This is a genomic window from Nostoc sp. NMS9 (genome assembly GCF_017114995.1).
GTDB lineage: Bacteria > Cyanobacteriota > Cyanobacteriia > Cyanobacteriales > Nostocaceae > Nostoc.
This window is the reverse complement of record NZ_JABXKL010000039.1, coordinates 173,014-254,192: the sequence shown is the minus strand read 5'-3', so window position 1 is coordinate 254,192 and position 81,179 is coordinate 173,014. Positions and strand designations below refer to the sequence as shown.

The window sequence follows — 81,179 nt, the reverse complement described above, 5'->3', positions numbered from 1 at the left end:
CATTTGTTATTTCGGGGTACTCATTTGTTATTTCGGGGTACTCATTTGTTATTTCGGAGTACGCATTTGTTATTTCGGGGTACTCATTTGTTATTTCGGAGTACGCATTTACTATTATTGAAGGCTTATCTTCTTAAACTGCGCGGGTCAAGTGCATCTCTCAGCCCATCACCGAGTAAGTTGAATGCTAGCACTGTGAGGATAATCAGCACAGCCGGCGGCCAGATTAACCAAGGTTGCAACACCAAAATTGAAGCATTGCTAGCCAGAGAAAGCATATTTCCCCAAGAGGGGTCTGGTTGTTGAATACCCAAGCCGATGAGACTTAGTATTGCCTCTGCGCCAATAAAGCTGGGAATTGCAAGGGTAGCAGAGATAACTACATAACTAGCCGTTTGTGGCAAAACGTGACGGATAATTATATAAATTGGGTTCCCGCCCATTGCACGCGCTGCTTGGACAAATTCTCGCTCTTTAATTGATAGTACCTGTCCCCGAATGACCCGTGCTAAACCAGCCCAGCTAATCACCGAAGTAATCACCACAATCAGCAAAAAGCGCTGGGTACTACTTAAACCCGCTGGTAAGACCGCACCCAATGTTACCAAAAGATAAATACTGGGGAAAGTCATTAGCACTTCTGCCAAGCGCATAATGATGCTATCAGTTACACCGCCGAAATAGCCGGAAATTCCCCCGATAAGTAAACCGAGGGGATAGGTAATGATAATGCCAAAAATCCCGATAAACATACTGATGCGACCACCATGCAGCAGGCGACTAAATTGGTCGCGACCTTGGTCATCAGTGCCGAAAATATTGACTTTTGCCCCACTTGTTGTGCCAAATAAATGCCAATTTAAGGGGATACCACCAAAGATTGTGACTTCATCCCACGTAGGTGGTAGTGGCAAACTCATCTGCAACAATCGGTATTCTGCCCCGGAGACAAATAGACGCAAGGGTGAAGGCTTTTTCGAGTCTACAATGAGTTCGCGATCGCCTGTATCTAAATTGGTATCTCCCTGAGTCGTCGGATAAACATAAGGCCCGGTAAACTGCCCTGATTGAGAAACCCAGTGTATCTTAGTTGGTGGCAGCAGTGAACCATTGGGCTGTGAAGCATAGGGGTCATAAGGAGCTACAAAATCAGCTGCAATTACTCCTATATAGAAAATTAACAGCAAAATTGCCCCAAAGCGTGCCAAAGGATTTTTTTTAAGTCGTCGCCACCAATCCATAGTAGTTAGGAGTTATAAGTTAGGAGTTATGAGTTATTAAGCTTTTATCTTAATTCATAACTCATGATTAATAATTTTCAACTCCCCGCCTCTAACTCCCACCCTCTAACTCCTAACTCCTAACTCCCAACTCCTAACTTCTCTAAATACCGCTGCTGTTCTTCCTGTTGTTTTTCATGTTCCACAACAAACACGTTTGAGTAAAGATTAGCGAGAATTTGTTTTCCCTGTTGTGTCAATGATAGGTAATGCAGTCCTTCTTGGATATAGGGATAGACGCCATTCCAGTAAAACTTAGCGTAATTGTTACGCAAATCGGCAGGGGTTTGATAGCCTAAAACTTTATTTACACCAGTTTCTTCAAATTCGTAAAATAAAGAGGTAATTTTCTTTAGGTAACGCGGGTCGCTTAGTTGACCAATCAAATCAGCAGCACGCACTAATCCTGCAAAGCACTTTGTATCTTGATGATCCTCTGCCGCAGGTACGGGAAATCGAGTCAATTCAATATTGCTCTTAATTGCCTCAGCATCTATTAACTTGTGACCTCCAAAACGCTCATCAATAAACAGCTTGGCTCTATCAACATGATAAGGCGTCAGACTGGCATCAGAAGCGCCAGCAGCCACAGAAATCATTCTGCCATTTTTACCTGTGGCATATAAGTTTGCTGTTTCTCGGTCTTGTCGGCAAACTCCCTTAACGTAGCCAATATCATGGCTGACTAAAGAAATAATACAATGCAACCAGTCTTCACTCGAAACACCGCCTTCCCTGATGTGTTTGCCACGTAAAATTTCTTGTCCTACCAGAGTGACTAAGACAGTGTGTTCAACATTGTGATAAAGGGCATCGCTATTGGCAATGTTTTCCAAAGCCATGTTACCTGCCCAGGCGATAATGTCCTGATAATCATTTTTAAAGCAGCCATAAGTGCGGCGGTAGCCGTCTCGAATTTCATTTACAAAGGCATCAATTAAAATTTCAGTGGCATTGAACATATCTGCTTTCTCTGGTAAATACCAATTTTTTATTGATTTGATTGATTTCAAAATTCCATCATCAAGGCCACCCTTGCTGGAATTTAAGGCAATGGAGTTTGCTCTTTTGTAACTCACGTGTAGCTGTAGACGCTAGCTTTATCTATGTCTGGATACATGGCTTCCTGGCAACCAAAGGCTTTAGAGAAATGATTTATTACGTGTAAAAAATCATTTCCTGGTGTACCAAGGTACATAAATACTTTCGATTCTAATTAGATAAATCTAGATGAGCTATATCAGTTTTTCATATCTAAGCATTGGTTGACAGTGATCTAAATACAGATGGTGTGTGACATAGAGTAGCTCTATGAGATGAGAGAATTTTTTGTATCATAATCTACATAAAATTTATTATCATTTTTTGGTAGTAATTTCTCTTAGTTACAAAGTTGTATTATATACTATTGCAGATAAAATACATTTACTATGAAATGCGTCATAGTTGATATCGGAGTAAATAAACTTCAAGTTTTCTTAAGAAAATACCAAGATTTGGTATACATACACAGCAAGTAGAGGTGAAACTGTGAGCGATGAAAGTCTTTCAGAAGTTGAGGTGGAAGAAGCTATAACCTCTGAAGATAGGAGTTTTTTAAGCAAATCAGATCAAAAACAAACTAGGGCATGGTTGAAGCCATTATTCTTGGGTACTGGTTTAGGAATTGCGATCGCCTTGGTTGGGATGATTGTATTAAATCGTTTTCCATCCCGTCAACAAAGTGCGGTAGCGGATAAAAAAGTTAACCCAGCGATGACAGTTACTATCGCTACAGTAGAAACCGCCCGTGTTGTCCGTACCCTCAAAACTACTGGGACTGTAGCGGCGAGTGATTTAATTCCGGTGCTACCGCAAACAAACGGTTTACAAATTAAAAGCATCCCCGTAAATGTCAAAGAAGGAGCTTTTGTCAAACAAGGTCAAGTGTTGGCGGTGTTAGATGGTTCCATACTGCAAAGCCAAATTAGCCAAGCAAAAGCAGATGTGGAATCGAAACAAGCAGATGTGGCATCGAAACAAGCAGATGTCGCATCCAAGCAGGCAGATTTGGCATCAAATAAAGCAATAGTCCAGCAAAAACAAGCCGATTTAGCTCAAGCTAAGGCCAGGCTAGAAGAAGCAGCCAAGAATTATCAGCGCTATCAACAACTCGCTGACTCTGGAACGATTAGCAAACAAGAACTTGATACTCGTTCCTATAATGTGAAAACTGCCATAGAAGTTGTGAACCTGTCCCAAGAAAATATACGTAGTGCCCAGGCTAATATCGGCAGTGCCCAAGCCAATATTAATAATGCCCAAGCGATCGTCAACAAAGCCAAAGCCGATGTCAAGAGTAGTGCTGCTAAAGTACAACAACTGCAAACTCAGTTGGGACAAACTGTGGTACGTGCGCCGGTTTCGGGAGTAATCGCCGAGAAACTGGCTAGAGTTGGTGATGTCACTGGTGTACCGCCGCAAACTCAGGTGGGAACGGTGATTGGTGGCACACAAAAGCTATTTTCGATTATCCGAGATGAAAAGCTAGAACTTCAGGCGAAGGTGCCCGAAACTCAGCTAACTCAGGTGAAAATTGGCGCATCGGTGCAAATTACTTCTGATGTCGATCTGCGGGTGCGATCGCAAGGACGAGTCAGAGACATACAACCACAGCTGAACGATCAAAGACGGGAAGCGACAGTGAAAATTGACTTGCCGCCAACAACTTTACTTAAACCAGGAATGTTTGCTAGTGCTGCAATTACTACTAACTCAGGGATGAGAATGGTAGTACCACAAAAAGCAGTGCAGTCCCAAGCAGACGCAAGTGTAATTGTATTCATCTTATCGGGTGAAAATACAGTCCGCAGCCAGAAAGTCGAGTTAGGAGATCCTGGTAATAACGACACAGTGGAAATCAAGAGTGGGTTACAGTTAAGCGATCGCGTTGTCGTTGATGGTGCTGGCTATCTCAAAGATGGCGATAAGGTTCGAGTTGCAAGTTGAAGGGAATGGGAATGGGGAATGGGAAAAAATAACTAATGACAAATGACTAATGACCAATGACAAATGACAAATCCAAAATCTAAAATTTCCCAATGTCTTTTAATATCTCAGCCTGGTCGATTAAAAAACCTGTTCCCACGATAGTTTTATTTTTAATTTTAACGGTTGTGGGTTGGTTCTCCTTCATATCCTTGGGGATTGATACTAACCCAAATATTGATGTGCCAACAGTTTTGATTAAAGTCACCCAACCAGGTGCAGGACCAGCAGAACTAGAATCCCAAGTGACGAAAAAAATTGAAGATGCCGTCGCAGGGTTGGGCAATATCGATTACATGATTTCCACTGTCAGCGATGGGAATTCTAAGACGACAATCAATTTCGTTTTGGGTACAGATAGCGATCGCGCCACCAATGATGTTAGAAATGCGATCGCTCAAATTCGTCAAGATTTACCCCAAGATATCAACGACCCCATTGTGGAACGCCTGGAATTTTCCGGCGGCCCGGTGATTACCTACGCAGTTAAATCAGATCGGCGTTCTGTAGAAGAATTAAGCAATCTCGTAGACCAAACCATTAGCCGCGCCTTGTTAGGAGTTCGTGGTGTAGCACAAATTCAGCGCGTGGGTGGTGTTGACCGAGAAATTCGCATTAATCTTAATCCAGACCGCTTACAAGCTTTAGCAATTACCGCCACTCAGGTAAACGACCAAATCCGTGCTTTGAACATTAACTTACCTGGCGGACGTGCCGAAGTTGGTGGTAGCGAACAAAGTATCCGTACTTTAGGAAGTGCCGTCAGTGTGGATATTTTGAAAACCTATGAAATCGTTTTACCACAAGGTGGTTCTGTACCGTTATCTAGCCTGGGAACTGTAGAAGATAAATTTGGTGACGTGCGCCAAGCCGCCCGTTTGAATAATCAACCCGTAGTAGCTTTTCAAGTTTTACGTAGTACTGGCAGCGTTCTGGTGACTGTGGAAGAAGGAGTGAAAGCAGCAGTCAAACAACTGGAAAAAAACCTTCCTCCAGATGTCAAGCTGGATTTAATTTTTACTAGAGCTGATATTGTCCGCCAATCTTACCAAAGCACCATTGATGAGTTGATTCAAGCCTCTATGCTGGCGGTCATCGTTATTTTAGTGTTTTTGCGTGACTGGCGAGCAACATTAATTACCGCTGTTGCCTTACCCCTATCAATAATTCCCACCTTCGCAGTGCAGCAAGCCCTTGGTTACACCCTCAATAACATGACTTTGTTGGCATTAGCGCTGGCGGTGGGCAACTTAGTTGATGATGCCGTTGTAGAAATTGAAAACATGGAACGGCATATCGCTATGGGCAAGTCAGCTTGGGAAGCTGCTTTTGACTCTTCCGACGAAGTAGGGTTAGCGGTAATCGCAAGTTCAGCGACTATTATTGCAGTGTTTATGCCAGTTGCCTTTATGGGTGGGATTCCAGGACAATTTTTTCAACCATTTGGCGTTACCGTTGCCGTTTCCACAATTTTCTCAACTCTTGTAGCGCGGATGGTTACGCCGATGATGGGGGCGTATCTTTTAAAGGAGGCAGAGGGGCAGGGGGGCAGAGGGGCAGAGGGGCAGAGGAACAGGGGAGTAGTAAAATTCTTTAATTTTAAATTTATACTTCCAGGTGGCGGGAACGGAAGTAGAAAACTTGGAGATGAAAAGCGTCAAGGCTTTCAACCTTATAGATCGCTTTTACAGTGGGCGTTACACCATAGATTGACAACAATGGCGATCGCTTTAGCTTTTTTTATTGCCAGTCTGATGCTGGTTCCCTTGATTCCCAAAGGTTTCGTTGATGATGGCGACTTTGGAATTTCCAACGTATCTATAGAATTACCTCCTGGTTCCACTTTGTCAGACGTTAACAAAGTAGTCACACAAGCGACTGATATCATCCGACAAAACCCAGTAGTTGAACGTGTACTAGCAACAGAAGAGATCAATTCTGCAACCCTTGCGATTAATCTTAAACCCAGAGAGGAACGAAATATTTCCCAAAAACAGTTTGAGGAACAAGTGCGTCCTAACTTTGAACAAATACCAGGCGCTAGAATTAGTTTTCAAAGTCAGTCACCGGGTGACAGTCGTAAAGCTTTATCAATTGTCCTCAGAAGTGAAAATCCCGAAGCATTGAATCAAGCTGCTGATGCCTTAGAAAAGCAGATGCGATCCATAGCTGGATTGGTAGAAGTGGCTTCCACTGCAAGTTTGGTAAAACCAGAGATTTTGATAATTCCTAACCCGCAACGGGCAGCAGATTTAGGGGTGACAGTGCAAGCGATCGCTCGTACTGCTTCCCTTGCCACCATCGGCGATAATGAGGCCAACTTGGCAAAATTTAATTTAAGCGATCGCCAAATCCCCATTCGTGTGCAAATCGATCCGCAAGCGCGTGTTGATATCAACACAATCACAAATCTGCAAGTCCCCAGTCAAAATGGTAGATTGATTCCTCTCATAGCAGTGGCAGATATCCGCTTTGGTAGCGGCCCTGCTACCATCAACCGTTACGATCGCGCCCGTCAAGTAGCTGTAGAAGCCAACTTACAAGGGATTTCTTTGGGACAGGCAGTCCAGACAATCAATGAACTACCTGCGATGCAAAACTTACCGCCAGGAGTAGTACAGCAACCATCAGGTAGTGCCAAAATTATGCAAGATATTTTCGGTCGCTTTGGCAGTGCATTAGGGCTGGCATTAATGTGTATCTATGCAATTCTGGTGCTGCTGTATAACAACTTTCTCCATCCATTGTCGATTATGGCAGCCTTGCCCTTTTGTTTAGGCGGCGCATTGGTAGCATTGATGGTTGCCCAAAAACCCTTGGGGCTTTATGCCTTGATTGGTATCATCCTGCTGTTGGGGATTGTCACCAAAAACTCGATTCTGTTAGTTGACTATACAATCATCAACATGCAAGAAGGCAAAACCCAGCGTCAGGCACTCATTGAATCAGGTGTGTCACGTCTGCGCCCGATTTTAATGACTTCTCTGGCAACGATCGCCGGGACTCTACCTTTAGCATTAGGAATTGGCGCTGGTTCTGAAGTTCGCCAACCAATGGGAATAGCCATTATGGGCGGTTTCACAACATCCACCCTGCTGACACTGCTAGTAGTGCCAGTGATATTTAGCTACATTGACAACTTCCAAACTTGGATTATGCATACACTCCGCTATGGCTTTGGCAAAAAACCATCGCGCCAATAATTGTAGAGACGGCGATTTATCGCGTCTCCTTAACCGAACCGTATTGCTTTTGCCCCTGTGCCTATTGTGCGATCGCATTTACCAGTGGGAATCATAACAAACAGATTCACCTGAGTAAATAACTAATGCCTTACCAAAACATTACCGCTTCCCTTTCCCCAGCAGATATCCAAGAAATTAAAGCAGCCTTTGCGACTATTGAAGCAAAGTTACCTTTTCTCGTGACTCTGAGTGCAGAAGAACGACGCAACTTATTTAAGATGGGCGATAAAAGACTAGCTTTTGTCAACACTAGCTTGATTGCTGCCCAATCTAACCGAGACATTTTACCAGCCAGTTTTGATTTAGATGAATTTGTGCGGGATTATCAACTAGCCGCTAACCTCACCGAAGTTTTGATTGGACTGCGACAACTGACAGAACAAGTAGATGATACCCTAATGGCTGTCAGTAGCGAAGCAATGGGTAGCAGCTTGACAGTTTATGATTACGTGAAGACTGCTGCTAAGAAAACTCCAGGTTTAAAAACTATTGCTGAACAATTAGGCGATCGGTTTAAAGCTATAAAAAGTAAATCGGCTAAAGCTGCTGTCGATTCTTAAAGGATTTTTTAAAAGCCTTTAGTGATGTAGCAAATAGTTTGAGATCCCCCTAAGTCCCCCTTAAGAAGGGGGACTTTGATTCTAGTTCCCCCCTTTTTTAAGGGGGGTTAGGGGGGATCTCGAATGACTATGCACCAAAACCTACGCAGTATTGGGTAGGGGGTATAAACACTAAAAAATATGACAAACCAACTCAATAGCAGCAATCACCATTTACCTTACAATCCAAAGCTTGTAGAAAGAGCGAAAGAACTTCGTAAAAATATGACCCCAGCAGAAAAAAAGCTGTGGTATGAATATTTGAGAAATTTTCAATTTCGGGTTTTAAGACAACGACCGATTAATCATTTCATAGTTGATTTCTACTGTCCTACTTTAAAAACAGTGATTGAAGTTGATGGGGATAGCCATTTTACAGATGAAGGTCAAGATTATGATCTGGAGAGAACAAACATTTTGGAAGGCTATGGTTTAAAGATTATTAGGTTTACAAATAGTCAAGTTTTAAATCAGTTTGATAGTGTGTGTGAGCAGATACAGTGTCTGATCCCCCCTAGCACCCCTTAAAAAGCTACGGTGTACACACAAGTCTTCTAGAGTTGTGCCACAGACTTTTGATCCCCCCAACCCCTCTTAAAAAGGGAGGCTGCCAAACCTTACGTCAAAGACATCGCTGACATCCTCAAGGATAAAACTGTTGACTCAAATGTTCGTTCCAGTGCAGCATCGGCATTAGAAAATCTGGGGGAGGCTGCAAAACCCTACATTAAAGAAATCTTCGACTTCCTCAAGGATAAAACCGTTGACTCTGGTTTTCGTTACAGTGCAGCAGTGGACTTGGGAAATATGGGAGAGGCAGCCAAACCCTACATCAAAGACATCCTCAACTTCCTCAAAGATAAAACTGTTGAGGACTTTGTTCGTTCCGGTGCAGCAGTGGCATTAGGAAATCTGGGGGAGGCTGCCAAACCCTACGTTAAAGACATTGCTAACATCCTCAAGGATAAAACCGTTTCCCCCTGGATTCGTTCCGGTGCAGCAGAGGCATTAGGAGATTTGGGGGAGGCTGCTAAACCCTACGTTAAAGACATCACTGACATCCTCAAGGATAAATCCGTTGACTCAACTGTTCGTTACGGTGTAACAGAGGGATTGGGAAATTTGGGGGAGGCAGCCAAACCCTACGTCAAAGACATCCTCGACTTCCTCAAGGATAAAACTCTTGACTTTTATCCTCGTTCCAGTACAGCTTATGCATTGGGGAAGATAGAACAATTGAACCTAAATAATATTGTTGTAATTCTGGATATCGTCTATTACGCAGGTCAATCAGAATTTGAAGAGTGGCGATTTTTAACCTATTTCCTAAGTGGCGGCACAGATGAAGTAGAAACGCTACTGACATGGCTGGCCAGATCTGAGAAAAAAGCGATTCCTGAGCAACTCACCCACGATGAAGGTAAGAAAACGCTGGAGGTTTTTCTCAAAGCCTGGGAACCTAGTAAAGACCTGGAGAGATTAAGAGAAGATTTAGCAGAACAAATTTCAATAGTTGCCGAGAACAAAAAAGTTCATTGCAATGGCAAGATATTGGTTTGCTATAATCCCACTACAAGAACCTCGAAACTTTGTACCCGAATAAAGCTTATGCGGTGCAGTCACAGATAAGTAACCTTGAGGGTTGGCAGTGGTTTTCCAAAGCCAGAAACACCATCATCATTCACATTGTCTTTTGGCTAGCCCTCATCTTTGCCTACCCCAAATTTCCCCAAGTCCAAGCCATCTTCTTCTGGAACCCTTGGGTACGCCGTATTCTTGGCGTGGGCTATGTCGGCTTTCTCCTCACCTGGTTTCCCCCCTTCCGCCGCAAATTATTTGAACCCTTCAAACCTTCTTTATTAGCCGACGCCGGCTTAGATAATTTTTATGACCAATCATACTTCCCAGAATCAAAAGTCAAAGTTCCCGCATCAGGAAAAATCCTGCCAATTACCCCAGCATTACCCAGTATTCAAGGACAAATTATCTTAGAAGGAGATTCCGGCTTAGGCAAGTCGATGTTTCTCCGTCATCTGTTGAAAAACGAAGAGCGCATAGTCGTTTACCTACCCGCTCAGAAATGTCATAAAGGCGTAATTGAAGCCATCCAAGACAAGCTACACGACCAAGCCCAAGATGCCGGCTTCCTGAAAAACCTCATTTACAGTGGCGCGATAGATATCTGCATCGACGGACTCAACGAAGTTACCGCCGACACACGCGCCAAAATCTGCCAGTTTGTCGAAAGCTATTTCCGGGGCAACATTATCATGACTACCCAGCCCCTAGAGTGGACACCCCCCTCAACAGCCAAAACCTACTACTTGCAGCCCCTTGACCAACAACAAATTCAAGAGTTTTTGATCTCCCGTCAGCCACGACTCCCCAAAGATGCCAAAATTCAAGGTGCTGATTACACCAAAGCTTGCACTAATTATTTAACAGAAGTCCTCAACAACCAGCAAGCCAAAGAAGAATTAGATGCTATCCGCCGCATTCTTTCCAATCCAATGGATTTAACTGTGGTAGCGCTGATGTTATCACAAGGTAAACAGCCAAACTTATTTCGCCTGCAAGAACAGCAATACAACCTGATGGCGGCAGAATACCTGCAAGAATGGAAACAAGAATTTCCGCTCAAAAGATTTTCCGCCGCCGTCTACCGAATGCGACTCGAAGACAAACAAGCCTTACCTGGGGATGAATTTCACCAAGTTGCAATGTCTTTAGAAGACGAGAAATACAAAATGGTAGTCAGCTGTCAGTGGCAAGATGAAAAAGGCGAAGCGAAGAAAGAATGGTATTTCCGCCACGATAAAATCATGGATTTCTTCTTGGTGCAAAACTTTCTCGGCGAAACTGATGCCGCCGAAGGACTATTAGTTGATACAATGGGCGATCCGCGATTTCGTGGTGTTTATTTCTTGCTAGCAACCTTACTTGAGATAGATGCAGCCAAAAAACTGCGGGAAGAATTGATTCAATACGCCGCCGACACCAAAGTTGGAATATTGAATAGTTAGGAGTTAATCTGAGAAATGCCTAACCCGCTGTACGATCAAGATTTGCAATTATGGATTGAGCAAACCATTCAACAGTTACAGAATCATGAATTTGAGGCGTTGGATATTGAGCATTTGATTGAGGAATTAGTTGATTTGGGTAAAGCAGAAAAAAATGCGCTCAAAAGCAATCTGACAATTTTGTTGGCAAATTTATTCAAGTTACGCGTTCAGTATGATGTCCCCGATAGCATGAAAGTCAGCTGGTATAGCTCAATATTGGAACATCGTCAGCGAGTTCTGAATAATTTGACAGATACTCCTTCTCTAAAAAGTTTTCTAACAGAGGCAGTGGAAAAAGCCTACCCAGATGCTCGAAAGCTAGGGATTAAGGAAGGTAAGCTAGCTAAGTTTGGGATTCGGATACCGGAAAAAAGTGAGTATCCCACGGTTGGTTTGTCCTTTTTCGCTTGAGCAGATTTTAGATGAAGATTTTTACGGGCTGTAGAGGATTGCTCTGTCATATTGCTTTACATCTAAATGGATAGACAGCTTGACCGAAAGGTTCTACAATCTGACTGATTGCGGTAAATTTACCTATTGCCCAATCCATATAAGCATAGTAAAGATTTTCTAGTGATTCCGTTTGATTGCGGAAGCACTAAATTAATATAGGAAAGTCTTTGAGTAAAGGGCAGCAGACAAATGGATGTAAAGCTGATTCTAGCTGGATTAACAGTTATATTTACGCTTTCGTGCTTATTTTTTGGCACGAAGAATGGATTCTATGATTCAGATAACTATCATGGCAATGGCTCTGCACATTGAGATAAATCTGTAGACGCTCGATCGACTTCCCGGAGGGTGAGTTGGCTAAGAGCGCTCAAAACTTGTAAAGGGAAAAGAAACTAGAGGCAAACTCCTTGAGCTACTAGTTTGATAGGTTCTCGTTAGCCCACCTTTCCGAACCAGTGCGGGTTCGGTGCAGGCGTCCTCCCCAATCAAAAATCCGTATTCTCAGGGTGTAGGGGCGCACGATAAAACTTACCCCTAAGTCACAAAAGCAAAATTTGTGTAACTTTTGGCTTTTGGGATATGTCCATGATGATGAGGTTTGAGGGGAGGAGAGCATGAGGGATAATCTATCGGCATCCTCTCGCGTAGATGCAGAAGCGGGTAGTGAATTAGAATGTTTGCCCTATAGTGTTCAGCATGACAATGAGGGCGTGTGTTTATTGGTGAAAATGGGGCCACACCGCATCCTCTTGGACTGTGGTTTGGAAGATATTTCATCGCTGGCTAAAGGGCTTACTAAATCGGTACGTGGAACTAGTTCGCCCCTACCAGCAGATTTAGTTTTGATTAGTCATGCCCACCCAGATCACGCTAAAGGCTTACTGGCGCTGCATAAAGCTTTTCCAAAGTTACCGATTTATGGTAGTGAGGTAACTAGCAAGTTACTACCACTGAATTGGGTAGACGAAGACCCTGAGAAAATTTCCCAATTTTGTCATGCCTTACCATTGCGATCGCCAGTGGAATTCCAAGATGGTTTGGTGGCAGAATTATTTCCCGCAGGGCATTTACCAGGAGCAGTGGCAATTCTCCTGACCTACACCACCCAGCAGCGTACTTACAAGCTACTGTATACAGGGGACTTTTTCTTATCGAACTCCCGACTAGTAGAAGGTTTGCGTTTAGAGGAACTGCGGGGTTTAGACTTGGATGTGCTAATTATTGAAGGTACTTATGGCACATCCCGTCATCCTCATCGCCGCAACCAAGAAAATCAATTAGCCGAGCGAATTAATCGAGCGATCATTGACCATTGTTCTGTAATCCTTCCCACCCCGGCTTTAGGATTGGGTCAAGAATTATTAATGCTCTTGCGATCGCATCACCACTTCACCGGCCGAGATTTAGATATTTGGGTAGATGGTGCTGTCGCCACTGGATGTGATGCATATCTTGAACTGCTACCCCATCTTCCCCCATCGGTACAGAACTTCGCCCGCCATCAACCGTTGTTTTGGGATGAACGGGTGCGTCCCCGCGTGCGTCGGTTACAACCAGAACATCGTTCCACAGTGGGCAAGTCACCTTGTATTGTCCTCACCGACTCGACATCTGATTTAGGTGAACACTGCCAATTAGACACCGGGCCTTGGCTGATTCTCCTACCAGAAAAAATTGATATAAAAGTTAACAAAGAATATTTAGCGCCCACCACTATTGAAACCTATCTCTTAGCTCAACATAGTGATGGCCCTGGTACTACGCAGCTAATTCATAATTTGCGGCCCCAGCACGTCATTTTTGTCCACGGTTCCCCTGCCTACTTGGCAGACCTGACTAGCTTAGAAGAGTTGCAAAACCGCTACCATGTACATTCCCCGGCGGCTGATACCTTAGTAGAACTGCCCATCGGCGACACGTTTTTACAACCAGCAGCACCTGAAACTAACTACGAAGGCGAACTGACAGAGTTAGGAACAGTAATCACAATCACCCTACCCAATGTGATTACTGCCGATACGCGTTGGCGGCAATTTGCCGATACTGGTTTAATCGAAGCTCGTTGGCAAGGGGAAGAATTAGTATTAAGGGGATTGTCTCAACGAGAACTGCTCAACCAAAACAGCGATCGCTATACATGGGCCGATGTAGACTGTTGTGGTACTTGCCGACATCAAAGAGGGCAGCGGTGTTGGAACCCAGCTTCCCCGTTATATAACTTTAAGGTAACTCTCGAAGGTTACTGTCCTGCCTTTGAAGGCTTATCTAATCCTGAGTCCTGAATGCTTAATGCTGAGTTAGGATTTGTTACTCAGCACTCAGCACTCAGCACTGATTATTTATTCTGGATTCGAGTCAGTGTAACGGTTGTGGATGCGCTCTGCTTCGGGACAATCTTCAGTCATCAGAGGTTCTACATTACCGCGCGGTACTGAAGCCAATTTTTGCGTTACAGCACCAATGCTCTCGAGGCGAACCATTTCTTCCCAAGAACAAACTTCGTCCTCTTCTTCTGTTTCATAGCGTAGGGTCACTAAATCTCCCTCTATGTCTATGATGCGGGCGCGTTCAATCCAGCGTTGCTGGTCCCGCAAGAAAACACATACCTCGCGCCCATCGCAACACAGTTGATAAATCTTGCGGTGTAGCATGTACTGTTTCTGCCTTTTTAAACAACGTAGTTAAACCTGTCAAAATCTGGGTTCTACCCCATTACATTACACCTTTAAGAGGTTAATTTCACTGTTCAGAACAAGTAAGCTTCATAACCGAATCCCAAGATTTGCTTATAGTTGTCAAAATATCAGGATAATGTTGGGTCATAAATCAGATGCTCTAGCAATGAACTCAATCTCTCTCCGGCTTATTCTAGGGAATATCTGCTTCTATGGAAGTCAGACAATTCGGTACCTGTCCTAACCAGGTTTATATTTGTTGGTGAGTCATTCTTACCATTATGTAATAAAGAATACTCCAAAACAATCGTTGATTGCGGTTGTTTAACTTGCCTACTTTTAATCATTGGCATTACTGGGAAGTCCGGGGACTTAGCTTTACTTTTACCCACTTGTATCTGATCTTAACTCATTCTCTTGCTGACCTTGATGCTTTTCAACAACAACACCTAAATAGTTTTGAGTTTTTCAGGTTTTTGCTGAAAAAAGGCAACAGCGTCAGGGAAGAGGTAGAGCGAAAAGACCATGAGAAAATTCTACTCCAGAAGTCTCAGGAGGATTTATGTGGTAAGGGAAATTCTATAAGCACGTTCGAGGAGGATGCTTCTCGTTTAATTTTTCCGGCACGAACTGCATCGTATAGGGCTGCAAGGTCTGGCAAGTCCTCTGACTGATAGCATTTAGTGGCTAGCACCTGCTGGAGTAAACCCTCAGATTCAACACTAAGATATCCAGTTTGGAAAGCAGATGCAATAATTGTGCGAATCATCTTGATTAGGGCAGAGTGAGCAAATTATTATGTCTAGTGTGGAACATTTTCCTCTGTTACTAATTGATATGAAACATTAATACTGTGTGATTAGTATTACGCTCAATCAGTGATTTACATCACAAGATGATTTTTCGATACTCAGTCTATTAATGTACAGAGATAAAAGGGTATAGAAATTTTCAGCATCAATGTTGATACCATTTCTTTGTGAGGCTGCGCCAAACCTTTTTAACTTCTTTCTTTGTGTCCAACTCTTACGAGACGCTGCGCGAATGCGGTTCGTTTTTCTTTATTATATTTAGATATGGTTTAGCGCATCTTCATACAGAATTGGTATGAGAAGCTGAATATCTTAACAAAATTAAAATACAACAATCAATTTTTTCGACAAGCATCTACAAAATACAATCAAACATCAGCAATCAAGCAAAAAACTGGCGGAAATCTTCATCTTTTCGACTTAATTGTACCCAGTCTAAGTTTAAAGACTGGAATTTTTGCACCAAGCGATCGCAAGCCGGACGTTCGGTAGCGTAATGTCCAGCATCGATTAAAATGAGATTGCGATCGCGGCTTTCTTGAAACTGATGAAATTTACAGTCAGAAGTCAGATAAGCTTGAGCACCTGTTTTGGCAACAGCTGAAATGTAACTAGCACCCGAACCACCCAAAACCGCAACTCGTGAAATCGTTTGCTGTAAATCAGCACTTGGGGAAAAAATCAAATTAGGGGGAGAAAGTCGGGTTTGAATGGTGGCGAGTAATTCCTGTAATGTCAGAAATGGCTCTAGCAAACCAACACGACCATATCCTAATCCGGCTTGTGTAGGTACTATGGGAGTAACTTCTTTGAGTCCTAAAATCTGAGCCAAAACGTCAGCAGTTCCATCTTGCACTTGGTCAAAATTCGTGTGGGCAGTGTAAATACCAATATTATGGGTAAAGGCTAACCGTACCATTTCAGCGATCGCTTCACCAGTGCGTAAAGATTTGAGAGGATTAAAAATTAAGGGGTGATGGGCGAATATCAGATTAGCATTTTCTGCGATCGCTTCCTGCATTACCGCCAAAGTTGGTGTCAAACACACCAATACCCTTGTTTTTTCCTGCAAAACTCCTGGTTCAATCTGCCAGCCACAATTATCCCAGCTTTCACACCAAGTGGGATTAGCCCATGCTTCAAACCAAGTAATTAAATCAGCAATTTTCATAATTCTTTTATTCAGCAATTTTTAATTTTTAATTGCTAATCAGTGTCTTTGTGGTTGAATATCTAATTTTAATGCTAATTGCTGGCGCATCTCCTGGAAAGGTCTATTCCATATAGGGTTAGCATTCCAATTCCATGCCGCTACTGGAATAAGTTGTTCCTCAGCAAGACAAGTTAGCAGACGGTATTCATCTTCTGGTTCACGAGAAAAAGTGAAGGGGTTGCGGTAGCCAGTCTCACACAGTTTATAAGATATGACCTGACCATGATTAATACGTTGTAAAAGTTCTTTACCTTTAGCGAGCAAATAATCAAAAAAAACTAGACTAAAAGGTTCTACATGTGCACGGTTTTGTGGTTCTTTTTGCACCCATCTTGCCCAATCAAATCCATACATAAAATCATGAACATAACGGAAGCGCATTTCCGTTTTATTTCCAAACATTTCTGTCAGGGAAATCATCTTTTTACTAAAAATTTTTAAGAAAGTAATAGCTCCCTCATCTGCGGTTAAAGCCTGTCTAAGCATACTACGTACAAGAAAATCAAAATCCCAGAAGATGTTTTCTGGAAAGTTTTCTAACTGAGTACGGACGATGCTTTCAAGAGTTTGTTGAATGGTTGTGATAATTTTAATATCAGTGTTTTGTTCAGCGATCAGATTTCCCAATTCTGCAAAGCTGGTCATTAATGTCTTTTGGGGATTGAGTGAAAATAAGTTAACAGACTGCTGGGCAAGGATTTCATCAATAAATTGAAAAGTATGAGTTGATGTTAGTTTTTGCTTCATAGTAATAGAAATAGCCCAGACAGCTTACACTAAATATTAGTGTATCTCGGCATAAGTAGATTATTTTATAATCACAAAAAAACTTAACTTTTGGATTTACAAATATACACGAATTGTTTAGTACGTATCTGGTTAGTTTTGCATCAATAATTATGATAAGAAAGTTATCAAGGTGATATTTATTTAATGCATATCACCGTGACTTTAGGAGATTATATCCAAAAGGTAGACAGTATAACCAGAGTATTTAAACTCTACCAAACCAGACTTTCAATAAAACTTGAGAATCGGCTATCCAGAAATGTGAACAACCAATTCTCTAGAATGATTGCGCTGGCGGTGTTCCCAAATATAAATTCCCTGCCAAGTTCCCAGTACCAAGTGGCCGCGATTAATGGGGATATGTTCACAAGTGTGGGTGAGTGCAGTACGGATATGTGCTGGCATATCATCGGGCCCTTCTGCATCATGGATGTATTTACCTGATTCTGGTACGAGTTTTGCCATAAAATTAGCTAGATCCACAAGAACATCAGGATCGGCATTTTCTTGGATGACTAAACTGGCTGAAGTATGGCGCAAAAATAAAGTACAAAGACCAGTTTCAACACCCGATTCTGCGACTGCGGCTGCAATTTTTGCAGTGATGTTGTAAAAAGATTTTCCAGTGGTGGAAATTTTTAGTAACTTTTGGTAGTGAGTCATTTAAAACAGTAATTATTGATGACAGTAAAAGCTAATTAGTAGTTTAATTGGCTTGATTTGGTTGCTCGCTAGATTGAGTATATTTTATCCTCAAGAGGCTTAACACCTAATTTACAGCCTCTTTGAGGAAATCTGGGATGATAAATGTGTTACGCAGATTGTGATCCAATGTAGTGTAATCTAGATTTGGCTCTGGCAGTTCTAAACTATTTTTAGAATATCTTGTATTGTCTTGGTTGATATTCATAATTTTTGTATTTCAGGAATGAAATAACCTGTTACTTGATGTAACAAGGCAACCACATAAATTCCAGCAGTAACACCAGTAGCATATTTAAAGACTAGGGAAATATGCTACTGGTTATTATTATAAGTCTATCTGAATTCAGCTAACATCTGTAAATTGTATTCTTGAGGCTTAAACGTCATATAATCTTCTGGAAACTTTAGCTTTTCTTTCTTTTATTCATTTTGTTTCTTTTTTTTATATTGGGGGTGAAAATAACTTACGTGGCAGCAAAGCCTAGATTAGTAAATTATTAATGGATGTTGCTTTGAATAATTTTATTTCGTCTGTAAATAATTGAGAACAGCTTTAGCGATCGCTTCATTACCATCCTTAGCAATTGGTTGAGATTGCTTTGGTAGTTGAGGTAACTCATGGAGAAAATTCCAAGTTCCTTGAAAAAACTCAGATGGGGTAATGATTTGATGCTGATTATAATTAGTTATACCTTTTACTATAAAAGTTGCTTCGGCAAAGTCTTGACGCGGTATAGTGACAATTGGTAATCCTAGTATTGTGGCTTCAGAAAAAGTACTATAACCAGGTTTAGAGACGACTCGCCCACAAATAGGCATAAAATCTACAGGGCGGTATTTGTGGTCATTAATTTTCACTAAATTAGGTATATCAGGAGCAGATTGATCGAATACGATAAATTGCCAATCTGGAAATCGCTGTAGGTTAGTATAAGGAATTTGCTGTAAACCCAAGCCACCAAAGGTTAACAAAATAGTTTTTTCGACTGGTGCAGTTATTCTCCAAAGAGAACGTAAATCATCAGCAGAATGACGGGGGGAACCGCCTGTTAAGCCGACATCTGTGATATTGTTAAAAGCTGGCATTGGTTCGTGGAAAGGAAGACGAAACAGGCGATCGCACTTTGAATACCAATCACTAATCCAATCTGCAACTAGGGTAAATTCCCCTCCCCAATCTCGGTAGATAAAGTCCCAGCCAAAGTTACTCATCATCCAGCAGGGAATATTTGCAGCTTTGGCAAACCCAGGCGCGAGGAAGGGAATATCTGCCAAAATAAGATTAACGCGATTTTGGCGGATAAAATTCACTTCTGAGGCAATCAGCGAATTTTGATGCTTCTTAATATCCAGCAACTTTTCTAAAGTCGCTCCTTTATCCATTGTCAAACTATCCGTTTGCACTACACCCAAATCAAATGCACGAGGACGATAGATAAAATCGCCTTCTATATAGCACTCTAGCAACCAGCGTGGGGCAGTACTCACCACAATTAGCAGAACTTCTGGACATAACTTTTGAATTGTTGCAGCTACAGAAGCCGTGCGGGTAGCATGACCAAAGCCGTGGTTAGTTATGGCTAAGTATAAGATTGGGCGTTCCATTTTTAAGTTAGAAGTTAGAAGTTAGGAGTTATGAGTTAGGAGTTAAAATCATAATTTATACACGCTAACTTACAACTCATAACTTTTAATTAATTTTGCAAAAATTTTGAATTGTCTCAACCAATAGGTCGATTTCCGATTCTAAAGTAAAGTAATGAACGCTAGCACGTATACAGCTAGGATCGGCAATTGTCCGGGTTAATATTCTTTGTGAGTCCAAAAATTGCACCAACTTCAAATGAGCTTGAGGTTGATTATTTTCAAGTTGAAAAGAGACTATACCACTTTCGGGTGGGGAAGTTCGCAAACAGTTAATATCTGGTAACGCCGTCAATTGTCGCCAGAGGTACTCACTGTTATGACAAATTTGCTCATAACGTTCCTGTGACGTTCCCCATTCCTGATGAATTGCGATCGCTTCCTTTAACCCAAGATACAACGGATAAGCTAATGTAGACACTTCGTATCGTCGCCCATCTGGAAGCCAATCCACAGGCTGAGATTGACTATCTACAACAATGCCATTCAAACCAATAAATGTAGGTTTTAGGCTTTCTCGTGCTTCTGGTCGAACATACAAACCACCCGCACCCGCTGGGCCACATAACCATTTATGACCCGTGAAAGCATAAAAATCTACTCCCAATTCAGTTAAGTTTAAAGGCAATAAACCAGCAGATTGAGCAGCATCTATTAATAGTTCAGAATGATTATTCCTACATACTTCGGCAATTTTGTCCAGAGGTAAAACTTGACCAGTATTCCAGAAAACATGACTCAAGATCACAAGACGGGTATTGGGGCGTAAGTGCTGGGCAATGATGGTTACAGGGTCGCCCTCATTTAAAGTTGCTTTTAGGGGACAAGTGGTAACTTCCACAGCAAATCTCCGCGAAATTTCTCGTGCTGTAGCAATTACACCTGGATGTTCGCAGTCTGAGAGCAGTAGATGGTCGCCAGCAAGCCATTCGATGCCCCACATGGCGATATTACAGCCAACAGTGACATTTTGGGTGAGAGTAATTGTTTCAGATGGTGCATTTAACTCTAAAGCGATCGCTTCTCTTGCAGCTTGAGTTTGAGGCGCTATCCAGCCATAGGCCTCATTCCCAAAGGGGCCTATTTGCTGAACATAAGCTTGAGTTTGGGCGATCGCATCCATTGCCCTTTGGGGCATGGGGCCTTGTCCCCCATAATTAAAATAAGCCTTGTTCGCTAAAGCGGGAAATTGCTCTCGATGGTGATGCAGCTTGATTGGTAATGCAGAAATACTAGTCATAATTTACAAGGGATATCTGTTGTTGCAGGCTATTGATATTCAAAAGTATTTGTACTTTGTGGTAAGAGCAATGAAATTAATTTAAGCCCCCGCTGCTAAATTTCATCTCAAATACCCTTGCGATAATGGACAAACTGTGATTTTTATTTTCTCTCAGTTGTAATTTGGCAGAAAAGCAAATGCTTATGGTGTTTACGCCAATAGCTAGCTGTTGACAGTATAAAATAAACGGCAAATTAAGCGTGGACGCGTTGGCGTAGCCCACCGTACCCTTTGGGAAGCAAGCTACGCGTAGCGTCTGTCTACGACACGCTGCGCAAACGCAGAGAAGGTATCGCCACTTCCAGATTTTAATTGTCAGAGTTACTCCCAGATTCTGCTAAATCTTGTTAACTTAAAAGGATGCTAATTAATGCTGAACTCCTACTGCAATACCAACGCTGTAAACGCCGACCTTTTCTAGATATCCACGGTGACAAAAGTCAGCGCGATGCCCCCAATGAGTTGCTACGGAAACTGCAACAGGACAAAATCGCTCATCAGTTGAATGCTTTAGCACAGATGACTTATCACCAACCAGATTATTCTTATGGAAACTGGGAAAGGGCAGAAAAGGCAACTTTAGAATTGATGCAGCAGGGAGTTGAGTACATCTATAAAGGAGTGCTGTTAGCAAATTATTCTGAAGTAGACACGCTGCTAAGTCGTCCAGATTTACTCGTGAAACAACCAGGACAATCCCATTTTGGAGATTGGATCTACGTCCCAGTAAATATTGAACTGGGTAAGCGCCCTAAGCAAGAATATCAGGTTGTCGCTGCATTTCATGCCCAAGTGTTGGCAACAGTGCAGGGAGTTGCACCTGAAACAGCTTTGCTCATATTGCGAACCAAAAATACAAATTATGCAGTGGATCTGTGCAAATGGACACCACGAATGCAGCAGATTCTGGAGGAGTTTATTCAAGTTTTAGAGTTACCGAATCCGCCAGAGGTGTTTATCTCTCGCCAAAAGTGCAATTTTTGCCATTGGTATAGTGAATGTTATGCGATCGCTCAATCTGAAAAACATCTCTCACTGCTACCAGGTGTAACACCCCTGCGCTACACTCAACTCCAAACCTTAGACCTTACCACACTGGAATCTCTTGCTAATATCAGTCCCAGCAGTTTAGAAAACCTACTTGGTTTTGACAGCCAAGTAGCGCCCAAATTGGTAGTGCAAGCTCAATCTGCACTAGAAAAACGACCGTTAATCTTACCCTACCCGTTACCAACAGAAAATATTACATTCACAGCGCCTATAGAGCTTTATTTTGATATTGAAGCCCAGCCAGACTTAGATTTAGATTATCTCTTAGGGGTTTTGGTTGTTAATAGACAAGCTAATACAGAACAATTTTATTCCTTTTTAGCAGACAAACCAGAAGACGAAGAATTAGTTTGGCAGCAATTTTTGGATTTGGTTTGGCAATATCCCGAAGCGCCAATTTATCATTTTTGTGTCTACGAGTTTGATACAGTCAAACGGTTGGCAAAACTTTACGGCACTCCACACTCTTTAGTACGTCCTGTACTGAATCGGTTTGTCGATGTGTATGAACAATTAACCCAAAGTGTAGCATTGCCCGTAGAAAGCTATGCCTTGAAAGCGATCGCTCGTTGGATAGGATTTGAGTGGCGTGATAAAGAAGCCAGTGGTGCCAAGTGTATTTACTGGTATGATCAATGGTTAGAAACAGGCGATCGCACCTTACTAGAAATTATCCAACGTTACAACGAAGATGACTGCCGTGCCACTCATAAAGTCAAAGATTGGCTTGTCAACTTTTTCCAAGATGAATATGATTTACGATTAGCTTAAGTAATTTATTATTTTTTAAAGGTTTTCAAATTAAAAATACGTCTTGTCAAGTCTAAGTAAAGGAAACATCTGCCCAGACTTACCACAAAGTTAAAAAAGCATGATTTATCAGGATTTCCAGACTTGTATCTGTTAAATTCTTTATTTAATTGATATTATTTTTAGGGACGTATAAGTGTTCGTATCTAAAAATATCGATTTAATAAAAAACTATGCAGATAATTAAAAAAATTTTCGTATTTCCACGAATTATTTACTTTTTGATTCCAATTATAATTATTAGCCTTGTATTCACAAACTTTCCGTCAAATGGTGTTGAAATCAGTAGCATAAAATTTATCGGGGAAGCCACTCTCCCGAAGGGTTTAATCTTTCAAAAAACTGAAGTCGGAGGTTTATCTGGAATTACATATAATGCAAGAAATAACCTTTATTACGCTATTTCCGACGATCGTGGTCAAAAAGCTGCCGTTCGTTTCTACACCTTGAAAATCGACTTGAGCAAAGGTTCTCTACAAAAAGGTGGAATTATTCCAGTCAGCGTTACCAGATTATTAAATGAAAATGGTCAAACATTTAGCCCTGGTGAAACTGATACAGAAGGTATTGCATTAACTAATAAATCAACTGTATTGATTTCTTCTGAAGGCGACGCTGCAAAATTAATTAATCCTTTTATTAAAGAGTTCTCACTATCTTCTGGGAGAGAAATTTTCACACTCCCTATACCAAACAAATTTTTACCAGATAAAACTAATCAAAAAGGTATCCGCAACAATTTGGCTTTTGAAAGCCTCACCATCACACCCGATAACAAGCATCTATTCACAGCCACCGAAAATGCTCTAATTCAAGATGGTGTCGCAGCTAAACCTAATATCGGTAGTCCTTGCCGAATTTTGCAATACAACTTGCTCAACAACCAGCCAGAAAAGGAATTTCTCTATCAAACTGAACCAGTTACACCATTTTTGAATCTGATTGGCAAATTCGCTAGTGGATTACCCGATTTACTTGCTCTCGATAATCAAGGACATTTCTTAAGTTTAGAAAGGTCTTTTACTGGTTTAGGATTTGCTATTTTCCTGTTTCAAGTTTCTTTAGAAGCAGCCGATGATATTCATAATATTAATAGCCTTTTAACAGTTGACTCCAAAAATATTAAACTAGTTAAGAAGAAACTGCTGTTAGATTTGAGAAAACTAGATGTACTGCTAGACAACATCGAAGGCTTAACTCTTGGCCCAAAACTACCGGATGGTCAACAATCATTAATTCTCATCAGTGATAATAATTTTAACTCCCTGCAACGCACCCAAATACTAGCTTTTAAAATTAAAATTGAAAATCCACTAATTAGATTATTACGCCGTTTACTCTCAAATTTTAACCTTTAACCGTATAGAGGTAAAAGCGCATAGGCGTAGCCCGTCATAGACATCGCGGCTTGACTGCTATTTAGTTATTTCTGATTATTCCTGTGTATTCACGGAATCTACTAAGTAACTTTATCTAGCTTATTTATAGTTTACGTGTAATTTCTCAACCGTACTCATTAATAAATATGTTACACAATGTTTAGTAGCTTTTGCAGAGAGCTTAAGCATATTTACAGCATATAATTAATTTTCTCAAAATTCGGATATTTCTCAGATTTAAATTTAATAATTAGCTAGACTTATTAAAGTATTTTGCCAATAACATTTTTTATAAATGATTTTTATGCCAGAAAATAAAATTGAGAGTATGGTAGGGCAAAAGGCAGAATTAGACGATTACATCGGACAATTTTTAAACAATCGCTATTTAATCAGAGATTTGATTGGCAAAGGGGGGATGGGTAGAGTTTATCTAGCGGAAGATACTGCTAAAGGCGGTATGCCGATCGCAATCAAAATCTTATCACTTAGTTTGTCAAACCAACAAATGTCCCAACGTTTTGCCAGAGAGATTTTTATTGGCGCTCAATTGGGTCGCAAAAGTAAACATATTGTTCGCATTTTAAGTTATGGAGTTACTGAGGATAAAACTCCATTTTATGTAATGGAATACCTCCAAGGAAAAAATCTCAAACAAATTCTGAAAATTCAGCCCTTAACAATATCGAAGTTTTTAGAAATTTGTAATCAAATTTGTTTAGGCTTACAATGTGCCCACCAAGGTATCAGCCTTAAAGGAGAGATTTATCCTATTGTTCACAGAGATATTAAACCAGAAAATATATTTATTGCTGAAGATAGTAAAAAAGGTGAAATTGTTAAAATACTAGATTTTGGTATTGCCAAGTTTTTAACAGAGCGAAGTGGGATGACCCTAACAGATTCTTTTATTGGCAGTTTGCCTTACTGTTCTCCAGAACATATGGAAGGGCGTAAACTGCTAGATGTCCGCTCTGATATTTATAGTTTGGGAGTACTAATGTTTGAGATGTTGACAGGGAAACATCCATTTCAAACAAAAAGTAACTCCTTTGGTACTTGGTATCAAGCCCATCGCTTTCAAATGCCACCGACAGTTGAAGAAGTAAATCCGCAAGTTAAAATACCAGAAATATTATCAAAAATATTGATGAGTTGTTTAGCTAAAGAAGTAAGCGATCGCCCTCAGAATATCAATCAAATATTAGAAGATTTAGAAAAAGTTAATGCTCAACTTAATGATGTTATTCCTAGCACTAGTACTGACATTATTAAAATCTCGCTTCCAGTTCAATTAGTACCTGCAACTTTATTATCAGAAAAAGAGTGTTTGCAGAAAAATTGGCCGAAAAATAAACCAATTGCATCAATTGGATTTCCCCATTTACTACAAACTCCTCAAAAACCTATACCAACTTTTTGGGCAATGTTGCCCAAACAAGAAATTGCAAAACTTTTAGATAAAATACATAGTACTGAATTTATTAGTAAAATGAGTGTATACCCGATGCTAGTGTGGGTAACAGTACTATATGATGCTCAAGCTTCTACGACTAAGTGGCTACCTTATTTTCTGGATCTAAAAGATAATAAAGGTCAAAATATAGCACGTAGTTTAGCGGAAGTAGGTTACTATCATCTACTATTTTTTCCCCTAGAAGAACCAACTCACTGCTCTCATGTAACAACTTTAAACCTCACGGCTAAACAGCGTCAACAACTTGTAGATTGGTTAGATATGAGTCAACAGTCAAATGAACTAATCTTGCCTAATCAAGCCAAAAATATTCTCAGAACAGAGTATGAAAAGCTGAAGTTAGACATTTTACAAAATTTAGCCACACATCAAAAAATTGAGAAAGAAGGTTTAAAAAATTGGATGACTAAATTCTTGGAGATGTTTTTGAAACTTCTATTACGTTCTTGAAAGCTTGCTATCAAAATCAAAATACTTGCCACCATTACCTAATAATATTTTTATGTCTTTATTGCTAACTTGAAATGAATCAGCATCAGAGGTGAACAAAGTGAATCAGAGCTTATTTACATCTTCAAGTAGTACGGGCTTGCTTGCCAATCGTTATCAACTCAAGCAATTAATTGGCAGCGGTGGCATGGGTGAAGTTTTTTTAGCAAATGATGTTTTGTTAGGAGGTATACCAGTTGCTATCAAGTTTTTGACTCAAACTGTTGTTAATACCAAGATGCAACAAGACTTTGCTCGTGAAGCTTTAATGAGTGCAGCCTTGAGTCAAAAGAGCGTACATATAGTGCGGGCGTATGATTATGGTGTGAATGAGAAAGGAAAACCATACTACGTCATGGAATATCTATGTGGCAAGAGTTTAAAGGATTTAATTCCGCTACCTCTAGCCATGTTTTTAACTCTCTCTCGCCAAATTTGTTTGGGCTTACAGTGTGCCCATCAAGGTATTAACATTGATGGCAAAATTTGTCCGTTGGTTCATCGAGATATCAAGCCTGCCAATATATTAGTTATTCCCGATCCAATATTGGGCCAGTTAGTTAAAATTTTCGATTTTGGTATTGCTAGATTTTTGAATTATGCATCAACAGCTAGTACAAGTAGCGGATTTAATGGCACTTTACCCTACTGTTCTCCAGAACAGCTAGATGGGGAAAAACTAGATAGTCGCTCTGATATTTATAGCCTGGGTGTGATGATGTTTGAGATGCTCACAGGCAAAAAACCTTGGCAACCAGAAACTGATTACTTTGGTGCTTGGTATAAAGCACATCACTTTGAAGCACCAAAAACGATCGCAGATGTTAAACCTACTCTTAAAATACCTTACAAGCTAAATAATTTAATTATGGCTTGTCTAGCTAAAAAAGCAAGCGATCGCCCTCAAAATATCGCTGAAATTTTACAAGTTTTCAATAGTCTAGAACAGTCTAATTGTCCAACTCCGCCTACAAATTTTGCCTCTAACTCCATCCTTGGCAGTTCCTTAAATTCTGCATTACCAATCACTGTAGAACAAAGCTATCGGCAACTTTTGTGGCCTCAAAATAAACCAATTCAAGAAATTGTTTTTCCCCAGCTTATAGACACTCCACAAGGATCTATAACAGCGCTATGGTTGATGTTGTCTAAACAAGAAATCAAAAACTATGCGGTTTCTAACCGTTATAACCAGTTTGTCTTTGTCACATCCCCTCACCCAATGTTGTTGTGGGTAACTGTACTCTATAATCGGCAATTCGCTCCTAAGTGGCTACCGTGCTACTTAGATATGCAAAATCCCCAAAATCTGAGGATGGTAAGTTTCCTGGCTGAAAATGAACAATATCCTTTGATTTTCTTTACTCTGGAAGCACCACATTCCTGCATCAAGGTTCTCAGCAGTCGCATTGAGTCAACTCAGCGGCAAATGTTGAAAACCTGGGTGCAACAGAGCTATAGTCTACCACCCGCTTCTCAACCCCAATTGAGCAAACAGCTATTGAAACAGCAGTATAAACAAATGCAATCCCGAATATTGCAACATCTCGAATCAGAGCCACAGATTGTATTATCACGCTCTCTTTAACGAATAATTCGCACCTGGGAAATACGTAACAAAAATAATTCCTAATTCCTAACTCCGAAACACTTGACAAGTAGAGAAAAAATAGTGATAATAGCAAAGTTGCCAAACAAGGGACTGTAGTTCAATTGGTTAGAGCACCGCCCTGTCACGGCGGAAGTTGCGGGTTCGAGCCCCGTCAGTCCCGTTCTAAATTTATGAGTAGCGAATCACTTAACTTAGGTGACATTGGATTTTGAATTACCCAAAGAGGTTGACTCAGGATTCAGGATTTAAATATAAGCTACATTTATCATGCTTTGCGAAAGAGAGAATTAACTGTGACTGTTAGAGTCCGTATTGCGCCGAGTCCAACCGGAAATTTACATATTGGTACAGCTAGAACGGCTGTATTCAACTGGTTATTTGCCCGTCACCACGGCGGGAAATTTATACTGCGAATAGAAGACACAGATTTAGAGCGATCGCGTCCCGAATACACCGACAATATTCTTGAAGGACTGCGCTGGCTAGGACTTAACTGGGATGAAGGGCCATTTTTCCAATCCCAACGCCTGGATCTTTATAAAGAAGCAGTAGAAAAACTGCTAGAGCAAGGATTAGCCTATCGCTGCTACACCACTTCCGAAGAACTAGAGGCTCTCCGAGAAGCTCAAAAAGCTAGAGGCGAAGCACCTCGCTATGACAACCGTCACCGCAACCTCACCCCAGAACAACGCGCTGCCTTTGAAGCAGAAGGTCGCTCTTTTGTAATTCGCTTCAAAATCGAAGATGGGCGGGAAATTGTCTGGAATGATCTAGTAAGGGGAAAGATGTCTTGGCGAGGTAGCGATTTAGGTGGTGATATGGTCATCGCCCGCGCCTCAGAAGAGGGTAGTGGTCAACCTTTATACAACTTTGTCGTTGTAGTGGATGACATCGATATGCAAATCACCCATGTCATCCGGGGAGAAGATCACATTGCCAACACCGCCAAGCAAATTTTGCTGTATGAAGCAATGGGTGCAAAAATTCCAGAGTTTTCTCACACGCCATTGATTTTGAACATGGAAGGGCGCAAGCTTTCTAAGCGAGATGGCGTCACTTCCATTTCTGACTTTCAGCAAATGGGTTTTACTGCTCAAGGCTTGGTGAATTACATGACATTGCTGGGTTGGTCGCCACCAGACTCGACGCAAGAAATATTTACCTTAGAAACAGCAGCCAAAGAATTTACCTTTGAGCGCGTCAATAAAGCAGGTGCAAAGTTTGACTGGGACAAGCTGGATTGGCTGAACAGTCAGTATATCCACAAGACGCCAGTAGATAAACTTACAGATTTACTCATCCCCTTTTGGGAAGCGGCTGGCTATAAATTTGATGGTGGAAGAGAACGCCCTTGGTTAGAACAGCTAGTAACTTTAATTAGCCAGAGTTTGACTCGCCTGGTAGATGCAGTAGCTCAAAGCCAACTGTTTTTTAGCGACACAGTTGAATTTAGCGACGAAGGTAGTACACAACTGAAGCAAGAAGGTTCTACTGCTGTTCTTGAAGCGATTGTCACAGCTTTAGACAATCAGCCACAACTGTCCGAAGCCACCGCCCAGGAGATTATTAAACAAGTGGTGAAAGAGCAGAAAGTCAAAAAAGGCTTAGTGATGCGATCGCTCCGAGCAGCTTTAACTGGAGATGTTCATGGCCCCGACTTAATCCAATCTTGGTTACTACTAAATCAGATTGGTTTAGATAAGCCCCGCTTGAGTCGGGCTATAACGGAAGCTAAGTAGCGATTACTTCCAGATATTTAGAAATATTTTAGATTTTGGGGGCGCACAAACGTGTGCCCCTATTCATAAGGTAAAGCAACTATGGAAACAGGAAATCATTGACTAATTACTAATGAATTATTCCCAATTTAAAATCTAAAATAGTTAGTCAATTATCCTCATGTTGGGAACTTGGTGTGTAAAATTCATGTCTTCAAAAACACTTAGAAGCGAACGTAATTACAATGCCGACAAAAGCGCTCAATAGAGGAATGAGATTATCGTTCATGATAGTTACGCTCTTCATCACATCGACAGTTAATGCTGCGGTTGATGCTCAGGAAGCGCCAACGATATTTGGAGATGTCACCATTAGCCCTCAGTTTTCACCAGACCCCCTGACAGTTCGTGGGATGAGTGGTGGCTCAATATCTGGAAGTCAAGTAGGTGGGAGAAGCGAAACAGCCACTGGCCCCTGTACCGGATTTGTGGATGAAACACCAGACCACACATTAGGGTTAACAAGTAAATTTGACTACCTAAAGCTGCAAGTGCAAAGTCCTGAAGACACCACCATGATTATCAAAGGGCCCGGTGGTACTTGGTGCAATGACGATTTTGATGGCAAAAATGCTGGCATTGTTGGTGAATGGCTACCTGGAAGTTACCAAATTTGGGTTGGTTCCTACGAAAAAGGCAAGTATCTTCCTTACACTCTACAAATTACAGAAGTTAAGTAGGGTATTGGGGTAAAGGAGGACATGGAGACAACCTCTGGAATAAGGGTTCAAAAGTTGCACACCGCAAGAAAATCACCTCGCTCACTCGAAAGATTCGCAGGCCGTTTGCTCTGTCGTGTTTGAGCACAAGCGCTAAGCGATCGCTAATTTTGAATCTCTGCTATTTTACAAAATTCTTTGTGCTTGGGTTCAAGCAAATATTGACCCTAGCATTGCAAGTATGTTCTGGGTCAAATCAGACAAAACTCTCAAAACGCTTAAAGTTATACAGGGCAAAGCTTAAGAGAGCATCTCGTTTTAATACCACAGCGAGTAGATTATGTGAGCATGAGCGTTATTTTTAAACTGTACGGTTTAGTTTGTACCTCCTAAGAAACAAGGCAGGAGGCAGGAGGCAGAAGAAAAGAGGAATTGACGTGTTTCTTCCATCCATAACGGAAGCGAGGGCGTCCGTAAACAGCTTATATCTACCCCATTTTGAGATTAAACTGAATTTGCTTTGATACGCTGTCCTGTAAATGGGAACGTCCCTACGACTGAGCCTTTCTCTTCTAGTGGATTGGCGTTTAGAGCAAAGGAACGAACCGTAATTGTCCCTTTTACTGCCTGAGTCAGTCGATAAAACGTAGCACGAATATCGGATCGAGCAATGTCGTTGGCTCCGTCGGGTCCTGAGAAACCGAAGTTTATTCTTGTAGCGCTAATATCTTGGTTGCCAGTGCAGGTATATGCACCTTGTGTATCACCAAAAGGGTTGAAGGCTTCTTTTACACCGCCTTGATTTGAGTCAATCACAAAAAAGTTACCGTCTGGCGTAAGTGTAATCACTCCACGAGATGCGAATTGACCATTTGTGTCAAAGATTGTCGTCAGGTATGTACCTGTAACAAAACTACTACATTTATTTAAAAATAAGGTTTGTGCTTCGGATTTGGCTGCGACCAAGTGTGGTTTAAAAATACCCGTAATGGCAAGTACTGACAACAGACAAATCGTCAACATGACGAAAATTCTATTAGTTTTCATCGCAGAGCCTTTATTTTACGATATTGCCGATTTTATCGGTCTTCGGGGGTATTAGAAATCATTTATAAAGTAAATCTTTAAAAAGCAAGACGACAGTCTAAGGTCATAACTGACAATTTCAGGTCATGAACAATTTGTCAATCAGCAATAGGGCTTAAAATTATGCTGAAAATCAGGGTAGAAAACACAACTTTAAACCTGGTGATCGCTCGCGTGATTTCACGTTTATCCAGGCTACTTTTGACAAAATTTTCCCATGATTAAATCCACATCGCCACACTTAAGTACTTAATTACCAAAGTTACTTCTAGTTGATAACAGTATTTTTTCACAAATGATTCCGAATTGGTATGGTAATGAATTTTTGACAAGCCTGGTTTCTGGCTGATAATGGCGATTTAGGCGGCTTCTCTCTCATGGATCTCTACAAATTCTCTGCTGGTTAATCCAAGCTGTATTAAAATTAAGTTAACTTTGATTAAGATTCTTGTTGGCATCGCCATAATGCGCCAATCGCTCTATGGCAGTGCATGTAAGAGATCAAATTAAACAAAATGGATTTATAAACATCCGTTTAACAGCTTAAAGTGACAGAGTGATGAACATTCGGTTACTAGAGCTAACGAGTTGTATAAGCATCTAGAGGCAAATTAAAATGAAATTCTCTTGGAAAGTCGTAGCACTCTGGACGTTGCCGGCTTTGGTAATTGGCTTTTTCTTCTGGCAAGGGGCGTTTGCAGGCGCGCCTGCCGACATGAGTAAGAATGCAGCCAATACCCGCATGACTTACGGTCGGTTTCTAGAATACTTGAACAGCGATCGCGTCAGCAGTGTGGATCTTTACGAAGGCGGTAGGACTGCAATTATAGAAGCCCGCGATCCAGACATCGAAAATCGTGTCCAAAGATGGCGTGTGGATTTGCCTGTTAACGCTCCTGAGTTAATTAGCAAGCTCAAAGAAAAAGCCATTAGTTTTGATGCTCACCCCATGCGGAATGATGGCGCAATTTGGGGATTGTTGGGCAATCTCATCTTTCCAGTTTTATTGATTACTGGGTTGTTCTTTTTGTTCCGGCGTTCTAGCAACCTGCCCGGCGGCCCAGGTCAAGCAATGAACTTCGGCAAATCCAAAGCGCGTTTCCAAATGGAGGCAAAAACCGGCGTCAAATTTGATGACGTAGCCGGAATCGAAGAAGCTAAGGAAGAACTACAAGAAGTCGTCACCTTCCTGAAGCAGCCAGAAAGATTTACGGCTGTGGGCGCACGGATTCCCAAGGGAGTGCTGTTAGTTGGGCCTCCTGGAACTGGTAAAACTTTACTAGCAAAAGCGATCGCAGGCGAAGCAGGCGTACCTTTCTTCAGCATTTCCGGTTCGGAATTTGTGGAAATGTTCGTTGGTGTAGGTGCATCCCGCGTCCGCGATTTGTTCAAGAAAGCTAAAGATAACGCCCCCTGTATTATCTTCATCGATGAAATTGACGCCGTAGGACGGCAACGGGGCGCTGGTATCGGTGGTGGTAACGACGAAAGAGAACAAACCCTCAACCAACTCCTCACCGAAATGGATGGGTTTGAAGGTAATACAGGCATCATTATTATTGCTGCCACCAACCGTCCCGATGTACTAGACTCAGCCTTGTTGCGTCCCGGTCGCTTTGACCGACAAGTAACAGTCGATCCACCCGATATCAAAGGGCGTTTGGAAATCTTGCAAGTCCATGCGCGGAACAAGAAACTAGACACTAGCGTATCTTTAGATGCGATCGCTCGTCGCACTCCTGGATTCACTGGTGCTGACTTAGCCAACTTACTCAACGAAGCAGCAATTCTCACTGCTAGAAGACGCAAAGAAGCCATCACCCTCCGCGAAATTGATGATGCAGTGGATCGGGTAGTAGCTGGGATGGAAGGCACTCCCTTGGTAGATAGCAAGAGCAAGCGCTTGATTGCTTACCACGAAATTGGACACGCTTTAGTTGGGACTTTGTTAAAAGACCATGACCCAGTACAGAAAGTCACCCTGATTCCACGGGGACAAGCGCAAGGTTTGACCTGGTTCACTCCCAACGAAGAACAGGGGTTAATTTCCCGTTCTCAGTTAAAAGCCAGGATTACTGGTGCTTTGGGTGGTCGCGCTGCTGAGGAAGTGATTTTTGGGGCTGCGGAAGTCACAACTGGCGCTGGTGGAGACTTGCAGCAGCTATCAGGAATGGCTCGGCAAATGGTGACTCGCTTCGGAATGTCCGACTTAGGCCCACTGTCGTTAGAAAGCCAGCAGGGAGAAGTATTCTTGGGTCGTGACTGGACAACCCGATCTGAGTATTCCGAATCCATTGCTTCCCGCATTGATGGACAAGTGCGAGCGATCGTGGAAGAATGCTACGAAAACGCGAAGAAGATTGTACGTGACCATCGCACTGTCACCGATCGCTTAGTCGATCTGCTCATCGAAAAGGAAACCATCGACGGCGAAGAATTCCGCCAGATTGTGGCTGAGTACGCTGAAGTCCCTGAGAAGCAACAGTACGTACCCCAACTGTAATAGTTGACTCTTTTCTGGCTACTATCTGGAAATGAGTAAAGTAACAAAAAATAAAATGGGGATGGTATACGCCACCCTCATTTTTTTGCGGTTTTTCAGTGTTAGGAAGCTTCTAATACCAATTCGCAATTCGCAATTCGCAATTGAGAAATTTAGATGCAGCAAGGCAATCCCTGCTTACATCTGTTGCCTTATTTTAGAAAATTGGTATAATTTTAAAATTCTCAAAATTTATGAACCTGTAAACTCTATAACAAATCTTGTTTTTTCAACTTAGCTAGCGCATCTTCAGCAGAAGCTTTTTCTGCATCTTTTTTATTGCGTCCCTTACCTTCTCCGTAAATTTTTTCATCTACTAATACTTTGGCTATGAATTCTGGCGCGTGAGAAGGGCCTCCTATTTGTTCTGTGAAATATTTAGGGGGATTTGGGGTAACGTTGCGTTGTACCCATTCTTGAAAGCGGTTTTTTGAGTCTACATTAGAACGAGATACAATTATATGTTTAGGATCTACAGAATCAAATAGTGGTTCTATAATTGCGCGAACTGTTTCAATATTGGAATCATTATCCAAATAGTAAGCACCAAGAAGTGCCTCAAAGGTACTACTGAGCAAATTAGGATTTTGGTAGCCTCCATCTCGAATTGCACCTTTTCCTAACCGCATTCTAAAGTCTAAACCTACCTCTTGGGCGAATTTTGCCAATTGCTTTTCATCTACCAGCGCCGAACGCCGCCGGGTTAATTCATCTTCTCCCATTTCTGCATGACGACCATAGAGATATTCGCCACTTAAGAAATTCAGCAAAGCATCACCAAGAAACTCTAGGCGTTCATTGTGTTCGCCTTCTCCGGGGTTTTCATGGACGTAAGAACGGTGGGTAAGTGCACGGCGTAGAAGTTTTTCATTATGAAATATTAGAAGTTTGTGCATTTTTATTTTCTCTATCTTTGGTAATTAATTGAATGGAAAAGGTGGGCAAGATGCTCACCTTAAAACATAAAATCCTACAAAAATTTAGATGCTACGCTACCTAGAAACAGTTATTCTTGAAGCGGTGAGGCGGATAGAGACTGTTTCCACGAGAATTGTTACATGGGAAGCACGAAACTCGTAAGTTTTCAAAAGAATTAGAACCGCCACGGCTCTTAGGTAAAAGGTGATCAAATGTCAAATTTTTTTGTGGGATGTTTTGACAACACCACCAACAGTAAGAACCATACAAATCAATAAGTTGCTGCTTCTTATTACGTTTTTGTTTGAGATTCATTTTTTCGATGTTCCATTTCGCTTATTGTTTGGAACAGCATTGGAATATTAGGCATACTAGGGGTAACGAATTTTTATTGAGGGAATTAATCAAAAATTAATCTTCCTATATAAAAAATTCACTATCTACGCTTTTGTTTGGTTCAAGTCTCAGCCGTAGAATTCCTGGCTTCCTACCAAGTTTTGCGTCATCCTTTCCCCTGAAAATTTACCCAAATATCTTGCCTTGCCGTTGAAAGTCTAGTCAATCAGTTGACCTGACATTTGGCTGACATATTCAGCCGAAGGGATGACACGAAGCTCGGCAGGAAACTAGGAATTCTGCTGCTGAGACAACACCAAAAACTTGCACTTTAGAGTGCGATTCTTTTGCTGTCGTTAAATATACATTTGCATAGTTTATACTAGATGTCAATATAGTTATTCATGAATATTCGTAAAAGCGATCGCCCATATCCATCAACTTGAAAAATCATCTATGGTATGATTTCAAAACTATCATTTATTTAAATAATATTTTAGCTAATAAATAATTTATGGCTTATTTTGTGCGATCGCACTATACAAAATACCTAAAATTCTCTTAATATCCTTAATATAATATTCACTCAAATCAATCGAAACTACATTACCTTCAAGCTTGAGAAATTGCCAGATAGTACCGATAGTAACAGCACCATATATAGCTTTGATTTGATTTCCACTTCTCTCATTAAATAACTGGGCAGCTACCATTTCAGCAATACATTGTGCTAAACCAGACCTCAAATTCTCATTTTTACTTTCTACTAAGACAATCACCGGACTACGTACAAGCAGCTGCTCCGAAGAAAGACTCAAAATAAAATCACAAAAGCCGTTTAATCCTCGCTGGCTATCAACAGTAAAATCAACTCCAGAAAAAAAACTTATTTCATAATTAAATTTGCGTCTAATTTCTAATAAAATTGGACTAATTATCATTTCACTTCGAGCTTTCTCTGAACTTATCGCTACCGCTAAATCAACATTTTCTTTAAGTATAGTAGATAATAAATCACTACCTTCTTGCTCCTGCGCAGTCGCAAATAATCCAGATGACTCGTGGATAACTAACCCAAAAGAATCAATAACTTCAATAAGTTTGAAATCACTATAAGCCATAAAACTTACTCCTTGGTCTTATGACTGAATCTTATCTCATTGCTATAGCAAAGTTTAAAAAATCAGCTTGGGAGGAAATATCCTCACTAAATCAAGATATAATTCCGAGAAGCAAGGAAAATTTATCAAAACAGGTCTGAATCCCCCACTATTGATTCTGACGCCTGAATTCTGACTTCTGAATTCTTCTTCAAGACTTGATTTGATAAAATAATCTGTTTATTTAAATAACCATATTTGCCTTGATTATTCTGATATGCTTCACTGTAAACTTCCAAATAATTATCGAATAAATTGAATATCCAATAATCAGCAATACCTGCTTTAGCATAAAGAGGTATTTTCACATCTTGGTCATAACCCAAAGAAGAATCGGAAACTTCCATCACCAATAACACATCAGCAGGTTGAGGATGACCAGAAAGATAATTGTCATCTCGGTTTTGAAGAATAGCAAAATCCGGTTCAGGTTCGCTATTAGGTAGTAAAGCAATCGGAGCTTGAGATTGCAAAGTTGCTCTATCACCTACAATTTTTGAAAGTTCGCGCAACAAGTTTCGCAAACAAGTTTCATGGGCTGTACTTTTGGATGCCATTTCAATAATTTCCCCGTTGATTAATTCAATGTGGTCATATTCATGGAAAAAGCCCAATTCTCCAAGCCTGTGGTATTCAGTTAGTGTGAAGCGTTTAGCCTGGGCAATACTCATAAATCTTCCTCCCAAGGGAAATGTGATGACGTAACGCCCACTATTCTAAATGTGTCAGAAATTGGTATGCTAAAGGCCGAGACTCGCTAAGAAAGCAAACAATGCCTGCGCCTACTATCAATCCCACCATCACTGCTTTTCCCTTGACAGCCGTAGTTGGTCAAGAAGCAATTAAATTAGCTTTACTGTTAGCCGCAGTTGATCCTGGTTTGGGAGGAGTGGCGATCGCAGGTCGTCGCGGTACGGCAAAATCTGTAATGGCTCGTGCTATCCACGCTTTACTACCGCCCATTGAAGTTGTCAAAGGCTCAATCAGTAATTGCGACCCCAACCACCCAGAAGAATGGGACGATCAACTTTTGGCGGAGTATGCAGAAAAAGACATTCAAGATGTGCCCGTCGAAATTATACCCGCGCCTTTTTTGCAAATTCCTCTAGGTATCACCGAAGACCGACTATTAGGTTCAGTAGATGTTGAAAAGTCGGTAAAACAAGGTGATACGATTTTTCAGCCTGGATTACTCGCTACAGCAAACCGGGGTGTACTGTACGTAGATGAAATTAATTTATTAGATGACCAAATATCAAATCAGCTTCTAACAGTATTATCTGAAGGACGCAACCAGATTGAACGGGAAGGGATTAGTTTTCAACATCCGTGCAAATCCCTGTTTATTGCCACCTACAACCCAGAAGAAGGCGGATTAAGGGAGCATTTGCTAGATAGAATTGCGATCGCACTCTCTGCTGACGGTGTACTCGGCTTAGATCAAAGAGTAGCAGCAGTTGAAGTTGCGATCGCTTATTCTAAATCTCCCCAAGACTTCCTCCAACAGTACAACGAAGATTTAGACTCGCTCAAAACCCAAATTATCTTGGCGCGGGAATGGTTGAAAGAAGTAATCATCACCCATGAACAAATTGCCTACTTAGTGGATGAGGCCATTCGCGGCGGAGTTCAGGGACATCGCGCCGAATTATTTGCCACGCGGGTTGCCAAAGCTGCTGCGGCTTTGGAGGGACGAACAACAGTTAATGCCGAAGATTTGCGCCGTGCTGTGGAACTGGTGATTGTACCACGCGCCACAGTTGTGCAGACACCACCACCCGAACAAGCACCGCCACCGCCTCCACCGCCGCCGCAACAGAATCAAGAAGAACCCCAGGACGAATCAGAAGAGGAAGAACAAGAAGAACAGGAAGAAAATCAAGAGCAAGAACCCCCTAGCATTCCGGAAGAATTCATTTTTAATCCGGAAGGGATAATTCTTGATGACAGCGTACTTTACTTTACTCAAACGGCGAAGCGGCAAGGTAAATCTGGTAGTCGCAGTGTCATCTTTTCTGATGACAGGGGACGCTACATTAAGCCAATGTTGCCCAAGGGGAAAGCGCGACGCATTGCAGTAGATGCCACCTTGAGAGCTGCGGCTCCATATCAAAAAGCACGAAAAGAAAGACACCCAGATAGAAAAGTTATTGTCGAACAGCCTGATATTCGCTCGAAACGCCTGGTACGCAAAGCAGGGGCGTTGGTAGTATTTGTGGTAGATGCTTCTGGCTCAATGGCCCTGAATCGAATGCAATCGGCTAAAGGTGCGGTGATGCAACTGTTGACAGAAGCTTATCAAAACCGTGACCAAATAGCATTAATTCCCTTTCGAGGAGAACAGGCAGAGGTATTATTGCCTCCAACACGTTCTATTGCTTTGGCGCGTAACCGTTTGGAAAGGTTGCCCTGTGGTGGGGGTTCGCCCTTAGCGCATGGTTTAACTCAAGCTGTACGCGTCGGCTTAAATGCTCAGATGAGTGGAGATATTGGACAAGTTGTCCTTGTCGCAATCACCGATGGGCGGGGTAATATTCCCTTAGCGCGTTCTTTGGGTGAACAGCTAGAACCAGGAGAAAAGCCAGATATCAAAGGAGAATTATTAGAAATTGCTGCGAGAATCCGTGCTCTGGGGATGCAACTATTAGTAATTGATACGGAAAGTAAATTTGTGTCTACGGGCTTTGCTAAAGAATTATCGCAAACAGCCGGCGGTAAATATTATCATTTACCGAAAGCGACAGATCAAGCTATTGCTGCCATGACCAAAGGTGCGATCGCTGATTTAAAATCTAGATAATTTAGTCATTAGTCATTAGTCATTTGTCATTTGTCAGTTGCTTTTCTACTAACCACTGACCATTGACTAATGACATCAAGATCCTGTGGGCATTACTTGTGGTTGTAAATAACAAATCAAATCTTGAATTCCCTTTTGGAGATAGCGCGTTACTGTCATTGGACTAGTACCAATATTTTTAGCAGCATCCTTGCGAGAAAGTTCCTTCAAAAATACCATTTCAACTGCCATGCGGGGCTTTTCTTCCAACATATTGATTGCGCCTTGGAGTTGTTGGCGTTCTTCTTCTTGTTGGAGAAGCACATGAGAACGAGGACAAGGAAGTGCCTCACCCAAGGTTATTTGGCAATCAACATAGTTAACTGCGGTTGCATCTAAACTCAAGGGCATCCGGTTTTGAGCAGCTAACTTGGTTTCCTGCCACTCTTGTACAGATACCCGAAGTTGGCTGGCAATTTCAGCATCCTTGGGCGGGCGACCTAAAGAGATTGACAAGTCCTTGCGAATCTTTTGTCCTTCATTATATAATTCTTGCCAACGACGGGGAATTTTTAATAGAGTACTGCGATCGCGCAAAAAGTGCAGCATCTCACCGCGAATATATGGCACAGCAAAGGAACTAAAAGCATATCCTTGGCTAGGGTCGAAGCGCTCAATTGCCCGAATCAAACCAAAATAACCGATTTGTTCTAAATCTTCATAAGGTTCATTACATTGATGGCTGAATTTATGAGCCATCTTCCGTACTAAGCCAGTATGTAACTGTACAAGTTTATTACGAAGTTTAATAGAAGGATTCTGGTGGTACAAGTGTAATAATTCGATACCATCAGTTCGTAAAGAGGACTCACTTGTTGCCATATACATTCCTTTGTTGTAACTCCTATTTCTGAGAAAATGGAGTTGCGTATATTTTCTTCTAAGCTGTCATTATTTTCGTTAGTCAAGTCAGAATAAGCCATCGTCGTTTCACTGAACTTATCAGGGGTCGAACTCCACAATTCAGTATTTGTACGCATGATTTTGCAAACCTCTCTGTTACAGGTTATTTTTGCTTTTTATATAACTGTTGAATGGTAAATAATCTTGAGCTTTTGCAACAAAAACTAGCTATTTATGCTGAAAAATGCATGACTGACCTAATACCTATCAGTCATACTGAGTGCAAGTGGATCGGTAATGAATTAATCACAAAATAAACTGGGCAATTTTATCTCTTAGTACGCATCGTCATTAATGGGACTTAGACAAAAAACACCCAAAAAAGAACCTCAAATTTATATACAGAAAGACTTTGACATCGTTTTGCTTAATTTCTTAATATATCTGAGTTTGGGCTATTTTTGAGCATTTGGTGTATTTCCCTTACCCTACATGGGTTTGAGACTTGTTTTTCCCTCAAAAATGTTTAAGTCCCGTTAAGAAAGGTCAAAAATCCAAATTGGCAGTTGGATTGAAGAAAAAAACCCAAGCTACAAAAAACAGAATCTGACTCATTTTTATGGTGATTTGTACTTAGTTGGGTATTGAGGGACATTTCCGGAGATTTCCATTCAATATTGCTAAAATTGAAACTTTGGAAACTTAGTGGAAACATAGAAACAGTTTATTGACATGCAAGTTTGGTGGGTGTCACACTTCTTGCTAAATAGCAGGATGAACAATGAAAATCACTAAACATCGACAAAAAATTCTGGATACACTTCAGCAATGGTTCAGCATCCATAAACAGGGGCCAACTTTGGAGGAGTTGTGTCTAGAACTCGGAATGCAACCGCGTCAAAAAGCAACAGTTCAGCGTTGGTTGCAGACTATGCGCGGCATCGACGTTGAATGGGATGATCACAGCGCCCGCAGTTATCGCCTCCTTCAATCTGAATCAGAGACACCATCTCTACAAATATCTGTGACAGACACTCTGCGGTATTTAGCTACTGGCGTGGTGCAGTGGGAAAAACTCGAACTAGAAAAGCAAAGTCAAGTACCAGAAGCGCTTCGCATTGGTATGTCCCGTATGTATTTAACTTCGTTGCTGCGGGGAGAACAAGCCCCAGAGAACCTACCCCAATTTTTTGATTGGGCGGAAACATCAATTACTTCCTGGAAACTAGCCCAAGAGATTAAATATCTTTCGCCAGATGTCAGCCTTATAGAAGACGGAGTAGTTTCCGACTTTTCTAGAGAATGGCAAGTTTCGGGTAATGATGTGGTGGCGCAGGTAGAAGAGTCAGTACTGAAAGATGTACTGGAATACTGTCGGGGAAATCAGCTAAACGATGCCTATTGCGCTTTTCGACAACTGATAATCACTAAACCCACTCTTCATTACTCAGAATATCGGCAACAGCTACGTTTACCCGAACTCAGACAACTGCGCGAGTTATTGTCGCGGCTAGAAATCTATGTCGATATGGATAAGTTGGCAGAGGATAGAGTCTATCATCTGTGTCCCCGCTGCAAGTATGTGCAACGCCAACGCCCTGATGGTACTTATAGCTGCCGTAACCCTTGGTGTGAAAGACTTTGTGCAATCAAAAAACTTCAACCATTGCCACCTATTCCTAAAGAAAAAGCAGCGGATTGGAAAGCTGTTACGCCAGGCGTGCATTTGTACGGCACACTGCCAGGAATTTGGGAAATTCAACTTAAAGAAGAACTGACAAAGTTGGGTTTGTGCGTTACTCTCTGGCCTTTTATAGATGAATTTGACTTACTCGTAGAGTTCCCGCGCAAAGTTCGCTGGGCAATTGATCTCAAAGATTGGGCATCCGTAGATGAGGAACGTTTGCAAAAGGTGCAGTATCGGCGTGATGCAACGGAAACTTTTGTAGTTTTTCCAGATGAACGTGAAGACTCTTTGCGGATAAAGGTTGTGCGCGAACAACTAGAACCCAAACTTGAGGGGGTACGCTTACGCCTATTTAGCGAAATCATTACTCAAGCTCAAGCAATTTTAGGGAAGAAAAATAATGCGTGAGATTATTAGCTGGCGCAAGGATCTGTGCAAAAAACTCCGCAACTCAGATGAATTAAAAGAGTATATAGCATCTAGTTTAAATAATGCAGATGCTAAGGTACGTCAGCAGGAAATTAAGCGTCTTGCCCAACTCATTGCTGATGTGGAATTGGGATTAACCTTACTTCAGGAAGTAGCACCAGAAGAACCTGCAACTTCTGTGGAAGCTTTGCTGAAAGGATATCGCTTCCCAGTTGAACAACTACAAAGCGATCGCAACTGGCAACTTATACAAAATGCTCGTTTCTATCTGATTCAGCGCAAAGGCAGACAATGGCTGCGAGTTCTTCAAGAGTACATCAACTTACCTGAAATTATTAGAATCTACAGCCTTGAAGAGGCAAGGAATGTTCCTCAACTTATTCCATCCAGTATTTACCCAACTCGTTTAGAGGAGATATATCGCCCAACTTTACTAAAAACCCCACAGCATAGACAACGAAAAGTCAACTTAGCAACTGAGGGACGGTGGTATGCGAAGATTTCCCAAAAAGGCAATTCTCCAGTTGAAGTTCCTATTGATATTCCCAAGAAAGTTGCTAATATAGCACCCTCATCTGTGGTATCCCTTCATCGCACACGCACTCAGCAGAATCCACTGTGTAGTGTCACCCATGAGGAATTAATACTAGCTGCCCAAGAAATGGACGATAAATTGTCCCAGTTTGGGCAACAAGAAAATTATCGTAACCGCTTGGAAAACATTCTCTTCCAGCTATACGATGCTGAATCAGATAATTTCCATCAAGGTAATCAGCTGAATTTTGAGGGGCTGATCCACATTGTTGGGCTTTTGAATGTGGGCAAGTCTACCCTGTTGGAAATTCTGATTTACTACTTTGCCAAGCAGGGATATCGCTGCGGGTTGATGGTGAATGATGTGGCTACAGCAGTACGTCTGGCTTCTTTGTTTTGCCACAAATTAGAAATTCCTGCTGCACCAGTGCTGGGTAGTAAGCGCCAAGAACAATTGACAAAAGTCTACGAACCAATTCTCAAAAGTGAGGGTCAGGAAGTTACTAAGGGAGGGATGCATCCAGCTTGGCGTTGGTTTAGTCCAGTCTGCCCACTTTTAGCTTTAGTGCAATCAGAAGATAAGTGGGAATTTGGCAATGAACCGTGTCACAAGCTTTATGAAAAAGTTCCTGTAGTTGAAAATGATAATTCTGATGATGAAGACTTTCAAGAAAGTGATTATAAACAATACACTTGTCCCTTTTATTACAAATGTCCACGTCACCATTTAGAACATGATATTGCTACAGCCTTAGTCTGGATTTTCACTCCTGCTAGTTTCATTCATACTCGTGTACCCCGCCAAGGATTTGAACAAGACTTGACCTTTGCTGAGGCTGTTTATCGAGAATGCAAGTATCTCTTTGTTGACGAAGCCGATCGCGTGCAGATTCAATTTGATGAAGAGTTTGCCCCTGATGAAGTCTTAGTTGATGCTTCTGGAAAGTCTTTTTTAAATAAACTCGGACTAAATCTTGCCACGATTTACAATTCCGATCGCGGTGACATGGCAGGCGATCGCTTTGTTGCTTGGACAAGCGCACATTACCATACCCAAAATGCTACTAACCGCATCTATCATCTACTCCTCACCCATTCTAAACTGGTTGCGTGGTTGGGGCCTCTTCCGTTTACAGGTCGTTCTCTATTTGCTCGGATTATCCGTGACCTTGTTGATCCCCCCAACATTACTGTTTCAGCGAAACCAAAGCTAACTCGTCAACAAATCATGGAAGAACGGCGTAAACGCATCATTGAAGCAGACTTGGCTCCTACAGAACAACGTCGCCGCCGCAAACAAATGATGGACGAACTAGACGGATTTTTGCAATATCCGCTTAACCGCCGTCGTGGAGGTGAACTTTCAGATTTGGCATTGACAATACTGACTGCGGAAAATGACCGTCAAGCATTAGCTGAAATTACCCCGTGGTGCGAAAGATGGTTAGAAAATCATAATATTTTCTTACTAGATGAAGCTCAATTCGAGGAACTAATCCAAAATCTCCAGTTTGCGATTTTAACTACCATACTCGACAACCGACTAGGTTTTTTAGTTGATAATCTCAGCGATCTTGGTCGGGTTATTAACCAGCACGACTTGAACCAAGACCTCTTGCATCGCCCACCAAAAGATTTTCTCCCAGTTTTACCAGAATCGCCAGTAGGAAATATTTTAGGCTTTTTATATAAGCAAGAACGTAGCAATAAAAATGCTGGCAAGCTGGACTATTTCCGCTATGTGGGCGTAGGTCGTGCTTTACTGTTAAATTTCCCTAAACTGTTTGCAGTTGATGATTGGGATGGCCCGCATACTGTTCTGATATCAGGTACTAGCTACGCTCCTGGTTCGCCAGCTTATCACATCAGCATAAAACCTACCGTGTTGCTGCAACCCAGAACTGGTGAGGCAGGTATAGCTGAGAGTCAATTTTTCTTTAGTCCCAAACAGAATCGAGAAGCTGACTATATTGCTTTATCTGGATTGCCACCTGCAAGACGCAAACTTGCTGCTAAAGAAATGGTCGAGGCTATGTGCCACTCAGCAAGAGGTGCAGAGAGTTTTCTTGATCGCGTATTTCAGGATTTAGCACAGCGAAAACAACAGCAACCTGAATGGTGGAATGATCGCGATCGCATCTTGATTGTTGTGGGTAGCTATGAAGAATCTGAATGGGTAGCGTCTATTTTACAATCACGCTACCGCTTCGACATAAACATCAACGATGACGGTATTGCTACCCTCCGCCGCGACAATGCTCCCGCTCATCTTCATGGTATTCCTCGCAGTGAAATTCGGAATTTACAACATTTACCCACCCAGATTGTAGTTGCTCCTTTGATGGCTTTAGAACGGGGTCACAACATCTTGAATGCTCAAGGCAAAGCTGCATTCGGTGCAGTCCTGTTCCTCAACAGACCTATGCCAATACCTGATAACTGGCAATCTACTGTTCAGCAACTCAACGCTTGGGCGCTGAAACACGAAAAAGACTCCACCCTTTACGAAGAAGCTCAATCAACTTTGGGAAACCTAACCCTAACTCAGGTTGCAGATATATTCTACCAGAATGCTGCTGCCGAGATGGTCAATTTGAATTACACGGCGTGGTCTTTCAAACAACTAACAAAAGATGAACGATCAGTACTTTGCTGGACTCAGTTAGTGAGTATCTGGCAAATCATCGGGCGTTTGGTGCGTGGTGGTGTACCAGCAGTAGTCTATTTTATCGATGTGAAATTTGCCCCAAATTCAGCCATTGGCGAACAAGACAGCGAAAGCACTTCACTATTAGTTGCCATCATCAAGGTGCTGGAACCCTACATTGAAAGTGAGGATGTGCTGGCGCGATCGCTTTATGGCCCTTTTTTGAATGCACTTCAACAAATGAAACAAAGAAACTTAAACTATGACTAAAATTATTCGTCCTGGTGCTTGGGAACTTACTGCAACGAATCCAACATACAAACTCTCTGCAATTTATGTTCCTACTACATGGAGACAAGTCGGCAACAACCTTGCTCAACAGCGTGCCAAACTCAAAGGTCAACGTTATCAAGCCGTACCAGTTTATTCTCTCGACCCTTTGATAGTTGGTAGCTTTCCTCAAATTATCAAGACTATGCGTAATGGCTGGCAGAAAGGCAATGTACCTTGGTTGTTAGCAACAGCAACCACAGACCTTTCTGACTTGGGTAACTGTATAAAAGATTGGTTGATAGAAGAATTTAGTTGTTTAGAGGATGTTGAGTCAAAGCTTGCAAATCTGAATAATGATGATTGGCACTGGGAAGATCCAAAAATTTATGATTTACTCCATCCTCAAGATCGGGTCGAAACAGGCAACCTTTACCAAGCTATTCCAGATTACCTTGCCAAAGAGTTTCTTCAAAAGCCAACAGTTTCCTTTGGTGTCGATGAGCAGTATCAATTGACATTTTACCGAGTGGTTAGCCTCCAAGGCGCTGAGTTAATGTCATGGCCTCCTAGTGAAGTTACGGTCACTAAAGGAAAGGAAACAACAGAAACAGCATATATTTCGTTTGTCCTTGAGTTTGTTTTGCAAACAGTCCCTTGGCGGGAAAAACCGATTATCTATCATCATTTATCAGTTCGACGCTGGTTAACTCAACCTCTGAAATATATACCCTACCCAGGTGTGAAAGCTCATATCGGTGATAACCGTCGATGGTTAGATGGCCAACGCCAACCCTTTTGCTTTATTCCACTGATGATGAACCGTTATGGAAAGGAAGTGAAATGGCCTCAAGCCATCAGCAATCTTTTTTCTCTCAATGACTCTCAACTTCCTGACGCAAATAATTTCGTTTCTAACCCAAATCACAACTGGTCAGGTATCAACACAATTCCTAGTGGTATCCAAGCTGCGATCGCCTACACTTCTAAATTAGGAGATCCACCCTGCTACGCTGGTGTCAGTCCACAGGATTTGGCTAGTTTAGATCAAGCTATTGAAGCACGTCTACCTGTTAAAAGAGTGGGTGAGGCAGAGAGGGTGACAGGTAACGTTTTTATTTTCTGGCCTTCAGAAAAACCCAAAAAGAAAATTGTTCCTCTGCTTGCTGACGAAGAAAACCAATCTAATAAACCTAAAAAAGCAAAGAAATCTGACGACCCAAATCATTCACACACCCCAATGCTGCGACCCAAATTAGCAGTAGCTGCGGTATTTCGTGAAGCTGAAAATCCTCTTCGCATCATACTTATTTTGTGGGAAACCCCACAATGTCGTGATGCACTGATTGCTGAAATTTGCCAGTTACTGTATTTATCACCCACAACAGTAGAAAACATATATCAAGGTTTACACGGTTCTTTGTGTATCAAGACTCAACACGTTGGCGACCTCACACAAGACTTAGAAATTAAAAATTTCTCTGAAGTGAGGAAAACTTATCAACAGCAACGCCCTGATTTCTTAGCAGAACGCATTAACAAGATTACTGCATTTCTACCCCAAACTAAAGAACTAAGTGGTGCTTTAATCGAAATTAGACCTAAACCTTTCATATCAGAAGCTGATCCCAAACTGGCATGGAGGATTGGGGCAATGAAAGCAGGCTATCTCAATCAACACATCCACCGAATAACCACTAAAGCAGACCCGGAAAAGCTGAAAAAATCTGGTTTAGAAGCAGTGAAACGAGCGGTATCAGACTTACTAAGGCAATTTGGAATTTTACCTGACACTCCTCTAATTAATCCTGAAAAAGATGGGATTGATCCTAATGTTTGGTTAACGTGCTTTTATGTCCTACGCCGCACTCGCAAAACAAATGCTGAAAATATTCCCAAAACTGTTGTTTTGATGATTAGAGTTAATCCACTTACAACAAAAGTAGAGTTAACAACACCTGACTTATTTAATGAAGAAGGTTGGGTATCCTATCCTGTTGGACTTGCACATCTTTCATCTGAAGACTGGGATTCTAACTCTGATGATGAAAGTAATGAAGAACTTAACGAGGAACAAAAGCGCAAGGAGCAGACAAAAGAACAAAGGCTGATCAATAAGTTTGTTACTGAATGTTTGCAAGATTGCTTAAATACTCCAATTACTGATAAAAAATCCCCACGTGTGCTATTCATGGCAGAAGCACAAAATGCCCGTAAAATGCTGAACTGGCTACAAAACCAAAATCTACTAACTAATGATCCATTACAAACGCTCAAACAGCACCTTTCACAAGAAGAAATAAATCGCCTATGGGTTGTGCGCTTACGAGTTGCAGAGAATGGTGAAGTACCAGTTGCTATTGTTAAAGATTCTCCCGGTAGTCGAACCAGTGGTGTTTACCGATGGCAAAATGTGTGTGACGATGGAGAGCGATCGCTCTACTTGAGTGTTAGAAAACCTTTAAATACTGAAAAGCACATATTACGCACATGGCAGTCTCGCCTTGACAATGGCAGCAGGCAAGCTGGAAAAGCCAGAATCTTAGAAATTGCCCTGATTCATCACCCAGAAATCAAGGGCGACAAGCTAGCTCATTTTGTCCACTCTCTCAGAAGTCGCTGGCCTTATTTTGCAAATGACGTTATTCTACCGTTACCTTTTCCCTTTGCAATCAAGGCTAAAGAGTATGCTGTCAGTGCTAAAGATCCTGTAGAATCCTCAGAAACTGACGACTCTAATTTTTAACAACAAAGCCCCCCTTCAGATTTGGCAACCTTAATTTAATCCTTGGCTGTTAACCCCAAAGATTGGTAAGAATAGGAATAAGCAGAACGTTTTCCTAAAAAACAGTTTTTCAATATGAGCAATACCAGTAATTTTCGTGAAGCTATCCGTGAGGCTAAATCTCACGTCCTCGTTGGCCCAAACGTGATTGCCAACGCCCTCCCCTACGTCGGTGGTGGATTAGTGCTAACGGCATTAGGAACCTACGGCGGTTTGGGAGTTATCCGTACTAACCCCGAAATATTCTTTCCTACCTTCATTGGTGCAGTGATTTTGGAGTTAATTTTGTTCTTTGTTGCCCAAAATGTTGCCCAGAAAGGTAACAAGGGACTTGCATTACCACTGTTGGCAACCTACAGCCTCTTGTCTGGATATACCCTCAGTGGTTTGGTATTTGTCGCCTTGAGATCCCAAGGTGTTGGCATTCAAGGCATTGGATTGGCTGCCCTTGGTTGTGGTGTCACCTTTATTGCTGCCCGTCAAATTGGTTCAAATCTTTCTGAACAAGACGGCATGGCTTTGACGAAAACCATCAATCTTGGTGTCATTGCCTTGGTGGTTGTATGCCTTGCCCAATTTGGGTTTGCCATGTTTGGTGTTTACACGCCCAATTGGTTAGAAATCGCCATCTCCGGTTTAGGAGTATTCTTGTTTGTTGGGGTTTCTGTTGTCGATTTCTACATCTTGCCCCGTACTTACAGCGATGACCAATATCTACCTGCTGCTTTGTCGATGTACCTTACTTACATCAACTTGTTTGTCTTTATCTTGCGGTTGCTAATTGCCATAAATGGCCGCGATTAATTGTCTGTAGACGCTAACACAAGTAAAGTTTTATAAAGTAAAAACCGTGGTTAAATTTTTAGCAACCACGGTTTTTTTCATCTGTTTAACAGTAGAATATGTAGATAAGTTAAGCCTCAAGTGAGCAAAACTATGCTTGAACTCTTAAAAATAAAAATTGAAGTAGAAAAGTTTTCTAATATCTTAGGGAAGGCTGAGGACTGTCTTTGACCTCCAATATTTGACTGCAAGAATTCAATATTTAGATCAAGTAATTGCTCAACCTGATTTTTGGAATAATCCAACTCCTGCTTATGAGACACTTCAAGAAATTGAATACTCCATATTCTACAAGCATCAACAATATCATCGCTGGTGTTCGATTCTAGAAGATATCAAGGCTGCGTTGGAATTGTTGGATTTATCAGCCGATGAGCAATTGTGGCAAGAGGTGCAAACCAACCTTACCCAACTCCAACAAGAACTCGAAACAGCAGAAATACGACAATTATTGTCTGACCCCCACGACCAAAAAGCTGCATTTCTCACTATTACTGCTGAGGTTGATAATGCAGACAGTCAATACTGGGCATATATGTTGCTGCAAATGTACTGTCGTTGGGGAAAAAGCCACAATTATCAATTGGATGTAGTAGAGATTTCTGAGGGCAATGAGGCCGGAATTAAGTATGCAACTTTAGAAATTACAACACGTTATGCATACGGCTACCTCAAATCAGAAACAGGCACACATCAACTACAGCACATATCACCCTTCGATGTTACTAACAGCTTGCGGACGAGTTTAGCTAGTGTGGAAGTTATCCCTATATTGGGTGAGTCCGTTGAGTGGGAGATTCCAGAGAAGGATTTGGAAATTACTTGGCCTCGCCATTGGGGGAATGTCAACCGTCTAGAAACATGGGTAAATATGGTTCACATTCCTACCGGAATTAGTGTATTTTGTGATCAACAGCGCAGTCTGATGCGGAACAAAGAGAAAGCCTTAGCTATTCTCAAGAGTAAACTGTTTGCGATCGCACTAGCCCAAAGTGTCGAGCAAATTGACCAAATTCAATCCCGGCAGATAAAACCTCGATCCAACAAGCTCATCCGTGAATATATCTTGCATCCTTACACTAAGGTGAAAGATTTACGCACTAATGTAGAAACACCTGCTGCGACAGAGGTATTAGACGGTAAAATTGATTTCTTTATCAAAGCCTATCTGCAACAGCTAAATCTTAGTACTTCAGTAGGTAAAGAAGTGCTTGATAATTTCAAGTAACTTTTGTAACCTATACAAGTTGTGCAGAAAAAATTTGCCAAACTACAGCTAAAATCAAGAAACATAAAAAGAGCAATTTTCCGCTCAAAAGCGCTCTATCTATCATTCAGCAAGTACTATGGAAGTTTTAGAACTCAAACGCGAAATCGAAACGTTGTCTGGCCGCCTGGGTAAAACCCAGGACTATCTTTGACGTACCTGCACTGACAGCCAAAATTCAAGACCTCGAAAAAATATCAGCACAGCCAGAATTCTGGAATGACCAAACCCAAGCCCAACAAACCCTGCAAGAACTCAACGACCTGAAAGCCCACCTCCAGCAATACGATCGCTGGCACGCCAATCTGGAAGATACTAAGGCAGTTGTTGAGTTATTGGAGTTAGAAACCGATGAGGCACTACTGCAAGAAGCGGAATCTACCATCACCAAACTGAATCGTGACCTCGATCAGTGGGAATTACAACAGTTACTTTCAGGTCCCTATGATGCTGAAGGTGCTGTACTGACAATTAGTGCTGGTGCTGGTGGCACAGATGCTCAAGACTGGGCATTTATGCTGATGCGGATGTACACCCGTTGGGGCGAAGCTCACGGCTATAAGGTAACTTTAGCTGAAGAGTCGGAGGGTGATGAAGCCGGAATTAAATCGGCAACCCTAGAAATTACTGGTCGCTATGCTTATGGTTACTTGCGATCAGAAATGGGTACACATCGCTTAGTGCGGATTTCACCTTTTAATGCCAACGGTAAGCGACAAACCAGTTTCGCAGGCATAGAAGTGATGCCACAGATTGACAACTCTGTGCAATTGGATATTCCAGACAAGGATTTGGAAATCACCACAACTCGCTCTGGTGGTAAAGGTGGGCAAAATGTCAACAAAGTAGAAACTGCGGTACGGATTGTTCACCTTCCTACAGGTCTTGCTGTGCGCTGTACAGAAGAACGATCGCAGCTGCAAAATAAAGAAAAAGCCCTAAATCGCCTCAAAGCAAAGCTGTTGGTCATCGCCAAGGAGCAACGTGCCCAAGAAATTGCTGAAATTCGTGGCGATATGGTGGAAGCCTCTTGGGGAAACCAAATCCGTAACTATGTGTTTCACCCTTATCAAATGGTGAAAGATTTGCGTACAAACACTGAAACAACAGCGATTAGTGATGTGATGAATGGCGAACTTGATACATTCATCCAAGCTTATCTGCGCCAAGAAAATAAACTAGTAGAAAACACTCCGACATAGAGGCACTCATTACATAAGATCCCGATTGCTAAGGCGTTTCTGTGTGAAACGCCTTAGCAATATATGGGCGATCGCAATTCTATCCCAGACCAACTGTTACAGTTATAAAAGAGTCTGTAGACAAATAACTATGAGTAACTCTCCTTCAACAGAACCTCAACCTAGCTATGTCAAACTCGCCATGCGAAACATGGTGCGCAAGGGTGGAACTTCCCTAAAGCATTTTGCGTTGACTGCTGTAGGGCTTTTAGCTCTGCTTGTTGGTCTTGCTTACCTCACTCACTAACGATAAGTCGTAAACCTCAGACAAGGAGACTTTGTGCCCCTGAGAGTTGAACTATACGTGGAGGAGTATTTTTATGAGTTGTCCCCGACAACATCTGTAAAAATTGACGAGACTGATGCCCGAATTACCCCTGAAACTTGGGAAAACTGGTTTAATCACTGGTTGGAAATACTTCAGCCTCAGATTCCACCAGCGCCAAGTTATGAAATCGGGCTGCGTTTGACAGATGACTCGCAAATTCAAGAACTGAATGCTCAATATCGTCAGCAAAATAAGCCGACAGATGTTTTAGCCTTTGCAGCTTTGGAGGTGGATTTTCCTCAAAGCAAAGAAATGCTTGCCTCTGTCCCATTATACTTAGGTGATATTATTGTGTCTGTAGATACAGCACAACGCCAAGCTCAACAACAGGAACATAGCTTACCAACCGAGCTAGCCTGGTTAGCTGCTCACGGTTTATTGCATCTGTTGGGCTGGGATCATCCTGATGAAAAAAGTTTGGAGCGAATGTTAAAACAGCAAGTGAGATTGCTGAATACAATAGGTATTGCTATTGACATGGAATAGCAGTAGCTGAAGTATCTCTTAATGTCAATTTTGGGTAATACTTTTATAATACTTCTGTGGAAAATTGCCTAAAGATTGCCTCAAAGTTAATTCTGCCATTAAGATCGGCGAATATTCCCACTGTAGCAACTCTGTTCTTGTGTTTTTAAGTCTATGTCCCAAAAAATTTCTCCATCACCAACACCTACCTCGTTACAAACACTAGTGTCTAACGAACGGGAATTCTCCTGGAAAGTAGCCTCTAATTTATTTGTTAGTTTTAAATATGCCTGGGCTGGAATCAGCTATAGTTTTCAAACTCAACGTAATTTTCGCATCCATGTAAGTGTTTGTGCAATGGCGATCGCTTTAAGCGTTTTTTTGCATCTGCAAGCGGTGGAAATAGCGGTAATTGGTATAACTAGTGGTTTAGTATTGGCATTAGAGTTACTAAATACAGCGATCGAGTCTGTTGTGGACTTAACCGTTAAGCAGACATACCATGATTTGGCAAAAATTGCTAAAGATTGTGCGGCTGGTGCAGTGCTTGTTTCTGCTTTCGTAGCGATGTTAGTAGCAGGTACGCTATTGCTCCCTCCTCTGGCAACGTTAATTATATCGGCTTTGTAGAGGTGATTTGCGTAGGCGTAGCCTCACTAAGATAATTACACTCTGTCCGCTCCCCTTTGCAGAATATATTCAAAATTTAAGTCGTGCGATGTCTACGACGAGCTACGCCTACGTGCCAAGCATCCTGCCTAAAGGATTACTTGGTAATCTTTAGAAAGTGGCCGCAGAGTAGCCGCTTCATACCTACACGTCTATGTCAGCGTTATTTTTATACCTAACCAACAAATAGCATGAGATACTTATCTATGCTTTTTGCAACTGATAAGTGGTAGAAACCAGGAGTGATAAGCTTTGATTATAGTTATCGACAATTACGACAGTTTTACATATAATTTAGTGCAGTACCTGGGAGAATTGGCATCAGAGTTCCCAGTGGCAGATGATATTAAAGTTTTTCGTAACGACAAGATATCCATAGATGAGATTCAGGCATTAAAGCCGGAAGCTGTAGTTATTTCTCCTGGGCCTGGTCGCCCGGAAGATGCCGGTATTTCTTTAGAATTGATTGAACAGCTAGGACAAGAGTTACCAATTTTGGGTGTTTGTTTGGGACATCAAAGCATTGGTCAAGTGTTCGGTGGTAAAATAATTCCTGCTCCAGAGTTGATGCATGGCAAAACCTCTCAGGTGTCTCACACTGGAGTGGGGGTTTTCCGGGGATTAGAAAATCCTCTGACCGCCACTAGGTATCATAGTTTGGTAATCGAACGTGAGACTTGCCCAGATGTGTTAGAAATCACCGCTTGGGTTGAAGATAACACCATTATGGGAGTGCGACACCGGAACTATCCTCACATTCAGGGCGTCCAGTTTCACCCAGAGAGTGTCCTGACATCTTCAGGAAAACAGTTATTGCGAAATTTTCTGGAACAGTTACAGTCAAGAGCATAATTAATGAAACGACGACAGTTGATGGGCTATGCTGGGGCGGGGTTGGTAACAGCTTTGGTTACTACCTTGGGTTCTGAATCTCAAGCTGACGCACAATCTAGCGGTTTATCAGTTAAGTGGTTGGGTCATACTTGCTTTCTTTTTACTGGTGGTGGTGCGAAAGTTCTCGTCAATCCATTTCGGTCGGTCGGTTGTACTGCTGGGTATCGTCCCCCAAAAGTTGCAGCAGATTTGGTACTTATTAGCAGCCAACTGCTAGATGAAGGTGCTGTGGATGTACTACCGGGAAATGCGAAACTCATCTATGAACCAGGAGTTTATGAGTTTAAAGGTATTAAATTCCAAGGAGTTGCCATAGACCACGATCGCAAAGGTGGTAAGCAGTTTGGCTCAAATACTGCTTGGAGTTGGAAGCAAGGCGGAATTAATATCCTACACTTAGGCGGAGCCGCTGCACCCATTTCCATTGAGCAAAAAATCCTGATGGGGCGTCCCGATGTAGCATTTATTCCAGTGGGAGGCAGTGCAAAAGCCTACAATGCTGAGGAAGCAAAGCAGGCTGTTCAAGTATTAAATCCCAAGTTGGTGATTCCGACTCATTACCGTACACAAGCGGCTGATGCTGCTAAGTGCGATCTTTCACCACTGGATAATTTTCTGACCTTGATGCAAGGGATGACAGTGCAGCGTAGCAATGGAGATAGTATTTCCATTAGCCCTGGTAAATTGCCGGAAAAGGGGGAAATTCAGGTTTTGAGTTACAAATTTTGAATAAAGGGGACTGGGAAAGAAGCAGGGGGAAAATAATGACCATTGGTGTCAACTTAAAGCTGAAATCTTTTGACTGTATGAGTTTTGCCCTCACCCCCAGCCCCTCTCCCAATTGAGAGAGGGGAGCAAATTCTCCAGTTCCCCTTCTCCCAACATGTGAGAAGGGGTTAGGGGATGAGGGCCAATACTGTTCAGTTAAGGTTTTTTGATGAAAATTCTAGATCGCAAAGATGCGATAAATCATCACAAAGACGCGATAAATCGCCGTCTCTACAATAATCAATCTTTCGTCTTGACGGCGATTCATCGCGTCTCTTGCCTTAACCGAACAGGATTGGGATGAGGGCAATAACTTCTATCTTAAGTTGACACCTATGAATAATGACTCCTGTCTCCAGTTTCTAAATTCTGATTTTAGAACGTATACCACTCTGGGCCAAGTTTATCTGCGTCGCTGATGGGAGTCTCAACAGCTGTCGTTTCATTTATAGTCCAAATGTTGTCTGTACCTGCTGTCTGATCGCGCCAGTAGATATCAGTCTTGCCATCGCCGTTGAAATCGCCAAGGGATGGTGTCAAGGCCGCGTTATTAGCTGGTAAGAAAGCTTCAGTCGCAACTGTTGTGCCATCCATCAGCCAAGCGGTGTTCGCACCTGTGGTTCCATTGTGCCAGAAGATATCAGTCTTGCCATCACCGTTGAAGTCACCAATTTTGGAAGTCCAGGATGAGTCAAGTGTGCCCAAAGCACCCTCTGTGACTAAGATACCATTCATCGTCCAAACCTTGTTCTCACCTGTTTGAGGGTTTCTCCACAGAATGTCAGTCTTAAAGTCGCCGTTGAAATCACCAAGGCTAGCAGTCCAGGCGGGATCTTGTGATTGCAGAGCAAATTCAGTCTTTTGCGTACCATCCATAAACCAAGCTGTGTTATCGCCTGTTGTCAGATTGCGCCAGAAGATATCACTCTTGCCATTGCCGTCGAAATCAACAATGGTAGGAGTTAGTGCTGTGTCTGTAGTGTCTAGAACAGTTGCATTCAGAACTGTTGTACCATCCATCTCCCAAATAGCGTTCTCGCCAGTTGTGCCATTATGCCAGAAGATATCGGTTTTGCGATCGCCGTTGAAATCTCCAATCTGAGGAGTCCAAGCTGGATCAACGCTACTTAGAGCAGCCGCACTACCAACTTTGGTTCCATCCATCAGGACAACGCTATTCTCACCGGTTGTCTTATTGCGTAATAAGAAGTCGGTTTTGCTATCAGCATTGAAGTCAGCAATTTTGTAATCATAGGCGGATAGGTCAAATTGACCCAAAGAACCCTGTTCGAGAACTGTTGTGCCATCCATTAACCGAATGATAATCTCACCAGTTGAAGAATTGACCCAAACTTTGTCTGTTTTACCATCACCGTTAAAGTCAGGAGTAATCGCCGCGCTAGTTAAGTAAGGATTAGGATTGGGATTTGCTGATGTTTTAACAGGCGCAGTCACCGATTCACTTTCTAGTGCTAGTGAAGAACTCTTATTTCCAAACCCTAAATCATAATTTATACTCTTAAGAGAAGTTGTCAAGATTTCTGATTTTGCAAAAGAATCTGATACTAATCGAGATGTATTCAAAGCTAAAGGTGAGGAATTTTGATTTCCAGACATGGGTTATTTTTATGATTGGTTGTTATATTCTTTTAACTTTTTTTGCCAATCTCTTTCTGTAACGAAATAACATTTACCTGATTTTCAAGATTTCTTTATAACTATTTTTTATTTATTAATGTCACTATTTGAAAATAAACATCTGTTTGTTATAAACTATTATTCTAAAAATTTCAAGTTCTAGATAAGCAATTACAAAATACTTTTTGTACTTTATATATAATTATCTATAGATAAAAAATGATTGTTTTATCTAGTTTTTTTGATATTTAAATGTTGTATCAAAAATCTACTTGTATTTTTAAATGGTAATCAGTCAGATAAAAATATCCACACTAGCCATATATTTTTTCTAAACTTAGATAGTCCTGATAATTTTTATTTTGACGATGAATCTCTAACTACAAACTAAAATTTTATTTTATGTTTCATTATACTGACTTACTTAAGATAGAAGCGATCGCTACATTACTCCTAATAAATTTGTATAATCTTGCCTTTATTTTCTTAGCACTTTCTTAAGTATTGGCTGAAGATCCACTATTTTTTAATTTGTGAACAAGCTTAGATAAAAAGTAACCTTGACCACCAGCTAGACCGAAATCTGAGCTATCCAATTTAACCCAATAAAAATCAAAGGCTATAGGGTTTTTGCTGCTACTTGGATGTATTTCCCAATGCCGCCAAGTAGATGGTGTAGACTGAGTTAATTCGAGATGATAAACATAACGTTGTTGAATTTCATTCCGATAGGGAGTCATATTGTATTGATAAATACCCAATAACTCAATAATACGAACTCCCTTAATACCAGATTCTTCATAAATTTCTCGCAGTACAGCATCAGATGGCTCCTCAGTTTCTTCAACTGTACCAGCAGGTACTTGCACGCCAGCTTCCGGAAAATCAGTATGTGTAAACACCATTAATTTATTTTTGTTGGTTACGTAAGCGATCGCTTTTTTTATTAGGGGTTGAGTGGACATATTTTTTACTGTGTGTTGCTAAATTTATGAAATACCAAAATTTGTATAAAATAATAAACATTTAAAACTTATTTAACTTCATGAATATCCTAAATCATTCGATAACAACAAGATTTCTGAATTTTTTAAAAACTAGAAAATCTGAGTCTTTCGAGATAATTGATTTTTATTCAATAATTTACAGCAGATTTCAAGGAAAGTGAGGTACACAAGCTAAGTCTGTTACCCAAGTATAAAGAGTGTTTTATTCCTGAATTCTGTATTCTGAATTCTGTATTCTGGTGTATAACTTGAGTGGAAACAAATATTGGTTAGAATAACTTAGATTAGCAACTATTTAAGAGGCATCATCTGTGCATCTGCTAGTTGCCAATAGTGTAAAATAACACAATACTTTTAAAAGTAGATCAACTATGCAAGCAGAATATCGGCAACGTCGCGAGCAGTTAATGGCAAAAATTGGTGATGGGACAGCCATTTTTCGCAGTGCGCCAATGGCAGTGATGCACAACGATGTCGAGTATGTTTATCGCCAAGATAGCGATTTTTTTTACTTGACTGGTTTTAATGAACCACAAGCAGTAGCAGTGTTAGCGCCGCATCATTCAGAACATCGGTTTGTGCTGTTTGTCCAACCGAAGGATCGCGAAAAGGAAGTATGGACTGGTTATCTTTGTGGGGTAGATGCAGCCAAGGAAATTTATGGTGCTGATGAAGCTTACCCAATTAGTGAGTTAGATGAAAAGTTACCGCAGTATTTAGAAAAAGCCAGCCGGATTTACTATCACTTAGGACGCGATCGCAATTTTAACGACCAAATCCTGAAACATTACCAAAGTTTACTGCGGACTTATCCGAAGCGCGGTACTGGGCCGATCGCTATTGAAGATACTGGCCCTGTCCTCAATAGCATGAGATTGATCAAAAGCGAAGCAGAGTTGGAATTGATGCGTCAAGCAGCTGTGATCGCCACCGAAGCACACAATTATGCCCAAGAAATCGCCGCACCGGGACGTTATGAGTACGAAATCCAGGCGGAGATGGAACGCATCTTTCGAGTCCGGGGTGGGTTAGGGCCTGCTTATCCTTCAATTGTGGCTTCTGGTGTAAATGCTTGCGTACTGCATTATATTGAAAATAATCGTCAAATGCAGGATGGAGAATTACTGCTAATTGATGCTGGTTGTGCTTACGGTTATTACAACTCCGATATTACCCGGACATTTCCTGTGGGTGGTAAATTTACGCCAGAACAAAAGACGCTGTATGAGATTGTTTTAGAGGCGCAAAAACAAGCGATCGCTCAAGTCCAACCAGGTAATCCCTTCAAATTAGTTCACGATACAGCAGTGCGCGTTATCACAGAAGGTTTAGTCGAACTTGGCATTCTCAAAGGTGAAATTGATAAGTTAATTGAAGAAGAGAAATATAAACCATATTATATGCACCGCACCAGTCATTGGTTAGGTTTAGATGTCCATGATGTCGGTGTTTATCAGCATGGTGAAGACAAACCTCAAATTTTACAACCAGGTCAAATTTTGACAGTTGAACCAGGACTATATATTGTGCCAGATACCAAACTAGCAGAAGACCAGCCTGTGACTGATCCTCGATGGATTGGCATTGGTATTCGGATTGAGGATGATGTGTTAGTTACACCTGGGGGACATGAGGTGTTAACTGCGGGGGTTCCCAAAGCAGTAGATGAAATTGAAAGATAGAAAATGGGGATGAGACATCATCCCTAAGAGGATATTTGTAAAGCCCCGGCGATTGGAAATCGCGGCTATACAGACAAAACCCACCTCCGTGGGTTTAAAACCCTTGATTTTGTATTAGTCCACGTTCGCGTAGCGTTCCGCAGGAAAGGTGGACTTTGCTTGTGTAGCCGCGACTTCCAGTCGCTTCTAAAATTCAACTTCTAAAGGAAAAATTACGGTAAAAGTAGAACCAACGCCTACCTGTGAGGCTAGGTTAATTTGACCTTGCAATAGTTTTACTAAACGCGAGACGATCACTAACCCCAATCCTGTACTATCAGGAAGATAGGGACGATCGCTAGAACTCACGCGAAAGTAGGGTTCAAATATCTGGGCTTGGTTTTCGGGTGCAATGCCAACTCCAGTGTCAGAAACTGCGATCGCCCATCTCTGCTTCTCCAGCACCTGACACATGATAATAATAGTCCCCGACTCTGTATAACGAATCGCATTACTAATAAGATTTGTAACAATTTGTTGCAATTGAAAAGAATCTGTGATTAATTTTTCAGGGATGCGATCGCAATCGACTACTATTTGTAGATTTTTTCCCGCAGCTAAAGGTTCCAACATTTCACACACATTATCGATTAATTCACGCACATCGGTAGGTGCTAATTGGAGTTTTATCTGCCCAGCGTCATAGCGCGAAAGTTCTAGTACATCATTGATTAGATGGAGTAATTGTCTACCATTGCGTAGTACCCGCTCAATATGTTCTAAATTGGTAAAGTTGTCTTTGATCTCAGTCTTTCGTCGTTGTTGGCGTAAAAACAGATCCGAATAACCAATAATGGAAGTTAGAGGATGTTTCAATTCGTGGGCTAGTTGGGAAAGATACTCTTGATTAGCGCTAATTAGCCGCGTGAGTTCTTGATTATGGAGCGTTAGTGATGCTTGCAACTTGTGTAATTCCCGCAGGCGTTCTTCAACATAACTCTTGAAACATCGAGCGATCGCTTCGTCGATGATAGCGTCAATCAAACGCATGGAACGAATTATCTCTGATGGGATTCCATTTAGTAAATCTGTTTGTAGCGCATCAAATATTACTGTTCGCAGCAGATGATATTCTCTAGCAATTTCTGCTGGATCAAAGCCTTGTTCGGCTCGAATCGCTCCATGCTGAAAACTGGCAGTAACTATTGACTGAATATCATTCTCTTGAGATTTTGAAAGCACTGTCACCATAGCTTTCAAAACATCAGGGATGTGATCCTTAACCGCTGTATAAGATAGGTCATCAGCACTTTCAATCCGTCTATCCTTACGAACTGCTAAAATCCATTTATCAAGGATGGTGTCCTTTTTTTCAGCCAGGAGTTGACTAAAATCCATTATGTTAAATTCAGCTAGGAGATAGATGAGTAAACTTCTATATTCAAACAGTTTAGCGACTAGAGTCGTGTTTAACCAAAAATAGTGATAGATTTCACCTACCAAAAGAAGTAGATTTTACAGATTCTTTCGTTGGTTAAATGAATATACGTAGATAATTTTTATAGAGTATAATATATATCTTAAGTTTGGTAAATCAAAGTCTAGCAGTTACCAGCCTTGATAATTGATGTACTGAAATTATTTAGCTCATTGTGCAAGGATTTGATTCACAAGACAACCAAAATAAGAAATTTTATTGATTACCGAAAAGTCAGGGTAGGCACTTGGCTTAAGTAGCAAAATGAACAATATTTTTGATAGTACAGATACTTTCACTGAAGCACTCACTAATGTTATATTCTACATATTGATGTTATAATCTGCTTAATTTATTATCTATTTAGAGTAAGTCAGCCTAATCCAGCGGATCACAGTGCGTGACGTTGGAGCGGAGGAACCAAATTGTGGGGCGTATCTTAGAGAAAGTGAGGAGTTGAGAGTGAAGAGTTAGAAGTTAGTTTACTAAATACTTAGATTTATAACTCATAACTCATAACTCATAACTTTCTTCAGAAGGGCATCTCTCAGCCCTAGCCCGTCAGCTAACTTCGTAGGCATTGAGAGGAGACTGAAGAGACGGCATTTTTATAATGTTTCGATCTCATCGGTTTCCAAGGCTGGTACTGCTCAAATTTTTTGTACCCGCACTTAAATCTGTTGAGGTCATAAATGATATTTCAACTAAATTTAGCAGCGATCGCGGCGATCGCTGGACAAGCGACTTGGAAAAAGGCAAAACCTATTATCCTTAGAGATGTCTTCATTCTACCTATATTGGGTTTCTTGGGAATAATTGTGTTGTGGTGGATTATTGCACTTGCCAATCATGAATTGATGCCCACCCCACCAGAAGCGCTAATTGCGAATCTAGACTACATCTTAAATCCCTTCTACCAGCGAGGCCCAGGTAACTTAGGGATTGGTTGGTTGTTGATAGCAAGTCTGCGTCGAGTATTACTGGGCTTTTTATTAGGTGCGATAGTAGCGATTCCTCTAGGGTTTGTAATTGGCATGTCCAGACCGGCAATGCTAGCGCTTAATCCGATCATTCAAATTTTTAAACCAGTATCGCCCCTAGCTTGGCTACCCATCGCCTTAGCAATTTTCAACTTAGCAGATCCTTCAGCTATTTTTGTCATCTTTATTACCTCCTTATGGCCAACAATTATTAATACCGCTTTAGGAGTTTCTAGCGTTCCCCAAGATTATTTAGATGTGGCACGAGTCTTGGAAATGCCGCGTTGGCGACGGATTACAAAAATAATTTGGCCCGCAAGCTTGCCGTATATTTTTACAGGTTTACGAATTAGTTTAGGGATAGCTTGGCTAGTAATTGTTGCCGTAGAAATGCTTACAGGCGGTATTGGTATCGGCTTTTTTGTCTGGGATGAATGGAGTCGCTTAAACCTAAGTTCAGTCTTTTTAGCTGTGTTCATAATTGGCTTAACTGGGTTAATTTTAGATTACGCTGTGGGTAAAATCCAAGAATTTGTCACCCATCGCCCTACAACTTCCAACTAACAAAATTTGGCTGCGTTCAAAACAGCAAAATGTAACGATACTCTGCACCTGGAGCGTGAGTAATTAATCACCAATGGAGCTACAAGAATGGGTGATCATAACTGGACTCGACGAGACTTTATCAAAGGAATAGGAGCAACTACAACAGGAATAGCGTTATCTTCCTGTGCGATTTCAGGAGATAGATCCGCTAAAGGACTAACTGAAGAAGCCTTAGCTGTACAACCAGTAGTTAGATCCCAAGACCTAGAAAAATCCGACCTTACCATTGGTTACGTTCCCGTTAATGATTGTGCGCCATTTGCGATCGCCTGGAAAAAAGGCTTCTTCCGCAAATATGGTTTGAACGTCACACTTAACCGCGAAGCCAGTTGGGCAACTTCCCGCGACGGTTTAATATTTGGTCGCCTGGATGCCTCACCCGTAGTATCCGGTGCAGTCACCAATGCCAGAATTGGTGCTGAAGGGGCACGCCACGCCCCTTTGTGTGCAGCCATGACCATTCACCGCCACGGTAACGCCATGACGATGAACAAAGCCATGTGGGATTTTGGGCTGCGTCCGTGGTATGAGTATCAAGAAAAATATGGTGATGGCGCTTTAGAAGCCTTTGGGCGCGATTTCCGAGGCTATTTTGACAAGCAGCCGCCAGAACGCAAAGTTTGGGCAGTTGTTCTGAGTTCCGCCATTTACGAATACTTTGTCCGCTATGTATCCGCCGCCGCTGGTGTCGATCCCCTCAAGGAGTTTCGGATCATCATCGTTCCGCCCCCCCAAATGGTAACAAACGTGCGGATTGGTGCTATGCAAGCTTATATGGTTGCAGAACCCTGGAATACACGAGCAATAACAGGTAACGAAAACATCGGCTTTACCTTCGCACAAGGCAAAGAAGTCTGGCTAGGACACCCAGATCGTTTATTGGGGGTAATGGAATCTTTCATTGACAAATATCCCAAAACCTATCGTTCCCTCGTCAAAGCGATGATTGAAGCTTGCCAGTATTGCAGCAAAGTAGAGAACCGCCAAGAAGTAGCCGAATTGATTACAGACCGTTCCTTTACAGGTGCTAGACCTAAAAAGAAAGATGCCCCAATCGCAAAATTTACAAGTCCGGGAATTCTCGGCAACTATAACTATGGCGGCTTTGACGGCAAAGACCGCACCATCAAAGCTGCTGACACCACGATTTTCTTCGATATTCCTGACAACCTTCCCAAACAGCCAGGAGAACACTCTACATTCTTATGGAGATCGAGAAGTATTTGGTTAATGACACAAGCAGCGCGGTGGGGACAAATTAAGGAATTCCCCAAAAATGCCGAGAAACTAGCAGAACTTGGCTGGAGAGCAGATTTATATCGGGAGATAGCATCTGACATGGGCATCAAGTGTCCCAAGGATGATTACAAGGTCGAACCACCAGAAGTATTTATAGATAAGAAAGGCTTCGACCCCAGCGATCCGGTGGGTTATCTGAATAGTTTTGCCATCAGGGCTAACGCTCCCACTCGTTTTTTCATGTCTTAAATCCCAAGTTTAAATTTTGATTGACTAAATTATTTGCGGAGCCTTTGATGATGGAATATACCTCATTGCCTATTAATACTCAGAACAAAGTTCTGCCCCGTCCTGGATTTTTAGAAATTGAAAATTTAGTCAAGTCTTATCCGACACCTGATAAAGATAACTTTGTCGTTTTAGATGGGGTTAATCTTACGATTGGTGAAGATGAATATATTTCTGTAATTGGTCACTCAGGTTGTGGGAAATCAACTCTAATAAAAATAGTAGCTGGTTTAGAAAAAGCAACTTCCGGCTCAGTCAGGCTAGATGGACAAGAAATTCGTCAGCCGGGAGCGGAAAGGATGATGGTATTTCAGAACTATTCGCTGTTACCTTGGTTAACAGTGCGAGAAAATATCCGTTTAGCCGTGGATGAAGTGTTAAAAAATGCTAATAGATCTGAAAAAATTAGCATTGTAAATCAACACTTGGCAATGGTAAACTTGACGGCGGCGGCTGACAAATATCCCGATGAAATTTCTGGAGGTATGAAACAACGAGTAGGTATTGCCAGAGCCTTAGCAATTCGTCCCAAAATGTTGCTGATGGATGAACCTTTTGGGGCATTAGATGCACTAACTCGTGGCAAATTAGAGCAGCAGGTATTGGATATTTGGGAAAATAATCGTCAAGCAGTGATGATGATTACCCATGATGTAGACGAAGCAATTTATATGTCCGATCGCATCGTCTTGATGACCAATGGCCCAGCTGCTAGTATCGGGGAGATTTTAGAAGTTCCTTTTGAGCGTCCACGCGATCGCGCCGCCATGCGAAACTCAAAAGAGTATTTTGAACTCCGCAACCACGCCCTAAATTTCCTCGATCGATATTTTGCTCAAGACGAGTAAATTAGATTATCATTTTTTTAGTGGGTAGCCTAATTCAAATTCATGAAAGCTGGATTTGGAACGGAGGAACCAATGTTTGGGGCTAATCTTGCAGAGAGCGGCAACTTAAGAGTAAAAAGTTTTAACTCACCACTCAGCACTCCTAAGAGAGAGACACCTTCCAGTCTTAGCCCGTCAGCTAACTCCGTAGGCAATGGAAGGAACCCCCAAGACTTTGGCTGTAATACAGTTATTATTGGGGTTTCCTTGACTGATTTAAAATTTGAAATTTTGGTTATCGTCACTCAATCTAAAATCCAAAATCGTTCGACTGAGCCTAGCCAAAGTCCAAAATTTAAAATTGGTCGCCCTGCTTCTCATTGCTAATTCATTTCATTAGGAGAAGTAAAGCTGTGCAAATTAAGCCAATGTTAGCACGTCTGCAAAGTGCCACAGGCCGAGACGATTTAATTGAACAAATGGTACTGCTGCCAGAACCAAACAAACCTTTTTCTAAAAAACCTCAGAAAGCAAAAGCAGTCAATCTAATTGTTGCATATAACGCATCTCCTAACAGTCATACAGCATTAGATATTGCATTTTGGATTTCCCATCAAACGCGTTTAGCCACTAATGCAGAAGTTACAGTTCAAGCCGTTTATGTGGTAGAAGATAATCAAAGCAGCCAGTATCCAAATATTTTAAGCTTTCCCCAACAACAGCCTTCATTGGAATGTCAAGTCAGTGAAGTATCAAAGTCTGTCACACAGGTATTAACTCAACCCAAATTACAGACAGTGATAACTCCCCTACAACAAGCAGATATAATTCTCTGGCAAGCCCGAAGTCTGGCTGAAGAATGGCAAGGTTCCTTCAAATCTCACCTGCGGTTTGGCTCCATTGCCACAGAACTTAACAAAGTTGTTAAATCAGAAGCTGCTGATATTCTATTTCTAGGTTGCAACTCTGTCAATCATCCGATGATTGAAGCTTTAGGTTTTAATTTTCCCTGTGCTGTTTTGGGTATTCCTAGTAGTATTGATGAATAATCGCTGTTGGAAACTTCAGTAATTTTTATCATAGAAAAGCCACCTCAAACTAGGTGGCTTTTTTCACTACTATACAACCAATTAAACTGTATTCTGGTGTAATAGTTGGTAAATCAGTAAAAGAGCAAGTTGTTCAATTTTTAGATCGGGTCATAGCAAGCACTTAAGTGCTTACTACGAACTATCTTAACCTGTCATAATGCTTGTAGCAGACTACCTACTAGTAGCCAATCAGATGTAAAACGTCGCGCAGGACGCTATAACCAGCTAAATCCCAAAGCAAATAGGCAAGAAATCCAATGGCTGCCAAGCGACCATTCCAAATTTCAGCTTGGGGAGTAAAACCAAACAAAAATGCATTACGGTCTACGCCGTTGTATTCGGGTGCAACAGGTGGTAAATCAGTAGAAGAACGAGTTTCTTTAATTGCCATTTTTTTCTCCAAAATCTAGTAGGTTTTTAAGTGTTTAGTTTCTAGTAGCCAATCAGATGTAAAACGTCGCGCAGGACGCTATAACCAGCTAAATCCCAAAGTAAATAGGCAAGAAAACCAATAGCTGCCAAGCGACCATTCCAAATTTCGGCTTGGGGAGTAAAACCAAACAGAAATTCATTGCGATCGCGGCCATTGTAAGCTTTAGCAGTAGATGATAAATCAGTAGATGGACGAGTTTCCATTGTTTTTTCCTTCCTAATCAAGTTGGTTTTTATTCTTTAATGCTTTAGTAATCAATCAAGCGCAAAACGTCACGCAGAACGCCATAGCAAACTAAATTCCAAACTAAATAGGCAAGAAAGGCAATCATTGCAAACGACCGTTCTAAATTTCGGCTTGAGGAGTCCAACCAAACACAAAATAATTGCGATCGCAATTATTGTATTCTGTTTAAATTCTTGGCAAATCTCTGAAAAAGCGAGTTGCCATTTTTTTGTCCTCAACAATTCGTTTGTTAACTTTAATGTAGCTATTAATAATTAGAATGTTTTCTGCCTGTAGACACAAACCACAAGCACTTCTTCTGGACGATTATCAGAAAGTATTCTTAGAAACAAATCCACCTGTAGAGGGTGATAAAAAATAGATATTTAAATAATTGGAGAATTAACTAGTATTTCAATAGAATCACTCCCTCTAAAATAAGCAATTAAAATTAAAAAATAGTGGTAATTATTTAATAGTGCTTGCCAATTTTATTAACATCTATACTGAAGGAGACTAAAATTTATATCTTACGCTGGATACAGGTTTCAGCCTTTGGAGAGATGCTTTAAACAGCTAAATTCTACGATTCTGAACTAAAGAGTTAGGTATTGCCATAGGTACACACATAATAAATACTAAGAGTTACTTCTCAAGAAAATCTTAATTCCCCCAAACTTAAACTTAGTAGAAGGAAATCCAATGTTCCAAAGTACGGAAATCATGGTGGGACTCTATAAACCACTATTATGGTTAGCACAGGTTCCAGGAGAACCCTCAAACGTCACGCCAGAACAAGCATCAGTTCTCATTTCCGGGCCGCGCTTTTTTGTGGCTTTAATCTCCGGCGTGATTCTTGCCTTTGCTTTCCAATTAGTTCTAACTAATCTCTCCCTTGCAGCCGGTATTTCCTACCTGGGGCACTCATCTGATTCGGATTCAGATAATGGGGAAGTTGGAAGTTTGGGTGGCAGCATTCGCAAAATCGGCACAGCAGTGGGGATTTGGACATTAGTCACTGTGACGGTCGCCTTATTAATCGCTTCTTATCTAGCAGTAAAATTGAGCCTTGTGATCTCAGACCGAGGATTGGGAGCGATTCTCGGCTTAGTGATCTGGGGTGCTTACTTTTTGCTCCTAGTTTGGGTAAGTTCCACCACCGTAGGCTCCTTAATTGGCTCAGTTGTTAATACGGCAACATCTGGGTTTCAGGCGATTATGGGGACTGCTACCGCCGCACTAGGCGCTAAAGCTGTGAATAGCCAAGTGGTAGCCACAGCTGAAGCCGCCGCCGCCGCTGTCCGTCGAGAACTAGGAAGCGCGATCGACCCCGTGAGTATCCGGGAAAACATTGAAGATTACTTAGAAAAGATCCGTCCTCCAGAACTCGATGTGTCAAAGATTCGGAGTGATTTTGAAAATTTACTCAATGATCCGCAATTAAAAGCGATCGCTGGGACTCCAGATATCCGCAACATCGACCGCCAAAAGTTTATCGAGTTAGTCAGCAGCCGCACCGATCTTTCTAAAAAAGACGTTAGCCGCATTGCTGATACCTTGTATAAAGTTTGGCAGCAAGTGGTAAGTCAGCAACCACCTACCGAAGACCGTTTGGGTGAGTTGATGGATTATCTGAAATCACTTCCACCAGGACAAAGCAAAACAGACGAACTCAATGCCAAGCTAGATCGGTTATTAGCAGAAAAGCGTGGTTCTAAAGAATCTGACCAAAAGGCAGCTACCGGGCCAATTCAAAGTACACTCCAGCAAGGACTATCTGCCTTAACCGGCATTGTTATGGGACGCACAGATTTGTCTGATTTGGATGTGGAAAAAATCTTAGGTAGTCTCACTAGCGCTAAAGATAAAGTCACCGAACAAGCAGATAAGTTAGGCTTGCCAACACCATCACAACCCTATAGTCCAATTCGGGCTGATGTTGAAAACTACCTGTACAATACTTATGCTTGGCAACTGAGTTCAGAAAGAATTGCCCAGGAATTTCATGATGTTATCTACGACCCAGCAGCTGACCCTGGAATCGTCCGCAGGGAACTAGAACGATTATCCCGTAATGATTTCGCCAAAATTTTGCAACAACGGGGATTACTTACCCAAGGTCAAATTCAGCGCATTGCAAATCAGCTAGAAACTGTCCGCCAAGAAGTGCTAATAACAGTGAGAGCTGTTGAAGAAAGAGATATCGTCCAAGACTTGCAACGCGCAGTAGAAAGTTATCTGCTCATTACTCCGAAGGCAGATTTGACACCTGAAGGCATTGAGCAGAATTTTAAACCACTGTTGGAAGACTCAGAGGCAGATTATGAAACCCTGACATTACGACTAGCGCACCTTGACCGCCAAGAAATTCGGCAGATATTGCTACAACGTAATGATGTCCAGTTATATGAAGTAGATAGCATTCTCGACGAGTTGGAAAAACAACGCGATCGCGTCTTGGTAGAATCCAAAGGACTGGCAGAACAGGCACAATATCAAGCTGAAACCCTGTGGCTGAATGTAGAATCATATCTGCGTAATACAGGAAAATCAGAACTGAATCCTGATGGTATCCGCGCCGACTTCAAAAAGCTACTAGAAGATCCTGAAGCTGGAATTAGCTCAATTCGGGCACGCTTGTCTCGCTTTGACCGCGATACCTTAGTGCAATTGTTGAGTCAGCGGGAAGATTTGAGTGAAGATCAAGTTAATCAAATCATCAATACTACTGAAGAGTCATGGTACAGTATTCGCCACACACCCCAAGCTGTAGTCGATAAAGCTAAAGAGCAATACGACTCTGTGACGACGACGATCGCAGATTATCTCCGGAATACTGGGAAACAAGAACTGAATCCAGAAGGAATTGGGCGAGATTTGACCAGATTGTTTGAAAACCCCAAAGAGGGAGGCGTCGCACTGCGCCGTCGCTTGTCGCAGGTAGACCGGGATACACTGGTGAAATTGCTCAGTCAACGCCAAGACTTAAGTGAAGAACAAGTCAATGAAATCATTGATTCTACCCAAAATTCGATTCGTAACTTTGTACGTGCGCCTCGTCGCCTAGCTAGCCGCACACAGCAAAGAGTAGAATCATTCAAAGGTTATTTAGAAGAGTATCTGCGCCAAACTGGCAAAGAAGAACTCAACCCAGAAGGTATCAAACGCGACTTGCAATTATTGTTGCACGATCCGCGAGTCGGGGTAGAAAGTTTTGGTGATCGCCTTTCCCAGTTTGACCGTTCTACGATCATCGCCCTGCTGAAAATTCGGGAAGATATTTCTGATCAAGAAGCAGCACAGATTGCCGATAATATGGTGTCGGTAAGGGATCAATTTGTCGAACAAGTGCGGAGCATTCAACGGGGCATTCAAGATGCAATTGATGGGGTTTTTGCCCGCATTCGGAATTATCTCAACTCCCTGGATCGCCCGGAACTTAACTATGATAGTATTAAGCGCGATATTCGCACAGTTTTTGACGATCCCCAGGCGGGTTTCGATGCCCTGCGCGATCGCCTGTCCTCCTTTGACCGTGATACCCTAGTGGCAATTATGAGTTCTCGTGAGGACATTTCCGAAGAAGATGCCAACCGGATCGTAGACCAAATTGAACGGGCACGCAACACAGTATTGCAACGTGCAGAACGCATACAGCATGAAGCCCAACGTCGTCTAGAACAGGTAAAGCATCAAGCACAGCGGCAAGCAGAAGAAACCCGCAAAGCCGCAGCTACAGCAGCGTGGTGGCTGTTTGCCACAGCATTCGTCTCCGCCATTTTCTCTGCATTAGGAGGAGCGTTCGCTGTCGTTTAACAAGTTGTCTCCGCTAACTTTTCAGCCTCCCGGTATGGGGGGCTTTTCTATGTTTTGTAGACTTACAATTAGGGAGTAGAACATCTTTGACAGGTTAAGGTCATCAACTATTTGTTAATAAGTAATAGTGCTTAAAAACTCTTTAACATCAAGGCTGCAAACACAATTTTTAAAGCTAACTATGCCTACGCCTGGTTACGCCTACACGTCATATTTAGCGGATTTCATGTAAATGTGCCTTTCAATATAGTCATATATGAATATCATTTACCACTCTCATCTCAGCAATTAGATAGTTGAAAATAGATTGGCTTTAATGTTTTAATGTTAATAAATATCTTGCAATCAAATTTCAGCCTGTTATCAATAAATAACCCTGTAATTTTTGCAAGTTAGTAATTCTTACCTAAGTAGCAATTTCAAACAATGGAAAATACATTAATTGATAAAACCTTCCGTGACAGCAATGGCAAAATTGTTCTGGGCGAAATGCCAAACCCACCACTTATTCTTTGGATAGTTGCTAGTTTACTAACTCTAATTTTTACAACTGGTAAAATCAATACATTATTAGACATTCTGGCAAATGGCGCCTTGTTTACTTGGGCTTGGCTGGAACTATTTCAAGGCGTTAATTATTTTCGCAGAGCGCTAGGTCTTGCTGTATTGATTGGTCTTATTGCATACCAACTTCAGTAATTATAAGTAGTTAAGTAACAAATAATACTGTAAAGAAGGAAGTTTCTAAACTTCCTTTTTTGTCCAAAGTTCAAAATGTGAATAAAGTCATACTGAAATTATGACTTTATTACACTGTGTTTTATTATTCAGCAATTTAAACTGAGAGCAATACAGCAAATCAATTAAGTCGTGTAACAAACAAAACTTACTGTAAAGTTAATGGGTAAGAATATCTGTTCACAAATTATTGATAAATGCTGTATAAAACTCAAGAAAATAAATTGATGGAGATTTGAATATGAAACGTATTCTATTAGGTACATTACTTGCTCTTCCATTTGCAATTTCCTCCTTGCCGTCACAAGCATCAGCAGCAGAAATTATTGTCAGACCCAATGTTCATAGAACTGCTATTGTGCATAAACCTGTTGTTGCCCGATTTCAACGAAAGTTAATTCCTGCACATTGGGAAACAGTACGACGTGGTAACAGGTGGGTTAAAGTTAGAGTTCCTGCTCGTTATGTAAATGTCAGAGTTTAATATCTAAATAGAGGCTAACAACTAAAGTTGTTAGCCTCTATTAGTTAAAATTTTGTTGCTGAATAAGAGTTAAAAGTAAATATAAGTAGCTGACATAAGTCAATTGAATCAACATGAATATATATCAAAATTCTCAGGTTTTTAAAAAACTTTTGATATTTATACTAGGAATTACTTTAGTAACAGCCTGTGATTCCATTCAGGCTGATGAAAAAAGTATAACTAAAGAAAAAATCCTGATTGGTGATAATTATGGAGAACTATACGATCAAGGAAAGTTACGTACTTACTATTTTTACACTCCAAAATCTTATAATTTAGACCGCCCGATGCCGTTAGTTTTAGTGTTTCATGGAGATGATGGTAATGGTCGGTCTATCAGTAATGTGACTCGCTTCAATGAATTAGCAGATCAAAAAGGATTTATTGTTGTTTATCCAGATGGAATTGACCAAAAATGGAGCCTTAGAGGTAACACTCAAGGAAAGATAGATGACGTTTTATTTGTTAGTGCTTTGATTAATCATCTTCAGCAGCAACTTAATATTGATAGTCATAAAGTTTATGCTACTGGTTTTTCTAGAGGTGGCATACTTACCCAAGCACTGGCTTGTAAGTTACCTGATAAAATTGCTGGTTTTGCATCAGTAGCTGGTTCGCTCCCAGCTAGACTAAAACCTAATTGCCAGCCTCAAACTTCCATCTCGATGTTAACGATCAACGGTACAAACGATCGCGACGTACTTTATGAAGGTGATGACCACACTCAACGAGGAGCGCTGGTTTCGATCTCAGACATGGTAGAGTTTTGGCGATCGCACGATCAATGTACCTTATCAAATCAATCTCCAAATTTTTCTGAAGATAAAGTGAAAACCGCTATCTACACAGGTTGTAGTGGCAACTCCGAAGTCTGGCAGCTAGCGGTAGTAAACGGTGGACATTTCTGGCCTGGTGGTTCTTCAACTGACGAGAGCCTAAACAAATTTAATGCCAAGCTGGGGCTGAACGCCAGTGAAACAATTTGGAACTTTTTTCAGCGTCACAGTTCATGACTACCTAATTTTTTAAACACCATTTTGCTTAAACCATGCCAAGAGGCGTTTCCAACCATCCTGAGCTTCTTTATCACGGTAGGAGGGGCGATAATCGGCAAAAAATGCGTGGGGTGCATTGGGATAGACGATAATTTCAGATTTGCTACTGCTGGACTTTAAGCGATCGCGCATCTGCTCTACTGTATCAAGAGAAATACCTGTATCCTTTCCACCATAGAGTCCGAGAATGGGGACTGTCAGTTTTGATGCAACATCGACGGGATACTTGGGCTGAAGTTCGGTAGCATCGCCCACGAGTCGCCCATACCAAGCTACACCAGCCTTCACTTGGGGATTATGTGCTGCATATAACCAAATAATACGACCGCCCCAACAGAAGCCTGTAATTCCCAACTTCTCGCCATTACCCTTAGCTGACTTCTTTGCCCAGTCTACTGTAGCATCAAGATCAGATAATACCTGGGTATCTGGCACTTTGGCGACAATTGGACGAATTTCGTCTATGTTGCTTAACTTCGAGACATCGCCTTGACGCACGAATAGTTCGGGTGCGATCGCTAAATATCCCAACCGAGCAAAGCGACGAGTGATATCCTGGATATGCTCGTGTACACCAAAAATTTCCTGGATTACCAGAACAATTGGGAAATTATCACCAGTAGCTGGTGCTGCTCTATAGGCAGGAATTTCGCCATCTTTGACGGGAATTTTCACCGCACCAGCTACCAACCCCTTGGCATCAGTAGTGATGACTCCGGCAGAAATGGGTTGTACTGCGAGGGCAAAACCTGTCGCCACTGTAGCTGTTGCAATAAATTTGCGGCGCGTTATTTCTTTCATCATCTCTACGTTGAATTACTAAGTTCCCTTATATTTAGGTTACTGTATAGTCAAATAGCGCGGAGGGGTAGGTGTACAAATTTCACAACCTAAAAAAAGTGCTTCTATCTCAACACCAGCAAGCGTTTCACCCCACTAATTGTCCAAATTCATCCGCGCAATCTCTCAAATGCTTACAATAATTGAGTTTCAGCCTTCAACCTTTCCCAACACTCTTCCCAAAGAAATTCTCTAATGCTAGAATTGCGCAACCGCACCTTGAAAACTAAATATAGCTTGCCTTTCAGGTTCCCGCAATTGCAATTCATCAAAATCTCTATTAGGGATTGAAACGTTGCTAGTTATGGAGGAGTGCTCCCCCTACGGTAAGCTCCGCTAACGCACGCGACCACTTAAGCAATAAAATCCCCTCCAGTTAGAAAATTCGGAGGGGCATATGTTAAATGAAACAATTGCGATCTATGCTATCATCGACGACCTACTCAAAGCGATTTGCCAAACAAATAGCGATCGCTTTATTTTTCCCGATTTATCCAATCTTCTCCACCAGCTAACTGACTAAGGTAATCATCCATAATCGCTGGTAATTCCTTTGGTGAATAAGTATATGTTAAAGCCAGGAAACTAGTAGCTGTAGTTATAATCTGGTTTTTATCTAACATCGCTGACAACTGAGAGCGAGTAAATTTACCATTTATCACTTCCTCACTCGCATCAGCGATCGCATCTTCAATAACTTCCTCTTCTATCAATTTATCCCAGTCATCTAAATTAATATAGTAAGATTTTTTATTATCTTTGATATTTAGCTTTTTAATTTCTCGGATTGAATTACGAATAGAATTTGCCCAGGAACCAGTTAAACGTTGTTCTACTTGGTTTTTAATTAAATGAATCAACAGAACGTTTAAATAAGCTTGGATATTCCGCATAATAGCTTGTTTGCTCATGCCTTCTAATTCATCTACAATTGCTAAGGCATCTGCATAACGTCCTTCCAAAATACTCTTTTTGAGGTCTATAAGTTCCTGGGTCATTTTTTATCGCCTACCTGCTTTCCAATCTTCTCCACCGGGTAGCTGAGTTAAATTTTCAGCCACAGTTGCGGGTAACTCCTTAGCTGAATAAGAATAAGTTAGCGCCAAAAACTTTAAAGCAGTATGAATAATCTGGTTTCTATCTACGATTTCAGTAAGTTGGAATTCATTGTACATTCCATTCAAAACTTCCACACTGGCATCACGCACTGCTACTTCTATTTCATCTTCAATATAAGTATCCCATTCGTTGAAATTGATATAAGAGGATTTTTTATTGTCTTTGAGATTAAGTTTTTTAATTTCTATAAGTGAGTTACGAATAGAAGCTGCCCATGAACCAGTTAATCGCTGCTCCAGTTGGTTTTTAATCAAATGAATCAGCAGAATCCTTAAATAAGCTTGAATATTCCGCAGAATAGCTTGTTTACTCATGCCCTCTAATTCATCAACAATTACCAAGGCATCTGCGTAACGTCCTTCCTGGATGCAAGTTCTGAGGTCTATTAATTCCTGTGTCATTTGTTATTAACCTCAAAATTTCATCATGCTAATTTCAATATAACAATTACCCATACTTTATTAATAGCAGAGTATCTTACCTGCCATTAATAAAGCAGTATTGTTCACTTCTTCGCCTGTATCACTTGCAAACTACCACCTGCATATAAAGTTGGCTCACCCACATCAAACCCAGCCTCAGTTAACAATCTAGGCAAATCAGTTTTCAACAATTCCCAAGCTGTTTCCGTCTCAAACAACAACAAAAACAGTGATACCCCAGGCCAAAATATCGGATTTGTCGGAGCGTGAAAATCCACCAGCGTAAACACCCCTCCCGGCTTTAGTACCCGATAAACTTCATTAATAATTTTTCGTAATTGCTGAGGCTGCATCTCGTGTAATGCAACGCTGGTATGCACCACATCAAACAAATTATCTGCAAATGGCATCTCCTCAGCAAAAGCTTCTATGTATGAAGCTTCTGGTACATTTAGCCGCGCCCGTTGCAAAGACTTGGGTGAAGCATCCAAACCTGTTACGTTTTGTGAAGTTTTTGCTAAAAACTCTGTCGTTTGGCCACTACCACAACATAAATCTAAAACCTGAGAATCTGAGTGAATTGTTAAGCCTTGCAAAGCAAGTTGCCGAAAACGGGCTTCACCACCTACACTTAAGGCTGCTAAACGAGAGATACCATCATATAACCACTGATAGCGGTAACTCCAATCTCTTAAAATTGTTGCCATTGCATATTTCCTTGCTATTAAGCTTTATATTTAATAAAGATATATTGTTAACATTAGTAAAAAACCTGAAAAGATTGGGGGAAAGTAACTGCTATGGGTCGTGTAGGCGTCTTATTACTCAATCTCGGTGGCCCTGATAAGCTAGAAGATGTTGGGCCGTTTTTGTACAATCTATTTTCCGATCCGGAAATTATTCGCCTACCATTTCGCTGGTTGCAAAAGCCCCTAGCCTGGTTTATTGCCACGCGGCGAACCAGAACATCTCAAGAAAATTATAAGCAAATCGGTGGTGGTTCACCATTGCGGCGGATCACAGAAGCCCAAGGGGAAGCTTTAAAAGAACAGTTAGGTTTTTTGGGGCAAGAAGTTAATATTTACGTGGGAATGCGTTATTGGCATCCCTATACAGAAGAGGCGATCGCACAAATTACCCAAGATAAGGTAGAACACCTGGTAATATTACCACTATATCCCCAGTTTTCTATCAGCACCAGTGGTTCCAGCTTCCGGCTTTTAGACAAGCTTTGGCAAGAAGATCCAAAACTTCAACCTATTGATTACACCGTCATTCCTTCTTGGTATAAACAACCAGGCTATCTTCAAGCAATGACGCAACTCATAGCCCAGGAACTTGAGCAATTCCCCAACCCCGATGAGGTTCATATATTCTTCAGCGCTCATGGCGTTCCGAAAAGCTATGTTGAAGAAGCAGGCGACCCTTACCAGCTGGAAATTGAAGAATGTACTGCGTTGATTATGCAGACTCTCAATCGACCCAATGCCCACACCTTAGCTTACCAAAGTCGTGTCGGCCCAGTAGAATGGCTCCAACCCTATACTGAAGATGCCCTCAAAGAACTAGGCGCACAAGGTGTTAAAGATTTGGTTGTCGTGCCAATTAGTTTTGTCTCAGAGCATATCGAGACACTACAAGAAATTGATATTGAGTATCGGGAAGTAGCCGAAGAATCAGGAATTCACAACTTCCGCCGTGTACCTGCTCCCAATACCCATCCAGTATTTATTAATGCACTAGCTGAATTAGTGATTGATGCGCTGAGAAACCCCAGTTTCAAGCTTTCGCAAGCTGCCCAAATGAAAAAAATGGTCAAGATGTACCCTCAAGAGCGTTGGGAGTGGGGTTTGACAACTAGTGCTGAAGTATGGAATGGTCGGATTGCGATGCTGGGTTTTATTGCCTTAATCGTAGAGCTGATTACCGGTCACGGCTTCTTGCACATGATTGGGCTTTTGCAGTAAAGGGGATTGAGGATTGGGGATTGGGCATAGGGGATTGGGCATTGGGCATTGGAAAATTCTTCCTTTGTCCCACATTCGCGTAGCGTCTCTGTTGGGAGAAGTTCTATACCCGTTGAGGATGAGGTAGCCATCTAAGGAAACCTGGTCTTTAAACTCTTTCCTTGTCCCTAATATCCCATGCCCCATGCCCCATGCCCTATGCCCCATACCTTCTCTCTTTCTGATACCAGTCATACCACTGCTTCGCACTACGAACTGCAAACCAGAGCAGTATTAAAGCAATTAATCCTCCTTGCCAAGGAGCATCAAAGGCAAATAGTACTAGAGCAATGCACAAGGTATCTTGAAGGAAGACTGCCCACAACGGTAAGCCACGTAACCGATAGAACCAACCAATTTGGACGAGCTGGAGTACCAAAGCTAATAAACCTCCAATTATGGCAATCAGCCAGTTTGGGGTTGCTGTTGCTGTAGCTACTCCTAACCCCATAATTGCGCCTACAAGGGGAGACATGAATAACTGAACCACTTGGAGCAATCTTTGCCCCCAGAGCTTTTTTGAGGCTAATAATTCAATTAATGACCAACTGGTAAGGCAACATAATAATATTGGTGGAGAAATGTGAGATAAAATTGGAACTTGTGACCACAAGTTGCTACCCTGCAATAATCCAATAATTAGCAAAGGTATGCCTATTCTCATTCCTGCTGCCGCAGATGCAGAAAGTGTGGCTAGGATTTCAATCATCAAAGCACTCGTAATATTAATAAAGAAGCAAGTATTTGTTATGTATACTACCCAGTGCTGGCAATAATTCGAGCATCAAACAGATTGCAATATTAAATGTTGTTGGTATCTTTATACAGCAGAATTCAGTAGTCAGAATGGGCTACGCCCCGCTGCACTAACAGAAGTAAAACAGGCTTTATATCTGGCTTTAAGACTTAGCCTGCGTACCTCACTAACTTGAAATTCGCTGTATATCTTTTTTGATGATATCTGCGTATTTTTGGGGTAACAGGTTTGTAGTAAGCGCTTAAACGCTTACTACAAGCAAATTAATCCTAAATACCTAATCGTTGGTAAACTTCTTCTAAATGCCGCAGATGTTGCTGGGGGTCGAAACAAACCTCTAGTTCTGCTGGAGACAATTTTTGGGTAACACGCGGGTCTTTGCTAATCAACTCTTGGAAGTTTCCTTCTGGCTGATTCCAAGCGGTGTGAGCGCTTTCTTGAACGATCGCATAAGCCTCTTCTCGGCTGCTTCCCTTGTCTATTAAAGCCAGTAACACTTTTTGGCTGAACACAACGCCGCCGTAACAGTTGAGATTCCGTTTCATGTTTTCAGGATAGACCAACAGGTTTTTCACTAAGTCGGTTATTTCTGACAACATAAAGTGGGTCAAAGTGCAAGTATCTGGCAAAATTACCCGTTCTACAGAACTGTGAGAAATGTCTCGCTCATGCCATAAAGCAACGTTTTCTAAAGCTGCACCGGCATGACTTCTGACGAGTCGTGCCATTCCCGTCAGTCGTTCTGAACGGATGGGGTTGCGCTTGTGTGGCATTGCTGAGGAGCCTTTTTGACCTTTGGCGAAGAATTCTTCAACTTCTAAAACGTCTGTTTTTTGGAGATTGCGAATTTCTACAGCAAAGCGCTCAATAGTTGCTGCTACCAAAGCTAATTGTTGCACGTAGTCGGCGTGGCGATCGCGGGAAATAACTTGGGTTGAGGCCGTATCGGGTTTGAGTCCGAGTTTTTGACAAGCGATCGCTTCTACACGCGGTTCAATATTGGCATAAGTTCCTACCGCACCAGAAATCTTACCCACAGCGATCGTTTGACGGAGTATTATCAAACGTTCTTGGTGTCGCAACACTTCTGCTAACCAACCAGCTAGCTTAAAACCAAAAGTAATCGGTTCAGCGTGAATACCGTGCGATCGGCCAGCCATCACTGTATGACGATGTTCCCGTGCCTTTTGGCGAATTACCTGAATTAAATCTTCTAGACGTTGCAATAATATATCCAGGCTGGCAACTAATTGCAGTGCTAAAGCCGTATCCAAAACATCCGAACTAGTTAAACCCAGGTGAATATAGCGTCCGGCATCACCAACATATTCATTGACATTTGTCAAGAAAGCAATGACATCGTGGCGGACTACAGCCTCAATTTCCAGCACCCGCTTTGGATCAAAATCTGCCTTGGCCTTAATTTCCTCAACCGCTTCAGATGGAATGTAACCAAGTTCAGCTTGAGCCTCACAAACAGCAATCTCGACTTGCAGCCAGGTTTTTAATTTATAGGCTTCACTCCACAGATTAGCCATTTCGGGCAAAGTATAACGCTCAATCACAGTTCGGCACAGAATACAACCGTCATATTTTACAGTCTAATTAATGTAGATCGCTTTTTAACGTTACTTTTTGCTCCGGGACGGAAGCAGTTTTTGAATCCGACGTGATAATACTAATCCTGCCGTCAGCCTCTATATAGGCGAACTTCACATCAGCTAAAAATTCTACACCTTGCTGACGTAACTTGCTCATCAACTCATCATCTGTAATTAACTCTCGTTGCAGATGGCGCTCAATCATCCGACCATTTTTTACCAGTAGCAACGGTGGCGGATTCAGGAAACGTTGGAACTGGGGAAGTTTGTAACCCAACCAGTTCAGCAAGTAACTCCAAAAAATCACTGTTCCTACCAGGATACCGCCTTCAGTAATTGATGTGTAATTACTTGCCATAGCATTTTGAGCAGCTTCCGCAAATAGCACAACTACGAGTAAATCAGTAATTCCTAGTGTTCCTAATTGTCGGCTAGGAAGTAGTCTTAGCACTGAGAACAGCGCTAAGTAGACTAGCGATCCGCGGATAATCAACTCAAAGATGCTGATGCTAGGAATAAAAATTGCTTGCCAATTGATAAAAAACCATTTTTCCATTAGCACTGATTTTCTTCCTTGTTCAATAGACTTCTGGAAAAAATCCAGTATAAAAAGGAGTCATAATTCAGAATTCAGAATTGCTGAATACTTTACTCATCAACTGTGGCAATCAGAAATAATTCACTGGACTGGATATTAGATACTTCAATATCTATCAGATTTACAAATATAAATCTCCAGCAATCAAGAATTAAAATCGCTGATTTTTTCTTCTCTGTTTTAAGCGTTTGGGCTTCCTAAAATACTGAAAAAAGCGATTAATAAAGCGAGAAGATGGCTTTTTATTAGTCGATGCTTGTTCTCTTGGAGCCTTGCCATTATAGTTTGTGTTATCAGATATATGTACAGCATTTTTAGTTGGAACTATGCCGCTTCCATGCCTTCGGGAATAAACTTGAGTAAATTCTGCACCGAAGAAAAGAATCTGTGCGGCATAGTTAACCCAAGCTAAAATTACCACCAGAGAACCAGCAGCACCGTATGTTGATCCAAAACTGCCATTACCTAAATATTGTCCTAATAAAAATCTCCCAATAGAGAACAAAACTGAGGTGAGAGCAGCTCCAACTAAAACATCACTCCATGCAATTTTGACATCTGGTAGAACTTTAAAAATTAGTCCGAACAGCACTGTTGTGATCGCAAAAGAGAGGATGAAATTGACAATCTGCCAGATGAAATCAAAACCTGGCAACAAGTTACTAAAGTACGTTACTAATGTTGCTAATATCGTACTAATTACTAGAGAAACTAAAAGTAAAAAGCCAATTCCGATCACCATTGCAAAAGACAAGACGCGTAGGCGAATCATATTATTTATGCCACGTCCAGGTTTGGGTTTCACTTCCCAAATCGTGTTCATGGCATCTTGCAACTCAGTAAATAAGCCTGTAGCACCTAATAAGAGAACTACAACACTAATGATGGAAGCGATCGCTCCTGTCTTTGGTTGGTTAGCATTTTTGATGGCTGTTTCGAGAAACTTTGCGCCATCTACCCCGACTAAACCTTGAATTTGTCCGACAATTTGACCTCTTGCCGCTTCCTCTCCAAATACTGCACCTGCGATCGCAATTACAATAATTAGCAATGGTGCAATGGAAAAAATGGTGTAATAAGCTAAGGCCGCCGCTAACCGTGAGGCTTTATCGTCACTCCATTCTTTGAACGTCTCTTGTAATAACTTCCAAATTTCTTGCAAATTCATCCAATCAGTCTCCTTGTAGGGGATGTTGCTTAGTCCCTGATATATTGGATACTGATTTACTGAGTTGTGACATCCTCCCAAGGGTGTTTGTGAAGCGTCCTTGGGGAGGAATTTAGCAGAGTCGATAATTTCCTTGACGGGAATATCTATAAATAATTTGCTTTTTGGTAGACAATAGGTAGCGCGATCGCTTTAGCATATAAAATGCAGTGGCAGCGATCGCATAATACCTTGATTGATTCTCCTAATATCGTTTCGCTAAAATTCGGGGTTTCTTCATCGGTTAGCTATCTAAAGCATCGGACTGAAAATTTCTACTTACTGATATAACGGTTCTGATTCAGTAACCAATTCTCCTGCCTGTTCTAAATTACGTAAGGTGTTTAACGATAGAAAACCAAACCCGACTTTAGAGGCAATATCTAGTAGCGTATAACCCATTGTTTCCCCAACTTGACCAAAAACGT

The 81,179-nt window shown here is 41.5% G+C and carries 64 protein-coding genes, 1 tRNA gene, 3 pseudogenes and 2 riboswitches (1 of these 70 running past the window's edge); of the genes and pseudogenes, 37 read left to right on the top strand and 31 right to left on the bottom strand.

Translation table 11 applies throughout. From position 1 onward, the window contains the following. Nucleotides 1–125: 125 nt before the first annotated feature. On the bottom strand, nt 126–1,241 hold the full coding sequence (locus HWQ40_RS13780) for an ABC transporter permease (RefSeq protein ID WP_292778578.1): 1,116 nt from the start codon (nt 1,239–1,241) through the stop codon (nt 126–128). 119 nt (nt 1,242–1,360) lie between these two features. Continuing rightward, nucleotides 1,361–2,242, bottom strand: coding sequence for an Npun_R2479 family HD domain-containing metalloprotein (locus tag HWQ40_RS13775; RefSeq protein WP_292778576.1), 882 nt, complete (start codon nt 2,240–2,242; stop codon nt 1,361–1,363). Between the two features lie 568 nt (nt 2,243–2,810). Between HWQ40_RS13775 and HWQ40_RS13770 the strand changes: the two genes are divergently transcribed. The 7 genes and pseudogenes from HWQ40_RS13770 (at nt 2,811) to HWQ40_RS13740 (ending at nt 13,951) form a co-directional block, all read left to right on the top strand. Continuing rightward, entirely contained in the window at nt 2,811–4,268 is a 1,458-nt protein-coding gene (locus HWQ40_RS13770) for an efflux RND transporter periplasmic adaptor subunit (protein WP_292778574.1), read from the top strand. A gap of 92 nt (nt 4,269–4,360) precedes the next feature. Next, nucleotides 4,361–7,510 (top strand): efflux RND transporter permease subunit, encoded by a 3,150-nt coding sequence (locus tag HWQ40_RS13765; protein ID WP_292778572.1) that lies wholly within the window; start codon nt 4,361–4,363, stop codon nt 7,508–7,510. A 125-nt stretch (nt 7,511–7,635) separates the two neighbouring features. Further along, nucleotides 7,636–8,112 carry a hypothetical protein gene (locus HWQ40_RS13760; RefSeq protein ID WP_292778570.1) on the top strand — a complete coding sequence of 159 codons (477 nt, stop codon included), beginning with the start codon at nt 7,636–7,638 and terminating at the stop codon, nt 8,110–8,112. A gap of 180 nt (nt 8,113–8,292) precedes the next feature. Next, nucleotides 8,293–8,679 (top strand): endonuclease domain-containing protein, encoded by a 387-nt coding sequence (locus HWQ40_RS13755; protein ID WP_292778568.1) that lies wholly within the window; start codon nt 8,293–8,295, stop codon nt 8,677–8,679. 279 nt (nt 8,680–8,958) lie between these two features. Next, nucleotides 8,959–11,174: pseudogene (locus HWQ40_RS13750) on the top strand (HEAT repeat domain-containing protein). Between the two features lie 15 nt (nt 11,175–11,189). Continuing rightward, a pseudogene (locus HWQ40_RS13745) lies at nt 11,190–11,661 on the top strand (DUF29 domain-containing protein). Between the two features lie 622 nt (nt 11,662–12,283). Continuing rightward, nucleotides 12,284–13,951, top strand: coding sequence for an MBL fold metallo-hydrolase (locus HWQ40_RS13740; RefSeq protein WP_292778566.1), 1,668 nt, complete (start codon nt 12,284–12,286; stop codon nt 13,949–13,951). Between the two features lie 57 nt (nt 13,952–14,008). On the opposite strand, the gene HWQ40_RS13735 is transcribed toward HWQ40_RS13740, so the two are convergent. From HWQ40_RS13735 to HWQ40_RS13700, 8 genes are all read right to left on the bottom strand, one after another. Then, entirely contained in the window at nt 14,009–14,320 is a 312-nt protein-coding gene (locus HWQ40_RS13735; RefSeq protein WP_012408115.1) for a DUF6679 family protein, read from the bottom strand. A gap of 574 nt (nt 14,321–14,894) precedes the next feature. Continuing rightward, a complete protein-coding gene (locus HWQ40_RS13730; protein ID WP_104904795.1) occupies nt 14,895–15,113 on the bottom strand; it encodes a hypothetical protein in 219 nt (72 codons plus the stop codon). Between the two features lie 425 nt (nt 15,114–15,538). Beyond that, nucleotides 15,539–16,327, bottom strand: a complete 789-nt coding sequence (locus HWQ40_RS13725) for a Nif3-like dinuclear metal center hexameric protein (protein WP_292778563.1) — start codon at nt 16,325–16,327, stop codon at nt 15,539–15,541. Nucleotides 16,328–16,366: 39 nt separating this feature from the next. Further along, entirely contained in the window at nt 16,367–17,116 is a 750-nt protein-coding gene (locus HWQ40_RS13720) for a hypothetical protein (RefSeq protein ID WP_292778561.1), read from the bottom strand. 291 nt (nt 17,117–17,407) lie between these two features. Beyond that, the gene (locus HWQ40_RS13715; RefSeq protein WP_292778559.1) at nt 17,408–17,821 is read right to left on the bottom strand and encodes a secondary thiamine-phosphate synthase enzyme YjbQ; all 414 of its coding nucleotides are present in this window, start codon (nt 17,819–17,821) and stop codon (nt 17,408–17,410) included. 106 nt (nt 17,822–17,927) lie between these two features. Then, nucleotides 17,928–18,068 carry a hypothetical protein gene (locus HWQ40_RS13710; protein ID WP_292778557.1) on the bottom strand — a complete coding sequence of 47 codons (141 nt, stop codon included), beginning with the start codon at nt 18,066–18,068 and terminating at the stop codon, nt 17,928–17,930. Nucleotides 18,069–18,385: 317 nt separating this feature from the next. Further along, nucleotides 18,386–19,468, bottom strand: coding sequence for a glycosyl transferase (locus HWQ40_RS13705; protein WP_292778555.1), 1,083 nt, complete (start codon nt 19,466–19,468; stop codon nt 18,386–18,388). 85 nt (nt 19,469–19,553) lie between these two features. Continuing rightward, on the bottom strand, nt 19,554–20,747 hold the full coding sequence (locus HWQ40_RS13700; RefSeq protein ID WP_292778553.1) for an aminotransferase class V-fold PLP-dependent enzyme: 1,194 nt from the start codon (nt 20,745–20,747) through the stop codon (nt 19,554–19,556). Nucleotides 20,748–21,149: 402 nt separating this feature from the next. Here HWQ40_RS13700 and HWQ40_RS13695 point away from each other — a divergent pair, with 402 nt between their 5' ends. The 7 genes from HWQ40_RS13695 to HWQ40_RS13665 all read left to right on the top strand — a co-directional run bounded on the left by HWQ40_RS13695 (nt 21,150) and on the right by HWQ40_RS13665 (nt 30,064). Next, complete coding sequence (locus HWQ40_RS13695) at nt 21,150–22,610, top strand: TM0106 family RecB-like putative nuclease (protein WP_292778551.1); 1,461 nt, start codon at nt 21,150–21,152, stop codon at nt 22,608–22,610. A gap of 212 nt (nt 22,611–22,822) precedes the next feature. Next, nucleotides 22,823–24,007, top strand: a complete 1,185-nt coding sequence (locus tag HWQ40_RS13690) for an esterase-like activity of phytase family protein (RefSeq protein WP_292778549.1) — start codon at nt 22,823–22,825, stop codon at nt 24,005–24,007. 325 nt (nt 24,008–24,332) lie between these two features. Continuing rightward, nucleotides 24,333–25,955, top strand: a complete 1,623-nt coding sequence (locus HWQ40_RS13685; protein ID WP_292778547.1) for a serine/threonine-protein kinase — start codon at nt 24,333–24,335, stop codon at nt 25,953–25,955. Between the two features lie 100 nt (nt 25,956–26,055). Beyond that, nucleotides 26,056–27,582 (top strand): serine/threonine-protein kinase, encoded by a 1,527-nt coding sequence (locus HWQ40_RS13680; protein WP_292778545.1) that lies wholly within the window; start codon nt 26,056–26,058, stop codon nt 27,580–27,582. Nucleotides 27,583–27,692: 110 nt separating this feature from the next. Continuing rightward, nucleotides 27,693–27,766, top strand: a tRNA-Asp gene (locus HWQ40_RS13675). 133 nt (nt 27,767–27,899) lie between these two features. Continuing rightward, nucleotides 27,900–29,345 carry a glutamate--tRNA ligase gene (gene gltX / locus HWQ40_RS13670; protein ID WP_292778543.1) on the top strand — a complete coding sequence of 482 codons (1,446 nt, stop codon included), beginning with the start codon at nt 27,900–27,902 and terminating at the stop codon, nt 29,343–29,345. A gap of 224 nt (nt 29,346–29,569) precedes the next feature. Next, on the top strand, nt 29,570–30,064 hold the full coding sequence (locus tag HWQ40_RS13665; protein WP_292778541.1) for a hypothetical protein: 495 nt from the start codon (nt 29,570–29,572) through the stop codon (nt 30,062–30,064). A gap of 483 nt (nt 30,065–30,547) precedes the next feature. On the opposite strand, the gene HWQ40_RS13660 is transcribed toward HWQ40_RS13665, so the two are convergent. Next, nucleotides 30,548–31,090 (bottom strand): hypothetical protein, encoded by a 543-nt coding sequence (locus HWQ40_RS13660; RefSeq protein ID WP_292778539.1) that lies wholly within the window; start codon nt 31,088–31,090, stop codon nt 30,548–30,550. Between the two features lie 655 nt (nt 31,091–31,745). Between HWQ40_RS13660 and ftsH2 the strand changes: the two genes are divergently transcribed. After that, complete coding sequence (gene ftsH2 / locus HWQ40_RS13655) at nt 31,746–33,632, top strand: ATP-dependent zinc metalloprotease FtsH2 (RefSeq protein WP_292778537.1); 1,887 nt, start codon at nt 31,746–31,748, stop codon at nt 33,630–33,632. A 248-nt stretch (nt 33,633–33,880) separates the two neighbouring features. Here ftsH2 and rnc read toward each other — a convergent pair whose 3' ends face one another. The 4 genes from rnc to HWQ40_RS13640 form a co-directional block, all read right to left on the bottom strand. Beyond that, nucleotides 33,881–34,567 (bottom strand): ribonuclease III, encoded by a 687-nt coding sequence (rnc, locus tag HWQ40_RS13650; protein ID WP_292778535.1) that lies wholly within the window; start codon nt 34,565–34,567, stop codon nt 33,881–33,883. A 100-nt stretch (nt 34,568–34,667) separates the two neighbouring features. Continuing rightward, nucleotides 34,668–34,904, bottom strand: a complete 237-nt coding sequence (locus tag HWQ40_RS35635; RefSeq protein WP_366933984.1) for an HNH endonuclease — start codon at nt 34,902–34,904, stop codon at nt 34,668–34,670. 533 nt (nt 34,905–35,437) lie between these two features. Continuing rightward, complete coding sequence (locus tag HWQ40_RS13645; protein ID WP_292778533.1) at nt 35,438–36,046, bottom strand: hypothetical protein; 609 nt, start codon at nt 36,044–36,046, stop codon at nt 35,438–35,440. Nucleotides 36,047–36,171: 125 nt separating this feature from the next. Next, the gene (locus HWQ40_RS13640; protein WP_292778531.1) at nt 36,172–36,756 is read right to left on the bottom strand and encodes a Uma2 family endonuclease; all 585 of its coding nucleotides are present in this window, start codon (nt 36,754–36,756) and stop codon (nt 36,172–36,174) included. A gap of 101 nt (nt 36,757–36,857) precedes the next feature. On the opposite strand from HWQ40_RS13640, the gene bchD reads away from it, so the two are divergent. Continuing rightward, nucleotides 36,858–38,885, top strand: a complete 2,028-nt coding sequence (bchD, locus tag HWQ40_RS13635) for a magnesium chelatase ATPase subunit D (protein WP_292778529.1) — start codon at nt 36,858–36,860, stop codon at nt 38,883–38,885. A 75-nt stretch (nt 38,886–38,960) separates the two neighbouring features. Here bchD and HWQ40_RS13630 read toward each other — a convergent pair whose 3' ends face one another. Further along, nucleotides 38,961–39,746 (bottom strand): RNA polymerase sigma factor SigF, encoded by a 786-nt coding sequence (locus tag HWQ40_RS13630; protein WP_229498888.1) that lies wholly within the window; start codon nt 39,744–39,746, stop codon nt 38,961–38,963. 802 nt (nt 39,747–40,548) lie between these two features. On the opposite strand from HWQ40_RS13630, the gene HWQ40_RS13625 reads away from it, so the two are divergent. The 11 genes from HWQ40_RS13625 to HWQ40_RS13575 all read left to right on the top strand — a co-directional run bounded on the left by HWQ40_RS13625 (nt 40,549) and on the right by HWQ40_RS13575 (nt 54,555). Next, nucleotides 40,549–41,862 (top strand): Fis family transcriptional regulator, encoded by a 1,314-nt coding sequence (locus HWQ40_RS13625; RefSeq protein ID WP_292778527.1) that lies wholly within the window; start codon nt 40,549–40,551, stop codon nt 41,860–41,862. Further along, nucleotides 41,855–45,334: a hypothetical protein gene (locus tag HWQ40_RS13620; RefSeq protein ID WP_292778525.1), complete on the top strand. Its 3,480-nt coding sequence runs from the start codon at nt 41,855–41,857 to the stop codon at nt 45,332–45,334. The genes HWQ40_RS13625 and HWQ40_RS13620 overlap by 8 nt, the downstream gene beginning before the upstream one ends. Next, entirely contained in the window at nt 45,327–48,080 is a 2,754-nt protein-coding gene (locus HWQ40_RS13615) for a DUF3962 domain-containing protein (protein WP_292778523.1), read from the top strand. Before HWQ40_RS13620 ends, HWQ40_RS13615 begins: the two co-directional genes overlap by 8 nt. 114 nt (nt 48,081–48,194) lie before the next feature. Continuing rightward, nucleotides 48,195–48,923: a Bax inhibitor-1 family protein gene (locus tag HWQ40_RS13610; protein ID WP_292778521.1), complete on the top strand. Its 729-nt coding sequence runs from the start codon at nt 48,195–48,197 to the stop codon at nt 48,921–48,923. A 132-nt stretch (nt 48,924–49,055) separates the two neighbouring features. Continuing rightward, a protein-coding gene (locus tag HWQ40_RS13605) for a PCRF domain-containing protein (RefSeq protein WP_292778519.1) occupies nt 49,056–50,190 on the top strand; the annotation gives its coding sequence in 2 pieces (ribosomal slippage) (nt 49,056–49,130 and nt 49,132–50,190; 1,134 coding nt in all). A gap of 118 nt (nt 50,191–50,308) precedes the next feature. Beyond that, nucleotides 50,309–51,431, top strand: a protein-coding gene (gene prfB / locus HWQ40_RS13600; protein WP_292778517.1) for a peptide chain release factor 2 whose coding sequence is annotated in 2 segments (ribosomal slippage) — nt 50,309–50,380 and nt 50,382–51,431 — 1,122 coding nt in all. Because the reading frame shifts where the segments join, the coding sequence is not laid out codon by codon here. Between the two features lie 130 nt (nt 51,432–51,561). Further along, nucleotides 51,562–51,717, top strand: a complete 156-nt coding sequence (locus HWQ40_RS13595; RefSeq protein ID WP_104904774.1) for a DUF3285 domain-containing protein — start codon at nt 51,562–51,564, stop codon at nt 51,715–51,717. Between the two features lie 39 nt (nt 51,718–51,756). Further along, on the top strand, nt 51,757–52,284 hold the full coding sequence (gene ybeY / locus HWQ40_RS13590; RefSeq protein WP_292778663.1) for an rRNA maturation RNase YbeY: 528 nt from the start codon (nt 51,757–51,759) through the stop codon (nt 52,282–52,284). 153 nt (nt 52,285–52,437) lie between these two features. Further along, nucleotides 52,438–52,893 carry a diacylglycerol kinase family protein gene (locus HWQ40_RS13585; RefSeq protein ID WP_292778515.1) on the top strand — a complete coding sequence of 152 codons (456 nt, stop codon included), beginning with the start codon at nt 52,438–52,440 and terminating at the stop codon, nt 52,891–52,893. A gap of 291 nt (nt 52,894–53,184) precedes the next feature. Then, nucleotides 53,185–53,784 carry an aminodeoxychorismate/anthranilate synthase component II gene (locus tag HWQ40_RS13580; protein ID WP_292725468.1) on the top strand — a complete coding sequence of 200 codons (600 nt, stop codon included), beginning with the start codon at nt 53,185–53,187 and terminating at the stop codon, nt 53,782–53,784. Between the two features lie 3 nt (nt 53,785–53,787). Next, nucleotides 53,788–54,555 carry an MBL fold metallo-hydrolase gene (locus tag HWQ40_RS13575; RefSeq protein WP_292778513.1) on the top strand — a complete coding sequence of 256 codons (768 nt, stop codon included), beginning with the start codon at nt 53,788–53,790 and terminating at the stop codon, nt 54,553–54,555. A 414-nt stretch (nt 54,556–54,969) separates the two neighbouring features. On the opposite strand, the gene HWQ40_RS13570 is transcribed toward HWQ40_RS13575, so the two are convergent. After that, nucleotides 54,970–56,211, bottom strand: a complete 1,242-nt coding sequence (locus HWQ40_RS13570; protein WP_292778512.1) for a VCBS repeat-containing protein — start codon at nt 56,209–56,211, stop codon at nt 54,970–54,972. Between the two features lie 518 nt (nt 56,212–56,729). After that, on the bottom strand, nt 56,730–57,197 hold the full coding sequence (locus tag HWQ40_RS13565; protein WP_292778510.1) for an NUDIX domain-containing protein: 468 nt from the start codon (nt 57,195–57,197) through the stop codon (nt 56,730–56,732). A gap of 413 nt (nt 57,198–57,610) precedes the next feature. Here HWQ40_RS13565 and HWQ40_RS13560 point away from each other — a divergent pair, with 413 nt between their 5' ends. Beyond that, complete coding sequence (locus tag HWQ40_RS13560; RefSeq protein ID WP_292778508.1) at nt 57,611–58,921, top strand: aminopeptidase P N-terminal domain-containing protein; 1,311 nt, start codon at nt 57,611–57,613, stop codon at nt 58,919–58,921. A gap of 186 nt (nt 58,922–59,107) precedes the next feature. Here HWQ40_RS13560 and HWQ40_RS13555 read toward each other — a convergent pair whose 3' ends face one another. Further along, nucleotides 59,108–60,298 (bottom strand): HAMP domain-containing sensor histidine kinase, encoded by a 1,191-nt coding sequence (locus HWQ40_RS13555; RefSeq protein WP_292778506.1) that lies wholly within the window; start codon nt 60,296–60,298, stop codon nt 59,108–59,110. A gap of 444 nt (nt 60,299–60,742) precedes the next feature. Next, nucleotides 60,743–60,972, top strand: a riboswitch (cyclic di-AMP (ydaO/yuaA leader). Nucleotides 60,973–61,069: 97 nt separating this feature from the next. On the opposite strand from HWQ40_RS13555, the gene ntrB reads away from it, so the two are divergent. The 4 genes from ntrB to HWQ40_RS13535 all read left to right on the top strand — a co-directional run bounded on the left by ntrB (nt 61,070) and on the right by HWQ40_RS13535 (nt 65,366). Beyond that, nucleotides 61,070–61,921: a nitrate ABC transporter permease gene (gene ntrB / locus HWQ40_RS13550; RefSeq protein WP_292778503.1), complete on the top strand. Its 852-nt coding sequence runs from the start codon at nt 61,070–61,072 to the stop codon at nt 61,919–61,921. A gap of 87 nt (nt 61,922–62,008) precedes the next feature. After that, nucleotides 62,009–63,451, top strand: coding sequence for an ABC transporter substrate-binding protein (locus HWQ40_RS13545; protein ID WP_292778501.1), 1,443 nt, complete (start codon nt 62,009–62,011; stop codon nt 63,449–63,451). Nucleotides 63,452–63,501: 50 nt separating this feature from the next. After that, nucleotides 63,502–64,338 (top strand): nitrate ABC transporter ATP-binding protein, encoded by an 837-nt coding sequence (locus HWQ40_RS13540; protein ID WP_292778661.1) that lies wholly within the window; start codon nt 63,502–63,504, stop codon nt 64,336–64,338. A 16-nt stretch (nt 64,339–64,354) separates the two neighbouring features. After that, nucleotides 64,355–64,543, top strand: a riboswitch (cyclic di-AMP (ydaO/yuaA leader). Between the two features lie 202 nt (nt 64,544–64,745). Next, nucleotides 64,746–65,366 (top strand): universal stress protein, encoded by a 621-nt coding sequence (locus HWQ40_RS13535; protein ID WP_292778659.1) that lies wholly within the window; start codon nt 64,746–64,748, stop codon nt 65,364–65,366. Nucleotides 65,367–65,586: 220 nt separating this feature from the next. Here HWQ40_RS13535 and HWQ40_RS13530 read toward each other — a convergent pair whose 3' ends face one another. The 3 genes and pseudogenes from HWQ40_RS13530 to HWQ40_RS13520 all read right to left on the bottom strand — a co-directional run bounded on the left by HWQ40_RS13530 (nt 65,587) and on the right by HWQ40_RS13520 (nt 66,291). Next, nucleotides 65,587–65,799, bottom strand: a complete 213-nt coding sequence (locus HWQ40_RS13530) for a high light inducible protein (protein ID WP_292778499.1) — start codon at nt 65,797–65,799, stop codon at nt 65,587–65,589. Between the two features lie 41 nt (nt 65,800–65,840). Then, nucleotides 65,841–66,044, bottom strand: a complete 204-nt coding sequence (locus tag HWQ40_RS13525) for a high light inducible protein (RefSeq protein WP_292778497.1) — start codon at nt 66,042–66,044, stop codon at nt 65,841–65,843. A gap of 44 nt (nt 66,045–66,088) precedes the next feature. After that, nucleotides 66,089–66,291, bottom strand: a pseudogene (locus HWQ40_RS13520) (chlorophyll a/b-binding protein). Between the two features lie 477 nt (nt 66,292–66,768). Here HWQ40_RS13520 and HWQ40_RS13515 point away from each other — a divergent pair. From HWQ40_RS13515 to HWQ40_RS13500, 4 genes are all read left to right on the top strand, one after another. Then, nucleotides 66,769–69,882, top strand: coding sequence for an MFS transporter (locus tag HWQ40_RS13515; protein WP_292778495.1), 3,114 nt, complete (start codon nt 66,769–66,771; stop codon nt 69,880–69,882). Between the two features lie 426 nt (nt 69,883–70,308). Next, nucleotides 70,309–70,581 carry a hypothetical protein gene (locus HWQ40_RS13510; protein ID WP_292778493.1) on the top strand — a complete coding sequence of 91 codons (273 nt, stop codon included), beginning with the start codon at nt 70,309–70,311 and terminating at the stop codon, nt 70,579–70,581. A 280-nt stretch (nt 70,582–70,861) separates the two neighbouring features. Beyond that, nucleotides 70,862–71,104, top strand: coding sequence for a hypothetical protein (locus HWQ40_RS13505; protein WP_292778491.1), 243 nt, complete (start codon nt 70,862–70,864; stop codon nt 71,102–71,104). Between the two features lie 113 nt (nt 71,105–71,217). Then, the gene (locus HWQ40_RS13500) at nt 71,218–72,159 is read left to right on the top strand and encodes a PHB depolymerase family esterase (protein ID WP_292778489.1); all 942 of its coding nucleotides are present in this window, start codon (nt 71,218–71,220) and stop codon (nt 72,157–72,159) included. Nucleotides 72,160–72,171: 12 nt separating this feature from the next. On the opposite strand, the gene HWQ40_RS13495 is transcribed toward HWQ40_RS13500, so the two are convergent. The 4 genes from HWQ40_RS13495 to HWQ40_RS13480 all read right to left on the bottom strand — a co-directional run bounded on the left by HWQ40_RS13495 (nt 72,172) and on the right by HWQ40_RS13480 (nt 75,289). Beyond that, nucleotides 72,172–73,002 carry a dienelactone hydrolase family protein gene (locus tag HWQ40_RS13495; protein ID WP_292778658.1) on the bottom strand — a complete coding sequence of 277 codons (831 nt, stop codon included), beginning with the start codon at nt 73,000–73,002 and terminating at the stop codon, nt 72,172–72,174. 515 nt (nt 73,003–73,517) lie between these two features. Then, on the bottom strand, nt 73,518–74,039 hold the full coding sequence (locus HWQ40_RS13490; protein WP_292778487.1) for a DUF29 family protein: 522 nt from the start codon (nt 74,037–74,039) through the stop codon (nt 73,518–73,520). 3 nt (nt 74,040–74,042) lie between these two features. Next, the gene (locus tag HWQ40_RS13485; RefSeq protein ID WP_292778485.1) at nt 74,043–74,561 is read right to left on the bottom strand and encodes a DUF29 family protein; all 519 of its coding nucleotides are present in this window, start codon (nt 74,559–74,561) and stop codon (nt 74,043–74,045) included. Between the two features lie 104 nt (nt 74,562–74,665). After that, nucleotides 74,666–75,289, bottom strand: coding sequence for a methyltransferase domain-containing protein (locus HWQ40_RS13480; protein WP_292778483.1), 624 nt, complete (start codon nt 75,287–75,289; stop codon nt 74,666–74,668). Between the two features lie 93 nt (nt 75,290–75,382). On the opposite strand from HWQ40_RS13480, the gene hemH reads away from it, so the two are divergent. Next, the gene (gene hemH / locus HWQ40_RS13475; RefSeq protein WP_292778481.1) at nt 75,383–76,549 is read left to right on the top strand and encodes a ferrochelatase; all 1,167 of its coding nucleotides are present in this window, start codon (nt 75,383–75,385) and stop codon (nt 76,547–76,549) included. Nucleotides 76,550–76,745: 196 nt separating this feature from the next. Here hemH and HWQ40_RS13470 read toward each other — a convergent pair whose 3' ends face one another. The 5 genes from HWQ40_RS13470 to HWQ40_RS13450 form a co-directional block, all read right to left on the bottom strand. Then, nucleotides 76,746–77,297 carry a DUF4126 domain-containing protein gene (locus HWQ40_RS13470; protein WP_292778479.1) on the bottom strand — a complete coding sequence of 184 codons (552 nt, stop codon included), beginning with the start codon at nt 77,295–77,297 and terminating at the stop codon, nt 76,746–76,748. Nucleotides 77,298–77,614: 317 nt separating this feature from the next. After that, nucleotides 77,615–78,910, bottom strand: a complete 1,296-nt coding sequence (purB, locus tag HWQ40_RS13465; protein WP_292778477.1) for an adenylosuccinate lyase — start codon at nt 78,908–78,910, stop codon at nt 77,615–77,617. A 40-nt stretch (nt 78,911–78,950) separates the two neighbouring features. Further along, nucleotides 78,951–79,502, bottom strand: coding sequence for a DUF421 domain-containing protein (locus HWQ40_RS13460; protein WP_292778476.1), 552 nt, complete (start codon nt 79,500–79,502; stop codon nt 78,951–78,953). 193 nt (nt 79,503–79,695) lie between these two features. Further along, on the bottom strand, nt 79,696–80,712 hold the full coding sequence (locus HWQ40_RS13455) for a YihY/virulence factor BrkB family protein (protein WP_292778473.1): 1,017 nt from the start codon (nt 80,710–80,712) through the stop codon (nt 79,696–79,698). Nucleotides 80,713–81,030: 318 nt separating this feature from the next. Further along, nucleotides 81,031–81,179 carry the 3' portion of a microbial rhodopsin family protein gene (locus HWQ40_RS13450; protein ID WP_292778471.1) on the bottom strand. 553 nt of this gene lie beyond the right edge of the window, so 149 of the gene's 702 nt are visible here — the last part of the coding sequence; its start codon lies beyond the right edge, outside the window — the gene reads right to left on this strand; its stop codon occupies nt 81,031–81,033.

Coding starts and splice junctions, on each gene's coding strand:
- HWQ40_RS13780 (WP_292778578.1), bottom strand. CDS start 1,241: ATGGATTGGTGGCGACGACTTAAAAAAAATCCTTTGGCACGCTTTGGG.
- HWQ40_RS13775 (WP_292778576.1), bottom strand. CDS start 2,242: ATGTTCAATGCCACTGAAATTTTAATTGATGCCTTTGTAAATGAAATT.
- HWQ40_RS13765 (WP_292778572.1), top strand. CDS start 4,361: ATGTCTTTTAATATCTCAGCCTGGTCGATTAAAAAACCTGTTCCCACG.
- HWQ40_RS13760 (WP_292778570.1), top strand. CDS start 7,636: ATGCCTTACCAAAACATTACCGCTTCCCTTTCCCCAGCAGATATCCAA.
- HWQ40_RS13755 (WP_292778568.1), top strand. CDS start 8,293: ATGACAAACCAACTCAATAGCAGCAATCACCATTTACCTTACAATCCA.
- HWQ40_RS13740 (WP_292778566.1), top strand. CDS start 12,284: ATGAGGGATAATCTATCGGCATCCTCTCGCGTAGATGCAGAAGCGGGT.
- HWQ40_RS13735 (WP_012408115.1), bottom strand. CDS start 14,320: ATGCTACACCGCAAGATTTATCAACTGTGTTGCGATGGGCGCGAGGTA.
- HWQ40_RS13730 (WP_104904795.1), bottom strand. CDS start 15,113: ATGATTCGCACAATTATTGCATCTGCTTTCCAAACTGGATATCTTAGT.
- HWQ40_RS13725 (WP_292778563.1), bottom strand. CDS start 16,327: ATGAAAATTGCTGATTTAATTACTTGGTTTGAAGCATGGGCTAATCCC.
- HWQ40_RS13720 (WP_292778561.1), bottom strand. CDS start 17,116: ATGAAGCAAAAACTAACATCAACTCATACTTTTCAATTTATTGATGAA.
- HWQ40_RS13715 (WP_292778559.1), bottom strand. CDS start 17,821: ATGACTCACTACCAAAAGTTACTAAAAATTTCCACCACTGGAAAATCT.
- HWQ40_RS13710 (WP_292778557.1), bottom strand. CDS start 18,068: ATGAATATCAACCAAGACAATACAAGATATTCTAAAAATAGTTTAGAA.
- HWQ40_RS13705 (WP_292778555.1), bottom strand. CDS start 19,468: ATGGAACGCCCAATCTTATACTTAGCCATAACTAACCACGGCTTTGGT.
- HWQ40_RS13700 (WP_292778553.1), bottom strand. CDS start 20,747: ATGACTAGTATTTCTGCATTACCAATCAAGCTGCATCACCATCGAGAG.
- HWQ40_RS13695 (WP_292778551.1), top strand. CDS start 21,150: ATGCTAATTAATGCTGAACTCCTACTGCAATACCAACGCTGTAAACGC.
- HWQ40_RS13690 (WP_292778549.1), top strand. CDS start 22,823: ATGCAGATAATTAAAAAAATTTTCGTATTTCCACGAATTATTTACTTT.
- HWQ40_RS13685 (WP_292778547.1), top strand. CDS start 24,333: ATGCCAGAAAATAAAATTGAGAGTATGGTAGGGCAAAAGGCAGAATTA.
- HWQ40_RS13665 (WP_292778541.1), top strand. CDS start 29,570: ATGCCGACAAAAGCGCTCAATAGAGGAATGAGATTATCGTTCATGATA.
- HWQ40_RS13660 (WP_292778539.1), bottom strand. CDS start 31,090: ATGAAAACTAATAGAATTTTCGTCATGTTGACGATTTGTCTGTTGTCA.
- ftsH2 (WP_292778537.1), top strand. CDS start 31,746: ATGAAATTCTCTTGGAAAGTCGTAGCACTCTGGACGTTGCCGGCTTTG.
- rnc (WP_292778535.1), bottom strand. CDS start 34,567: ATGCACAAACTTCTAATATTTCATAATGAAAAACTTCTACGCCGTGCA.
- HWQ40_RS35635 (WP_366933984.1), bottom strand. CDS start 34,904: ATGAATCTCAAACAAAAACGTAATAAGAAGCAGCAACTTATTGATTTG.
- HWQ40_RS13645 (WP_292778533.1), bottom strand. CDS start 36,046: ATGGCTTATAGTGATTTCAAACTTATTGAAGTTATTGATTCTTTTGGG.
- HWQ40_RS13640 (WP_292778531.1), bottom strand. CDS start 36,756: ATGAGTATTGCCCAGGCTAAACGCTTCACACTAACTGAATACCACAGG.
- bchD (WP_292778529.1), top strand. CDS start 36,858: ATGCCTGCGCCTACTATCAATCCCACCATCACTGCTTTTCCCTTGACA.
- HWQ40_RS13630 (WP_229498888.1), bottom strand. CDS start 39,746: ATGGCAACAAGTGAGTCCTCTTTACGAACTGATGGTATCGAATTATTA.
- HWQ40_RS13625 (WP_292778527.1), top strand. CDS start 40,549: ATGAAAATCACTAAACATCGACAAAAAATTCTGGATACACTTCAGCAA.
- HWQ40_RS13620 (WP_292778525.1), top strand. CDS start 41,855: ATGCGTGAGATTATTAGCTGGCGCAAGGATCTGTGCAAAAAACTCCGC.
- HWQ40_RS13615 (WP_292778523.1), top strand. CDS start 45,327: ATGACTAAAATTATTCGTCCTGGTGCTTGGGAACTTACTGCAACGAAT.
- HWQ40_RS13610 (WP_292778521.1), top strand. CDS start 48,195: ATGAGCAATACCAGTAATTTTCGTGAAGCTATCCGTGAGGCTAAATCT.
- HWQ40_RS13595 (WP_104904774.1), top strand. CDS start 51,562: ATGAGTAACTCTCCTTCAACAGAACCTCAACCTAGCTATGTCAAACTC.
- HWQ40_RS13585 (WP_292778515.1), top strand. CDS start 52,438: ATGTCCCAAAAAATTTCTCCATCACCAACACCTACCTCGTTACAAACA.
- HWQ40_RS13575 (WP_292778513.1), top strand. CDS start 53,788: ATGAAACGACGACAGTTGATGGGCTATGCTGGGGCGGGGTTGGTAACA.
- HWQ40_RS13570 (WP_292778512.1), bottom strand. CDS start 56,211: ATGTCTGGAAATCAAAATTCCTCACCTTTAGCTTTGAATACATCTCGA.
- HWQ40_RS13565 (WP_292778510.1), bottom strand. CDS start 57,197: ATGTCCACTCAACCCCTAATAAAAAAAGCGATCGCTTACGTAACCAAC.
- HWQ40_RS13560 (WP_292778508.1), top strand. CDS start 57,611: ATGCAAGCAGAATATCGGCAACGTCGCGAGCAGTTAATGGCAAAAATT.
- HWQ40_RS13555 (WP_292778506.1), bottom strand. CDS start 60,298: ATGGATTTTAGTCAACTCCTGGCTGAAAAAAAGGACACCATCCTTGAT.
- ntrB (WP_292778503.1), top strand. CDS start 61,070: ATGATATTTCAACTAAATTTAGCAGCGATCGCGGCGATCGCTGGACAA.
- HWQ40_RS13545 (WP_292778501.1), top strand. CDS start 62,009: ATGGGTGATCATAACTGGACTCGACGAGACTTTATCAAAGGAATAGGA.
- HWQ40_RS13540 (WP_292778661.1), top strand. CDS start 63,502: ATGGAATATACCTCATTGCCTATTAATACTCAGAACAAAGTTCTGCCC.
- HWQ40_RS13535 (WP_292778659.1), top strand. CDS start 64,746: ATGTTAGCACGTCTGCAAAGTGCCACAGGCCGAGACGATTTAATTGAA.
- HWQ40_RS13530 (WP_292778499.1), bottom strand. CDS start 65,799: ATGGCAATTAAAGAAACTCGTTCTTCTACTGATTTACCACCTGTTGCA.
- HWQ40_RS13525 (WP_292778497.1), bottom strand. CDS start 66,044: ATGGAAACTCGTCCATCTACTGATTTATCATCTACTGCTAAAGCTTAC.
- HWQ40_RS13515 (WP_292778495.1), top strand. CDS start 66,769: ATGTTCCAAAGTACGGAAATCATGGTGGGACTCTATAAACCACTATTA.
- HWQ40_RS13510 (WP_292778493.1), top strand. CDS start 70,309: ATGGAAAATACATTAATTGATAAAACCTTCCGTGACAGCAATGGCAAA.
- HWQ40_RS13505 (WP_292778491.1), top strand. CDS start 70,862: ATGAAACGTATTCTATTAGGTACATTACTTGCTCTTCCATTTGCAATT.
- HWQ40_RS13500 (WP_292778489.1), top strand. CDS start 71,218: ATGAATATATATCAAAATTCTCAGGTTTTTAAAAAACTTTTGATATTT.
- HWQ40_RS13495 (WP_292778658.1), bottom strand. CDS start 73,002: ATGAAAGAAATAACGCGCCGCAAATTTATTGCAACAGCTACAGTGGCG.
- HWQ40_RS13490 (WP_292778487.1), bottom strand. CDS start 74,039: ATGACCCAGGAACTTATAGACCTCAAAAAGAGTATTTTGGAAGGACGT.
- HWQ40_RS13485 (WP_292778485.1), bottom strand. CDS start 74,561: ATGACACAGGAATTAATAGACCTCAGAACTTGCATCCAGGAAGGACGT.
- HWQ40_RS13480 (WP_292778483.1), bottom strand. CDS start 75,289: ATGGCAACAATTTTAAGAGATTGGAGTTACCGCTATCAGTGGTTATAT.
- hemH (WP_292778481.1), top strand. CDS start 75,383: ATGGGTCGTGTAGGCGTCTTATTACTCAATCTCGGTGGCCCTGATAAG.
- HWQ40_RS13470 (WP_292778479.1), bottom strand. CDS start 77,297: ATGATTGAAATCCTAGCCACACTTTCTGCATCTGCGGCAGCAGGAATG.
- HWQ40_RS13460 (WP_292778476.1), bottom strand. CDS start 79,502: ATGGAAAAATGGTTTTTTATCAATTGGCAAGCAATTTTTATTCCTAGC.
- HWQ40_RS13455 (WP_292778473.1), bottom strand. CDS start 80,712: ATGAATTTGCAAGAAATTTGGAAGTTATTACAAGAGACGTTCAAAGAA.